The sequence below is a fragment of the Bacillus sp. CCB-MMP212 genome (genome assembly GCF_022748145.1).
In the GTDB taxonomy this organism is placed as follows: Bacteria; Bacillota; Bacilli; order Bacillales; family Bacillaceae_G; genus Bacillus_A; species Bacillus_A cereus.
In genome coordinates this window covers 57672-173014 of sequence record NZ_JALDQE010000005.1, presented here as the reverse complement: position 1 = coordinate 173014, position 115343 = coordinate 57672, and the positions used below count along the sequence as shown (strand labels likewise).

Sequence of the window (115343 nt, the reverse complement as noted above, 5' to 3'; positions counted from 1 at the left end):
AAATGTACTACGGGGTACATCTAATAGTTTTGCAGCTAATGAAACATTTCCGTTTGTCTTTTGTAATGCTTCAATCATGCTATCACGCTGTATTTTTTCGCGAAAATTCAATGTATGTTCGGTTTTATTTTCAACTTGTAACTCAAGTTGTTGTTGATTTCCCATCATTGTTTGTATCAAAAGAGCGACTTGTTTTTCGCATATTTCCCGTCCTTGCGACAAAATGTAAATGCGTTCTAATGCATTTACTAGTTCTCGAATATTTCCGGGCCATGTATGTTGTAAAAATTGATTGCAAATACTCTTCGGAAATACAACATTCCAATTCTTCCGTTCGCAAAAGTGTTGTATAAAATATGGGATATCCTCTTTTCTTTCTATTAACGATGGAACATATAACGGATAAACGTGCAAACGATAATATAAATCTTGACGGAATTTCCCTTCTTCTACTAACCGTAGTAAATCTTTATGTGTGGCAGTAATAATACGAATATTTACTGGTACCTCTTTTGAACTTCCTATTGGAGTTATTGTACGTTCTTGTAAAACACGCAATAATGCTACTTGCATCTCTGGTGGTACTTCACCAATTTCATCTAAAAATAATGTTCCTCCATTCGCTTGTTCAAATTTCCCTTTATATCCTTGACGTCGCGCACCTGTAAATGCCCCTTCAGCATAACCGAACAATTCACTTTCCATTAATTCTTTAGGCAAAGAACCGCAGTTAACAGCTATAAAGGGCCCGTCTTTTCTTGGACTATTTTCATGAATCGCTCTCGCGACATATTCCTTTCCCACTCCTGTCTCACCACATACATACACACTAGCCTCAGTCGGTGAAACAAGCTTAATTTCTTCTAGTGTGTGTTGAAATGCTTTGCTTGTCCCAGTAACTCCTGGAAAAGTAATTCCTTTTATAAATGTGAGAGCAGAATATGTATTCATTTGTTTGTTTTCCTTTAAATACATACATTTCCCAATCATTCTTTCATTACTATATACTGGTATCTCTAATTTAGTTTCTAATCCATGGTGCATTAACTCTTCAAGTTTCATTCTTGACCAATTATTTATTCGTTCACGAACGCTCTTACTCGCAGAAACGATAACATCACGATGATTACAAATAACTACTTGTTCATCACTATCAATGACATCTAAAAAACGATGAATTAAGTGTAATTCATTTTGATGAACTCTTATGCTACATTCACGTTCTATCGCATGTGCAATTGAAGTTACCATACCGAGCATATATGGATGCGAAAATTCAATTGGACAGGAGAAATCTAGAACACCAATTAATTTCCCGTCATCATTATGAATGGGAGCAGCCGCACAACTCCAGCTATGAGATGCCACGGAGTAATGTTCAGTACCACTTATCATAATAGCTTCTTCAATTTCTAGCGCTGTTCCTATTGCGTTTGTCCCCACAGCTGCTTCCGTCCATTTTACACCTTCAATAAAATTAATATATTTCGCTCGCTTTAACGTTTGTTTATTTCCACTTAACGATAGAACATAACCATCTGGATCGATTAATAATGCCATCATTTGTAGTTCATCAATGGTTTTTCTCATATTTTGTATTTGAGGGATTGCGATATCTAGGAAGATTTCACTCTTTTTCTTTTGATCTTGAAAAAAATTAGAAGACAAAATTTTCTGACCTTTATTCATGTGAGGATTCACATTTGCTTGTTTACATCGATGCCATGACTCTGAAATTCTTTCGTTTATACGGTTCGAATCAAGGACTCCTTCATTAATAAACTTTTTCCATGTATGTAAGTAAAACGGTGAAGCTAACATTGTATCATCTCCCTATTCATTGTTTTGGAGATCTGTAAAAACATACTTTTATTATAAAACTGAATAAAAGCGTTTTCAATAAAACTAGAAAGACGACACAGATATGTTAATAATTTGAATATCTTAATGCACTTCTTTATTCTTTTTTAGTAGCACTATATTTTGTATAATGGAAGCAAAGAAAATACATAACCAAAACCACTTTTGTGGATTACCGTTTATAAAGAAAACAATCACGGCTATTGCAAATAAAATAGTGGATGCTAAACTAAAATATAATTTTGTTTTCATTCCTATTATCCCTCACCCCTCTATTACTTTACAGTACATACTAACTCTTCATTTTTCATCTCTACTATGTACTCCTGTAAAACATATTCTTTCCCGCCATGGTTTTCATACCATTCATGTATTCTTCTAATATGCCTCTCGTCACTTCTAATTTTCGATTCTATTTCTTTATACTGTTCATAACTATCATATTCCCATATAGCAAATACTTCAGACGTACCATTCTTATTATCTTTCATCCAGCGTCCTATTAGCTTAGAACCATGCTTTAATTGATTAGGTAAGTTCGTGTTATTGAAATGATCATTAAATACTTCTATGAATTCATTTTTCACTACATAGTACTTCCTTCTGTAAAACATACTTCTTCACCTCTTTTATGAAAAGTATCAGTAAACCTTCCCATCACTACCGTATTATAATACTTTCCGTCCGATAGTCTTTTGTCATTTTTCAAAACGCCTTCTACTTCAAAACCTAATTTTTTATAAAGATGAATAGCTTTCTCGTTTGTCTCTAATACTTGTAAAGATATTTTATTTACTGCATTTTCGTCAGCCCATTTAATAGATTGTTGTAATAGGCTCTTACCCATTTTATATCCCCAAAACTCTTTTAAAATGCAAACGCCAAACTCCACTTTATGAGATAATCTCTTAAAATTTGATCCTTCACACCTTGAAAATCCAACGATTCGATTGTGCACTTCTGCAACTAAAAAGAGATTCTTCGTCTCTTCACTATCTGTTTTTATTATTTTTTGAAATCCTAGATTATCTATAAATCCCTCTCCAGCATCTCTATCCATATTTTCAGTTTCTCCATCAATCTGAACTCTAATTTTCGATAACTGGTCAGCATCTTTCTCAGCTGCAGAACGAATTGTATAAGTTAATCCATTTATATGAAACTCTTGCTCTTTTACAATCATGTCAAACTCCTTTCAAATGAATATAATGGCGCTATTACAACTTGTTTACCTTGTTTCTCAAATTCCTGAACAGTTTCTTTACTAGCCTCTTCGTCAGTTATAATAAGGTCAATTTCTTTTAGAGACTCTCCTCTTATAAAACAATCTATTCCAAGTTTATTATGCGGGGCTAAACAAATATTTTTTCTAGCAATTTCACTTACTCTTTTACTAAAATAAGCAACTTCAGGTGTTGCAGTACTAATACCTTGTAATGAAATGCCTCCACCTGTAGAGAAATAAAGATCAATAGAAAATCTACTTATCAATTCAGAAGCAAGTGTATCAGTAATATTCCCTGAAGGTTTTACTTTTCCGCCAATTAAATACGTATCAATATTCTTATATTCTCGTAGATAACCAGCTATTTCTATAGAATTCGTAATAACCGTAAATGATATTTCCGGTAAATATTTCAGCATCGCATTATGAACGGAAGCCCCACCAATAAAAATCGAATCACCTTCTTGTATATAAGATGCTGCAACTCTTGCGATTGTGTCCTCATATATTGAACTATCACTATAACGTTTAGTTGGTTCCGCAGCTAAGTTTCTCACTCGCGTAAGTTTAATTGCACCTCCGTGCGTTCTTTTTAATAAACCTTCCTTCTCCATAATAGACAAATCTCTTCTTATAGAATCAATAGACATATCAAATCTTTCCGCAAGTTCCTTTGCGATTACTCTTCCATCTGTATTAAGTAGTTCTAAGATTCTCTCTCGACGTTCTTCAGTAAACATGTTATCACCACCGTTATTGAAGATTCAGAAATTTAAACTTTATGTTAATTATATGCACGTTTCTTCCGTTTCACAATATTTTCAATCCTTTTCCTTCCGTTTTTATGCAGGTTCCCCCCCCTTTTTCCATTTTATTAACTCAAATACCGAATAAATGTACATTTGCATATTTTACTAAAAGGCTTCTACTTATTTCCTTATTGTTGTAAAATTATTCCTATGTTTTACTTTTTAATACAGAAAGGAATTACTATGAACTCTTTAATTAAAGTAACTTGTACAGCATTATTATTTACAGGAATATTAACAGGATGTAATAGCAATACTACATCAAAACAAGAAAAGAGCGCTCTCGAAAAGAATGCAATGCACTATGGAGAAATAGTTAAAAATGAATACTATAGAGCGACAGTTGAGAATGCAAAGTTTGAAAAAATAGACAAAGAGCGGCGCCTTACTACTCGTGTTATGATTAATAATGTTCGAGACGATGGACAAACTATTGATCTTTCGGAAATAAAATATTTCATACAAGATGAAAAAACTGGTGAGAAATATGAAGGTGAAGCTCATCCGATAGATGACGAGCACTATAAAAATGTTCCACACGAATTCTCTTTAACTACTGACGTTATATTTGAACTGAAAACTTCACCAAAAGATTTAAATAATATGTATTTATACATAGATAGCAAAGCTGCGCCGTTAACAAATACATATTGGAAGCTTGATAATTTAGTATCTAAATAGAAAGACCAGTCTTATACGACTGGTCTTTTTACATTCATACATTTAACACTTATATTAATTTTCTAATAACAACTTGAATAACATCAGCTAAACCAGTGTGCCCTTTCCCTTCAACTCGCTCTTGTTCTCCATTAAAGAAATGAATTATCTTATGTTCTTCACACCAAGTAAGGATATCAATTGGATCATACAGCATATCAACATCTTTTGGTCCACCAGTACAATTGTTTATTTGTTTTTTTGAGTAAACTTCAAACATAATTAATCCACCAGGTTTTATCGTTTGTATCATTTTATCTAATATCATTTTTTTATAATCATCATGAAAATGTCCAAATACCATAATTGCCGCATCATATTCATTTTCTGGCAAACTATCAGCTAATAAATCTACTTTTTTTGTATGCACGTTTACGTTATGCTTCTCTGCCAATTTTTTTGTCTTTTCTAATCCATCTTCCGAATAATCAATAGCTGTTACTTCGTTCCCTTGTCTTGCTAGAAATACAGCATTTCTACCTTCTCCCTCCGCAAATGCTATTACTTTATTGTGATTTGCTAAACGAAATGCTTGTTCTTTAATAAATGTATTAGGTTCTTCCCCGTAAAAATATTCATCTGATTTATATCGATCATTCCAAAAATTATTCATCATCTTCTCTCCTTCTTCATATCATTTTCTAACTACAATCAAAGATATTAAAGAGCCTTTTTATCCTTAATTAATTTAAAAATAAAAGCAGATTAAAAATCCACTTTTATTTTTTTCGCAAGATCTACGATTTTTTGATTTCTTAACTCTTCTTCCATTTTCTCTTCTGCTGCGAGCATTGCCTCATTAATTAAACATCCAGGTTTGTCATGTAAACAACAGTCAAACAATGATGTTTTGCCTTCAATTGCATGTATAATATCTAAAAATGAAATATCTTCCCAATTCTTACTAAGCGAGTAACCGCCCTTTGGACCAGATGATGAGTGTATCATCCCTTCCTTCGTCAACTTAGTTAGTATTTTAGACAAGTACGTTGGTGAAACATTTTGCATTTCTGCTAATTGGTGAACACTAACTAACTTATTTGGTGTGGCCTTTGCCAGAAAAAGCATTGTATGAAGAGCATAATTTGTAGCTTTAGAATATTTCATAGTACAGCTCCTATTGTAGACTTCATGTATCTACAATAACTTTATTTTTTTATTATGTCAAACGTTTGTAATACTCCATACAACATTATTTCTTCACAAGTAATACATCTGCTGCGCAAATCGTCACTTCTCTAAACGGAGAGTCAAATAAAACGCCAAGTTCAAAACCATCTTCAGTAAGAGCTATTTCATGATATAACCACCAAGCATTTTCAAAGTTTTCCGGCATAGAACACTGTGTTACTCCTATAAAGGTTACTTCAAGTTTATCAAATTCACTAAAAGTACCACTGCAATCTAATACGATAGACAAAGTATCTTCTGATTCTCTCTTTATTACTTTAATTACACTATCGTGTAGTGATGTCTTGTGTAACTGAGCGACATTTGACGGAAGTTTTTTCTCAATGGAATTAAAATATTCTACGTATGATTGATCTAATTGTGCCATTCTTTTTTCATAATCTGTTGTCCACTCTTGCATAAGTTTTTTCAGTTCACCTGATGGGTATTCTGAATTAATTGTTATGTTTTGTATAATTGAGTATATCGATTCAGGAAGGAATTTTAATAAATCTATTTTCCTTTCCTCTATTTCTTCCTTTAAACTTTGTATATCCATTTCCGACCATTCTTTTATAGACTCTATAAAACTTATAAATTCTAAAACTTGCATTTTTTTATACCATTCTCTTGTAAAATATTTCAATGACACCTCTCCTAAAATATCTTTACATCCAGTAAAAGCAATACATCCACTTATTATATCATTCCAATAACCATTTTTTCTAAAGAAATAATGTAAAAATGTAAATATTCCGCCTATTATTTCTAAAACTTCAGAATATTTACAAAAGTATAAAATTAGAATACATTTTAGCTGTACAAGATTCACCTGTACAAAAATTCAAACAAAAAGGGATGGTTATATGTTGAAGAAATTAGTAGCAGGGACATTAGTAGCAGGTTTTGCATTAACTGGAGGACTAGGTGCAGTAAGTGCTGAGGAAAAAAGTAACACAATTAAGTCATTTGATTATTTAAAAGTGGATGAACAAAATGTTAATTCATTTGCAAAATTAAGTGATCAGGATAAGAAAGATATCCAAATTACTATGGTATTACCAGAGCAAAATGAAAATGGAGATTGGCTAGCTTATGGTTTTACTAGCCGTGAAACATTGGATGCGTATATTGCAAAGGATAAAAAAGCAATTAAAAATAATATTAATCCTTTAGGTAGCGGTGCTGGTAGTACTGATTTTTACGAACATAAAGATAAAGGTGGTCAATATATTTACTGGAGCAGCGGCTTTAAAAACTTACCATCTAGCTGGAATGACAGAATTTCTTCTGTAAGTACAGCGTCACCTTCTGCAAGTTATTCAACGACACTTTGGGAGCATACTTCTACACAAGGATTAGGAAAAGGTGTTATATTTAAACACGCTGATTGGTATGGTAAAACTGCTAATTTAGCTCCTGATTGGAACGATATTACTTCAGCGATTGAAATTAAAAAATAATAGGATATTCTATTAATAAAAAATCAAACCACTATTCTCTTATTTGTTTAGAGAATAGTGGTTTATTATATTTCCATTTAAGCATGTACAGCATGTCCTACCGCTTGCATTAACGCTTCATGAATTGCTTCTGATAAAGTAGGGTGTGCTGCAATATAATCTCTCATTATATCAGCGGTAACTTCTGTATGAATCATTATGGTTCCTTGACCAATAAGTTCAGTTGCATGAGGACCGATAATAGAAATCCCTACAATTTCTTGGTATTTAGGTTCTACAATGACTTTTACTTTACCTACTTGTTCTCCTAAAATAAGAGCTTTTCCGTTCGCTGTAAAAGGAAATTCTCCGATGAGAATATCACCATATTGTTCTCTTGCACCTTTTTCACTTAACCCGACACTAGCTATTTCTGGAGCTGTGTATATACAACGGGGCACAGCGTGATAATTTACTTTCACGTCTTCTCCGCTTGCGTGTAATGCTGCTGTCGTTCCTTCATGGAAGGCAACATGAGCAAGCTGAATTCCACCGATCACATCACCAGCTGCGTAAATATGCGATACGTTCGTTTGCATATGTTCATTCACAGCAATCCCTTTATTTGAAAACTGAACCCCTGCCTTTTCTAATCCTAATTGTTGCACTCGTGGTTTTCTTCCTACAGAAACAAGAACAAATTCTGGAGTTACTTCATGAGTAATTCCCTCGTATTCAAATGAAGCTTGCTTCTTATAGTTATTTAAACCTTTTAAAAATGCTCCCGTAAAAATTTTCACCCCATCTTTTTCTAATTTCTCTCTTAAAGTATTCGCGATATCTTCATCTTCACCAGGTATTAATTGCGGTGCCATTTCAACTATCGATACTTTTGTGCCAAGTCTACTATAAATGCTTGCAAACTCGCATCCTATTACACCACCACCAACGATTAACAATGAAGATGGTACACTCTCAAGAGACATAGCATGGCTACTATTTAAAATCCATTTTCCATCAAACGGAGCGAATGGTAATTCTGTAGGTTCGGAACCAGCTGCGATAATAAAGCTCTCTCCATCAACTACTTCTTCTTTATTTCCTTGTACAACTCGCATACGATGATCCGTTTCGAATTTCGCTTTTCCTTTTACAACTTTAATTTTATTTTTCTTCATTAAATATTGTATTCCTTGGACGAGTTGCATTACGATTTGTGATTTCCTCGCCTGTATTTGATCCCAATCAATTGATATACTTCCTGTATTAAGCGTAACCCCATAATCATTCGCTTTTCTCACAATGTCATGTACTTCAGCACTTTCTAACAGTGATTTCGTCGGCATACACCCAACATTTAAACATGTTCCGCCAAGGTCAGCTTCATCAATAAGAGTGACATCTTTGCCATTTTGAGCCGCGGTAATTGCTGCTACATAGCCAGCAGGTCCGCCCCCAATAACAACTAATTTACTCATTCTCTCACCTTCTCTTTATAAAAGAATTGTTATAGGTTCTTCTAAATAATGTTTAATTGTGCGTAAAAATGCAGCTGCTGGTGCACCGTCTAATACACGATGATCGAATGTTAAACTTAAAGGTAACATACTTCCTTTTCTTAATTTTTTCCCTTTAAATACAGGAACATGTTCAATTGCACCTACACCTAAAATACCAGTTTCAGGTGTATTTAATACCGGTGTGAAATATTCAATACCAAAGCTACCTAAATTACTAATTGTAAATGTCGTTCCGTGCATATCATCACTACTTAAGCTACCTGCTCGTGCCTTTTGTGCCACATTCTTAATCTCTTTAGACAACTCTACTAAAGATAAATTATTTGCAAAGCGAATAGCTGGAACGACTAACCCTTTTTCTAATGCGACTGCCATGCCTAAATGCACATGTTCAAATTGATGGATTGCATCATCTATATAAGCGCTGTTCATTTCTTTATGCTCTCCAAGTGCTAATACAACAGCATGCGAGACGAAATCCGTAATAGTTAATTTATTATCATATCTTTTTTGTACAACTTCCGCTATTTCTTTATGTAAAGCAACTAAATCTGTTACATCTACTTTCATCGTTAACGTTAATTGTGCGCTATTTTGTAAGCTTGCGTGCATACGATTTGCGATTGCTTTACGCATACCAGTAACAGGAATCGCTTTACTTTCTTCTCGTTCAGATATTTCCGGAACGTTTACTCTTACCTCAAGTACTTTTAATACATCTGCCTTTGTAATCCTTCCGCCAGGACCTGTACCAACTAATGCCTTGATATCCAGATTTTCAGACTTTGCAATTTTCTTGGCTACAGGTGAAATTTTAATTCTTTGCTTCGATACTTCTTTCCCATTTGCTTCTTGATTTTGTACATTTTGTACTTCTATATTAGATGTTTTTTCTTCTACAACATGTGTGCTTTCCTGCATTTCTACCTTTTCATTCGGTTTACCGATGTAGCAAATTACAGTACCAGGCGGCACTCCTTCATCTTCACTTACAGCTATATCAAGTACCGTACCATCAGCTGGCGCTTCAATTTCCGTTTCAATTTTTTCTGAATTAATACTAGCAATTAGTTCTCCTTTTGCTACATTATCGCCTGCTTTAATATTCCAGCTCGTAATAATACCTTCTTTCATCGCCATACCTAACTTCGGCATTACAACTTCTACAGCCATGTCTCTCTCTCCCTTCTCATCGTTTTATTACACATGTAATAAAGATTGGTCTCCGATCATTTCTGATACAGTTTCAATTACTTTTTCTGGTGTTGGCAAATACAACTTTTCAAGTGGTGGTGAGAACGGAACAGGTGTATGTGGTGCTGTAATTCGTTTAATAGGTGCATCTAACAAATCAAAACCTTTATCCGCTACAATTGCCGCAATATCTGTTGCAATACTACATCTAGGATTCGCTTCGTCAATGACGATAAGACGATTTGTTTTTTCAACAGATGATAAAATAGTATCTTCATCAAGTGGTGATAAAGATCGTGGATCAATTACTTCTACTTCAAGCCCCTTTTTCGATAATTGCTTTGCAGCTGCAAGCGCTGTATGAACTTGCTTTCCGATTGCGACAATTGTTACATCAGAACCTTCCCGTTTAATATCTGCTTTTCCTAATGGAATTGTATAGTATCCTTCTGGCACTTCACCTTTCATATTGTAAAGTGTTTTATCCTCAAAGAAGATTACTGGATCATCATCTTCAATTGCCGCTAATAATAAGCCTTTTGCATCATACGGTGTGGAAGGAACAACAACTTTAATACCTGGTATGCTCGTAAATAATGCGTACAAACTTTGTGAATGTTGAGCTGCTGCACTAAAACCAGCGCCATGCATCGTACGTACTGTAACGGGTACTTTTGCTTTACCTCCAAACATATAACGGAATTTCGCACCTTGGTTTAATACTTGATCAAGACAACTACCGATAAAATCATTAAACATTAACTCAGCAATCGGACGTAACCCAGTTGCAGCAGCTGCCATCGCAGCTCCCATATAACCCGCTTCAGAAATTGGTGTATCCAATATACGATTTCGGCCAAACTCTTGTACAAGTCCTTTCGTAACACCAAGAACACCACCCCAAGCTTCATCATCTTGCAGATGATCAACTTGTGCACCGCCTGCAACATCTTCACCTATTAAAATTACATTTTCATCACGACGCATTGAGATTTTCATCGCTTCATTAATTGCAGTTGACATACTTACTGTTCTAGTCATAATTTTTCACCCTCCTCTTATTTGTAAGAAACGTATACATCTTTTAATAATTCTTCATCGTCTGGGTATGGACTATTTTCACTAAATTCAATGGATCTTTGTACTGCATCATCTACTGCGTTTTCCATATCAACAAGTTCAGATTCCGTTAATAAACCTTCATGAATTAAATGCTTACGGAAATTCACAATTGCATCTTTTTCATTTAAATGTTCTTCTTTTTCTTCTGATGTTTTATATGTTTGCGCTTCACCTTCGAAATGACCATAATTACGATATGTCATACATTCAATAATTGTTGGACCATCCCCATTACGCGCACGTTCCACTGCTTCTGCAGCAGCTTTATATACAGCTAGAAGATCTTTTCCATCTACTTGAACACCTGGAATATTATAAGCTTTTGCGCGATCAGCGATAGAATCACAACTTGAAGCATATTCAAATGTAGTTGCTTCACCGTAACCGTTATTTTCTGCAATAAAAATAACTGGTAACTTCCAAATCGCCGCTAAATTAACCCCTTCATGGAATGTTCCTTCATTATTTGCTCCGTCACCGAAGAAGCAAACACTTACATCTTTTGTTCCTTTATATTTAGCTGTTAATGCTGAACCGCAAGCAAGTGGGAAACCGCCGCCTACAATGCCATTCGCACCTAGCATTCCTTTATCTAAATCGGCAATATGCATGGAACCGCCTTTTCCTTTACATAATCCTGTCGCTTTCCCAAAAAGTTCAGCCATCATACCATTTAAATCACAACCTTTTGCGATACAATGTCCATGACCTCTATGTGTACTTGTAATACTGTCACTATCCGTTAAGTGGGCACATACACCAACTGCTACCGCTTCTTCACCTGCGTATAAATGAACGAAACCTGGCAAAACGCCTTGCGCGAACAATTCATGCACCTTATCTTCAAACTTACGAATTTCTAACATTTTTTCGTACATCCAACGAGCTTGTTCTTTCGTAATTTCATTCCCTTTACTTTCAGTTGTTTTTAACATGTCCAGCCCTCCTATTTTCTTGTTCGTCTTTTATATTGCAAGTATTGTGCCAATTTCGAATCCTTGTTTTAATAGGTTTTCTCTATCTTTAAACAATAAAAAAGTGGACAAAATGAGACGTTTGTCTCGTTTTGTCCACTTTTGTTCCCTTAATAAGAGAATTGTTACTTTATTCATTATCAAAGCTCTTCTGTAATTTTCGGATGTAAATAATTTGACCAATATGATATGCATTATGAGTTGTTACATTCGCTAGCACTTCCCACCACTTTGCAGAAACAGGAAATCCCACTACATCACTTTCAACCTTTTCTTCATTTATGAGATTTTGCCATTGTAACAGTTTTTCTAGTAGTTTTTCCCGTAATTCATCGAAAGTTTGATTATCTGAGAGCATAAAACTTTTGTTATTATCTCCTATAGCGGGTACTGCATTCACATTTGATTCTTTATACCTAGTTTGCCACGTAGAGTTCCAATACAGTAAATGTTGTACGATTTCAGCTATACTATTACTCTCTTCATTCGGTTTCCAGAAAGCTTCCCTCTCAGATAAATCCTTAACTGCATCTGAAAATGGCATATACCAACTGGGATCATTTGCATTCGCTAATAGCTGATCTGCTAATACAGCTTTTACATGGACCATTTTTCTTCCCTCATTTCATTATCATATTAATATACACTACTCTATATACGCTGATTCCCTATAATCTCCTTTTTTACATACAAATTCATTTCATACTGAATGTAAGAATAATAGATTTTCTTATCATAACTCGTTATGATAAAAGAAAAAGAAAGCTGGCGAAAAATGAATAAAAAAATCGCAATAATTACTGGAGCCTCAAGTGGATTTGGACTATTAACTACACTCGAACTCGCAAAAAAAGATTATTTAGTTATCGCTACAATGCGAAACCTTGAAAAACAAGGAACCTTACTATCCCAAGTTACTCAACTTAACTTACAGCACAATATAAAAGTTCAACAATTAGATGTAACAGATCAAAATTCTATACATAATTTCCAATTGTTTTTAAAAGAAATTAATAGAATAGATCTCCTTATAAATAATGCAGGATATGCAAATGGGGGCTTTGTAGAAGAAATCCCAGTAGACGAATATCGAAAGCAATTTGAAACGAACCTTTTTGGAGCTATATCAATCACTCAGCTTGTTTTACCATATATGAGAGAACAAAGAAGCGGAAAAATCATTAATATAAGCAGCATTAGCGGCCAAGTTGGATTTCCTGGTTTATCTCCTTATGTATCTTCAAAATATGCATTAGAAGGCTGGAGTGAATCGCTTCGCTTAGAATTAAAACCTTTCGGAATAGATGTCGCTTTAATTGAACCTGGTTCTTACAACACAAATATATGGGAGGTTGGTAAACAACTAGCTGAAAACCAATCTGATACAACATCTCCTTACAAAGAATATATGGATAAAATACAAAAACATATTAATAGCGGTAGTGATACATTTGGTAATCCGATAGATGTTGCTAATAAAATCGTTGAAATTGCTGAAAAAAAGCGTACTACTTTACGATATCCTATTGGAAAAGGTGTAAAATTTATGATCTTTACGAAGAAGATTCTTCCTTGGAGATTGTGGGAATACCTTGTTTTGAGAAGCTTTAAGAAGATGTAATAAACTTTTTGAAAACTATTTTGAAAGAGGTGCTAATTAAATGTTAGGTTTACCGTATGGGGAAGTGTTTTTAGTGCCGTGGACTGAAGAATGGGAAATTGAGTTTATGAAAGAGAAACAAATCATTGAGGAACAAATTGGCGAACATATTTTAGCGATACACCATATTGGTAGTACTTCTATTCCATATTTAAGTGCAAAGCCAATTATTGATATAGCAATTGAATTAGAAAATTATACGGACGGTATACATTGTATTAAAAAGTTAGAACTACTAAACTATAAATATAGAAAAGAAGTATTACCCGAAAGATACTACTTTAATAAAGGTGAACCAAGAACTCATCAAATTCATATGTATGAACAAGGGAATACATATTTAATAGAACAATTACAATTTCGTGATTACTTAATAGACAATAAAACTGCACGCATGCAGTATGAACAGTTAAAGATTCAACTTTCACAAGCTAATCCTACTGATAAACATAAGTATGCAGAGGATAAAACTAATTTCATTACATCTATATTAACTAAAATAAATGCTTAAATAAACAAGAAACCATTTAGTAGTAAATGGTTTCTTGCTTATTAGTTATTTCATTATTTGTACTATCAAATTTTTATTATACAGCAGGTGGAAAGAAGTAAAATAGTATCGAAGTCATAAAAATAAACGTGAATACCCCAATTATCGAAAATATATATTCTTTCGATTCTTTATCATACTTCCATTCCATCAATGCTCTTAAGATTAACGTCCCACCTAAATAAGAAAAAATGACATAAGCGATATTAACACTTTCAAATTTAAAGATAAATATAAAGCTAGTTATTAAATAAATAAAAAGTAGTCCTATTTCCAATTTTTTATGTAAACTATTTACATGTTTCTTATATCCCCAAAAACCACCCTTGGGCATATTCAATTTTTTTCTTAAAAACTTATCGAGAAAGTAGACAGCTATACAAAAAACAATAGTTATAATCCAAAAAGTAGAAGCTCCCATTTTCACCCCTCCTATTATTTCATTTAATTACTTGAAATAAATTGGACTATATTACGGTTATCCCCTTCTAAATAACTTATGATGCCTTCAGGATATGTCGGCTTCTCCTGTAATTCCTCTAGACTTTTCCAAATTAATATAATATCCTCATGCTCTTTATGCCTTATTTCATTTGTAATGATTTTTTCAACAGTCCCCCAATGTATCAATGTACAATGATGACCATTTTCGTTGCCCCACTCAAAAATATGTTCATTTACAATTGCTAACTCTTGAACATCAACTTTCAAATCGTATTCTTCTATTAACTCTCGAATTATTGCTTCTTTTGACGTTTCACCAAATTCAATAGAGCCACCTGTAAAACGATAAAATGATTCATTCTCATCACATTGTACTAGTACTTTTGAATGTTCGTCGTTTACAATCATTACTTCAGCACGTAATTTAGGTATTTTCATTTTGTCACTCCGTTCATTCCACATATGATTAAATCCAATAACTATAAAAGAAGAGATTAAACATAATTCCTGTTATTATTAATAATGGAACTGTCCCTAAAGAAATGACATATTCCCTCGATTCTTTATTAAATTTCCACTCCATAAATGATTGAAAGCAGTATAAAGTTATTAAAAATAAAATGGGTAAATTACTAATATAAACGGGATTTAAAGTAGCACATATCATCGTAACAATTATATAAGAAATAATAAGAGCCCTAGTGCCCCATTTATGAAAGTTGTTTACATATTTACTATTCCAGGCAGTTTGTTTCGGTATATTTAATTTTTTTCTCACTACTTTTTCCAAAATAACTACAAATATGATCCATAATACTAATAAAATTACTTTAACTAAAAACAGTGATGTCTCCTCCTTTACCTTTTCTCCGGCTGATTACTCGGATACGTAGCACTCTCTTTATTTTCAACGTCCCAACTAATTATAGTCGCACTATCGCGTCCGAATTGATGATGAACGTGCTCTAATACATGATGAACACTTTCTTCAAGTTTTTTATTATTTCTATTCATATTATTATACAGATTTACTGGCGTTTCATATCGGCGTTCCCCGCATTCTAATACTCCATCTGTCACCATTACAATTCGGTTCTTTCCAGTACGTAATTCACGAATACCTGATGAATAACAAGGAACAGGTAAATCAAATGTGTTTACATTTCCAATCCATTCGTAAAAATGACGTTGATTTAATGCATATTGTCCTAACTTATGTAACTCTTCGTGAAATACATAAACTAAACAATCACCAATAGAAAGCCACCATATATAATTTTCTTTTCTTACACATAGTAAGCAAGCTGTTTCACCTTGTATTCTTTTGCACTTTTCCTTAAATGAAGATGACTGAAAAATTGTAAGTATATGATTTTCAACAGACTGAAATACTGTATCAATTGGTTCATTCAAAATTACGCTTATATTTTCATATTCTTTTTCGATTGTATTTACTACTAAATCAACACTTTCTGCACTATTATGTCCATCTAATATAGCTGCAAATTCCCATTCACCATTTGACCAAACTAATGCACCATCTTCATTCTTTTTCGCTCCAGCACTTATATTCCCGCCATATTTACCAAGTACAATATCACCATATTGCTTAACTGAAATTTCTCCTAAACACATTTCTATATTTCCAACCCATGAATATTGTGTATTATTTGTTGTATGCATACTCATTTACCATATACTTACGTATTCTTTCGCATAGTTTTTTTATTTTCTCTTCATCACCATATGGTGCACCAGTCCATTTCGCTACTTCGGTTGGTGACCAAAATTCTTTTGGTGTATTGGGATAACGTGGAATAATGTGCATATGCATATGTGGTACACCATTTCCTGAAACAAAAGTGTAAATATGCTCTGCACCTTCGCTTTCTTTTAGCGCTTTACTTACTCTACTTGTTATAAGTCCGAACGCTTTCGCTTCTTCATCTGTTAGTTCAGCAAGTCCAGGTACATGTCTTTTTATATCTATCATTACATAACCTAGGTATGTTTCTTCACTATCCCAGTAGACATGTCCAACGTAAACGAGTTCATCTTCGTAAATAGCTCTACCTGGAACTATAATATTTCCTTTATGTTTTTCGCAAATGAAACAGTTTTGTTCTATTTGATTGTTTGTTGACATATCCATCACCTTCCTTTTCATATATAATAGCACAAAAAAAGGAAAAACAGGTTTCGTATTCCGAATTTTCATTCTTTTGATACAACAATTTTTGAAATGAATTTACATCTCATTATTTCTTCAAAAACGCAATCCCAATTATAATCCCAATCACAATTCCGATTATTAAATTATTTGTAAAGTGCCCTTGAAATACACCGATTACAACCCCTATACCGACACCTATTGCCAAAGCATCATTTCTTTTTTTTTTTTTAGCCAAAATTGCATCTCCTCCCATCATTTCTCCCTAAACAAAATACATTCACTTAAATGTATTAATATACGCACTATCTCGCTTGAATCTTTTCAAAAAATGCACTTTAACTTCATATATAATATTTTCCATTTTCTGTACATACTCCTTTTATAATGAAAAAATTTCAAGTAACCATTAAATATATATAGGCATTTACTATAAGAAAGATCCGTAATTTATTGAAGGAGGAACGATTCAAATGCATCCTCATTGGAATCCAAATATAAATCAACAGTATGTTTATTCCCCCATCCTTTAAGGAATACATTGCATCATGATTCACAATATATGATGCAGCGCATCGCAAGTCTTGAAAGTCAGTTAGCTAAATTAATCTCATTAATTGAAGAAAATAATCAATTAATTAAATCCATGGAACAACAGCAAAACCAAGTTTGTGCACCAGCTGGAGGTTCTGTTATCGTTCGTATGTAAACTGGATGCAATAAAAAACACACTTTGTAGTATAAAAGTGTGTTTTTTGGTCATTATTTTCTTTTCGTATGGAACCCTTGTGTAATTCGGTCTAATATAATTGCGATTACTACGATAGCTAATCCAGCTTCAAATCCCATTCCGATATTAACTTGTGTTACCGAGCGATATACATCAACTCCAAGTCCAGGAGCTCCTACAAGTGACGCTGTTACAACCATCGATAACGAAAGCATAATACTTTGGTTCACACCAGCCATAATCGTTCCGGTAGCAAGTGGTAATTGTACTTTAAATAGTTTTTGTGATGCAGTGGATCCAAATGCATTCGCTGCTTCAATTAAATCTTCTGGAACTTGTCTAATTCCTAAGTCAGTAAAACGAATTGTGGGTGGCATTGCAAAGATTACTGATGCAATAATTCCAGGTACTACACCTACTCCGAAAAATGTGATCGCTGGAATAAGGTATACAAATGCAGGCATTGTTTGCATAAAATCTAATGTTGGTTTTAAAAATTTTGAGAAACGTTCATTTTGAGATGCTAATATACCAATTGGAATTCCGACAATAATTGAAATAATAACTGACGTAAGTACGAGTGCCAATGTTTGCATCGTTTGTGCCCAGTAGTTAATATTCAAAATAAATAATAATCCAATAAGCGTAAAAATGACTAAAGATAGTTTTCTCGTTGTGTACCAAATGAGGAAACATAAGATAATAATCATCAATATGGCAGGAATTATTATTAAAAAATTAGTGAGTAAATCAACGAATCCACCAATAATATAAGAGAATCCTCGGAATAAGCCTTCAAAGTGCTCATATAAACTTGCAACAAATGAGTCTACCCATTCCCCTAATGGAATACGCGGTATACTATTCATCGTCTTTCACCTCTTCCTCAATGTTTCCTGCAAGAGCTTGAATGACACTTTCACGTTTAATAATTCCTCTTAGCCTTTTCTTCTCATCGATTACTGGTAACGGATATTTCATCTCCGCCATTTTTGCATACGTCTCTTCCAGTAAAGTATCTAAATACACATGCGGAATATCATTAAGTAATAAATCAGCAATCGGCCACTGTTTTTGTACTGCCTTACTCGCATCATCCGCAGTTAATATACCTAAAAACTCATACTTTTTGTTTACAACATATACAGTTGAAACACCAGCATTCCTCATAATTTGAAGGGCTACACGAGGTCCACGATCAATTAATAAAGTTTCTGGTCGTTTTAAAATAGACTCCGCCGTAATTACTTTTCCTAAATTCACGTCCGCAACAAACTTTTCTACAAATTCATTAGCGGGGCTCATCATAATTTCTTCTGGCGTTCCAATTTGAACGATTTCTCCATCTTTCATTAATGCGATACGATCTCCAATTCGAAGCGCTTCATCTAAATCATGCGTAATAAATATAATCGTTTTTTCCATTTTATCTTGCAACTCTAACAATTCATCTTGCATTTCTTTTCGAATAAGTGGATCTAATGCACTGAATGACTCGTCCATTAGTAATACATCTGGATTATTCGTTAGCGCCCTTGCGATTCCAACGCGCTGCTGCATACCACCACTAAGTTGACTTGGATAATTATCTTTATGATGATCGAGTCCTACTAACTGTAGCGATTCTAACGCTTTTTTCTCTCGCTCTTCAACCGGAACTCCTTGTATTTCTAACCCATATGCAACATTTTGTATAACCGTACGATGCGGAAATAGAGCGAACTTCTGAAATACCATACTCATTTTCGTTCTTCTTACTCTCCGTAACTCTTCTTTTCCCATCGTTGCGATGTCTTCACCATCTATGTATATATGACCTGCGGTTGGTTTAATCAATTGATTTAACATACGAACTAGCGTAGATTTCCCGCTACCAGACAAACCCATAATAACGAAAATTTCTCCAGAGTATACTTCAAACGTTGCTTTTTTCACACCAACGTTCATTCCTGTCTCCTTTAAAATTTCCGATTTACTTTTTCCTTCTTTCAATAAGGAAAGGGCTTTTTGCGGATGTTTCCCGAATACTTTTGTTACGTTTTCAACACGCACCTTTGTATTATCCATGTCACTACTCCTTTTCTACCCATCTATTCACATAGTGTTGCGATTTTACAAAGAAATATTACATAAAAATGACATTCATAAGATTTCTTTAAAATTCTCGTTTCCGTTCATAATAAGAATGCTTACTTATACATTTATTTTATAAGGCAAACGTTACTTAGGAGGTTTTCGATGCGAAAGAAAATTTGGTTTATATGCCTTGCATTATTTATTACTATGATTTTCACTTCATGTAATGCAACAAATGCAAATTCGAAAGGAAAAATTAAACTTGGTGTAACAAGTTGGAAAGAAAATATTGCAACTGCAAACATGTGGAAAGTTTTATTAGAAGAAAAAGGCTACAAAGTTGAGCTTATGTATTTAGAAAAAGCCGCAATTTGGACTGGTGTTGCTCGTGGCGATGTTGATGCGAATTTAGAAGTATGGCTACCAGTTACAGATAAACCGCTAAACGATCGTTATAAAGATGATATTGTCTTAAAATCAAAATGGTACGAAGGTACTGGACTAGGTTTAGTCGTCCCTTCTTATATGAAAAACATAAACAGTATCGAAGATTTAAATGCTCATAAAGATGAACTAGATAATAAAATTGTCGGTATCGAACCCGGTAGTAGTCTTATGAATTTAACGAATAAAGCAATGAAAGAATATGATATAAAACTAAAACTTGTCCAATCCTCTGAAGCTGCGATGATGAGTGAACTAAAGAAAGCATATACAAAAAAGAAACCAATCGCTGTTACGCTTTGGAATCCGCATTGGGGTTTTTCAGAATTTGACTTGAAATATTTAAAAGACCCTAAGAAAGTATATGGTGAAAAAGATGACATTTATTACTCCGTTCGTAAAGGTTTCGAAAAAGATCACCCAGATGTTATAAAATACTTTGATAAATGGAAAATGAACGATGAACAGCTCGGTACGTTAATGGTCATGTTAAATAAAACAAAAGATCCTGAAGAAGCTGCGCGAAAATGGATTAAAAAAAATCAAGCATTAGTTGATGAATGGGTAAAGGATTAATAAAAAGGCTAGAGAATTAATATATCCTCTAGCCTTTTTCATCTTATTTTTTCGTAACAACATCATCTACAATCCCATATTCCTTCGCTTCTTCTGCAGTCATAAAATAATCTCTTTCTGTATCATGTGCTACTCTTTCAATCGGTTGGCCTGTTTTTTCTGCAATCATTTTATTAATATCATGCTTTAACTTTAATATTCTTTTCGCAGTTATTTCAATTTCTGTTGCTTGCCCTTGTGCACCACCAAGCGGCTGATGAATCATAATTTCACTGTTAGGGAGCGCAAACCGTTTTCCTTTTGCTCCAGATAATAATAGCAATGCACCAAATGATGCCGCAAAGCCCATGCACAGCGTTTGCACATCTGGTTTAATTAAATTCATCGTATCTAATATTGCAAAACCTGCTGTCGTTGAACCGCCGGGGCTATTGATGTATAAGAATATATCTTTCTCTGCATCTTCTGCTTCTAAAAATAATAATTGAGCTACGACACTACTCGCTACTTGATCATTAATTTCTGAACCGATAATAATAATGCGGTCTTTTAATAACCTTGAATATATATCATAGGAACGTTCTCCTAATTTTGTTTGTTCTACTACATATGGAATTGCATTCATTTTAAATCCCTCCAATACTTGTTATGCTGCGCAAAGCATACAACTGTAGGAAGAAGGTTGTTTCACATTAAATAATAAGACTGGCTGTTTAGATGGTAACTTAGTAAAATCTATTGACGGAAGCAGTTTCGTTAATAATTCCGGTCTCTCTTCTCGAATAGACGTTACTACAACTTCCATATCATCTGTGAATTCGACTATCTCGACCCCTTCTTCACTTACAGTTTTCAGCCTATTTCTACTCCGAAATAAAGAAGCTTTCACTGCACCTTCTGATACAGAACACACTTTAGCAATATCAGCGATACTATATTGAAAAACATCTTTTAATAATAAAATTGCGGATTGCTGTACATTTAATGAAGACAATACTTTCCCTACCATTTCATGCAAATCTGCAATGTTCTCATGTGGTTCTTCAAAAGTGATTTGTTCTCTTATTTTTTCCTGAACAGACTTAGACTTCATCTGATCTAACCAACGATTTCTTGCTATTTTATAGACGAGTGTCATACAAATATCTTTATTTCTATATTTTTGAAGCACTTTACACACTGTTTCTTGGGCGAGATCTTCCCCATCCCATTTGTTTTTCGTTAAAAAAGTACAGTATCTTTTTAACTCTCCATATTGTTCAATTAAAAAGTTTATATTTGAATGATTCATATCGATACGGTTCTTTAAAACATGAGTTACTTTTGTGCACAAAATAACCACTCCTTTTCAGCGCTTACTTAATAAACGATTCAACATTAAAAAAAGTTACGGGGATATAAAAAAATAATGTTTATGTTCAATAATTCGCGGTCATAAATATGTTATGTACAATTTTACGTGAGGAGGAACAAATTTGCCAAAATTAACAATTGAAGGTGCGGGAACATTTGATGTAAAAGAAGGAACGAAGTTAGTATTAGCAATTGGAGATAGCGGTGTCAACATTCTTCATCGTTGCGGTGGGAATGCACGTTGCACAACTTGTAGAGTAGAAATACTAGCAGGTGATTTCTGTGAAGCGAGTGCGAATGAGAAACATGCAATGACGGAAAAAGGGATTGAAGATCATTTACGATTATCTTGTCAAATGCGTGTACATAAAGATATAGTCGTTCGTCCGGTACTTACAGTTGAAAATTCAGGTCTTGATGCTGGACCGCGTCCGGCGGAGTAAAGCGATGAATTTAAAACAGCTCGCTGGCGAATATGCCGCTAACTTTGTAAATGATGGCATGAAGATTGGGCTTGGTACAGGTTCTACTGTATATTGGACAATACAAAAATTAGGTGAGCGTGTAAAAGAAGGATTATCATTTCAAGCTGTACCGACATCAAAGGAAACTGAAGCATTAGCGCATCAACTAAATATCCCCCTAATTTCGTTAAACGACGTACAAAGTCTTGATCTTACAATTGATGGAGCGGATGAAATTGATTCAAATTTACAACTTATAAAAGGCGGTGGCGGTGCATTACTTCGTGAAAAAATCGTTGCCTCTTCCTCTAAAGAACTAATTATCATTGCTGATGAATCGAAACTTGTAACACATTTAGGTACTTTTCCATTACCTATTGAAATCATCCCTTTTTCATGGAAACAAACCGAAAATAAAATTCAGTCTTTAGGATGTCAAACAACATTACGTTTGAAAAATAATGAAACCTATATAACCGATAACAATAACATGATTATCGATTGTATATTCCCTAATCCTATTTCTAATCCTGCCCATTTACACACTCAATTAAAAATGATTACTGGTGTAGTTGAAACAGGGTTGTTTATAAGTATGACGAGTAAAGTAATTATCGGCGCTAAAAATGGGATAAAGGAATTGTAATAAAAGCTAACTTTTTAAAGTTGGCTTTTTAGTATGTTCTTCTCTTAATAGCGCTTTATTATGATATACTATGAAAACACAAGCTGATTACACTAGAAAGGACTGAACATTTTGCAATCCAAACTTATAACAGAACTTGCTGATTTAGAAACTGCCTTTCATATTCGAAAAGAAGTATTTGTAAAAGAACAAGGTGTCCCTCTTGCAGATGAATTCGATACATTCGATGAAATCGGAGAGCAATGTAAACATATTTTAGTTTATTATAATGAGCTTCCTGTAGGTACAGGGCGTATACGATTTGTTGATGGCGTCGGAAAATTAGAACGTATTTGCATTTTAAAAGATTATCGTACATACGGATTAGGTAAAGTTATCATTCAAACGTTAGAAGAAATTGCTCGTAACGAACAAGCTACAAAAGTGAAACTACACGGGCAAACACAAGCTGAAGGATTTTATAAAAAATTAGGTTATGAAACTTCTTCTGATATATTTATGGAAGATGGCATTCCACATATACTTATGACGAAAATGTTATCATAATAAAAAGGGTAGTGTATGAATCTTATGTATTCATACACTACCCTTTTTTATTAATAGAAAAGTGAATTCTCAAGATTCCCTTTTTCATCAAAGCCCATCATCTCTTAGTTCATATCTAGGTAAAGCTTACACTGTTTTCCATAATGATAATGCATAAATCCAGTTCGGATCACCATTTCCTTGATAACTCTGGACTGCTTCATATACTTTTCCTTCGTGTAGAACTCTATCTCCCTTTTTATATGCTTTTTTTGCATCCCACGCTTCATATGAAGCGCTTTCGGTTTTTGTAGTAATTGTGAATATATCACTCTGTACGGATTCATTTCCAGCTACATCAACAGCTAATACTACATATTTATAAGTAGTATTAGCGAGCAGATTTTTATCCATATAAGAAGTTGTATTGGATGTTGCAATCTTTTTCATTGATCCTTCTGTTTCTCTATAAATATCGTAATGGTCTACACCAATATTATCGTCAGATGGACTCCACATTAAATCCACACTTGACGCTGTCGTTCCCATACTATGTAATCCTTTTGGTTGTGTTGGTGCTTCTGTATCAGGAATCTCATCTGTTGTTTTTACTGTAAGCGCTGTACTTTCTTTCGATACATTTCCAGCTGAGTCAATTGCTTTTACAGTATAAGAGTATTCTGTGCTTGGTTGTAATTTCTTATCAATAAAATGAGTGCCTAGTACTGTATCGATCATCTCTCCGTTTCGGAAGATTTGATATCCTTTTACCCCTACATTATCCGTAGAAGCGTTCCATGTTAGTTCTACACTATTCGCTGTTACTTTTTGCGTCTGAAGTCCATTTGGAATACTTGGCGCTTCTATGTCTGGTTTCACATCATTAATAAGATTAACATCAATTACATTATAGAATGCATTTGCTGTATCAGCTACATCCCATACTGCTAAAATCACATGATATCCACTACGATCAGTAGGTATATTGATTTTATGAGTTAAATTATTTGAAGCTGCAGAACCATCATGTTGTACAGTTCCAATTGGTTCGAAATCTGCTCTTGTTAGCGCTTTATTTGGATTCCATCCTTTTTTAGTAATATAGTAATGCCACTTACTCGTTAAGTGAGGCGCAGTATACTTCCAAGTAAATGTATTTTCCCCACCAGTAATTGTATTTTTAAACCAACGATTTGCTGTTTGTTGATCTAAAATACCGCCAAATTTTCCGCCTGCTGAAGCAATTTGTCCATCTACTGGACCACCTTGTGGGAACCCTTTTGGAGCTTCTAAACTTTGTGGTTCATACATAACACTTCCACAGTTTACATTTAGCGCACCATAAGTTGGACTACATAAAGCGGATCGGCTACTAGGCTTTTCAACAAAACCGTGCGCATAAGCATTTTGAGGAATAAGTGTCGTACTAATAATTCCAGCTGTTAATGCTACAGCTCCTAAACTTTTTTTGTTCATTTTCATATTTTGTAGTTGTTTTAAAAATCGATTATTCATGTTCATGTCTCCTTCTTGTTATACTTTGTAGTGGAATGTGGGCTTTGATGTAAAAGAATAACAAGAGACAAACTTGTACCGATGTATGTGTTAATTATGCATACACCGCAGTGAAATTATATTTTTCTTGTGAAATATTTCACTTTATGAATATATCATGACATAGAAATTACCTGAGTATGTGCAGAAGTTGTGCAGAAACAGTGAAATTATTACTAACATGTAAAACTAAGTCCTAACATTTTAAAATACAATTTGAATATATTTATCTATCATCTTTACTTCATAATTGAAAATACATTTAACTGGTTAACTTTTATTCTTATACTTATATCTCTCAGTGCCTTAGTTTTAACCATACTAGATATTAAAAATAAGAATTATAAAGTTAAATAAAAAGCATCCTATTTAGATGCTTTTCTAATGTAGAATTTCATTTTTTTCACTGACCTACAAATATAAAAATTTCATCAACAGCTTCCTTATATCCACCTGATTTTTGGAAAGATTCCTTCAAATTCAAAGCAACTTCTTTATATGAAGGATTATTTAAAATTAGTTCCACATTTTCACGTAGTTGCTCTTCAGTTAATTCCTTCATATGTAACTGAACTCCCGCCTCAAGACTCTCCACTTGCTTTGCGACTACTGGCTGATCTGCACTTTGCGGTATTACAACGAGCGGAACCCCGTTATACAGTCCTTCATGCGCACTGTTCATCCCGCCATGTGTAATAAATAGTTTCGTATATGTAAGCAGCTCAGTTTGGGGTACATAGTTTTTCACAATGAAGTTTTTAGGAATTTCGCCTAGATCACTTATTTTTGTTTTATTACCAATAGACATAACAATTGTATGCTCACTATTCTCAAAGGCCTTCATACACAGTTTATAAAAGTCAATCGCTTCATTAAAAACAGTACCTAATGAAATATAAATCGGACTTTTTTCTTCAATTGAAGTAAAATCAACGTCTCTGTTTTTCATTTGTGCAGAGATAGATGGTCCTACAAATTTATATGTTTCATCAAACGTATCACCAAAAGGCTGGAACTCCTTAATTGTATATACAATAGTAAGGGGTGCAGGATTACAGAAAACTTCATACGATGATTTTATTTCAACACCATATTTTTCAGCAATTCCCTTCGTTAAGTTTTGAAAATCATTCTGTATTTTATCATAAATTTCTACTGGGATATTTTTTGATAGATGACCTAACATTTGCTCAAAGGATTTTTCATCCTGCGCAAAAGATGTGCATGAATTTATGGCTGGAAGTTTAAGGATTTGAGCAATTAAATGGCCACAGCCAAACATAGAATCATGAATTATGTAATCAAAATGTTCACCTTCAATTTGTTCTAGAACGCTAGGTATGACAATATCCGCTGTATGTAGAAGGCCATTTATTCTTTCCTGTAAATAATTTCTGCCTCCAGATAGAAACGCTTTTATAAATTTTTGATCATCAATTGTTCGTACAGTAGCACCTGTCTTCTCAATCCGCTCCCTGAAAGCTTCTATTGAAAAATAAACGACCTCTTCACCACGAGAAATCAATTCATCTACAACTTGTAAAGTTGGATTTATATGTCCTTCTGATCCAGCATTAATAAATAAAACACGCGCCATAATAAACACTCCTTACGTTAAATCATTTCTATGTTGGCAAGAGTACGGATTCTCTCCATACTCTTTTCCTAGCTGTTCGTATCATGTTCCTACTAAATTGACCTAGCAAGTCTAAAACCGAGATCATCTATATGAAATGTAGGATGGCTTCGACGACGACAAGTAGCGCCGCACCCTCTCGCTGTTTCAGCCCAACTACCACCACGAAAAATGCGGTATGATCCGTACACTGTTTCATCATACAAATCATAACACCATTCCCAAACGTTCCCTAGCATATCATAAAGTCCCCATGCATTCGGTTCTTTTTGGCCAACGTCATGAATCTCTCCATTTGAATTTTCATTATACCACGCTATATCATGAAGTTTCCCGTATGTATATCCGGTTGTACTTGCTTTACATGCATATTGCCACTCCGCCTCAGATGGTAATCGGTAGCCATTTGAATCTAAATTACATTTCACAATTTGACCACCATCACTAATAGAATAATATTCTTTTAATCCCGCTTTTTTTGAAAGTACATTACAAAACGCAATGGCATCGTTCCATGAAATATTGACAACTGGTTTATGATTTTTATCAAAATTATTTAATGTACTATTTGTAATAGCATCATATAGTTCCATTGTTACAGCATACTTTGCAAGAAGAAATGGTTGAATTTGTACTAGCCATTCTTTTTTTATTCGATCATCTCTTAATACTACCTCTCCAGCTGGAATATTGACCATTAATGAATCGATTAGTTGAATTAAATCGTTAGTCATTTTCTATTCCTCCAAACGTTCATTTTATATGAAATTAAAGTCATATACTCATTACAAAATACAATTTTCAAAAAGCGTTAAATTTTTCATAATAAAAAACGATTAGTTTTATTAAACTAATCGGTAAGATTCACAAAGAATTTCTGTGTTACATTCTATAATTATATGTGCTCTAAAAATTTCCGAACCTCATTTGGAGATTTTAAAACAATAACCTTTTTCTCTTCCGGCAATTGCTCTAACTCTTTTAAAATTGTAGGTCGTTTAGCATTAGGATATTCCCATATCCATTTAAAAAATTGCAAATCAAATCTTTCTTCACATCCTGCGCCCATATCTGGTCTTGTTTTATTTCGGTATTTTACAATTCTTTTAAAAGCCCTATAAACACAAATTGTTCTATGAATATCAAGGAAGATAATTGTATCAGCTGCATTCAGTCTTATACCCATCGTCCCGCCGTAATTCCCATCAATAATCCATTTCTCATCTTTAATTAAGTTATTTTGAACTGTTATTTGTTCTTCTCTCGGAACACCTTCCCAATTCGGTTTCCAAAATAATGCATCAAGATGATGCACCTTAATATTTAATTTATTTCCTAACTGCCTTGCTAATGTAGATTTTCCTGAACCACCAGAACCAATTAATATTATTTTTTTCATACCTTTACGATACCTTCTATAACTTCTTCAATAGTTTCCTTATTAGCGAAAATCCAGAAGAACATTTCTTCATTTAACTTTAATAAATCTGGTAACTGGACAAAATAAGCAATAAAGATAATTTGAATTGAAAGCATAACATACCAAATAGCTTTTAGTTCTTCTTTCGTTAAATCATTTTGTTTATAATAACCTTCAAAGACTTTGCTAACGATATGTAACCATTTCCCTCTTAATCTTTCATCACTAAATAGCTCGCTTAATATACTTGTACAGCAATAACATAAATCAAATATTTTTACATTATTTTCTAAAATCTCAAAATCTATAAACCCTTCCAGTTTATCATCTTTAAAGATTACATTTGATAGATGCATATCACGATGAATAATTTGTCTCGGTAATGGATGGACCGTTTCCTTGAAAGCTGCGTGCATTCGCTCCATCTTTTGAATTACCTCTCGATGAACATACTCATTCTTTTCTAAAATCGGTATAGCCCATTCAAATGCCATCCTATATAAATCTCTTTTTATTAACTCATGGTCACTATTCACCGAATGTAATGCTTTGTGCAGATTAGCTATTTCTTCTCCAATTGTACTTGCTAGCCTTTCCAGCTTATTCGTATCTTTTATTTCTAAAACACTTCCGGCAACATACTCATATAAGCAATAATATTTTTCTTTATATAATACATATTGTTCATCATTTTCTGTCTTTACTACTCTCTGTACTTTAATTCCCTTTTCATACAGTTGCTTCAAAACATCGAATTCAACTAGAAGTTGCTTTATTGATCCTGTTTTCTTTAAAATATACTCTTTATTCTTGCATATAACCTTCGCTACTTTTTGTTGAATTACAGTAGCTGTGACATGTTCATTTTGAAACCAAAACTTTGCAATTTCCAGTGCTTGTTCCATTTACAAATACCCCTTTTACAATTCTTATGTCTTCCGAAAAATAACCTCACACAGTACTCCCACTCCAACACCAATTGTATAGGCCACTAAATCACTCCACAAAAAACCGTATCCCAACACGAGTCCGCCCAAAGTCGTTGCACGCATGCTATCTATCCATTCCGCATGATACAATTGGCTCGCTTCAATCCCGTAGCAAAACATTAAACTAATAAAAGCCAACTTCTTCGTCTCTGTTTTAGGAAACAAAAATCCAAAGCCAGTGAAAATCATTAATGCCCATAAAGCATCGCCTAAGTAATCATTTAATAGATGTGGTAGTGCAAAAGAAAACTTTCTTGAGCTAAGACCTAAAATAATAATAACTATAGTAAATAGTGCATATACTACTCTATTTCGTTTCGTATTCATTTTAAAGTCCCCTAATATGTAATGTAAAACTGTAAATAGCTAGTAAAACAAAGTTATTTTACTAGCTATTTATTAGTTGCTTTAATGATAAGAAAATGTGGATTCGTATTTAGATAATAATATGATTTTTCGTCTACTTCTTTCATTTTTTCAATTGCCTTCGGTTCTACTATCTCTTCTAATACAAAATAATTTGTAGTTTCATTTAGTATGTCTTGTAATGATCTTCTAAAAAACTTGACTTCAATAGTAATATTCGGTTTAACCCAAGTATCTATTAATAACTGTTTTTCAAAATAATTTTCACATGGAAACTTTGTGAAATCCATAAAAGGATGATGAATAGAATATATAAGTTCTCCACCTGGCTTCAATACACGACGAAATTCTTGAAATACTTGATTCCAATTTTCTATATAATGAAGAGTTAATGAACTTACAATCACATCATATGTATTATCTTTAAATGGCAATGTTTCTTGCAGATCATGACAAAGGAACGTTGCTTCTTCTCCTATATTTTCTTTTGCTGCTTTTACCATTTCAGGACTTACATCAATTGCTGTAACATTTGCTCCTCTTTTTATGAATTGAGAAGTATACCATCCAGCTGCACATCCAGCATCTAGTATCTTTTTTCCTTCTAGTTCCTTTGGAATAAGCTCCATCATCGCCGGTCTTTCATAATAACTGTTATATGGATTTGCGAAATCTAGATTTTCTTTATATGTACTCGCTAATTTATCATACGTATCTTTAATAGAATCTTTCATTACACACACTCCTAATACATATTAATCTATTAACTCCTGCTGCTTTTTCTTTGAAAATGATTGTAGTACTAAATCATACGACCAATCAATCATTTTATTAATTTGCTCCTGCTCTATATCCTTATGAATATAAACAGTATTCCAATGTTTTTTATTCATATGATACCCTGGAATAATGGTTTCTGGATAATCTTCTCTTATTCTTAATGCGACTTCTGGATCACACTTCAATGTAATCGCAGCTTTTTCGCCTTCTTCATGATTTACTATCGCAAATATTTTATTATTAAGCCTCATACATGTTGCACTCCAACCATCTGGAGAATCTTCTGTCGCTTTTCTTTTCGATAAACAGTACGCTCTTGTTGCATTCATTTTAATTGGCACCTCTTATTCTTCCCTGTTTGATTACGATGCATCACAATTTGCTTCGTTGCTTGAAATTGCTGCTCACCGTAAAACTTTATTAGCTTCTCTCCGCAAAATAGACTAACAATATGAATATGAGATATTTCCTCGAGTAACATTGTAAGCATCTTCTCTCCAATACCTTTATTTCTTACACTCTCATGTACGACAACATCTTCAATGTATGCTCGAAAAATACCATCAGAAACGACTCTAGCAAATCCAACTAATTCATTTTCTTCCCATACTCCAATGGCTATGCTATTCTTTAACATTTTTTCAATATCGACTTCTTTTCTTTCTGGCCACCAACCGACAGAATCATAAAGTTTTTTTATTTTTTCTGCACAGATTGGTTGTTCTTGTTGCAATTTATACGTGTACATATTCTTTCTCCTATCAAACAGTATACATAATATTATTATAATCTCTTTTCAAAAAAGTGCTGACTATAACCTTTCGGATGATCTTCAACGACACCATACTCCCTGTAACCGTGCTTTTTATAAAATTCTGGTGCTTGAAAACTAAATGAATCTAGCAATATTAATCTACACCCTTTCTCCTTCGCAATCCCTTCAATTTCATGTAAAAGTTGGCTGCCATAACCGTCATGACGAACTGATTCATCAACCCATAAAAAGTCGATATGAAGGTGATAAAAATACATCGTACCTGTTACGCCACCAAAAATTTTTCCTTCTTCATTTTTTACTACGAGGCGTACTTCTTCCATCGTCTGTCTTGCCTCATCTGTTAAGATGGACATATTATATTGAATAACTTTATTTTTAATATATTCTCCTTCAGTACGTGTACCGTTCTTTATATGTTTCATTTATATTGCTTCCTTTCAGCTTAGTAATCTACATTTTATTTTTTCTCTTTAAAATACTAATACATACGAATCCACCATATGTAACAAAACATGAAAAGCCAATTATACCTGGTACAGAGACATATCCTACCCTTATGTAACTTATAACCGCAAAACAAACGATAGACAATAAAATAGATGGCCAAAATATAAGAGCTGTTTTTCTTCTTCCTCGTTGCGATGTACTTTCTTTCTCTCCAGAAACACGTGTGCCAAAAAGCAATACAATACAAATAAGGATCGCTGCAAAGTAAATTGTATCTAATGACAAATTGTGATCATATAGTGCGATTCCAACTTCAAGAGCAATAATCGTTAAAATTAAAATAATGATTGTTGAAGTCTTTAAGTTTCTTTTCAATCGCTCACTCCTAGCATGCTTTCACTATATTCTTTGTATATGTACTTTAAAACTGCTGCAAAAGCTTCATCTACCTCTGTATTTTCACGTCGATTCGGTAAATCTTTTCCCCCCATCACATAAAGAAGCGGAAATTCGTTAAACATTCCTATAATACCAATATTTATTGTAGCTGTGAGTAATCCACCTGTCATATGAGCTAAATGATAATATGGGATTTCTTCATACTCTCCTTGCTGTCTTACCATGCCGCTAATAATTGGTTCCCATAATTCTGGTTCTGATTTATAACCTTGAAAGGTTTGTATGAAAAGGGCAAGAACTTCACTTAATTCTCCAACATTTTTCTCATCTCTAGCATTCTCTTGTATATAAATTTTTGAAAAGTACGTTTGTGCGTACATTTTCACAGCATCCCATCCACCACAGTGCATTACAACTGACTGTGCAACGCAACTATCATGACAAGCAATCATTACCTCTACCGCTTGACTAAGTGTTAAAGAAGTTCTTCCTTGTAAATGCGGATATAACTGCGCACTATCTTCATGCGGATTAAATTTAATGTGATGAAGTATAATTCCAATTATGTTTATTTTCCTTCACCATTTGCGTTACTACAAATCCAATGACTAATTTTGCTGCTGATGCTAACGGAATATTTAATTCATTATTATATGAAGCAACTATCCGATTATCTTTTGTAGAATAAATTGCCATTCCCACATAATTAGATTGTACCTCTTTTATTTTATTTATAACAGTTTCCATTTCCATCCCTCTTTTTATATCGTTATATTAACTTCTAATATTTCAACATTGAATGTAAAAAAACTTTTCATTAGCTATTAAAATAAGAAAAAGGTAGCATGAATTTTTTCTTGCTACCGAAAAATATTTATTCTTCTATAGGATTTTCAGGACCGTTAAGTTCCAGCTGATAAAAAGCTAAATCTAGCCATTTATTAAACTTATAACCAGCTTTTTTTATTGTTCCTGCATGAATAAATCCATAGTTTTGATGCAAGGCAATACTTTTCTCATTCTCTGCATCAATTCCAGCAATTAAGGTCATATACTCTCTTTCCTTTGCAATTTTGATTAATTCTTTCATTAATGAAGACCCAATGCCATTTTTTCTATATGCCTTATCTACATACACAGAATGTTCAACTGAATATTTATAAGCAGGCCACGCTCTAAATGGGCCGAATGTCGCAAATCCTACTACTTTATTATCTAATTCATATACGAAAATTGGATACCCTTCAGCCTTTTTTTGTTCATACCAATCTATTCTATTTTCAAGGGTTACAGGTTTATACGCATATACAGCTGTTGTATAAAGTATCGCATCGTTATAAATATCTAAAATGTATGCTAAATCTCTTTTCGTTGCTTCCCTTATCATTGTTTTCTTCCTTTCATCATGTTCATCTTATTTCACTATCTTTTCAATAGTTTTATTTTATCGAAATTTCCGATTTTTATCTACATACGAATACTAGCTTTTCGGAAACCATCAAGTATATTTATTGCAGCAGATAACATGTAGAAGAAAATTCCTCCCCCAATGAGCCACGTTTTAAACTCCTCTGGGGAAATAGTAAATGCATTTGCCAAATACGTAATAAATCCTGCGTTTAATAAATGTGGATTTACTACAATTACAATGAATATGATTGTTCCGACTACTTGAAGAATAGCATTTCCAATTGCCAACCTTTTCGTCCATTGTCCCTGTACTAACTTATAAAGTGATATAGCTACTTCGAAAACGATCATAACCAAAATTAGGGGCCAGTATTGAAGCAAAACATCTTGATTAAACGTTGGCGCGACAAACTTCAATCCGTTTTCTGTACCATGATATACGCCTACAAGATGATTCGCATAAAAGTAAAGTGTAGCCCATATTGCTGTCCACATTAAACCTCCAAAAACTTCAAACTTTGAAATCGCCTTTTTCTTCGGGATATACGAAACATTTTTCAAGTCATCTGGTGTCCATTTTTTTAAGCTTGTTGTTAATGGGTGTGGATCCTTTTCTTTATCAGTTCTTTCTAAAATAGCAAATACAAGTGTTAACCAGAAAAATACATGGAGACCCACTTCAAAAATTTCCCCTATACCTTTACCTATCAATTGTAAAATAACATTTAATACCGCTTGATCACCATTATAGCCTATAAAATTTTCTGCAACCATTGAAATGAGCGCAATAACAGCTGCAATTGGTATAATCATTTTTAATAGCGTCGTATATACATCAAAATAACGTGGTCCAATTAAATGCATTGGTCTATCCAAGTACCCATTAGCCAATGAAACTGGACTTCCCAATTTTTCGAGTATACTCTTCACATCTTTCTCATTATAATCGTCTGGTAACATATCCTCTATTGTTGACCGTAGTTCAAGTGTAATATCTTCACGATTTTGTTCAGGCAATCTCTTCGCAACTTCATGGACATACATATCAATCAAACTCATTTTCGTCCTCCTCCTTTAATAAGTTATAAAGTTCTTTCGAATCCTTTACCCACTGCTTTTTCAATTGTAAAAATATCTCTAATCCATATTCACTTAAAACATAATACTTACGAGGTCTACTCTCTGTTTTATCCCAACTACTCGTCACTAACTCCTGCTTTTCTAATCGGCGAAGTAGTGGATATAAAGTACTTTGATCAATTGTAATCCCTGATTGCTCCAATAACTGGACAAGTGAATATCCGTACTGCGGCGTTCTTAATTGACTTAAAACAGCTAACGTTAATGTCCCTCTTCTTAACTCAGTAATTAACGAGTTTAATAAAGTATCCATTCACTCACCTCATTTCCATTACTATATGTCATACAGTATGTGTTTTATACTATGTATCGTACAGTATTAATGTGACAAAAACTATAATCATTTACCAAAAAACGGATAATAAAAAGCGCAAATTATATGATTTTTGCTTTTTTAGCTAAGTTATATATCTATAGCACTCTAAAAGGTAGCAACCTTAACTACTAATTTTGAAGTTCCAGTAATGCTATATTAAGTTACAAATATCGTATACATATGATGTGAACATAACATTTCACTATAGGAAGCTATAAAAATGGCGAATTACCATGCTTGAATGATTCCCGTTTTCAGCACCTAATCAACGTTATTTCCTTCATAAACTTCATCTTGTTCAAAATCTTTATTTTTGTTTGGTTTATTAGAGAAAAATAAAAAAACAATTAAATTAGGTTAATTGTTTTTCAAATGCAAAATCTTTATTTTTTTAAATAATCTATGATATTCGAAAAGACAAACTCTCCAAATGCAAGTGGTATATAAATAAACCATAACTTTAATATTGCCTTTGTTTCTTTGTGATCAGAATCCCCCATTAAAACCAATCCTATCCTTTTTCTTCTAATATTTTCATTTTAATTCCAATAACAAGGAAATTATACCATTTATTAATGTTGTAGTCTATGTTTTCTAAAAATTAAATAAATACTAATGTTGCATTACCTTAATATCCAGATAAACATAATAACTTTTTTTACGTTTCATCTTCAAAGTCTATAATGAGTCCTGTTAGAACTGCTACATTACCAATCAATTGGATCCCGCGACCAATAAAATCCATCTTAAATTCTTCCCACTTTAATTTATGTAATGATATAATAACACTAAATTTTCAACACGTGCTTAATAGATTGGGGACTTATAATGGATAAACCTCTCACTGCATTACAAACTATTATTATACATATGAATACAAATGAACATTGGCATGATTTTATTTGTTACTGTCAGCATCGCGAAGCGGGACTTCGAAAATTAGCTTATAAACATTTAGAGACATTTATTTCAAATGCAAAGAAATGGGAATCAAAAGATCAAGAAGAGTTTGCCATTTCGTTGTTTACTATTTTAGATGCATTAAACGAAAAAGATGAGGTCTTAACTTTCTCACTAAATAGTTTTCTAATTGACATTCTATATAGATGGACAGAAAACAACCCGATTGATTCAAGACCTTTTAGATGGATAGGAATTTATATGGACTCTAGCAATAAAGATGACGATTTAGAAAAATTCCTTCGAAAAGCGATTGAATTAGGTGGTGATACCGAACAAGAAGCTATGATATACCTAGTTTCTAATTACATCCATACTTTAGAATTTGGTACACATGAATTCCCTTCAGGTTATTGCGGAGATTTAAGCGAATGTATAGAAAAACTTCCCTATATGCTTCAATTAATTAATAGAATTCAGAATAAGAACATAAAGGAGCAAAACATTGGTCAAATACAAGAACAACTACACTTAATTCTAGATTGGTTAAAACATACACAAATTCCAGTAGATGCTGTTCGTACATGGGAAAAAGAACAAACTAAGGAATTAGAAATGGTCATTGTATATTATTTACACAACAGCTCAAGTCGTTAATTCATCTTGTACAGAGATAATAAAGTTGTTTAAAACATAATAAAATTGTTTAAAAAACGCCAGTCATGTTATTCAACAATCGGACTATATAATGGAATGAATCCTTGTAAAAATTAGAAATATTTGAAATAATCGTTATTAAGTTGAAGCAGAACGATTGCAGAAAAAGGTGATACAACTTTTTCTTACTTAAGAATCGCGAAACAGTTGAAAATTTTAATTAATTATATTCCGAAAGGGTGTGTGTAGTATCTTATCAACTAATGTTTTTACTTATAAATCTAAGGATGGAAAAACAGTAATAATTAGAGAAGCTAAAGAACAGGATGCAGAAAGAATACTAGATTCTGCTTCAAAAGCTTTAATAAACGCTCCATACATGCTAAGTACGGTTGAGGATTTAAAAAAGGTGCGTATCGATGCTATTCAAAAAACGTTAAAAGCTTATCATGAAAATCCAAATTATGTACAGTTTATTGCTGAAGTTGATGGTAAGTTAGTAGGTGCAATAGATTTTAAGAACGGAAACAAAGAAAAAATTAGTCATCAAGGGGCTTTTGCGATGACCATACTACCTGAATATCGAAATTATGGTATTGGAAGAGCTCTTCTAGAAACGTTAATCAATTGGGCTAAAAATAACAGTAAGATTGAAAAAGTTTGTCTTGAGGTAATGGAAGATAATCTAGGTGCAATCCAGTTATATAAGAATCTAGGCTTCTTTGAAGAGGGTAGAAAAGCAAAGGGTGTAAAATTGGATGATAGCTATCAAAATTTAATATTAATGGCTTTATTCGTTTAAAATTGAACATTAATTTCAATATAAAAAGAGGATCTTCATAGTCATCTCCCTGTTAAGTAGACAGTAATAGAAATCCTCTTTTTATATTTATCCCACATTAGCTTGCAGTAAAACTCCCCACTGATTATAGTTTTACTTTATTTTAATCCTTTAATTAAAGGTGACACTTCTCCACTATGGAAAATCCATAAGTCATGAAGTGATCTCGTACATCCGACATATAGTAATTTTGCATCATGTTTTGTGTTTTTGTAATGTTCTTCATCCACATCAATTAAAAGCACCGCATCAAATTCTAAACCTTTCGCTAAATAGACAGGTACTACTGATATACCACCTTCATATTTACTTTGGTTTGCTTCAATTACGTTGACCGTTAATCCTGCATTTGTTAATTTCACATATATATCACGGCATTCATCTTCTGTTCTTCCGATTACCGCAATTGTTTTCACATCTGCATTTTGCAAATGTTTTACCGTCTTCACAATTTCAGTAAATTGATTTTCTGCATGAATTACTTTTACATCTTCTCCACTGCGGAAGACTGGTGTTGCGAGTCCTACTGGGATTTCTGCATTTTTAATTATTTCATTTGCAAATTCAATAATTTCTTTTGTAGAACGATAACTTCTTGTCAATTCATAATAACCGGTTTCTTGGAATACTTCCTTAAAAGCATTCCAATCTTCAATTCCTTGGTAATCATAAATCGCTTGCGATAAATCACCTAATATAGTGAAAGAATTACCTAATGTAATTTCTTTTAATACATAAACTTGGAAAGGCGAAAAATCTTGCGCTTCATCAATAACAACGTGATGAAACTTCTGCCCGATTTCAATCCCTGTTATACGATGATGTATGTATATTAAAGCTGGTAAATCTTCTACATACACTTCTTTTTTACGACAACTCTTTTCTGTTTCTTGAACAAGTTCTTCAGGTAATACTTCGAGTATTTCTTTGCTTTTCAACATTGAACTGTATAGTGAAAGTGGGCTCATTTTTGGCCAAAAATTCATATAGGTGTTCAATCTCTTTGTTGCTTCTTTTTTTAGTAACTTTTTCTCGTTTGTTTCTCCATACTTTTTAAGTTCAATTTCAATCCAACGTTTCATACGGCCGACTAAACGTTCTCTTCTCTTCTTTAATGGATAATGTTTATATTCCACTTGCATCCATTTTTTAACGTCTTCCACTGGAATAACAGCTTTATCCCATGCCTCAAAATCTTTTGTTGGCACTAAATCATTTTCAAATTGAGTCATTCTTTCTTCTATAAACGCCTTAAATTCTAGCGTACCTTTTAATTTACCGATCATAATCTTTCTTTCATCGCGATTAATTGAAAAGGCTTCTTTCAATTTTTCTTCTGTCTGCTTTAGTTTCACTGAACCCTCTAACGTACGTAATGCCCAATCCGAAAACGTTGTTTGACTAATATTCCCTACACCTAATTCAGGAAGTACACTCGAAATATAGTCTAAAAACAGACTATTCGGCGCAAATACGATCATTCTTTCTGCTTCTAGTTGTTCACGATATTCATAAATTAAAAAAGCAAGGCGATGTAAAGCGATTGTTGTCTTTCCGCTCCCTGCAACCCCTTGAATTAATAATGGCAAGTTTCTTTCCGCACGAATAATATCATTTTGTTCCGATTGAATCGTTGAAACAATATCCTTTAGCTTATTATCTTTATTCTCACCTAATCGATATAGAAGAAAATCATCGGCATGCGATACATCTTCATTTCCTTTTACATATGTATCAACAACACGTTCAAGTTCTCTTTTTCGAATGGAAATGTTTCGTTTTAAATACACATCACCTTCTACTAACCCATCTGGTGATTGATAAAATGCTAACTCTTCTCCACCGGTAAATGAATAAAACATACTTGCGACAGGTGCTCTCCAATCAATAATAATTGGTTTCATCGTGTCCATATCCGAAACCCCTACTTTTCCAATATAAATCGGCATAACTGCTTCTTTACCATCTTCCTGAAAATCTAACCTTCCAAAGTACGGCTCTTGCACACCAATACGTAAATTTTGTCTATTAGACTCTCTCATACTTTCAAGAATTTGCTCTTTAAAATCTTCTCCATAATAAACTGGGATTTTTTCAAGCTTATCCAATTGCTCATCCATCGTGTGTAAAGTATCCTTCATTTTTTGTAACTCATCTTCAAATATGTTGCTCATTTCGACGATTCCCTCCTGTCCGTTCTAATTTTTCAGTCGAAATACCATTGTATTAAAAATTCAATTGTAAAGTCAATAGTTTCCAATTAAATTTTCCGAAAAAACTTACTTTTTATCTTTCTAATTTTAAAGATATATACAACATCTAAATCACATCACTACACATATAGTATAGTGATGCATACAAAAAATACCTCTTTCTATTTGTGACCTATTTAATTTATATATTGACAAACAATGTAAAAATCAAAGATACATAAAGTGAAAATTTTATAAGGGGGTTTTACTGCCCACAAATAGTAGGCTAAATAAAAGTAAAGGAGTCTATTCAAATGAAATTCGCGAAAAAGAAATCACTAAAGTTATATTTACTTATTTTTGTATTAACTGTTTTGGCCAGTGGATGGATTGGGGTATTTCTAGATTCTCTTCTAACAAATCAACCTGCAGGAAACACTTTAGGTATGGGGTTATGGCTAATATTACCTTTCCTCGTAAGCATTTTACTTAGAGTTATTAGCCGAGATTGGAATGATTTTGGCATCAAGCCAAATTTGAAAGGAAACTTTATATGGTATTTCACTGCACTACTTATTTATCCATTCGTTACAGTAATAACGATAAGCATATCGCTCATTTTTGGAGTAGTTCATATTTCTAGTTTTGATATATCCACGTTATTGTCACTCATAGTCATGTCTACTATTGGTAACTTTATTAAAAATATTTTTGAAGAGTTTTCTTGGCGTGGTTATTTAACTCCAAAGTTGATTGAACTAAATCTAAACGATTGGTACATTTATATTATTTCTGGTTTAATTTGGGCACTTTGGCATGCTGCATATTATATAGTCTTTTTGCCAAATGAATATTTTGAATCTATCTCAAGATTAAATATGCTTTTATCTGGCTGTATCCTTATGGTTTGTTGGTCAATTATGTATGTTGAAATATATAGACTTACAAAATCTGTCTGGCCATGCGTTATCATGCATGCGATCGAGGATGCTGTTCCTACTGTTTTAGTTACAATAACAGGGATTATTACTCTTACAAACAGTAGTGATTTTTGGTTAAATCCTATTAGCGGGGTCGCTGCTACTGTTTTATTTCTCGGAATTGGAATCGTACTAAGAACTATAAGAATAAAAAGAGAACGATAATTATTCACACAATAAAAGTAAAAAGAGTAAGGATTTAATCCCTACTCTTTTTCACTTTTACTCGATATGATAAACATTCATTTAAAGATGATTGCTCTTCATATTTCCCAGCTTCAAAATCATACGCTCCTCCTGGGAAAATCCCAACTATACTTAAATGAGCCTCGGCACATAAATTACTAATCTCATCTACAGCATAGCAGCGTAAAGATTGTGTCACGATATCATTTGAAGAATCTATTTCCCACCAATGGTCTAGCATTCTTGCATTTTCACTATCATATTCATACTTTCGCATTGCAGAACCTATCAGCATTTCTTGTCCATTGGCTTTTTCCCAATATAACGGTTGATAAATATCAATAAGTGCACATCCATCATCTTTCAACCAGTTATTTATACGCTTTAATAAAAATAATTGTTCCTCATCTGTTCCTACACCAAATCCATCTAAATAACTAACAACATCAAACTTTTCTTTAAAGTTAATTTTATAAAAATCGGCGCAATAAACCTCAATGTCATTAGTAGAATGTTCTTTTGCAAACATAGCTAACTCCGGTACAAGCTCAACAGTAGTCATTTTTACATTCAAATTAGACATCGCCCTTGCGAATCCGCCATTTCCAGCTCCTAATTCTAACATCGTCTGAATTGGATATCCAACTTGTTCTTGCACTTCTTTAGCAACTTCCTGTAACCAATTTTCATTATTTATATCATAGCTCATTAGTTCAAATTGTTTTTTATAAAATTCTTTTACATTTAATTCGTTCATTATTATTCTCCTCCTGCAAATTATTTTTCTGTTACAGGTGAGAAACTAAATTTCTAATCCCCATGAAAAATCCTCCTTTTGATTTCCCTACACTTACAATTTATCAAAATAATAAGAATTTTGAAAGTGAAAGTATAAAAAATAGATAATGGATTATTCCACTATCTACTCTTTAGCTACTCTTATTTTTCTTTTTGATACTCCATCCAGTCACCAGAATCAATAACTTTCAATATCATCTTTTTATCTTGAGCGATATACACATATGCCTCAATTTCCCTATCAGCAACATATACTGTTTGCGTGATTCGATCATATAAATCAGTCTCCGCATTACCTGTATATTCTTCTAGTTCATCTAACTTACACAATATCTCATCATTTACTACATAAACTTCTCCATACACCTTTTCTTCAATCGAATAAGTCATGGCCGGATATCCTTCGTTCGTATCAAATAATTTTCCATATGTCCAAGCTCTGTCTGCAATGCATGTTGCACCTAGCATATAATGAGCATTCGTTTGTCCTCTTCTTAACGTGCCATAAACGAAAACATGATACATAAATTCTTATCCCCTTTATATGTCTCTACTTTCTTATTTGTAAATAAGCACGAATCATAAAGTAACTCACTTCATTCGGAAGCTGTTCTTTAATAGATTTCAGACCACCCTCTGCATTTTGAACGGCAGTTTCAATAAGAGATTCATACTCTGATGGAACAAAACTTTGCCACTCTACTTCCATTCCATCCTCGTAGCAGCGAATTAAATGGTTTTCGATTGTTTGTCTTGATAAGTTGCGTTCTTTTGCAATCTCATTCAAATCAATACCTTGTTTATACATTTCATACGTTTCTAAATGAGAATTTGCGGACGCTTTTCCTGACTTTTTACGCTCTGAAACTACTTCTGTCTTAATCGTTTCAGCATAATTTGGATTTTCTTCAATAAAATGCTGAACTGCTTGTAAGAAGTGCGAGCCATATTTCACAAGTTTGTGTTCTCCGATACCTTTTACCGTCAACAATTCGGAATCACTTTGCGGCATTTTCACGCACATATCTTTCAACGTTTGGTCAGAGAAAATAACGAACGGAGGTACACCTTCTCCTTGTGCAATTTCTTTACGTACTTCACGAAGCACTTCAAATAAAGGATGGTCTTGAACAATTTGTCTTGTCTCTACTCGTTCTTTTCGTAAAACATTCTCTTTACCAAGTAATACTTCTTTCCCTTTTTCTGTTACTTTTAACGTCGGATAAGTGCCATGTTCAACTGCAATTAACTCATCTGAAATTAAAAACTCAATAAACTCACTGACCTCTTTTACACTACGGTTCGATAAAAGCCCATACGTTGGTAAAGTATGAAAATTAAATTCAATAACTTTCTTATTTTTCGACCCCGTTAATACTTGCGCTATCATTTGCTTTCCAAAGCGTTGGTTCGTTCTAATCATGCATGATAAAACCATTTGTGATTCCCTTGTCACATCGATGCTCTCGCGATTGTCTGTACAATTACCACAGCGTCCACAATCTTCTTTCGGTTCTTCTCCAAAGTATTGCAAAATGAATGATTGTAAACATTGTTCAGTATGACAGTAATCGGTCATATTTTGCAATTTTTCAAGTTCATTTGAAAAACGTGATTCTCCAGTTGATTGATCAATTAAAAACCGCTGTACTTGTACATCTTGAGAAGAATATAACAATATACATGTACTATCTAATCCATCACGACCAGCACGTCCCGCTTCTTGATAGTAACTTTCCATATTTTTTGGAAGCTGATAATGAATTACGTAACGAATATTCGATTTATCAATACCCATCCCGAATGCAGATGTTGCTACCATTACACTTACTTCATCTCGTAAAAAGAGTTCTTGTTGCTCATTTCGATCACTATCACTCATACCAGCATGATATTTTGATACAGAAACTCCTGCCTTCATTAAATCTTCATATAACTGATCGACTACTTTTCTAGTAGCTGCATATATAATCCCAGATTCCTTTTGATTTTGACGAATATAATCCGCCAAATATGCATTTCGATCTTGTCCTTTAATGACAGAAAACGATAAGTTCTCTCGCTCAAACGTTGTCATAATTGTATTTTCTTGATTAATTTCAAGTGTGTTACAAATATCTTCACGTACTTGCGGTGTTGCTGTTGCTGTTAATGCTAATACGAGCGGTTTTTCTGGAAGATAATCTAAAATGCGATGTATATGTAAATAACTTGGACGGAAATCATGTCCCCACTGTGAAATACAGTGTGCTTCATCAATCGCAATCATAGGGATTTTCATATCGATAAGTTGGTCAACAAACTCCATCGAATCAAGACGCTCAGGCGCCACATAAAGTAACTTGTAATGTCCTTGTTTCGCTAATTGAATTCGCTGATTTGCTTCAGCAATAGAAATAGAACTATTAATATATGTAGCTGAAATGCCATTCTGTACCAATGTATCTACTTGATCCTTCATAAGTGATATTAAAGGGGATATAACCAACGTCGTTCCTTCAAATACTAATGCCGGAATTTGATAACAAATCGACTTACCGCCACCTGTTGGCATAATACAAACTGTATCTTTCCCATCTAGTACATTTTTAATTGTTTCATCTTGTCCTCTTCGAAACGAAGAATAACCAAAGTAGGACGCTAAAAGTTCTTGTGCTTTAGTAAACAAAAAAGAGTCACCTGCTTTTCTTTATCTTTCATCTACTTCTATTATATCAATCACTTATACGACTTGAAAGGGATGAATAAATGCTTATTGTTTTTTCATTATTCTATATTTAATATGAATTAGCATCCGTGTTTTATATGTTTTACAACATTTATAACGTAAATCCAGTACACATGAAGAAAGAGTTTCAATTTAAATATTCATTTTATTTCCCTTTCTTGAATACTACTAATCGTATACATATAAATTCAGGAGGTTTCTATATGAAACATCGTAATATGAGTTCCATCACAACAAAAAAGAAAACAACACAACTCCAATTCTCTAATAATGATGCGTGGAAATATGAATCATACTATAAGTACCAGCCATTATTCTCTTATAAAAAGCTTTTACATTTTCTTTCTCAACTTTTTAGACGTTAATATATGCGCAAAAAATGTATCATTCACAGAAGTTTTCTCAATATTAAACGTATAGACTTACTACAATTCAGTTGTTACCATATATAATAATCTGTTGGATAAACCCCTTAAGTTGACCTGCTTATATTAGCAGGTCTTTTTCATGATTACATACTTCTGTGCACTTCAATCCCACTTCCAAGTCTTTTCTCCATTTTATAACTATATTTAAATCCCAACAATTAATGATAATCATAAATCGTTGGGATTTAAATTGTTCACATATAATTATGCAATTCTTCTTTCTCAATACACAAAACACATTTTACTTGTTACTATAAAAGTACTCCAGATGAGTTTTTGCTCATCGACATTATCTAGTTAATGGGGCCTGCCGCGGGAAGCAGGTCCCTTTGACTTTATGACGGTACCAATTTCATTTGGACACATTTACCAGGTTTTTTCAAAAGAATTTTATGATAACATTACGTAGTCGAGTCCGACATCTCGGCAATACCCTTTTGAGGGTCTGCAACTTCCCTTGCAGACTCTCTTTTACTTTATATTCATTTTATTCATATATACCACAACATCATTCGTTGAATTTCTCCATTTCAAATTCCCTAAAAATAATCTAGGACACGTAACTAAAAATAAATATTTATCATACTTTGAGTTATACATGTTCAAAGGAGTGTTACTATTTATGTATTCTTATTGGCAATCGTATTACTCCCCCTATCATAATCCTTATGTAAACTATGATTTATCCGTACGTAACTACCGAATTAGTAAAAACGAGAATTTTTTAAAAGGGTATATGCGTTCTTTATGGGAACAACACGTCGCTTGGACGAGATTGGCTATTATAAGTATTGTATTTAATTTACCAGATGTTAACGTTACTGTTGGACGGCTTCTACAAAACGCAACACATATGGGTCTATCACTTGAACCATTTTACGGTGAGGATGCAGTGAAAAAATATAGTGCATTAATTAAAGATCACTTAGTAATTGCAGCGGATCTTGTTAAATCCGCAAAAGCTGGTGATCAAAATGCAGCGGCCGCTATAGAGAAAAAATGGTACGCTAATGGTGATGAAATTACTCAATTTCTTAACAGTATCAACCCATATATAGATAAAGAAGAATTTAGAAAAATGTTTTATGAACATTTAGCACTAACTAAGGCAGAAGCACTGGCATTCCTAAATAAAGATTATGAAGCAGGAGTAAAACTTTACGATAAAATTGAAAAAGAAGCATTAGAAATGGCCGACATGATAACAAACGCAATCGTAAAACAATTCCCGCAAGTATTTCAATAAAGTAAAACTTTAATCAGAGTAGGTATTACTACTAAGTAATACTTAATAAAAATAAGTCGATTTCCAAACATAAATCGGCTTATTTAGTTTTCTCTCCATGATATTTCACCTCTCCTCTTTACATTTAGCTTATATCGATATATTTTATTAATATCCGTTTTTTATAGGAGGAAATAGTTTGATTAACGCGATTGGTCTCGTTTTTATACTTACAAATAAACACGAGAAAAAAAAGAAAGTTTACTTAAATGAAAAATTTGCACTAATAGATATTATTGGTTCTAAAGAAGTATTTGATGATGAAGGGAATCCTTTAGTAGAACTAACATGTAAATACAGTATATATTTAGATGAAAAATATTACTGTAAATCTCTCGATGATTATACCGGACAAGTATTTCCTTTCTTAAGTGCCAAAATAGGAAAAGGTCTTCTAAGAAACTTAAACTACTACTTTTCTTACGTTGATGCCTATGATAAGAAACCACCAGTTAAAGAAATAAGACCACTTATGAAACAAGTAACGAACAGATAGCGAAAAATACAAAAAAAAGAAAGCATCTAACTCTAGATGTTTTCTTTTTTATTGAAAACTCATTAACTTTCATCCTCTTCTAAAAGTATGTATCCAAGCATATTTTAAATTAAAAACATTGGAGGATTAGACTGAATGAAATACTCAGAAACAATTATAAGCAAACGACTTCGAATACTTAAACTGACGGGTATGTTTTTCATGCTAGTGTTAATAGCATGGATTGGCTATACAAAATTACTTTATGAAAAAGGATTTCTTCAAGAAAAAAAGAATTCAGTAGAAGTAATGAACACTAGCATTACAGGAGAAATAGAGCAGCTTTTTCATATAAACTTGCAAGGTTATCGAAAAACAAGCCTTGATGCTGTTATAGAAGCAAGTAAAACCGATCCAAGCGAACTATCCCTAATTGAACTGGTCAACAAATCCTGCTCGCGAGATTGCATAGGCGAACCAGTAACATATGTAAACTCAAACAATGGATATATCTTTTATAAGGAATCTAATGGAACTAATGTAGCTATAACGGTTAAAAAGAAAGACACATGGGTAATTGTAAAGAAATCTATTCAAGATGGATTATAATTCCCCCCAAAAAAAGAGTACGTATCGTACTCTTTTTTATTATTAATCCCCTTCCTCTTCATCCCTACAATGGCATTTCGGTTTTGTTTTACAATGACATTTTTCACACTCACATTTCGGTTTCTCTTTGCAACAACATTCGTGAAAATCTCTGCATTTACATCTACATCTCCCAAACATTAAATCATCCCAAAATTTATTACAATTTCGGGAATGCCCACAATGACAAGTATTCCTCATGAATATACTTCCTCCTAAATAGAATTCATCATATTCTATGTTTGAAAGTATACAAAGGCTTGTATATTAGTCTATTTTCTCCATATCATAAGTAGAGTTAGAAGATTATATAATAATTAGTCTTATCTCACATACTCATAGTACCACTTACGTGAATCTAACCAAGCTGTAAATTTATCGATATTTCCAGCCGGGTAACCATTCGTTATAGCATAACCAATGCCATCTTTCTGAACGACAATTTGTCCATCAATACCCGCATCAACCATCGCTTGAGCCAAAGCTTGTAAATTACTAAATGCTACACCGCCAGTTTTTACTTTGAGCAAATCCACTGCAACTCCTCCAGTTTGTCCTGTAAGAGCAAATACAATAGAATTAGCGATTTTATCAACATTCCATTTTGCCATGTCGGATTCATTGTCAATAAATCCTAATTCTATAAGAATAGCAGGTGCTTTCGTCCCATTTAATACCGCTAAATCTGTACGCTGTTTCGCACCTCGATCACGCCATCCAATATCTTTTGCTAGTTGAGCTGAGATTTTAGCCGCCAAGTCTTTCTGATCATAATACAGAACCTCAACACCCTGTCCATTTCCATTGCTCGCATTAAGATGAAAAGAAATAACTAAATCCACAGCATGGGAATTGCTTTTACGAATAATATTATTTAAATTTTGTGATTGAGTTGTCCCTACCTCGTCCGTATCGTCATAAACCGTGTGTCCCAAGGCTCTTAACTTAGCCGCCACAGCATCTTTAACTTGCCTATCCAGAACGTGTTCTCTCCGATTCCCAAAATTAGCACCTTGAACAATACTATTGTGTCCTCCGTGCAAACTATATCTGGCCATTATTCATCAACATCTCCTTTCTTAATATCCTATTCAAAACTTGTCTCATTGCTATTCCCACTTACAATCTTAACTGCACCAATACGTCCTACATTTTCTAAAAGTGAAGGCAATTCGTTTTCGATTAAAAAAAGAGATGTCACTTCACAAATCGGATTCTTTATTCTCTAAATTGTATTAACTTGAATGGTAACACGAACAAAAAAGCATCACCTTTTTGGCGATGCTTAATAACTCTATTTTACGTTTTAGTTCCCTAAATAAAGTTTAAGATCATGGTGACCGAAACTATACCTATATTTCCGCCTCCTCCTTCACTGCCTCTTTTAACCTCTGCAACATATACCCAATTCCTTTACACCCCTCTAGCGGATATGTAATCATTTCTTCTGGATATAACTTTGTCACTACTTTTTTATGCTTCTTCCCTGCTAGTAAGACGATTTCGTCAAACTGTAGTAAACTTTTATCTACCATCTGTTTTTGTAATTTCTCTATACTTATTACCTCATCGCTTTTTGAATCAAATGCAAGATCATAGTTTTTTAATACAATATCATTTGGCCTTAAAAATCCATGTTTCGCTGATAATATAACCCAGTTTTCGAAAAACATGGATGCGTACGCCTGACATGCTTTTCCGAACGGACTAATATATACATCTTTTGCTTCCATCGGTCCGTAGTTTGAATGCTTATCCCAAATTTTCTTTTTTCCACATGGAATTATACATAGCCTTTTCATATATATTTCTACTCCCTTTACTTCAATAAATAAAATCCATTATTTTGTACATTTTTCTCTCGAAATACTATATAATAATTCTGAAAGTTTTAATTACACATTTTACCATATAAGTACTATAGATCACTCTCAATGCAAATATTATAATACCATAAAAATTTTTCTTTTTTTCTTCAAAATAATAAAAATAAATTGTAATATTATGATGTAATAATAAAAATTAAAAAGGAGGTTCGTAAAAATGAAAAATATTATCCCTGCACTATTAGTCTATTTTATCGTTTGCGTTATTTCCGTTATCATCCCAGCATCTGAAGGCTACAATTATGTCGGCTGGAAGTTATTTGTTGGGCAAGTGTATGCGATACCTATTTTCTTCATTACTGCGATAATCACATTTTATATAAACAAGAAAAAATCTTACGAATAAACAATTGTAAGGATAGCTAACGCTATCCTTATTTTAATTCGTTAATCAAATCTAAAATAGCCCTTGCAGTACTTTGTATCCTTTCTTCCGAAAAGTCAAACGCAACACCTGTATTTATATATATTTCCTGTATAGATAAATTCCAATCTGAACTCGCTCCCTCTTTAAAGAAAGTAATCGCTTGTTCCGGATTCTCTCGATAAATTTGAAACAATTGAATCGCTCCTATTTGTGCAATTGCATATTCAATTTTATAAAAAGGAAACTGAACAAAGTGAAATGACTCGAACCAACTAGAACCAATTTCATTCTCTACTCCTGCAATATCAACTGATGAATATTGATACCTTTTACATAGTTCAATATATTTCTCATCTCGCTCTTCTGGTGAATGATTTGGATTTGTATAAAGCCAGTGCTGGAATACATCTCCTGAAACTGACGATATTAATAACGATAAAGTACGATATAATTGAACTCGCTGTACTTCTTTATAATCATCCTCTTGCGTATAAAAAATAGTAAGCTTATCCATTAATAATAACTCCAGGCTAAGGGAATAAAGTTCCGCCACCTCTTCACGAAGGTATCTTTCCTGCATACTACTTTCATTGTTAAATTGTTTATAAAAATGTAATGCATGCCCCAATTCATGTATTAATGCATGAATTGCATAAAATGAAGGACTAAAATTAGAATAAATAAAAACGTCTTTACTATGAGGTAAGGTAAAGCAAGCAGCTCCTGATGCTTTATTTTTCCGTTCTTGTACGTCAATTAATCCCGCTTCCCTTATATGAGTAAATTCCTCATGAAAACATGAATCTGTCTTCCGAAACATTTCTTCAACCCCATCCAATAAATCAATGTAATTTTCAAATGAAGATTTTTGCAAATTACAAGGAGCAAGATCCCAAGGACGATACGTTTTTACATCAAGATTCTTTTTAAAAAGACTTCCTAACTGTTTCCAAATTGGTACAACACACTTTTCTATCGACTCATGAAACTTATAACAATCTTCAATACTGTAATCTCTATTTTTTTGTTTAAAGGCATACTCACTATAATTATTAAACCCTGCATTTAAAGCCATCTGATTCCGCAATTGTACGAGTTCCTTCATAATACAATCTATTTCTATTTTTACTATACTTCTTGCTTCGCATAAAGCGTACCAAGCTTTTTCACGAATAGCTCTATTTGGGTTATCTATCCTTGCTTTTACGTATGCATACGTCTTTTGCTCGCCTTCCCAATTAATAGATATGTTAGACATTATTTCTCTATATTTCGTAATAAGTTCTTGCTCTTTAACGGAAAGCGCTATGTTCTTTTCATTAAACATTTCACTCTTCACAAATCTTGCTTTTTTCATAAATCCATATTTCTGCTCATCTAATAAATCAGAAAACGGACAATCTCTAAATTTCTGGTCAAATTTTGCATTGTATCTTTTTAAAAGTGGCTGAATTTCATTTTGGTTATACATATGTATATCACGTATATTACTATCTTTTGTATCTCTATACATAGCGATTAAATTGATCGTTAACTCTTCTTCTATTTCTGCGTTTAAACGCAGCTCCTCCGAAAGCCAGCTCTCTAATTCTGAAACCGACGTAATATTTCGCTCTAAAAGTGACTGTAATTTACTCTCCAAATCATTCAACATACACAATCCTCCCGTTTTTAATTTTCTGTTTTTTCGAGATAAAAAAGGACAAGTAGCCAATCTGACTACTTGTCCTTGCTGTTTATGTGTACTCAATAAAATTAAGCTTGGAATGCTTCTGTTAATACTGGTACGATTTGTTTTTTACGAGATACAACACCTTTTAAAGTAGCTGTGTTGTTTTCTAGTGATACGTTGTATGCTTTCTCAACAACGTTTGCTGCTTTACCGATCGCAAGACCGACAGAATTGTTAGTTAAGATATCAGTTACAACGAATAAGAATAGGTCTAAACCTTTCTCTTCTACTACTGCAGAGATTACTTTTTCAAGTTCCGCTTGGTGTACAAGAACGTCGTTTGTATCAACAGCGTTTACTTGTGCGATTTCAACTTTCGCATTACCCATTTGGAATTCTTTAGCGTCAAGAGAGATTAATTGCTCCATTGTTTTTCCGCTTAAGTCAGCACCAGCTTTTAACATTTCTAAGCCGTAGCTATCAGCATCTACACCAGCGATTTCCGCTAATTCACGAGCAGCTGCTACGTCTTGTTCTGTGCAAGTTGGAGATTTGAATAGTAAAGAATCTGAAATAATTGCAGATAACATTAAACCTGCAACTTCTTTACGAATTGTAACGCCATTTTCTTTGTACATTTTGTTTAAGATTGTAGCTGTACATCCAACTGGCTCACAACGATAGTATATAGGATCGCTTGTTTCAAAGTTAGCAATACGGTGATGGTCAATAACTTCTAACACACGAACTGATTCGATATCGTTAGCACTTTGTTGACGCTCGTTATGGTCAACTAAAATAACGTTGTCCACTTCGCTTGCTACTGTCTCAACAAAACGCGGTCCTTCTACTTTAAAATAGTCTAACGCAAATTGAGTTTCACCGCTGATTTCGCCTAAACGTACAGGCTCAGCATTCATTCCTAATTCTTTTTTCAATTCTGCATAAGCAATTGCAGAACAAATTGCATCTGTATCTGGGTTTTTATGCCCGAAAACTAGTACTTTTTCCATGTTTTCCACCTCTTCATGAAAAGGATATCTTAAAGAAGCAAATATGACAATATTTAAAGCATATTTTTTTATAAATAATTGCACTTTCTTCTATATTTTTCATCATTTTCATAAAAAAAATCATCTAAAATGAATTAGATGATCGAAATGTATGTTTCAATTAAAATAGTGTAGGAGCTTGCACTACATTGTTAAAAGCGAAATTTGAGGATAAGCCATTATTCAAAAGGTTTACATCTATAACTTGATAAAACGCATTTCCAGTGTCTGCAATTTCCCAAACAGCTAAAATAAGATGGTACCCACTACGGTCAGTTGGTACATTTGCTTCGTGCGTTACTGTTGTCCCTGGTCTAGCTCCACCGTCATTTTTTACATAGAATGGCACTAAATCTAAATCTGATCGCGTTAAAGGTTTATTTGGATTCCAACCTTTTTTCGTAATATAATATTTCCATTCTTTTGTACTATGAGGAGCCGTTAGTTTCCACTTGAATGTATTCATCCCGCCATTTAACGTAACTTTCTTCCACCTATCTACAGTTTGAACATCTAAAGCGGGAAAATGACCAGCCCCTGCAATTTGTCCATCAGAAGGTCCTAGTTGCGGAAATCCACCTATCCCTTCTACGCTTTGTGGTTCATATTGAATCGGTCCACAATTTACATTTACCCCTTGCTTACATAAATAAGATCGGCTCGCTGGTGATTCTACATATCCATGAGCTGAAGCCTTTTCTGAAAATCCAAATGTTAATAATCCCGTAAGTAATACTCCACCACTTAAAATAACTTTCTTCATCTTTTGTAAACTATTCTTTTTCATACTTTCATCCCCTTCCGATAATAAAGCGAAAATAACTATAGTTGGCTAGTCATCTTCTCTACATTTATTATAAGACGAGAATCATTACTAAAAGAACCCTCTAAAAACTTTCTCAAATTCATTTAGTGCGTTAATTAGATTATAATTAACTATTTTAACACCGCCAGAAAAATATAGACTGTGTTAAAAATAGTTGTTTATTATTCACTTACTAATAATTAAGCACTCTCCCCGTTTGATTATATCTTAAATGTTTTTATAATAAATAACCGTAGCATCTAACTTTCCATTCGGAGAAATTGCATACCCTGGTATTGTTCCAACTTCTTGGTAGTCTAGTGATTTGTACAATTTATTGGAAGGATCTCCTTCTCTAGTATCTAATACTAAAAGAGACCTGTTTTCTTGCTTTGCTCGTTCCTCTGCTTTTTGCATAAGCGATCGTCCAATACCGTTACGTCTAAAGTTTGGATGAGTCATTAATTTACAAATCTCGGCTCTATGAATTCCGTTAGGCTTTGTAACTAATTGTAATTGAATACTCCCTGCTACTTCGTTGTTTATTTTAGCCACATACAATATCACTTCTGGCGCTAATACTGTTTGCCAATACTTTGTTGCGTCTTTTTGTTCCAGTGGAGGCAAAAAACCAATTGATGCCCCATCATTTACAACCATTTTCAAAAGTTTCGAAAGTTCTTCCATATCATTTTCTAGTTTCTTAATTTCTTCAATTACTAAATTTCGCATTACTTTTCCCCCTTTTGTTTCATTGTAACAATTTTTAAAGAAGGAATAATGAAATAATAAGATGAATTTATATTAAGATATGATTTTTTTTGAAAGGATAACGATATGAAATATATATTAGATAGAACGTACGCAAAAGAATTACTCGTATGGGCATATGAACAAAACCCGGGCCCTTGGTTTGAACATTCACTACATGTTGCTCAAGCAACTGAAAACATAATTATAGAACTTATAAAAAAAGGGTACAAGCTAGATGCTGACATAGCATATAATGCTGCCCTTTTGCATGATATCGGAAGATACAAAGGTTTTACCAAATCGGTCATTCATTCCTATGATGGTTATATGTATATGAATGATTTAGGGTATACAGGAAACGCTGTTATTTGTGTGACACACTCATTCCCATGCAAAAATGAACATATAGATATCGCAGCGGAGTGGAGTCTCGTTCCTCACCATATGAAAAGCCGGTTAGTTGCAATATTGAATGAACATAGTAACTACGACTTATATAATAAAGTAATTACTCTTTGTGACGCTCTTGCTGACGCAGATGGCTTTACTACGCTGGAAAGAAGATTAATTTCCGTTGGTTTGCGTCATGGTACAACATCTCATACATCTTTACATTGGAAAGGGTTTTATGCGATTAAGAAAGAATTAGAAGCTTTAATCGGTAAGAGTATATACACAGTTCTTCCTGATGTAGGAAAATCTATTTATGAAGATATAGAATATTAAATTGAATACAAATTGAAAACGATAAAAATTGAACCCATCCTAGATAATTTTTATACTCAAATTTAATTTCACATAAAAAACGTTTTAAACATAAAGTTTAAAACGTTTTTTATTCAATGCTTTTGATTTTTCAGTTCTGTTAAACACTCTTGCACTAAAGTTACCGCTTGACTCATCGCAGCTCCGCCAGCAAATGCTGCTGAAACACCACATGCTTCCAGAATCTCTTTATCCGAACATCCTTGATCAAGACAACCTTTTGTATGATAAATTGTACAATACTCATCTTGCGTTGCTAAACTAATTCCTAATGCAATAAGTTGTTTTTCTCTTTTTGTTAAAGCACCCTCTTGAAAACAAGCTTGCGTGAACGCATTATATGTCTCAGCGATTTCAGGAATTTGATTTGTAAAACTACCTATACCTTCTTTATAATGATGTAGAATATCATTTATCGAACTATGTTGCTCATGTTCCATCTTATTCCCTCCAGTCATATTATCCATACCTATTGTAGTATGCGATGAAATGGAGGCAATATACCCTCTTTTAAATTAAGAATTTTCAGTTAATTTACGTTATAATTTTAAATTATCATCTACAATAACTTTTTCTCTAGAACTTTTTCTTTCAACCTCTTTACTTCTTTCTTCCCAAAATGTTAATCCTTCAATCCCCACATTTTTAGGATTAAATACTGGATCTTTCCCTTCTTTTTTCTGCGTTTCATAGTCTTTTAACACTTTTAATGCGATTTTACTTAATAATAGAATCGCGATTAAGTTTAACCATGCCATACTACCGATTCCTAAATCTCCGAGATTCCATAAAAGCGACGCTGATTCAACACTACCGATGTAAACCATAATTAAAAATCCAAATTTTAAAACTGGTTTTAACCAGCCATACTTCAATTGACGATCTAAATAAGTAAGTGTCGTTTCAGCGATATAGTAATAAGCGAGTAACGTTGTAAATGCAAAAAAGAAAATTGCAATTGAAATAAATATTGGACCAAACCCTGTCATCACAGTTTCAACTGCTTGTTGCGTATAAATTGGACCTGCTTCCACATTTCCTATGTTTTTTACAATAGCGCTTTTCCCTTCAGGTATAACATTATACATACCTGTAATTAATATCATAAGAGCTGTCGCTGTACATACGACAATTGTATCGATATATACGGAAAACGCTTGAACTAATCCTTGTTTTGCAGGATGCGATACTTCAGCAGCAGCCGAACTATACGTCGCTTCTCCGACACCAGCAACGTTTGAAAATACAGCACGTTTTACACCCCATGCAATAGCTGCACCAACAATTCCACCAAACATTTCATTTACACCAAATGCGCTAGAGAAAATTAAAGCAAACATACTTGGAATCTCCGTTACATTCGCAATTAATATGATACATGTAACAATTACATAACCAATTGCCATAAATGGAACAAGCATTTGAGAAACGCCAGCAATTCTCTTTACACCACCAAAAATAATTGCCGCTAGTAACACGACTAAAAATATACCAGTTATATATTTGTTAATACCATTAGAGTTTTCGAATCCAACTGCGATACTACTAGATTGAATACCTGGTAATAACATGCCATATGAAAGTGTTACAACTACCGCTACAATGACTGCAAACCATTTCATTTTTAAACCTTTCTCAATGAAATATGGAGTACCGCCGCGATATTCATTCCCTACTTTACTTTTGTATACTTGAGATAATGTTGATTCAACAAACGCACTCGCTGCCCCTAACAAAGCCATTACCCACATCCAAAATACAGCTCCAGGCCCGCCGAAAGCGATCGCTGTCGCTACCCCTGCGATATTACCAATTCCAACTCTTCCTGATAAGGCTAAACAAAATGCCTGAAAAGATGATATTCCCGTCTCTGAACTCTTTCCTTCAAATAATAGTTTAATCATCTCTTTAAAATAACGAATTTGCAAAAAACGTGTTGCAATCGTGAAATATACGCCTGCCCCTAATGCAAAAACAACTAAACCGATACTCCACACTTGCCCTACTAACCATTCTACTAAATTCTCCATCCAAATCCCCCTTATCATTCTTTGGAAAAGCAATTTTGTATATAAGAAAACGGACAACTATTATCAAACTTTCTAGTTGTCCGCATCTTTCATTATTTCATCCCTCAATTTTTGTCAGTAAAACACCCTATTACTTTATATTTACCCAAACACTTTTCACTTCTGTATAATTATCAAGCGCATATGAACCTAATTCGCGGCCAATACCAGATTGTTTGTATCCACCAAATGGTGCAGCTGCATTTTCTAAGTTATAATCATTAATCCACACTGTTCCTGCTTTTAATTTATTTGCCACTTGATGACCCGTTTTGATATTTTGCGTCCATACACCCGCAGCAAGGCCATAAGATGAGTTGTTCGCTCGTTCAATTACTTCTTCTGTCGAATCAAATGGAAGTACAACAACAACTGGTCCAAATATTTCTTCCTTAACGATTGTCATATCGTCTGTAACATCTGTGAATACAGTTGGTTTAACGAAATAACCTTTTTCAAGCGCACGTTCGCCACCAGCCGCCACTGTAGCACCTTCTTTCTTCCCTTGCTCAATGTAATGTAACACACGCTCTTGTTGTTTCTTAGATACGAGTGGACCCATTTCCGTTCCTTTCTCCATACCTGCTCCAAGTTTTACGTTGTTCGCCATTTTCACAAGTGCATCTACTACAGTTTCATAATGTTTACGATGAACAAATACACGTGATCCTGCGCTACAATTTTGACCGTGATTATACATAATACCTTGGAATGCACCATTAATTGCTTCTTCCAAGTCCGCATCTTCTAAAATGATATTTGGTGATTTGCCGCCAAGCTCTAACGTTACATGCTTAATCATTTCTGCAGACTGACGCATAATATACTTTCCTGTAACAGTAGATCCTGTAAAAGCAACTTTATCAATGTCATGATGATTTACAATTGCTGCTCCTGCTTCAGGACCAAAGCCTGGTACAAAGTTTACAACACCGTTTGGAAATCCAGCCTCTTTAAAGAGTTTTGCTGTATATAGTAAGGATAAAGGTGTTTGCTCTGCTGGTTTTAATACGATCGTACAACCTGTCGCCAGTGCAGCTCCCATTTTCCAAGAAGACATAACGAGCGGAAAGTTCCACGGAATAATCTGACCTACAACACCTACAGGTTCATGTCTCGTGTAATTTAAGTAATCTTTTGAAATTGGGATTGTTTGCCCAATAATTTTTGTAGCCCATCCTGCGTAATAACGATAATTTTCTACAGTCGCTGAAATATCATCATCAAGTGCTACTTGATATGGCTTTCCATTATCTAAAGCTTCTAGTTGCGCTAATTCTTCTCTATGTTCTTCAATTAAATCTGCTAACTTATAAATAAGATGCGCTCTTTCAGCAGTAGTCATTTCTGCCCACGGACCAGATTTAAATGCAGATCTTGCTGCTTTTACTGCAGCATCAATATCCTCTTCTTGCGCTTCACATACGACTGCTAGAACATCTTCTGTTGCTGGATTGTATGTTTCAAACGTCTTTCCGCCAATAGCAGAAACAAATTCGCCATTAATAAACATTTTAATTTCTTCATTTAAAAACGCTTCCACTTTTGGTTTCAGCTCAATATTTGTCTTTAACATTATGTTCTCCTCCTTATTTAAACAGCTGCATGAGCTGCAATATTTGATAAAATCGTTTGAAGCTTTTGATCTTCGTCAACAGTTAATCCTAGTCTTGGATAGCGAGAAGGTCCTCCCGCTTGCCCATGTAATTCCATGGAACGTTTAACGATTTGAACATATTTCCCTGATCCTTCAAGAAACTCGCAAAGTGGTAAAATAGCATCGTTTATTTCCCACGCCTTTTCTAATTCACCATTTTGAAAATGCTCATACATTTTTGTAACGAGACCGGGAACGATATTTCCTGCTACTGAAACCCATCCCGAAGCACCAACTAAATATGATTCCATAACTAAATCTTCAGAACCACAGAAGACTTGGAAAGCCCCTTCACTTTGTCTTACTAAATCTCTCGCTTTTCGAATATCTCCGCTAGATTCTTTAATATGTGTAACATTTTCACACTCTTTTCCAATACGGAGCATTAGTTCTGTACTCATATCGACACCAGAAGTAAATGGGTTATTGTATAGCATAATTGGTATATTTACAGAGTTTGAGATTTCTTTAAAATGAAAATAAATCTCCTCTTCCTTCGGTTTACAATAGTAAGAGTTTATAATTAATGCACAATCCGCTCCGTGCGCTTCTGCATGTTTCGTATATTCAATTGTTTCTTTTGTGGTCTCTGCTGCAGTTCCAACAATGACTGGAATACGGCCATCAATTTCTTTCAACACAGTTTCTACCATTTTAAATCGTTCTTCTTTTGATAAACTTACAAACTCTCCTGTACTTCCATTAATGATAATACCTGCAACCTTTTGTTCGATAAAGTAATTTACATTTTGTTTTACCCCATCCCAATTAATTTCCTGAAATTCATCCATCGGTGTTATTAATACTGGAAATGCCCCTTTAATTTTTTGCATATTTATCTCTCCCTATCACATTTTATTTTAATAAGAATCCTGCCGGAAACGGATCCGTAGGGTCTAATAGAAACGTCTGCATCCCTGTAATAAATCCTCTACTTTCAAAACGGAAAATGTATCCTAGTTCCTCCTTCTTCACTTTTTCCACAGTTATAAAACTATTAAATATACTTTCATTTTTAAAAGGTTTATCCGCCATATAATCATTTTTAAATAATGCATGAACATAGGAAACGATAGTAGAAACAAAACCTGGCGAACGTACGATAAAGTTATCTTCATGAAATGTAATCGACTTTATATGGTTCTTTTCTTTTTGCGAAGGATCTACTAAAATAAGCCTTTTTATTAGCGACTGTTTTTGTATAGCCTGCAGTGTAGCTTCTCCCCATCTTTTCAATTCTGAAATGTTTTCAACACGAATTTCTGGCGAATACGCACCTTTTTCTACAACTGCATATACTTTATCTGCTTGTATGAGAGAATAACTTACATTACCAACCTGTAAATTTTCCTCAATCAAATAGCAAAGTTTGCTTTCAAACGAAACAGATATAACTTCATCATTCTCTACATACGCATGAACTAAAAATATTCCAGATAACGTTTCAATTTTGTATTGATTGGACTCTCTCTTTTTTAAATACCCACTTTCGAGTAACATCGTTATTACCGCAACAATGCCCCCATAATGAAGCGGAATCGAACCTTCATAATTAAAAAATAATACAGCTGCATCCACTTCATTATGGATAGATGGAACAACAATACACCCATTCAAACCAATAAAACCACGTGGTTCATTTAATAAAAGCTTCATCTCTTCTGCTAATTCACCTGAAAATTGTTCATTTAATTGCTCCAAACTGTAGTAGTATTTGCATGGTACGTCTTTCATTACACGAAATGCCTCGCCATTTACATGTACGTCTACTGCTGTATACATTTTTTGAATGTTCATTTTATATCCTCCGTTTCATGTTCCATCGGCGGAATTAGCAAAAATCCTTCTTTGAGTGGATCCATTTCATTGTAAAAAAATTTATGCATACCCATAAGCCAAGCTGATCCCGTAATTTTCGTTATGACAGCTTCAATATTTTCAACATGTGTCGTATTCACGACATATCCTTTAAATAAAGAACCAACGATACTCTCATGAATGAACTCTTCACCAATTTTGATTTCTTTCTGAGCGTATAATACAGCTAGCTTCGCAGATGTTCCTGTACCGCATGGGGATCGATCTATTCCGCCTGGTGGTACAACAACTGTATTTTTCACATGCGCACATTCATGAGTAGCATCTGTATAAAATTCAACATGTGTTAATCCTCTAATAAACGAATACTCTGGATGAATGATTTCAAACTTCTCATTAATTGTGTTTCTTATATGAATCGCCTTATCGATGATTGTAGATGCATTTTCTGGTACTAATTCTAGGCCTACTGACTTCGCATCAATAATGGCATAAAAATTCCCTCCATACGCAATATCAGCCTCTACAGTTCCAATGTCTTTAACTTGTACAGTAATATTTTTCAATAAAAAAGCTGGTATGTTACAGAAAGATACCTCTTTTGCTTTTCCATCTTGAACAGCAATATCTACTTCCACTAAGCCAGCCGGGGTATCTAGTTTTAAAGAAGTAATCGGTTCAACTACTGGAATTAAACCTGATTCAACTAACGCTGTACATACACCGATTGTATCGTGACCGCACATCGGTAAGTATCCACCTGTCTCTATGTATATAACACCTATATCAGCCTCAGGATGACATGGGTCTGTTAATAATGCCCCTGACATTACATCATGACCACGCGGTTCATTCATTAACAATTTTCGAATCCAATCATATTCCTTTTTCATATGTAACATCTTCTCTGCCATCGTCTCTCCAATCAACTTTGGAAGTCCGCTAATTAATGTCCTCGTTGGATTCCCGCCCGTATGTGTATCAATAGTCGTAAAGACTCTTTGTGACCTCATCCGTTTAACACCCTTTCTGTAAAACGACTCAAACGAAGTGGTTCAATAGGAATAATTGTCTCCTTTTCATTTAATAACTCTTCAATTACTTTCCCAGTAACTGCTGCAAGACTAATCCCATCCCCTTCATGTCCAGCGGCAATGAAATAATTCGGAATATGTTCCACTCGTGAAATAATCGGCAAATGATCTTCTGTCCACGGACGTAAACCAGCGTAAGAACGAATTACCATCATATCTGCCATTTTCGGATAAAAGCGAATCGCTCTATTTGCGATACATTTAATGACTTCATTGTTTATTCTCGTATGAAACCCTACAAATTCACGACTACTTCCAATTAAGAAATTTTGACTTTCAGTAGGCTCAAATACGAGCGCAACCCCGTATTTTTCAGTTAAAACATCTACTTTTCTTTTTCCGCCAAATTTAGAAATTAAATAACCGAATTCCATTACTTTACGGCACCCTACATGTTGTTGCCTTGATGCTACTATAATATGCCCTTTTCTCGGTTCAATTGGTATATTTATATCCAACATCTGACCAATCTTAGGAGCCCACACACCGGCTGCATTTACAACTTGTTTTGCTGTAAAAGTACCATTCGTAGTTTCTACAACAAATGAACCATTCGTCTCTATTTTCATACTCTTTACTTCGGTCTGCTTAAAGGCTTTTGCGCCAAACTTTTGTGCCTCTGACAGAAGCGAGAAAGCAAGGAGATATGGATTCACAGTTGAATCCGTCGCACATTCTAAACCGCCTAATAAATCATCAGCAAAAAAAGGCGACTCTTCTCTTATATCTTGCCTATCAAGCATTCGAAACGGTAATCCAGCTTTTTTTTGCCGATTTACCCATTGCTGTGCAGCCTCCATCTCTTCGTCTGACTCACATACGAGAATACTTCCTGGTGCCCTATATTCAAATGAATGCTCTAATTCTTCACTTAAATCAGTTACTAATTTTTGACTTACTAAAGACATTTGACTATCAAACCCTGGGTCTTTATCAATGGCCAAAATATTCCCATCACACCGTGAAGACGTCCCGCTGACAAATTCTCCTTTTTCAATGATTGTTACGTCTCTTCCGTATTTTGAAGTGTAATAAGCGATAGAACACCCTATTATTCCACCACCTATAATTAAAACGTCGCAGTGCCTCACAATATACTCCTCCTTTCCCTAAACCTCTCACTTTCTTTTATGCAATTGACGTGCCAATTCTGCACATATACAATTTCCATAAACAATATTTTTATTTGTAAAAATAATTCAAATTTATAGTAAATAGGTGTATTATTTTTTTATCACTGTCAAAATTTTTATACATAACAGGAGGATATTATGGCATTTTCATTTCCGACTATACAAGAGTTTTTGGAAAGTATTTTAATCGATCATACATGTAGCCTTAATCACATTAAGCAAGTAAACGAAAGGTTTTATTATCTCCCTTCTACTACAGAAGAATATAATTGCGCCATTATTTATGTAGATGACTCATTCACTGCACTAATTGACGCTTTTTCTTATGAATTAGCTGTTATCATCCTTAACGAAAACGATGAGCCGATATGCTGTATAACTTCTCAGCAAATGATTCCATTTCTTTATAAGTCCTACAATGAACTACAGGCATTTTATGACACCGTAATACTAACAACTGACTCTTCTGTTACAGTCATTGATAGTAAAGAATGCGTTCGAACTTGGACAGATGGTGCTGAAAAAATATTTTCAGTCAACCATAATGAAATTATTGGGCAACCGATTACTCGTTTTTTTGATTATAAAGACTTGGAAATTTTACAATCTTTACATGATGGAAAAAGCATAGTCGCTCAGTTCCATCAGCCTCGTCCCGATTTATTCGTATTAATTAATTCAAATCCAGTTTATTGTAATGATGAAATTATAGGAGCAGTCGTTTCAGAAACAGATGTTACAAATCAAGTCGCTTTAAATGAAAAACTATTTAATATGTCACATGAAATGCACCGTTTAGAACAAGAAGTGGCAAAGTATAAAGATGAATCTGACCCTTTCCTTGCGATGAATGGAAAAAGTCCTGTTATACAAAGAACGATACAATTAGCTAGAAAAGTTTGTTCGGTGAAATCAACTGTTTTAATACTTGGGGAAAGCGGAGTTGGAAAAGAAGTATTTGCGAAAGCAATTCATGAAGCAAGTGAAGCAGCGAAGGCGCCTTTTATTTCGATTAACTGCGGGGCAATTCCAGAAGCGTTATTTGAAAGTGAATTATTCGGTTACGAGCGTGGGGCGTTTTCTGGAGCTAATAGTAAAGGGAAAAAAGGTAAAATTGAACTCGCACAAGGCGGTACTTTATTCCTCGATGAGATTGGCGAAATGCCGCTCGATATGCAAGTAAAACTGTTACGTGTACTACAAGAACGAAAGTATTACCGAGTTGGCGGAGAAAAAGAAATTAATATTGATTTCCGCATTATCGCTGCTACAAATCGGGATTTACAAGAAGAAATGAGAAAAGGAACTTTCCGAGAAGATTTATATTATCGTTTAAATGTAGTTAGCCTGCATATTCCACCGCTGCGTGAAAGACGAGAGGATATTATCGAACTCACATACTCATTCTTAAACGATTTTTCGATCAACTATAACCGACCAATTCGTGACCTACCTTCAAGCATTATGCATGAACTGCTTCATTACAATTGGCCAGGTAATATTCGCGAACTTCGAAACGTTGTTGAACGACTTGTGGTATTCGCAACAGACGGAATTATAAAACAAGAATATTTACCATTTCATACGACTGAAACTTTAGACAACCATACAGCTCATTCCCTATTACTCAGCAACAATAATACAATCCTTTCTTTACAAGAAGAGATGGATGAGCATGAGAAAAAAGTTATTGAAAGGGCTTTACGAATTTTAAATGGGAATAAATTAGAATGTGCAAAACAACTTGGCGTAACAAGGGCTACTTTATATAACCGTTTAAAAAAACTTGGACTTCAATAAAGAAGCAGTATGCACCGATTAGGCGTTTACAGGTAGCTCTCTCCTTCCTCTATATTGGCATGATTTTTGCATATATAATTTGTGCAAACCGAACTAGAGGAGGAATACACATGACAAATAAAAACAACTTAATCGTTTGTCGTTGTGAAGAGGTTACATACGGACAACTTCAATCGACAATTGCTGAATATAACTGCTCGGCAAGAGAATTAAAACTAAGAACACGTGCTGGCATGGGATTTTGCGGTGGTCGTACATGCAGAATAATGATAGATCGAATGATTGAAAATGCGAATCCTGACGTAACTCTTAATGAACTACCGTTAAAATATCAACCACCAATACGTGCAGTTACTTTTGGATCGGTAGGTGAAAGTAAATGAGTAGAATTACACATCACCCTATTTTAGGTACTTTACAAAGTAGTGAGCGTATTACTTTTCAATTTAACGGTCATCAATACGAAGCATATGAACATGAAACGATAGCTGCTGCCCTGTTAGCAAATGAAATACGGACATTAAGAGTTCATGAAGATAGCGGGACACCGCGAGGTATTTATTGTAATATCGGGCACTGTTCTGAATGCCGCGTAACAGTAAATAATCAAACAAATGTACGTGCATGCTTAACTGTTGTAGAAGAAAACATGGTTGTTGAAAGCGGGAAACAGCATCCGAATATCGTGAGAGAGATGGTGAAAAAACGATGAGTGATGTAATTATCATTGGTGCAGGACCAGCGGGATTATCTGCTTCTATCTCTTGTGCTCGTTTCGGACTAAAAGTGCTCGTTATTGATGAATTTATGAAGCCGGGTGGGAGATTGTTAGGACAGTTGCATCAAGAGCCTACTGGAGAATGGTGGAACGGAATAGAAGAATCGAAGCGACTTCATGAAGAAGCAGAATCACTTTCAGTACATATTAGGTGCGGTGTTTCGGTCTATAATTTAGATAAAGATGAAAACAATTGGTTTGTACATACTAATATCGGTACGTTAGAAGCACCGTTCGTACTACTTGCTACTGGTGCTGCGGAATATTCTATTCCCCTTCCAGGCTGGACACTTCCAGGAGTGATGTCAATTGGAGCAGCTCAAGTTATGACAAATGTTCATCGCGTGCAAGTTGGAAAAAAAGGAATCATTATTGGTGCTAACATTTTGTCTTTCGCCATTTTAAGTGAATTGCAATTAGCGGGAATTAAAGTAGATCATATTGTACTCCCTGAAAAAAGCGAGTTAAGTCAAAAAGCTGGTGAACCTGAAGAAGTTTTAAACTCTCTTTTAAATGCAGCACATCTCGCTCCTTCTGCTATTTTACGAATAGGTAGCCACTTTATGAAATATGATTGGATTCGAAAAGCTGGATTAACATTCTATCCAAACAGCGGAATGAAAATAAACGGAACGCCACTTCACCTTCGGAAAGCAGCTCTTGAAATTATCGGAACAGATCAAGTTGAAGGTGTACGTATTGCTAATATTGACTCTAAAGGAAATGTTATTAATGGATCAGAGAAAATATATGAAGCAGATTTTGTTTGTATTGCTGGGGGATTATACCCACTTGCCGAACTTGCAGCTGTAGCCGGTTGTCCCTTCCATTACATTTCAGAATTAGGCGGACACGTTCCTCTCCATTCTGAAACAATGGAAACTCCTCTTCCTGGTTTATTTGTAGCTGGCAATATTACAGGCATTGAAAGCGGAAAAATTGCGATGGCGCAAGGAACAGTTGCAGGTCTATCTATTGCTAAATATGCAAGTAAAAAACGTGATATAGTCGACCAACATTTATCTCACGCCATTCAAAACGTTCACTTTGTTCGTCAGAAAGCTACAATTCAGTTTAATCCGATGGTAGATATCGGTAGACGAAAAATGAATGATTTATGGCATAAATTCCAAACAAATGATAAAGATTTCTATAAACAACAAGAAATTATTTAATAAGACTTATTTGTCAAAAAGCTCCCCTTATCAAAAACATAAGGAGAGCTTTTCAAATTATTTCACTTCAATTGTCCAATCACCATCAGCTTGAATAGTAAATATATGTATACCGTTTTCTTTTACAGGCATTTTTTTTGTAGTATCAGCGTTTCCGATTTCGTTAAATAAAGTGTTATCATTTAGATGAACGATAAAATTACTTTTCCCATTATTATGTACCCCATGAAATTCTTTTAAACCTTTTTCTAATTTTACAAATATAACATCACTACCATGCCCACTTACTACCCCTGGAGTCGTCACTACTTTATCCATCGGAATAGATTGAGACATATTAGCACTCCAGTGTCCGTCTGCTAGTGCATCAATGAAATACTTTCCACTCTCTTTTATAACAACTAATTTTTTTTGTTTACCATTTCCAATAAAGTTAGAAAGTGTTCCCGCATCATTTCCCTGTTCATCTTTCAAATGAAGGATTGCATTACTTTTCCCTGTATGTTCTACATCAGCAATTACAAAACCAGATTTCAACTCAAAGAAATCAGATGAATTTTTACCATCTCCTTCTATTGACACATTATGGTCTTGTGATAACTGTTCTACTGTACTTGCTGATTTTACTTCCTTAACTTTTTGATTTGCTGTGTCAGTTTTTTGTTCTACACTCTTCTCCATTTTCTCTTTCGCCTTTACATTCTTTGTTTCTTCTGTTGAATTACAAGCAGTTAAAGATAAACATACCGCAGCAATTGTTGCTAATAATTTCTTTTTCATAATATCCTCCTATTAATATAAAACATTCTTAATAAGAATAACATATTTTTACCAATTCATCAGTTTATTAAAAATTGAATTTTATCCTAAAATAGGAAACATATTAAAAATAGAAATTAAAATAAAAAACTGCTAGAGCATAAAGCCCTAACAGTCTTATTGTTCATCACTATTAAATTTCGCTAATGCGTAAATACCTTCTTCATCATCTAATTCAAGTTGTAATCTCGCTGCGAATGAATTGACATTATATTCTCTGTCAAGCAATAAGCGTAATGCTTCGATTAAGTTTGCTTGAATTAAAATTTGCTGGCGACCATTTACCTCTACTTCCGCAGAGAAACCGTAGTCATCGTCATACATGAGTTCAACTAACACTTCTTCTGGACCCACTTGTCTTTTTTCAGCTATATATACGCAAAGCGCATTTATTAATTCTTGTTCAGAAATTTTTATTGTTTCCATGCTACTTCATCTGCCTTCTTTTTACGTTGGTCTTTGAAGTATTTAAATGCACGAACTGCTAACATTACGATACCAGCCATTACTAACATATTTACAATAAACGCTAATACAGAACCAAGAGCTCCCATATTTGCAAATAAGCTACCCATTAGTAAACCACCAAGACCACCTAGTAATAAACCTTTCATAAAGCTTCCTTTATTACTTTTTGGTGCTGTGTTTGTTGCTTTCGTTTTTGAATCTGGAGTCGTTTTTTGAGAATTTACATTTGAGTCTTTTTTGTTTAAATCAACTTTTGACTTTTGACCTGAACTTGGTGTAAATGATTTTTTACCAGATTTGTAACTTTTCGCTGCCGCATGATCTACGAACATAAAGCTGCTAGCCCCAAAGATAACCATAAATGCTGTCATTACTGCTACAAGTTTTTTCAACATATTATATCCATTCTCCTTTTATATAGATATATGTGAAATCTATCTTTCTAGTAAATTCAGAATGATAGATTTGTTTTTAAGAACATTTTAAAGGTTCTTATGAACTTATTATATGAACTTTTGTCGAAATATGCAAGTATTATTTACTTCCGACAGTTTGGTGACAAAGGAAAATTTAAGCAAAACAGAATTGACTTTAAATGAAACAAAACATATTATAAGTTCATAAGAACTTTTTATTATTTTGGAGGTGAAAAGATGGAAACATTTCATCTCACACGAAACGAAATGGCTACCCTTCTTCTATCACTAAGAGGATGGAATACGAAAAAGCCTCTCGGTATTTTACAAGAAGCTTGGGCAAAGTCACATAAAAAAGATATTGAAAGCGGACAAAGCGTTACAGCTTTTATTACTACCGCACTTTCACCTATTTTTGAAAAGCTGATTAAAATTGACGATACTGATGTCGGTTTTTCTTTAAATGAAATAGTTGCGCTTGGCAATCAGATTGAAAACACAAGTTTCTCTGTAACTGCTATGCAAAACTGGGTGAAACGAGATATAAAAGAAATGATTGGCTCTCCTCAAAAAGGGAAAAAATATTCAATTGAACAAGCAGCCTTACTATTTATTGTCGAAGATTTAAAAACAGCACTTGATTTTGAATCCATTCGTAAGCTATTACGCCTTATTGTAAATGACCCAGCCGATCGAAGTGATGATTTAATCAATCCTGTTCATTTATATGTAGCATACTCTTCTCTATTTGAAGAACTCAATCAAGGGAATTGCTTACAATTAAATGCAACAGATACCGTTCATACAATTGAAAACATCGTAAAAGAAAAAGCTGATAAAATCGCAAGCAAGTTCGATCAAATTAATAACGAACAACGCGAAGCAATTCGTAACGCTATTATTATTGCGACCCTTTCTGTACATACCGCATATGTACAAATGTTAGCAAAACGTTACGTAACAGCAACTTTATTTTTACAGAACTTAGATGTGAAGCCTTAAAAAAATAGGAGCAGAAATGCTTCTATTTTTTTATAACGGAAACAAGCAACCATCTGTTCCAAATATACAACAAATGCTTGCTTGATTTATTTAAATTTAAGTTTCATTTCATATAAAGCCGTAGTATTACGCATATCTACAAGTAGTGTCATTTAAGGTTCCATATATCCCTCTAACCCTCATTACATTCAGAATTAACTGTTTTTTACCGTGCTATTTTCTCATTCTTAATTCTATGCATATCATACACTTTCACTTCATTCTCTATATATGATTTTACTTTTTTAAATTCAGCTTTCTCATAACAACGAATTGCCCTTTTGTTGTCTTCCCTTACCTGTAATACAACTGCTTGTATATCGGAATCTAAAAACGATTTACTTATGAAATACTTTGTAATTTCTGTTCCAAGTCCTTTTGAATATAAATTCGAAACGCCAATAAGAATAGAGTATTCCATCACATAGGTATCATCATATTTCGTCTTTTTTAATCCGACTCTTCCTATTACTTCATCTCTCACTATTATTACATGATAACTTGTATAAGACCGCGCTAATTTTTTAGTCCAATACTCCCGAAGTTCTTCTATTGTATATCGCTTAAATGGTTTCACATCTGCTATGTTATGTAATTCTTCGTCGTTATACCATTCTAATATAATTGGTAAATCATCCAATTCTAGAAGACGCTCTTTCCAGTTCACATTTCCACCCCATCTATTTTATGTTTTCAAACCAATTTAAAAAAGAATATGCATATTCTTTTTTAGGTAACCTTACTATCGCTTGAATAAAAGAGGATTTTTCTACAATATCCTCTAACTGCTCCTCACTATAAACGTAAATACCACCTACATATGAACTGTACGCCTTTTTCTCAGTTATTATCGCTAAATTGTTATTTTCCTTTTTAAAATCACCCTCCACTCCTTTTTGAAATGATAAACTTTTAGTTGGTGAAACATAAAGTTGAATTAAAGATACTATTTCAACATCATCTGATTTTGCAAAGCACTGTATTTCATTTAAAATTATTTCATCTTGTAACGGAAGAAAGTCTTCTACTTCTAACTTCTCTCCTTTATGAAAAAAGTTTTGAAGTTCAGGAGTATAGAACGAAAGATTTTTCTCCTCTATCATTTTAAAAATTGTTTGCAGCAATATGTCTTTTCCTATCACAAACGGGTGGCCAAATCCATTATTGTAAAGCCCTTCTTTCATTTTCATTAATTGTTCGATGAAGGGGATTCCCGATTCTTCAATAACAAGTTTACCGTCAATTAAACGCATGTTAACAATCAATTCTTCTATCTGTAAACCTTCTAATTCAAGCGATGAGTAATATAAATCTCTATTCCAAAAATCTAATTGATCCATTCCTAATGAATTAAATAAGAGCTCATCTATAATTGGAAAAACTCCATCTTCTGTTAAAGCTTTCGTTACATTATCTAATAATCTAGGTGTTTGATTTAAAATCGTACGTATTTCTTCGTCCTCTTGAATGATTCGTACCGTCCACTCACCATGATCTTCACCCGATATTTGCTGAAAACAATGTGAATATGGCCCATGTCCAACATCGTGTAAAAGGGCTACAGTAGATACTAGCTTTCGTTCATATTTCGATAAATGTATGTCACCAATCTCAGTAAGATGTTCTATCACTTTATTTACTAGCACATATACACCTATCGAATGTTCTTCTCTTGTATGTATTGCGTTCTCATGTAAAAAATAAGTATGTCCTTGTTGTTTAATATACGCCAACCTTTGAAATGCTTTTGTATCTATCAATCGAAGGATATCTCTATCACGAATAGAGATTGGTCCATAAATCGGATCTGTAATATACATACGTTCTCCTCCTATTTTTGTAAATGAAAGACCTATACCATTATACTTAATTTTCAGTCTATTATCATTGATATATGAGAAATTTTTAATAACCTTTTCATTAACCCTTCATGAAAACGCGGCTTATATCCTTTACTATAATACTTATAAGAGACATAAAAGAATTGAAATAGCAATCCCCTATGTAAATAAGGTATAATCTACATATAGTGAACCTTTTATGTCATTAAATAAATGGTTCTTATACTCAAAAATTCATAAACTAGAAGGTGCAACAATGTTAAGTAGTTTTATTCATTCAGTATTAACGTTTTTTGAAGGATTAGGTTATTGGGGCATTATGCTTGGACTTATGATTGAGATCATCCCAAGTGAAATTGTCCTTGCTTATGCAGGATACTTAGTATTCAATGGAAGTATCTCATTTATAGGCGCAGTTGTATTCGGTACAATTGGCGGTGTTATTGCCCAAATCTTTATTTATTGGCTTGGACGATACGGCGGACGACCTATATTAGAACGTTATGGAAAATATATTTTCATACATAAAAAACAAATAGATGCTGCAGAAGATTGGTTTAATCGTTACGGAACTGGCGTCATTTTTACAGCACGCTTCATTCCAGTAGTACGTCATGCGATTTCAATTCCTGCTGGTATTACAAAAATGCCTTTACTACGTTTCACTACATTAACAGCACTTGCGATTATCCCTTGGTCTATTATTTTCATTTATTTAGGTGAAAAACTAGGTGAAAATTGGGAGAATATAAACGATATTGCTGGTCCGTATGTGAAATCATTTGCAATTGGTGGCGTCGTACTTATACTTTTATACTTCGTTATAAAAAAATGGACAAAAAAGCGCAAAAATCTTGCTTAAGAATATAATAAAAACCGCTATAAATTCATTCGGAATTATAGCGGTTTTTTATTTATATATGAATTAATCTTCAGGAATTATATAACACCTTTCCATCTACATTTACATGGATAAGCAACCATTCGATCATTCTTTTCGTATATTATCTCAAAAAGGAGTGATTCCCCTATGCATTGGCAGCAAAAAATACCATACTTAATCGGACGCCCTATCGGTATTTCCTTCATAAATGGGCAAGGAACTTCTGGCGTATTATGTTCAGCGCATGATGGTCAATTATATGTGTATGAATACCTTTATCAAGCTCAGTTCGCAATGAAACATTATGATTATAGACAGGTTCAAGATATACATGCATTCCCAAATTGCCCCCACCAAAATCCTCTATACTAAAAAAATCGGAACGGCTCATAGCCATTCCGATTTCTATACTTTATTTCTCAGAATAAAATTTCTGCACTGCTTCATCAAAATAAATCCAACCTTTCCAGCCTAAATGAATCGTATCTTTTAAGAAATACTTATCATATTCATGACCAGAGAAATCAACTACTGGATATCCTGCTTTCTCAACCTGTTCTCGAACTTTATTATAATACACTTCACGGCGTTCTTTCGGGAAGCCAGTATAATCATACCAAGGCCCATTTACAGGTACAGAAATAAAGAGTGGTTTGACATTTTTCTCTTTAAATAAATCTAAAATAATTTGTAAATCATCATATTCTGGTGATTCATCATATGTTTCATTTGCTCTAAAGTTTTTTAAACCTTTTAGTTTTTTCTTCAGATTATTCTTATGATAATACGGATTTTCAATTCCGAATGTATTTGTAGTAGACTCAGCTTTCCCTTCTTGTTCCGCGTGTTTACGTGCATCTTCCCAAGAAATTGAACGAAGTCCGATATTTGTTTTCTCTTTCATCGGTTCGATTTTAAATAAAGAGTTAAATAAATCTCTATGATCTAAAATATTTCGATGCATATAAGCAAGTGGTTTAGCTAAACCTGCTTTTATGTTATGTTTTGTATCATTATATACAATACCTTCTAATGAATTTTTTAATATATCGTCTTCTTGAACAACTTTATAATCTAATAGCCGTTTCGCGATTTGCTTCTTCATTTCTGGATTTATCTCATCATTAAAAATAAAATGATATGCTTGTTGTTTGGAGAAATTATTAGTGAAATCCCCTTGTGAAACACCAGTCTTTGTAAACCATTGTGGTGAAAGAACAAAGACTACTTTTTTACCTTCTAATTCATCCATAGTAGATGTCATATTTAAAATATGAGCTAAACTTTGTGTACCGCCAGTTCCAATTAAAAACGGTGTAAAACCAGCTGGATTTACTTTGAAATAATTAGACGGATGATATGCATCCATTCGTAAAAATTCTGATGAACCGTACATCGGTAAATACTGTGAATTCTCTAACATTTTTTGCTGTAAGAAAACACTTTGTAATTTCTCTTTTTGTAAAGAAGTTGCCGCATCTTCTACCTTCTTATCACTAATAAGCGATACTAAACTTTTCGATGGGATTAGAATGATAATGAAAAAAAGCACACACGCTAAAATTATAGGACCAAAAGCATGCTTCATTTTCATCTTCTGTCCCTCTTTCTATCGTTATTAACTTGTAACCCTTGTTTTTGACACGTCATCTTTTCTCTCCTTTTTCTCTATACATGTTCCATTCTATTTATCTATTATATACATGTATGTATTTCCTTCCTTGTTCTATTAAGCCCTATATAAATAGCGCCAGAAAATGTTTCCATAGAAACACGTTAATTATACAAGATTCTACATAAATTTCACACTGGAATTTTAGTAATAATTTTATTTTTAAGTCGTGAAAAAACATATGAAATGTCTATATTTCATTCGGAACTGTACAAAAAACAGACTATCACACACGTGAAGTCTGTTTCCCCATTCTTTTATTTTTGTACATCTGCCCATTTTAAACTTGTAGATGGACCAAATTGATGTACATATAAATCTTTCACATATGGTTTTTGTAAGTAAGATAATCCACGCTGGAATACCGGTGCAATTACTGCATCATCAAGTAGCATTTTTTCAGCATCTTGCATTGCTTTCCAGCGAGCCTTTTCATCATTACCTAATTCTGTTTTAATCTTCTTAATTAACGCATCATATTCTGGGTTTGCATATTCTGTATTATTAACACTGCTTCCAGAAAGGAATACTTCTAAGTAAGTCATTGGATCTGGATAATCCGGTAACCAGCGTGATAACGACATTTCATATTCTTTCTTCTTCTCAAGTGCTAATTTTTGCGTATGTGGCTGTAATTTCACATTCACTTTTAATCCAGGTAAATTTTTCTCAAGCTGCTCTTTAATGTACTCTCCGACTTTTTTAAAGTTTTCTAAGTCATAATTTAATAGTTCTAACGTCACTTCATTTGTACCTGTCTCTTGTTTTGCTTTCTCCCAATATTCCTTCGCCTGTTTTACATTCGTCTTATTAAACTCACCAGCCGTACTTCTAAAATCTTTCTTACCTGGGCCTTTTAAGAATCCTTTTGGTACGTAATAATTTGCAGCAACCGAACCATCATTTAAAAATGAATCTGCGAGTCCTTTCTTATCAAAAACTGTACTTAGCGCAAGCCTTGCATTTTTATTTTTAAGAATCGGTACATTTTCATTAAATCGGAAGAAGTACATAACTGGATCTGTGTATTGTTTTAGCTCTTTATTATTTTTATATTTATCTACGAATTCTGTAGAAATAACAGCTCTATCAACTTTATCTGTTTCATATAAATTTACCGCAGTTGAAATTTCTTTTACAATTTGATAGTTTACTTCATCTAACTTCACTTCTTTTTTATCCCAATACTTATCGTTTTTCTTCATTGTAAAGCTAGCTTCATGCTTCCACTCTGATAATGTAAATGGTCCATTATATACCGCTTTATTTGCTTCTAATCCGTATTTATCACCTTGCTCTTTCGCATATTTTTCGTTAATTGGATAGAAGGATGGTAAAATTAATAATTTCGTAAAATACGGTACAGGATGTTCTAGCTCTACGACGAATGTTTTATCATCCTTCGCTTTTACTCCTAATTCATCTAGACCTAGTTGTTTTTTATTTATCTTCTCAGCGTTTTTCACATCGTACGCAATGTATGCATATTGAGAAGCGGTATCTGGATTAATCAATTGCTTCCAAGCGTATACGTAATCATGAGCGGTTACTGGATCTCCGTTAGACCATTTCGCATCACGCAATTGGAATGTATATGTCTTTCCATCTTTACTCACTTCATATTTTTGTACGCCTGCCTCAATTACTTCATCATTTTTCGATAAACGGAATAGTCCTTCCATTACGTTATTTAAAACGTTAAACGAGACTGCATCTGTTACTTTTCCTGAATTTAACGACGGAATTTCACCTATTTCTAGTAACTGCAATACTTTCTTCTCATCTTTCGGCTTTGTTGCAGTTTTTTCTTTTGCGCAGCCAACTAAAAATGAAGAAGCTAATAGAGTACTAACTAATGAGTAACGAACAATTTTTTTCATTTGAAAACCCCCTCTATTTTTAAGGTAAGTAACGACGTGCACCAGCGTATTCTTCTATATATCCTGGTGTATTTAGCGGTATAATCTCTACCGACCTTTCAGCTCTTGGTGAGTGAATCATATTGCCATCACCAATATACATTGCAACGTGATGGACACTACCTTTCCCTTGATCATGTGCAAAGAAGATTAAATCTCCCTTTTGTAAGTTTTCTTTATCAACTGCAATTCCTGCTCTTGATTGCGGTCCAGAATCTCGCGGAATTGTAATGCCGTGCGATTTATAGATCGTATGCGTGAAGCCAGAGCAATCAAATCCAAAACCACTTGTACCAGCCCATATATACGGTAAACCTAAAAATATTTTCCCTGTGTTAATTAAATCATCGGCCGCCGGAGTTGGAATATCAGTTTGAGAACGGTAAACTGTTCCATCATTTTTTCGTAGCCATGCTTTCTGACCATTTGGCAACAATACACGGTATGAAATTGTGTCTTCACTTAATAGCGGCAGTCTTGTATTATAACTGACTTCAAGTGATTTATGTTTTTCAGAAGGATTTATATATAAAATCGCTGTTGGCTTTGTTATTAATACAAAAGGTTCATTTGTTTTATCTGCAAATTCTTGATTATATGTTAATTGCTTTTCAGGCATCCAGCCCGGATAACCTTCTTCATTTCGTGGTGTTGGCTGTCCATGCACTAATACCTTCACCCACTCGCCTTTCTTATCAATAACAGTTACTTCTTGACCGAGTAACGCTTGTGTTTCTAATTTATTTGCATTTGTTAACCATAGTTTCTCGTCAAGTGTCATTGATTTCGTCCATTTCCAAAGATCCACTGGATTTGTTGCACTCGGTGTATCGATTGACCTTAATGAATCAGGTGCTGTCCATAACGTTGCAGCAGATACATCTATAAATGCTTTATTATCCTTCTTTTCTTCAGCATTTGCCAATGTAAACGATGAAAATATAAATAAAGTTGTTAAAAATGCAGTTCCTGCTTTTTTCATATATATCCCCCTTAAAAAAATAGTTTACTAGTCTCTTCTCCTAAGACTTACTATTCACTGTTGATTGAAGGTTTACCTTTGATCCAGAATAAGTCATTCCTTCTGGCTCTTCCATTAACCAAAGCGGTGCATCAAGATCAAAATAATGTATATTAGGATGTGCTGCCGCTAAATGTGCAACAGCGCTAACGGAAAGTGAAGATTCCATCATGCTTCCCACCATACACTTCACACCAGCCGTTTCTGCGATATCTGCAATACGCCATGCTTCACGTATGCCACCACATTTCATTAATTTAATATTAATTAAGTCTGCGTATCTTCCTTGAACGAGCTTTAATGCATCACTTGCTGAAAATATACTTTCATCGGCCATAATTGGCGTTTGCACACGATCTTTGACATACTTTAACCCATCCCAATCTTTCGCGTGTACTGGTTGTTCAATAAATTCTATATTTAAATTACGATTTTCCATCTCTTGAATGATAGAGATCGCTTCTTTTGGACTCCAACCTTGATTCGCATCTAAACGTAATGTCGTATTTCTTGGTACCACATTTCGAATTGCCTCAATACGTTCCAAATCTAAATGCGCCTCTTTACCCACTTTAATCTTTAATGTTTGAAATCCTTTTTCTATATGTTTCTTCGCTTCTTTTGCCATTAATACAGGCTCATCCACACTCACTGTAATATCGGTATAAATTTCTTTCTTCCCGCCTAACAATGCATATAACGGCACATTTTGATATTGGCAATATACATCATATAGAGCGATATCTACCGCTGCTTTCGCACTTGAATTTCCAATACAACTCATTTGAATGCGCTGTAGTAACTGCTGAAACTGAATGATATCTTGACCAATTAAACATGAACGCATCGGTCCTAAAATCGCTTCTTCCATTCCACTGGTGAAATCACCCGTAATAACTGGCGTTGCGGCTGCAGCCCCCTTACCAATCACTCCTTCGTCTGTATGAATATAAACATCTATACTTTCAATTTCTGTTACAGTACGAAGCGCGGTTTTAAACGGTGTATGAAGTTTTATACGTCTACGATTTACTTTTACGTCTGTAATTTTCATTTTGTTCATCCTTTCGTTCTCCAATGAAGTGAAATCTTAATCCACCGGAAATTTATTACCCACAGATTATTAGGTAAACCTATTGAGCATTTACTCTCCTATCTCTCTACTTTGCTTTTGATGTAGGACTTTAATGTGGAATAAAAAAATCCAGCCATAAGAATGATTCTTACGGCTGGATTTTGTCTATGATTGAGTAGACAAAGCAGCAATCTGATTATATTTTTTCTGTGCATCTTTTAGCGCTACAAGTAACGCTTTTTGAGAAGAACCGAAATAACGGTTCTTCACTTCCATTACTAACGCTGGGTCATTTATATTTTTATGTAAAAATAAATATTTAACAAATTGAGATGTTAATGCAATTGTCGCTGAGCAATCTGCATCTACAATTTCCCCTGTATCCTTAACAAGAACAAATGCTACGAAATAGCTTTTAAACTTTTCAGTAATGGGATTATTTTGAGGTGCTTTCGCATCCCCTACGACATAAATTGTATTTGAAGCGTACACAGCTACCTTCCTTTCTTATACGAGGATAACGGGTTTCTTAATAGTCGTATGAGCGATGAACTCAACGTTGATTAAAAAATGTATCCGCTTATCTTGTATTATAATACAATTAACAGAATTTTAACAATATTTATTTCAGTGTATATTCCATAATTGTGAAAATATCTCAAACTCTTCATTTTTACAATATGTGATTGTTCCTTGTACCATGACATTTAAACATGAAAAAACAGTTAGCTATGGCTAACTGTTTTTTCATTACTTTGGCATCACAAATATAGTTTCATTTGACTTAGAAAATTGATACTCTTTTCTCGCAAACTTCAAAATTTCTTCTTCATCGTCTGTTAAATTTTCTATGTTAGTCTTTAAAGAACCTTTATCTTTCTTTAAAGATACTAATTGTTTCTTTTGATCCGTAATCATATCTTTCTTTTTATCAATTACTTCTTGTTGTTTCGTTAAAATATATTGAACGTACAGAGTAGTTGCCGCAATAAAAAGGACCATTAAAATAAGACGCCTTAACTTCTTTTTATTTATCTTACGCTTGTCACTAGGTTGTGATGATTGCTCTGGTATATTAGGAACATTTACTCGTTTGAGTTTCCTCATTCAAATCCCCCTAACCCATATTTTTCACTACCATCGGCACGTTTTCTTACTAAACTAAATTCTATTCTTATAAAATAAACTCCTTCACAAAAATATCCCATAAATTACCCAATTAAAGATAGCATTCGACGACATTTCCATATTTACATCGAAATTTTTTATGTATGCTGCTATAAAATAGTAGTTTCTGTAATTCTTTTTCTACTATTGTAGAAGAGTTTTTTTACACACAAAATTCCTTCCCCACATATCCATGTTATAACATGCTTACAAGGAGGGGAAATATGCATTACCGCACATTAGGTAAAACTGGAATAACTGTTTCTGAAATAGGTTTTGGGGCATGGGCAATCGGTGGTGATGAATGGGGACCTGTTAACGATAAACAATCTATAACTGCTATAAAAAAAGCAATTGAGTGTGGTGTGAATTTTATTGATACTGCGGATGTGTATGGTTTAGGACATAGTGAAAAGTTGGTAGCTACCGCGATTAAAGGACATCGTAATAATATTATCCTATCAACGAAAGGTGGTTTAATCGGACACCACTACGATCCTAATGGAGTTCCTGTATATGATACTCCCGAAAAAATCATCGCCGTATTCGAAACAAGTTTACAACGTCTTCAAACAGATTATATTGATCTTTATTTTTGTCATATTTGGTGGCATAATCGTAGAGAAACAGAAGCATTTCTACGTGCATTTGACATATTAAAACGTGATGGCAAAGTAAGAGCAGTCGGTGTTTCGACTCATGATTTACAATACATTCATCATTTCAATAAAAACAACGAAATTGATATCGTACAACTTGATTACAATATATTAAATCGAAAACCAGAAAAAGATATATTACCATTCTTACAAGAGAAAAATCTAGGAGCTATTATTCGTGGTCCATTAAAAATGGGCATTTTAACTGGAAAATTCACAAATAAAACAATTTTTCCAGATGGAGATTTACGCAAAGAATGGCCAAATGAAACTTGGTTTCAAGAAGACTTACAAACCGTAGAAAAACTTAGGTTGCTCTCAAATAAAAATCAGACCCTCGGGCAACTTGCACTTCGCTATGTACTCTCTCATCCGGCAGTAAGTGTTGTAATTCCTGGTGCGAAGTCAGGAACGCAAGCACAAGAAAATGCAAATGCATCTGTTCGCCCTATTTTGAGTGATGAAGAGCTTAACTATATTCATTCAATATAAAAAGCCCAATCCGGGCTTTTTAATTTGGCAAACTAATATCATACTCCATTCGCTTCGCTGTGTCCTCCGCAACATGCACACCTAACAAGTTTTTCACAATATGAAATGCCATATTAATTCCAGCTGAAATTCCGGCAGATGTTATAATATGTCCTTCATCTACAAACTTTACATTTTCTATAACTTCAACATTTTGAAACTCATTTTTAAACTTTTCAATACTAGCCCAATGTGTTGTTGCTTTTAAACCTGCCAATAAACCTGCTTTCGCCAGTAATAGCGCTCCTGTACAAACTGACGTCATCAGCTTTACTTCTTTCATTTGCTGGCCAATCCATTTTATTACTATTTCATTTTTTATTTCATATTCTCTAGCACCTAGCCCACCCGGAATTATTAAAATATCCACTGGTGGTAAATTTTCAATACTATAATCTGGCTGTACCTTCAATCCGTTCCTTGCTGTAATCATTTCCCCATTCTCGCTAACGGTATAAACAGTAAATGGTTTTTCTTCATTCACCTCAGTTACAGAAAAAACTTCAAATGGCCCTGCAAAGTCTAACACTTCTACTTCATTAAATAAAAATATACCAACACTCCATTTATTCATCATAAGTTCACTTCCTGTTTCAAATGATGTAATAGATGATCATATCCTTTTTCTAATGCAATATCATACGCTGTTTTCCCATCATATTTCTTTATCATCTTATTAGCTCCATTTTTAAGGAGTAACATAATTATTTCTTCATTTCCTAATAATGCCGCTTCGTGAAGTCCTGTCCAGCCACCACTTTGCATAATATTTACATCTGATCCTTTTTCAATTAAGAAAGCAACAAGTTCACTTTGCTTGTTCGCAATTGCTGCTTGCAAAGGCGTATTTTCATTTTCGTTTTTCGCTCTACTATGTATATCTGCACCGCTTTCTAAAAGAAAACTCGCTATTTCTTTCTGTCCAAAATAAGCTGCTAAATGAAGTGGTGTCCATCCATCTTCACTACATTCGTTAACAATACTTGGACTCGCCTTTATAAACTCCACTACTTTTTCCTTATGACCACTTAAAACAGCTTGTGCTATTGATTGTAAATGCTCCATAATAATCTCCTATCCTTCAAAATATTTAAGCATCCCCTTCTACATGTTCTATTAATTATTACATTTTCCTTTTAAAAACTTAAGTTTACATAATAATATTATAAATTACTTTTGTACTAAATGTTGAATAGCAATAATGTTAAAAATAATACCTTTAAACAATAAAGACTATGATTTCATTAGAGTTACTGAAAAAAGCAATTAAAAAAACTATACACATAGTTTTCATCATATTTGTTCAGTTGCATGAACTAAAACAGGTAATATTTATTCTGCTATTCATACTTTCAACATATCAAATAATATTATTCCAATAAAAAAACAATCCATTTTAAAAATGGATTGTTTTTTTATTTCTGTTTTATGCGGTTTATTTTATTTTAGTATTTTCAATGACGAAATAATTACACTTACAAAAATGAAATACTACTATCTTAGCCCCTCTTATAGTAAGTTTTTCGTTTGAAAACCCAAAACACATTTTCGCCTTACGATTAAAAAACATATGTAAAAATCTCTAAAACAGCTGCCTTATCATACTAATCTATAGCAATTCTGTCTTCTTCCCTTACCTGTTTCCTTTAACACATACGATTTTAAAACAAGCGCCGTTAATGAATCTGTTAATGTTTTATATGATAAATTTGATAATGCCAATAGATCGTTCGTATATAACATTCTATGCTTCTCTAATAATAATAGTACTAATCGTTCAGACGGTTTTAATGCCTCATCACTTTCTAGTATAAAGTCTATATTTTTCATTTCTCTAATTACTACTCCTTATATAAAAAAATACTTTAGGTGCTAATTTAATATAAAAATAATACATAACAAAATTTGAAATATATTAAAACAACATTGTTTTAAAACACTATTATACTATAACATATAAAAAGCATTTCCCGAAATAGGAAATGCTTTTTATATTAGTTATATAATTCTTCAAAAACTACATTTAAAAACCGTTAGTCATTCTCTAAATATGAATGACTAACCGTCTTCCAGCTTCTTCTCAATTAACATGTTTTACCTTAAATATTTCTTGCAATATGTGGCTTACTGTAATGACTTGTTCCACCGCCACCTACTACTACTTTACCACCTTTTTCGAAAATTAATAATTTACTTGAACCATCTGCAAGAAGTACTATTACTTCAGCATTATTACTTGTTGCTATATAAATTACATAACCACTCTTTGATATACAAGTTTCCCAATTCGAATCAAATTCTGATCTTACTACACGATTTGAATACACTTGATTTTCAATTCTACCTTGTTCTTCGTTTTCCAAATTTATTCTCCCCTCTTCCCTGAATAGTTATATATATTAAAATAGCAGTCCTGTTTAAAATAGTGACTGATTTTAACATAAATAGTATATGTAGTTAGTAGGAGAATGCTTGGACAATGGAAACAAGACAGTCGATTTTGTATTGACTGCCTTGTTTCCATAGATAGTTCTCTATTTTTCGTTTCGCAGAGCTTCAAAAGTAATCATTTGATTTGCATTTGACGGTTCTTTTTCATAAACATATTCAGCAGAGCAAGTAATGTTAGAGAAACCTATACTTTCTAAAAGGAGTTTAAACTCTACTATTCCATACCAGCGCAGCGCAAAACGTTGTAACTCTGTTTGTACTAGCTGTCCTTTACTCCACTTTTCATATTTCAAATATGATACAGTAACTTGGTTCAGCCAATCTATTTCAATTGATTTATTTTCTAATGTGATTCCGTCTCCACTCGGCAAAGAAAAAGTCGATGTATGAATTTCCCCAGTCTTCCAGTCATGCGGAAGCATAATATCTACGATTAATCGTCCGCCTGGATTAAGATGTTCATAAAAACATTTCAATGCGTTTATAGAATCCACACGATTTTCAATTAAACAAAAAGATCCAGTAGGAATGATAATTGCCTCATATTTATGCGGAAGTGAAAATTGTTGCAAGCTTCCTTCATATAAATTAGGATGTAAGCCTCTCTCTTTACACCGCTTACGGCAAGAATCAAGCATTTCAGGTGAATAATCTATCCCATCCACTTTAAAACCAGCCTCTAGAAGCGGAATGATGACACGCCCTGAACCTACTGCAGCTTCGAGAATTCTACCTCTACAATCTTTTAAACGTTCTTTGTAATACTCAATATCACCATTTAAAGAATAACCGACTGGTTTTGTGTAATCATACAGTTCCGTACAAAGTGTACTATAAAAACTAAACATTTATTTTCTCCTCCGTTTTTACGTACGGAAGATTCCAATTCAACTAATCTTCTCGTACCTCTAGTTTTAATGAGATTTCGAAAGAGCTGACTGTCATATTATATCACTCACTTTCCATAGAATATAATGATATTGTATTACATAACCTTCCAATTTGAAATATAAAATTAAAAATTCAGACTATAAAACAAAAAGCTTACTTTAGTAAGCTCTTTGGAAAAAATATTTATTTCACAATCGGCAATGTCACTTCACTTAATTTCACTGTAAGTTTCGTGCCCGCTTTCGGTCTAATTGTATAATCATAGTCGCTAGCAATTAAAACGACCCCTATTTGATGTCCAGCTTTAAAGACATAATCATCTGGCTGCATGTCCCATATAAATGTATAATCTTTGCCCGGTTGAATCGCTGTTGAATCTTCTATATTATTCAAGTTTTGTGGATCCATCCAGCCCCTCGTTACGATTTCCGGCTTCGTTCCTCCATAGTCAACAAGTAATGCTGTTAAATTTGATACAGATCGATCAATATTTCCTGTAATTGAAATCTTTGGTGTACCACTTATGCGTGTATCTTTTTGAAGTACAGGCATTGTATATACTAATCGATTGGCTACTTCTAATTCTGGGTTTGCTACTAATTGATTTGATTTCATTTGTGCATCATCTAAGAATGAGAAAACTTTATTAGCCGATCCCATACTTAGTGGGAAATTGACTGATTTATTACTTAAATACATACGGATTTTTGAAGGTACAGCCGCTGGATCTGGCCAATTTTTTATCTTTTGCCACGATTTATTTTCTCTTTGCACATCAACCATTGGTTCATCCATAATTCCATTTTCAATTCCGTACAACCAATAATCTAACCATTTATTTTGTGTTTGCTGCCAGTTATTACTTGATGTCCCACCATGACCACCTTGGTGTAGCCACATTTTACGAGGAACATTATTTTCTCCGAGTGCATCCCACCATTGCGCGAACTGCTTCGTCTTAACATTCCAATCATTTAAACCATGAACAACAAATACGCTTGCTTTTACATTTTTAGCATCTTTTACATAATTGCGTTTATCCCAAAAATCATTATAATTACCTGTTTTTCGGTCTTGTCCAGCCGTTAACTCTTTTATAACTTGTCCGCAAACTTCAGGATTTTCCCTTGTCAGTACTGCTTCTGCCATATTATCTGTATCTTCTCCTTGATATCCGCCTGGCGCAATTACTGCACCATTTGCACGATAATAATCATACCAACTACTAATTGCTGCGATTGGAATAATTGTTTTTAAACCTTCAACTCCAGTAGTCGCAACAGCATTTGGTAGTGTACCATTATAAGAAACTCCAGTCATACCTACATTTCCTGTAGACCAATTTGCCTGAACTTCCTCACCCTGTTCTGTAAATGCTTTCGCGCGACCGTTTACCCAATCAATAACAGACTTTGTACCGAGTATTTCTTGTTCATCTCCAGTTGTAGGGCATCCATCTGATTTTCCAGTACCGATACTTTCGCCTAGAATAACTGCATAACCTCTTGGTACGTAATAGTTCCCATACGAACCAAGATTAACCGCTCCATACGGTTTTCCTTCATACGCATACAATTCTTCATCTACATTATATACAGGAACATCTTTTAATCCAGATCGATATGGACTCATTTCATAAATAACAGGAACCTTCACATTCGAATCTGTCTTTGGACGCATAACTTTTATCGATACTCTGTCTTTCTTACCGTCGCGATCACTATCAACTTCTGTCTCTACATATAAATTTTCGATAATAGCTTCATCGAGAGAATAAATCGGCTTTGTCATCCCGTTTTCTAATTCAATTTTCGTATTTTTTGTCTCTTCTTTCTTCTCTGCATGCACATCCATAGTAAAGCTAGGTATAATTGTTGCAGATAGCATTGCTGACAGTGTAATTGCCATTTTCTTTTTACTCAAAATGTTCCCTCCCCTTATTCGTTCTCTTTTACTATATAACAAAATAACTGAAAATTCAGTTTTATTTTGTTATAATAGTTGAGAAACTCAAAGATTTCTTGTTAAATAAAATTTAATGCAGGTGTGAAAGTATTTTCCCACTCCCAGCTTCTATATAAAGTGAGCCCTCACCAATCGGGCGTTTACGGGCAGCGGGGCCCCCACCTAATTTCTTTGCTTCCGCTGAATTTTGAGTTTTGGGGTCTTACTGCCCGGCAAATAGCCGGAAAAATAGAGAAAAAGACAACCGATATTTCTATCGATTGTCTTACATTCCATTTATTATTTTTCTAACTCTTTAAAGGTATCTTTCAAGTCTTTATCAGATACTTTTATATCTGCATTTTTAAGCAGATCTCTAGTAACTTGTTGATGGAATTGAGGATCTTGTATACGTTGCTGTTCTAATTCTTTACGAATATTCTCTTTCTCTTCCTCATACGGTTTAAGCTCTTTTTTATCCGTTAACTTAATAATATGATATCCGAAAGAAGATTTAACAGGTTCACTCAATTGACCAACTTCTAACTTATATGCAGCATCCTCAAATTCTTTCACCATCATACCTGGTCCAAATTCAGATAGTTCTCCACCTTTTTCTTTAGAACCTGGATCCTCTGAATATTGTTTAGCCAATGCCGCGAAATCTTCGCCACTATTTAATTTTTCTTTAATTTCTTTTGCTGTCTTTTCATCTTTCACTAAAATATGGCTAACTTGAAGCTTTGGCTTATAGTGATCTTTAATATCTTTTTCCGTTACGGTTGCTTTAATAGCTTTTTCAAAAGCGAAAGTAAGCTTTAATTTCTCTTTCAACTGATCTTCATTTTTCACACCATTAGATTCCATATATGTATTAAAATTATCGCCCATCTTGTCTTTTAATTCTTTCAGTTGTTTCGTTACCTCTTCATCCGTAACTTTATATTTATCATTTAATACTTTCTCTACTACCATTTCAGATAAATTCTGTTTACCATAGTTTTCTTTTAATTTTTTGTTAAAATCACTTTCTGAAATGCTTCCTGATTTTGTAGTTACAATATTATCTGATGAACCACATGCAGATAAAGATAACGTCATCCCCATTAAAATGCTACCAATTACTAATTTCTTTCTTTTCAAATCCGAATACCTCACTTCATTAAATTCAAATGTAACTATGTAAATATAACGTTTCCCTGTGAACTTCACGTGAATTTAATGAAAGTAGAACATTTGCTAATTCTCCATTTAATACATCAATTTCGAAAATTTTGGTGATTCATCCTGTATCGCTAACCTCTAAAGCTGCAAAAAGGACTAAATTTTCATTAGTCCTTTTTCACATTTATATAAAATTGAATTTCTCCATTTATAGAGGAAACTCCATATTCAAAACCATGTCTTTCTAAAATACTTTTCACTATCGCTAGTCCTAATCCTGTACCTGATTTTTCTTTACTACGAGAAGATTCTAGTACGTAAAAAGGCTCCCAAATTTTCTCGATATCTTTAATTTTATCCGTATGAATGCCATTTTTTATTTGAAAATATATACTTTTATTTCTATCTTCTAAAGTAATTATTATGCTTTGATTTGCTGTATATTTTATTGCATTAGAAATTAAATTTTGAAATACCATTCTCATTTTATTTAAATCTGCATAAACGATTGTATCACCCGTATTACAGTTTACTTGTAAGTCAATTGCTTTCGAATCCAGGTCAATCTGATGCTTATCTAATATACTCTGGACCAGTGGTTCAATGGGGAATTCTTCTTTTTGTAAAATATCTCTTTCTAGTTTAGAAAATCGTAATAGTTCTTCAATTAAGTTTGATATTTGATCTGTTTGTTTAATAATTGTATCTACATAAGTCCCATCATCTAATCCATCTTTAATCCCCATAGAGTATGCTTTTACTAATGCGATCGGTGTCTTTAATTCATGCGTTACATCACCCATAAATCGTTTTAAATGTTCATTACGATCAGTTAAGTCTTGATGTGCTTCATGTAGTTTTTCACTCATGATATTAATACTATTGGCCAACTCTCCTATTTCATCATTCGTTTTCACTTTCGTTCTTTTAAACTGCAAATGTGAAATATCCTGAGCCACATCACTTAGCTCCTTCAGTGGCGTCGTTATTATTTTTGAAAGTATCCACACAAGTAAAATAATAAGAAGGAGCGAGAAACATACGATGTATAAGTAAAATGTATTTAACGTATTTATAATTTCATTTGAATTCGCAATGGAAGTCCCAATTAAAATTATCGTATCATCTTTCGCAATATATTTAGCAAAAAAACTCGCTTTTACCTTTCCTTGATCGTACAGTTTATTCGATTGCCCTTCCGTCTTCACTTTCATAACTTCGTCTTTCGTAATCCAAAGCTTATTTAAAGTTACTTTCTTTTTCGTAAGTTGCATGCGTAACGCTTCGTTCATAGCATCTTCTGACTGATTAATTGGGGTATACGCAATTGTAACGTTATTTTCACTTTCAATTGTATGAATAACATCCTCTATATTTTCCACTGTTGTATTTTGTATTTGTGTTGTAAATTTATTTAAGTTTTCACGTGTTTTATAAATAGTATAGTTCGGTAAGAGATTGTTAATGAATAATAATGAAATCATAAAGATGAGAATAACAGTTGCAGAAATACTTAAAAATAACTTTTTCCCAAGTTTATTCACTTTGTTCCTCCAAACTATATCCCAGCCCGCGATGCGTCTTAATAATATTTTCTCCAATTTTTTTACGCAGCCTTCTTACATGTGTATCAACCGTTCTCTCTTCTCCAAAATAGTCAAATCCCCATACAATATCTAGCAATTTTTTACGAGTTAAAATCGTTCCTTTATGATTTAAAAAGCATTTTATTAATTCGAGCTCTGTTTTTGTAATTTCTAACTCTATATCATTTTTATATACTTTATTTTTGGCGAAATTTATCTTTACATCTTGTACTTGAATAATATCATCATGCTGAATAAGTTTTTTCGCTCGCGTAATTAGTACTCCTGGATGAAATGGTTTTTTCACGTACTCATCTGCCCCGCTTTGAAGTGCTGCTAATTCATCTTCACTTTCACTTTTCGCCGTAAGCATTAATACTTTTACGCTTGAATTCTTTTTTATTTCCTGACAGACAGTAATACCACTATGTTTTGGCATCATCCAATCCAAAATAGCTAAATCAATTTTTTCATCATAAAATATTTGAAGTGCTTCCTCTCCGTCTTTTGCTAATAAAACTTCGAAGCCTTCTTTTTCAAAATAAGCTTTTAAAATTCTTAACATATCTTGTTCGTCATCTGCAATTAAAACTTTCATATTTTTTCCTCCATTGCTTTTAAACAAAAACCAATTGTATCATACAACATCTTTGTTACATGAATGTGACAGAAAAATATTTAAAGCTTTTGAGGGGATAGTAATGGTGAGGTGTTGTATTATGATAAAAAAAATCGGGGTCATTTCTCTTCTTTTATTTCTATTATCAACAAATGCATTCGCAAATACAAATCAACAGATTGAAGTGTTTGATTGTCAAAAAGAAATGGTCATTCAAAAACAATCTTTAGATCCAATAGTCCAAAAAGAAGCAGTTCAATACGCTAAAGCAATTACTGGTCCATTTAAAAACTTAAATGTCGTTCCAAAAGATGGCTATATGATAAAAATCCCATTATCTAAGCCGGTTTCTATTACTAATCAATGGTTACACGCTACAATAGACGAAGTAATTATACTGCTCCCACTAAATGAAAAGCCTTATATTATGCTTTATGATGATGAAAATAATCCGCATTTTTATTATGTAAAAGGTAAACCAGGATTATTATTGAAACAAATGAACGTTAAAACGTAATTGACTGAAAAGGAGTCACCTTATAAGCTAAATTTTAAAAGCTAAGGTGCTCTTTTTTATAATAACAATTTAGTAAATGAAATTATAAAAGTTGTTTTTAATATAAGGATCGCAACTTCATATATCAGCGATTTTTAAGATATATCGATTTACCAACTAAAATACCTGTCCGTCTATTCTTTTGGTAGCTACCTCGATAATACTTTGTAGTGACTAGATCCCTTATATAATCCCTCTTTTACAAATCCATTTGCAGTATAGAACGCATCTCCTTCCTTCGTGTGAGCATGTAATACAATCACTTCAAAATACTTTTCCGCATGACATAATAGTTGGTTTAATAATAAGTTCCCTAACCCTATACGCCGAAAATCCTTTGAAATATAAAATCTCCTTAACCGCCCAATCTTATTGTCTTTTGTGTACGGATCCTCATTTAAACCTCCAACTCCAATTAACATATCACCTCGGAAAACACCATATAAACATTCTCCAGTTTTATTGAATACATTTATTTTGTTTTTATATTCATTTATTATCCTTATAAGGAAATTAAAACCTTCTTCTTCACTCTCTTGAACGAGATGACTGAATTCATATTCCATTAAATTTTCTATTTGTTGAATATGTATATCTTTCAAGTCCATTCCCCCTAAGTACGAAAATATATAAAAATGCTCGAGAATCATTTATTCTGAGCATTTTTATGGTTGTTACTTTATTTAATTCATAGTGTGCGTATTCTTCACTTCAGATAATATTCCCTTCAACCCCATTAAACCATCTATTACTATATCAGCCTGAGCAAGTTCATCTTCTTGCGCAAAATCAAAATTGCACCCAATTGCAAGTAAACCGTTGTCTTTCGCTGCATTTATATCAGATAGCCGGTCACCAACTACGGCTGCCTCTTTTATATCATATTTGTTCATAATACTTTTAACTAAGTCACCTTTATTTAGCGATTGTATTTGTTCAATACTAAACGTTTCAGTCACCCACTTGTCTAAAGCATAATAAGTTACGATTGCTCGTAAATATTCTTTCAAACCATTACTAGCAATGTAAATGGAACAATTATTTTCTTTTATATATGTAAATATTTCTTTTACATTTGGATATAAAGCACCTTTTCCGCTTTTTATATTTTCAATAAGTCTATCTAAAAAATATGCATCTGTTTGTTCTCTTACTTCAATAGAATGGTTCGGTAATAAAGCTTCCCAAACTTTCGGTAACGGCACACCCATAATTTCTCTATATTTATCAATTGGTGTTACTGTATCCCATAATTGTAATGATCTTAAGTGATCAAAAGTATCATCTAATGATAATTCTAAAATTTTATCTGTTTGAAATAATGTTCCGTCCATATCAAAAATTAATGCTTGTAACATTCCTATCTCTCCTTTTGGACTATGGTTTTACCAGATATATTTTTAAGCATCTCAATAATAATTTCTGAGCAATAATTCGCAGCAGTTTTCGCGAAGTCATCATAAGAAATTTGAGCTTCATCATCTGCGCTGTCAGAAATACATCTTATAATGAGAAACGGTATATCATTTATATAGGCAACATGTCCAATTGCTGCCCCTTCCATTTCTGTACAATGAGGTGCGTATTCGTCTATTAATTTCGCCTTTAACTTTGAATCTTCAACAAAACATTCACCGCTGACAATTCTTCCTTCATGAACTGCAATCTGTAAACTACTACTAATACAAGCTTTACGTGCTAACTCTACCAATTCCTTACTTGCAATAAATTCCTCTTGGAACGGAAATAAGTTTTTCATTTGAGTTTTACTTACATCATGATGAGTAACATTCGTTGAAATAACTATATCGCCGACTTTTACATCTGAATGTAATCCGCCAGCAACGCCCGTATTAATGATAGAGTCTACATCAAATTTATGAATTAATGTTTGCGCGCATGCAGCTGCATTTACTTTCCCTACACCAGAACGTGTAATAATTACTTCTATTCCCATGAATTCTCCAATATAAAAAGGCATTCCCGCTATTGTCTGTTCCTCTTGTATAACTAGTTTTTCTAAAAGTAAATCTATTTCAATTTGCATTGCTCCAATAATGCCGATTCTGTTCATGTATGTAGTCTCCTCTTTATTTATAAGTCGGCCAATATATTATGTAATACACCATAATTTTCAGCTATCCAATTCATTTCATCTGCAAAGCGTGAAGGTGGTACACTATGCTGATCCATATTGGCATGGATCCACCAAGTACTCTCCATGTACCAAAGCATTTGAATTGCCTGAACAATATTCCCTACTGGAAAGTCTACTTCATTGCGGTACCCTTCTAAAAATGATGCAACAAGACTCTTATTTAATACTCCGTCACTTAATGCGCACGATATAACTACACGGCCAATATCTAACTCTACATAATCGTAATCCATGCGATCAAAATCAAGAATCGCTGATACTTTATCATTAAGAAACAAGAAATTATCTACCCATAAATCACGGTGCACCCATCCCCGTTGGCTATTATGAAATTGTTCTGTATTTACCAATTGTGTTGCTTCTTGCTGTAATTTTATATAAGGGAGAATGTGCTCTTTTCCTAGCTTCTCTACTTCTCTCATTTTTTCTTCCCAATGTTTCAATCTCGCCTCTTTAGTAGGTGGAACAAATTTAGGATTTTCTCCTTTTATTAAAGAGCCATCATTTAACAAGTTATGCATATAACCTATCGTCTGACCAAGAGAGTGAATTTCCTTTTGATTCACTTTTCCTGGTGAAACTAAGCTACCTTCCTTATATTCTAATACTATAAATCTTTCATCACTTTTTGATATATGCATTACATTATTTTTATAAATTAATACCCTTGGACAACTTACACCATTATTATGTAATCTTTGCTGTTGTTGTAATGCTTGTATTAAAAGGTCTGAGTTATACATTTTGTACCGTTCTTGATTATATTGCTTTAATACAAAATCCCCTGCATCCGTTTCGAGTTTCCACTTCAAATTTAGCCAACCACGATGAATAGGTATTGCATTTCGAATTTTAAATTCAAATAAAGTTTCACATTCTACTTTCAGCTCTTGAAAAATGATTGTAGCTTTTTCATTAGATAACGGCTCTATCATCTTACTTGTCCTTTCTTAGCTTGGCATTCCTTTCACTCTCTCTAACATAACCGACAATAAAAATTTCGGAAGTACAAGTTGCCTCTTCAATCTTTTCGGCTGTGAGAGTAACCTATACAGCCATTCAGTTCCAGTATCCCTCATCATTTTCGGTGCTCTTTTTACAGTACCAGATATTATATCAATCATGCCTCCGATACCAATAGATAGCGGAACGTTTAATGTTTGTATGTTTTCATAGATGAACCCTTCTTGTTTTGGTGAACCTAGTCCTACGAGTAGTAAATGCGGCTTGAATTGCTTAATTTTTATTTTTATTTTTATTTTTTCTATTTCTTCACCATTTACAAATCCATGCTGTCCTTTAAACTGTGCTCCTGGGAACTGCTCATTTAATTTTTCTAATGCCTTTTTATTACTTTCTGGAGCGGCTCCAAAAAGAAAGACACGATATTCATTGTCGTTACAATATTTTATTAAATCGTGAGTTAAATCCGCCCCAGTAACACGTTCTTTCAAAGTTCCTTTTAATATTTTCGAGCCAATTATGACACCAATCCCGTCCGCTGTTATTAAATCCGCAGATAGTAACATCTTTTTAAACTGCTTTGATTTTTCCGTATTTTCCTTTGCAGACATAACAATTTCAGGATTTGCAGTTACTACAAACCTTGGTTTCTCTTGTTGTTCATGTATCCAACCTTTTAATAAACTTATAGCTTTTGCATATTCTAAAGTTGAAAAAGGTATACCTTTTATAAACTGTTGATCCACTATACTCTCCCCTTACATAAGCTGCAAATATTCATCAATGTCTTTAGAAATTTGAATAAAAGCCTTATTCCAAAATTCATAATTTCTTATATCTATTTCAAAATATTTTTTCATAAGCTCCTCTACTGGAGCCTTTCCTGTTTCTCTTAAAAACTCTTTATATTTCGGATGAAAAGTACTTTTACTTTCTTGAGCTATTTCTAATAAACTAAAACTTACTAAATATCCAAATGTGTATGGATAATTGTAAAAAGGAACATCTGCTATATAAAATTGAATATATTTCATCCATACAAACGGCTGGTATTCACTTAAAGCATTTCCATATGCTTCTTTTTGTGCCATTATAGATAATTTCTCAATTTCATCAGCACTTAATGGACCCTCTTTACATTTTTCATAAAATGTTTTTTCAAACTGATACGATGCTCGTATTGCCATTACATAATTAAAACTATTTCTTATTTTCCAGCTAAGCAATGCCTTTTTCATATCTTTACTATCCGTTGTTTCAATTAGATAATTTAAGAGTACCGTTTCAAAGAAAATAGATGCTGATTCAGCCGTACTCATCGGCAAATAATCATCTAAAAAAGATGTAGATTGTTCAAAACTCATATTATAAAAATGCCAAGCATGTCCTAATTCATGAGCGAGCACTCTTACACTATCTATACTCCCATCATAACGCATTGAAATTCGAGATTCTTTCTCACTGAAAAATGGAGCACAAAACCCACCTGGTGGTTTATTCTCTCCCGGTTCAGCATCTACCCATCCACTTTCTATCGCATTACGTGCAAATTCTGCTAATTCTTCATCAATATTCTTACATGCATCATAAACGTTTTGTACTGCTACTGAAAAAGGAATAGTAACCTTATTACTTTCCTTTACTGTCATAAGTTCATGCCATATAATCGAAGCTTTCCCTTTCTTATACACGTTTAAAGCACTTACTAATTTATCAAGATTTTCTTCTGTCACATTCCACATTTGTAATAATACAGTTTCTGAAATGCCATTCGCATGAAAAGATTGTGTTAAAATCTCTCTATCTTCTATTTCATTACTCTTTATATTACGCAATCTCCCTATTTGATTTAATACGGTAGCAAAGATTTCTTTTTCCTTATATAAAGTACTTGTAAGTAACTCGAATACTTCTAATCTTTCCTTTTCATTATCACTATTCATTGCAATAGTATTTGCTTGTCCAAAGGATAATAGTTTATTATTGTGCTCTATTTCTATTCTATCCCGTAATTGTATGTACATATTTTCCCACGCATTAAGTTCATCTTTTATTAACTTAGTATTATCTGAAGTTTCCACTTCATTATGTTTTATTACTTGCTGTACTTCACTTTTTAGTTCCTTCACTTTCACAGTCAATTTAGTAAGGTCAGATGAAACACTTTCTTCAACCGATTGACAGTACAAATAGTATTCTGCTTTTTCAATAGCTTGTATAAGCTTTGAAAGAATCTCTACATCTTTTGTTACAAAATATTGCTCTTTCAACTCCAAAATCGGAAATAGAATATCCTCATTCAAATACAGTCGATTTAAATCCCATCTAGCAATTTCTTGCATTTTTATAGCCGCCTCCTATTTTTACAAATAGTTACAGATATTTCTCCCTACACAATTATATATGAAATGACAAAATTTCGATATCATTAAATATTCAGATTACTATAAATACATTCTTATTTATACTCTTTTCTTCTACCATTAAGTATCATTCCACATATAAAAAATACTCCCTCTACTAGATTGCATTTGATATAGGAAAACTTCAAAGATTTTATCTTCATCAATACCATAACGACCGATTATCACAGATTAAAAAATAAAAAAGGATTGATCAAAAGATCAATCCTTTACTCTACTTCATTTAAGAAAAATAACGTTATAACGCCAGGTCCTGTATGTGCTCCGATTGCTGCACCAATTGTATTTACGATAAATACTTCACAGCCAAATCTTTCCGTAATTAATGCTTTTAATGCTTCAGCTGTTTCTAAATCGTCACCGTGAGTCATACCGATTGTTTGACCTTTAAGGTCTTTACCACGCTCTTCCATAATATCAACAATACGGCTTAATACTTTCTTTTTCCCTCGTACCTTTTCAAGTGGTACAAGTTTTCCTTCTTCCACGTTTAAGATCGGCTTAATGTTTAGTAAACCACCGATAAAACCAGCTACTTTACTTAAACGTCCACCTCTAACAAGGTACTGTAAGTCAGCTACAGTGAAGATGTGCTCCATATGGTTCATTAGAAAAGCGACACGGTTTAAAATATCTTCTTTTGATGCGCCATCTTTTGCCATTTTAGCAGCTTCTAAAACGACAAGACCTTGACCAAGCGAAGCACATTTCGTATCAATAATTTCTAAATCTAAATCTACATATGTTTCTTTTACTTCCTCTTTAATGACAACTGATGATTGATATGTACCAGACAGTTCAGATGAAAAAGCTAAATATATACAAGGATTACCTTCTTTTGCATAAGAAACAAATTTTTCTTGGAAAGTTTCAAGTGAAGGCAGTGACGTTCTATAAACAGCGCCTTCTCTCATTTTTTGCAATAATGTAACTGACTCTAATGTTACTCCATCTAAATACTCTGTTTCTGCTTCATCATATACACGGAGTGGAATTAAATCAATATCATATGCTTGCAGCAATTCTACTGGTAAATCCGCCGCACTATCCGTAATGATTTTAACACCCATTTTTAAACCTCTATTCTGTTATAAATATAAAATAATAAAATAAAAATAGTACTTTTAAATTATATACGTAAAACTTAAATGAAGAAAGGAAAACACTTTATATTGTATGCACTATTCTTCAAAACTTGAACTATTAATGAAAATTATGCGATTCCAACTACTTTTTTCCTAAAATTATTTTCTATATAATGAAAATAGCGCAAGTTGGCCAAAGGAGGATGCACATGAGTATTCAACTAGCTACATCTAATGATCTAGAATGGATTAATAATCAATATGAATCGATAGGATTTGTACGAAGTGATTTAAAGAGAGATAAAGTTGCAATTATTACATATAACAATGAGTATGCAGGTGTTGGACGATTAGTCCAAATAGATGCAGATACTTTAGAAATGGGTGGAATTTTTATTTTGCCTCAATTTAGAGGGCTACAATTAGCTGGTGAGCTTGTTTCATTTTTAGTAGAAACTGCGAGAAAATCACAAATACAAGATGTATATTGTCTTCCTTTTGAGGAATTAGAAAACTTTTATAAGAAATATGGCTATACTGAAGTCGATACTACGAAAGAAGCAGTCCATCCAATTATTCTAAAAAAATATAATTGGTGTTTGGAGAACTACGAAAAACACGTTCTACTATTTAAATTGTAAATGTAATAAAGCGAAACTTTAATCAGTGGGGGTTTTACTGCCCGTTAATGAGGGATAACAAAGTATATTCTCAATCGTTTTTCTATCAGTACTCCTAATCGGAGCCTAAGGATTAATTAAAGATATTTTATCTCTCCTTTTATAAATGGCTGATTAAAACTTAATGTTCCGTCAATACTATAGGTAACATGATTGTATTTCTCCATTCTCCCTTGGAGAGGAGCAGTAAGCTTTTGCTAGCTGCTCTTTTATTTTTTCAAAAAGTCACATAAATATCTTTAATTCCGAACATTCAAAAGATGAAATGTGTTAAAATTGTTATGAAGATATTTACCAACTAATAAATGCGCCCTAGACTTACGTACTAGGGCGCATTTATTTTTTAGTATGTAATTTATTATCCACAAAATAAGTATCATACGCTTTATCAAAAACATATCCTAACTTTTCTGCTAGGTTAGCAGATGTAGTATTCGCTGCGTCCCAGTTTGGATACTTTCCATTTTCTAAGCAATCCAATATAAGAGCTGCACTAACTACAGTTGCCAAACCTTTTCTTCTATGATTGTGATCAGTCGCAACTTCAATTTCAATTCCATCATTATAAATACTATACGAGGATGCACCGCATACAACTTTTCCGTTATATAAAATGCTATAACCTATACCACGGTTTATATAATCTTCTACCGACTGAAATTGACTTGTAAAATCTTCGGAGATCTTATGTAATGTAGGGCTATTTGCGATATGCTCATCTATTCTTTTTAACTCATATCCTTTTGGAAGTGTTGATATAAAAGATTGTAATTTTGAACGATTAAAAACTTCTGGATTTCGTTTGAATTTATAACGTAAAAACTTATCTATTTTTCTTTCATGGAATGTTTCTAGGCGTTGTTTCCACTCTTCACTATTTACGATAACTAAAATTCTTTCTGGAATATTACGTAATAACTCTTCTGTTTCTTGCACATTTGGGTCTCCAGCGTAAAATGTGAAAATTCCTACCATAACTTGTGCTACTGTTGGATTTTCAAGATCATTTACCCAAGCAGTACCCATATGTCCTTGTAAATAAGAAAGTAAAACAACGTTATTGAAATCATCAAACATAGAAACTAGTTTTTTTCTTGTACGTATATTCGCTTCATATATCATTTACATTCCCGCCTTCTTTAAAATCAATCGTATTCTAAATCTTTAAGAATCAACTTATACAATTTTTCAATCAACCACTTACCATATAAGCAAACACCTATTAAACTAAAATTTTATATAATTATAAATTATTCACAAATATAAAATTATTATAACATCTAATAAAAAAAGAGTATCTCACTTTTTAAACTTTAGAATATACATCGTGTATGTATAAACCCTCAACATAATGTATGAGGATTTATCAAAAAATGCGTTATAACTCCTTCTTAGAAATAAAAGATTCCGTCTCACCGTTCTTATATATCTTAGTCAATTTAACAACCGATTTGTACGTGTTATCGTCATCCTTTATCATTTTTTTCAGCTCTTCTATTTCGATATTACCAGTTCCACTCTCTACTTTTAAACAATTTGAAATGTTTAAGTATCCACTAGATGCGAAAAGAATAATGAATGTAATATCAGGAAAATTAATGAATAGTATTCCAAACTTCAAAGGGTTCGCAGCAGTATCCGATAAAACTAATCGAAAATCTAACAGTTCAGGTACTTGAACAAAATCCTTAGAAACAATTGCTTCACCTACGATTGCAACTTGCTTTACTATATTCCCAAGTTCATCTGTAAATTCAGTACATATAGGTGCATCAATTGTTTTCGCTTGTAAAGATAAATTTAATTCTGGATTATGAAAATCGAAAAAGATTGTGCTCCCCTCTGTTAAACATTGCGGGCACACATTTCCTAGCAAGCTAAAGTCCTCTTCAATATATTTAACTTTCGATTTGCAACTACAAACTTTTCCTATTCGGATTGCATCAATTTTTGAGCAATCTACAAATATAACCTCACTGTCTTCTTGTACAAATGATACAATCCCTTTCATCACATTAAACGAAAGAAAATAGGATACAACGATTTCGTTTCCTGCTATTACAATACTTTCAACTTTAGTATACGGTTCTAGACTTTGTAAAAATTCACATATACTATTTTGGCAACATCCACAATCACGTTTCGGCTCACAATCCACTTACACTCCATCCCTTCTTTATATAGAATAGCTAATACATATATATGAAAGGAAAACAAAAAAGCTTGGACAATATAACTTTAACGTAGGAATATCGTTACCTATTCATAATATTAGTAAGGGAATTACACCAATAATGAGTAATAACACATAATTTTTACTATAAATACATATAACAATTTCATCTTTCATGAAAAAAACGTTATAATGAAGTGTAGCCTCTACGATTACGTTATAAAGGAGATTAAAACAATGGCTAAAATTAAAGTATACCAAGTAAAAGAAGAAAATATGGAAGCAGTAAAAAACATCATTGATGTTGAGGAACAAAACCCAACTGCTGAAAACTTACAAAATCTATACGCATGTGTATTAGAAACTGAAGATATGGCATTGCCTGAATCATACATTGAAGAAGATATCTTAATTGATTCTATGGAAGTTATGGTTAACGCTTCTCAAAGCAAAGTAAGAGACTTAGGTGCATACGATGTAATCGAAGTTCAAAACAAAGGTAAGAAAACACAAATTTTATTACTTGCAGACGAAGAATACGAAATTATCGAAGGCTAATCTAACACCATACATACGAAAAAGCTCCTTTCCAATTGGAAAGGAGCTTTTTCATTACGCTTTTGATGTTTCGCTCTTTTTATTCTTTTGTTGTTTCTTAATTACCATGCGCTCATTTCCCATAAAGAAAATGAATATGAATGCTAATCCAGCTGGTACCAATGCCCACATGAACGTTTGAACAATTGAACTAGAAAGAGCATCAATAATCTTATCTAATATTTGCGGAGGGATTTGAGATCTTGCCGATTCTGATAAAATGGCTCTTGAATCCCCTAATGTGTTTGTATTCATTCCCCCGCTCATACCTTTAAATGCTTCTTCTAATTGATCTTGGAAACCTGTTCTTTGAATCATTCCGAAGATTGTAATACCAAGTGTCATACCTAATGAACGAATGAAATTACTCGTCGAAGTCGCAGATCCGCGCTGTTCCATACCGAAGTTGTGAATAGCTGCCATACTTAGTACAGAGAATGAGAAACCGACTCCAAATCCGATAATGATCATATACACTGTTAATAATGCACGACTTGTTTCTGGCGTTAATGTGCTTAATAAAAATAGTCCAATTAGCATAATAACCGCAGAAATGATCATAATGTTTCGGTAGCTAAGCTTTGTCGTTAAAAAACCACCTAACTGCGCTGTTACGACTGAGCCTAACATCATTGGTAAAAGTAATAATCCTGAGTTTGTTGCAGTGCCACCGTATACACCTTGAATGAATAATGGAATGTATACAGTTGCTGACATAAATGCAGCTCCGTAACATAAAGCAATAATTGTACTCATTCCGAACAAACGTTGTTTAAACATCTCAAATGAAATGATCGGTTCTTCTACTTTACGTTCAATAAAAATGAATGCAATAATTAAAATAACGAATCCACCAAATAAACTTAAAATAAAGTTAGAATCCCAATCATACTTTTGTCCGCCCAGTTCAAGCGCAAACATTAAAGAAACTACTGCACCAACTAAAGTAATTGCGCCAAACCAATCAATTTTTTGCTTTCTATGAACTCGTGACTCTTTATAAAAGAATGTAATAAAAATAAGTGCTAAAACGCCAAGCGGTAAGTTAATATAAAATACCCAGTGCCAGCTTATGTAATCTGTAATATACGCACCAAGCAACGGACCAAAAATACTCGATAAACCAAATACTGCTCCGAATAAACCACCCATTTTCCCGCGCTTTTCAGGAGGGAAAATATCAAAAACGATAGTAAACGCGATCGGCACTAATACCCCGCCGCCAATACCTTGAATGGCACGATAAATCCCTAACTGTGTAATATTTTCAGCAGTACCACAAAGCGCCGAACCAATCATAAAGACGATTAAACCGAAAATAAAGAACCTCTTTCTACCATACATATCTGATAGTTTTCCGAATATCGGCATACCTGCCATTTCTGCGACCATATAGGCAGAAACGACCCATACAAAGTTTTCAAGGCCTCCTAAATCACCAACGATTGTTCCCATCGCTGTTACGACAATGGTATTATCCATTGATGCCATTAAAATACCTAGCAATAAGCCCGCTACAACAAAGCCGAGCTTATTATTCTTTTCAACCATAACCTTGCTCTCCCTCGTACTACTTATATTTGTTTATGTTCCTTTACGACTGCATTACCTTTTTGATTAAAACTAGTATGATATTCTACAACACTAATTTCACATCCAGGACCAATTGTAACATTATTTCCTCTTACTACTTCAGCAATCGTATGCTCTAAATAAATCTCATCTCCTTCAATGATAGACGTTTGGAGGCTTCCAGCATGATTTGTAAATGGAATAAATCTCGCTTTTTTACGAACGGTAATCTTCTTACCGCCAATTTCTCTTACTTTGCTACCTTCATAACGAAGTGAAATTTCAATATTTTCATCATTAAGTAATCCATCACTTTCAAGGCCACCAGTTAGTGACAGTTCTTCAACTTCAATATCTCCTTTTACATTTAAAGCGCCTTTCACATCTACGAAATCACCAGTTAATTTCCCCTTAACTTCTATCATACCTCTTACTTTTATTTTTTCAATATGAGCATCACTATGCATTTGTGTATTTCCGTATACTTTTACATATTCCGCATCTACATTTCCTTGTACTTCACTATCTCCATACACGACATAACTTTTCACTTTCATATTACCGCACACTTCACTCGTGCCGTACGTTTTAAATTCATTACAGCTCATGTCATTAGAAATCGTTCCTTCACCGCGAATCTTCACTTTATTATAATCTCCGCCTGCTGAACTACCAGAACCATTAACAGTAAGACTATGTTGATGTTCCATATCATTTTCTCCCTTCCATTAAATCTGCTTCATTTCTTTTACATTTGCGCTTTTATCAACAGTAAGAACACCCGTATATTCGATCAGTTCAATCTCACAGTTCGGTCCTACCGTAACATTATTTCCTCTTACCGTTCTTATGTGAGCATAATCAATATCGATATTGTCACCTTCTAATAGTTCAGCCTCTAATTGCATACCAAATACTGATTTAAACAGCCTACTAAAAGTACTTAGTCTATGTTTTACTTTAATCGTTTGACCACCAATTTCTTTCGCTCGACATGTACCGTGAATATTAATATTTATTTCATCAGCGCTTAGTAATCCACCAATTGTAAATTGTCCTTCTGAAGAAAACGTATCCACTTCACAATTACCATCAATTGTCGCTTGACCATTGACTTTAAATTCTTCACCAGTGACATTTCCACCTACCGTACCTTTTCCTGCAATTTTCAAACTGTTTGCCTTCACATCTTGCGTAATTGTTGCTTTTCCATCAATTCGCATCGTTTCAGCATGAACTGTACCATCGATTTTACCTGATCCACTAATTCTTGCATTGCTACTTTTCAAATTTCCAGTAACGGCACCGTAACCGTTACATTCAAATTGGTCACATTCAACATTTCCATTCACAGTACCTTTTCCGTTTAATTGCACTTTATGAAACTCGCCACCATTCGATGAACCGTAACCATTTATAATCAAATTATCTGTACGCATACTTTCTCCTCCACTACAACAATTTCGTTTTTAATGCTTCGGTATATTTCATAATCGCTTCGCGTAAAACGATTTTAGTGCCTTTTTCAAAAATTAAATCTTCCACGTTTGAAACTAATAAACATGTAGAAATCCCTAACTTTCGTACAATGATTAAATCACAAGTTTTATGTTTAATTGCTTCATAATTTTCACGTAAAACTTGCAAGACCATTTTTCCTTCTTCTAAACTAATATCTCCCGATTGTAATAATTCTTCTAACATGTACACATAAAGAATATCTACAAATTGAAACTCTGCTGTTTTATTCGTTTGTTCTATGAAAAATTGTAAAACTGGTTCTGATGCAATCCCCTTACGTAAAATGTCTTCCTTTGTTAAAAGAATTTCTCTCACACTCGGTGAAAACATATTCGCTAGTTCATCAAGTGATAAATCCTCTTTCATCGTTTGGATTTTATCAATACGCTCTAATATCTTTTCTTTCGGAAAAAATGTCTCTTGACCCGTGAATGTTGACTTTCGTACAAACCAATCTTCCGGTATTAAATTTTTTCTTTTCCACCTATATAACTGTCCGTATGAAATGCCAGTTAGTTCTAATAAATCTTTTTTTGAAATCAAATCTGTACTCAACTGTATAACACTCCTTCCTGATAACAATGTAACATAACACTGTTACGCTGTAACTAGACTTTTATCACAAGTAGCGTAACAATGTGTAAAACAAACCTATTCCTACATACAAAAAAGGCTCTTACACATCTTATGAAAATGCGCAAAAGCCCTTATATATCAAGATTTAAACCAAATATTATAAAAATCAATCCAACCTTGTGAATTAATCATTATATTTTGGACTTTTTCATGTGTACTTACCTCTTGTTTATTACGATACAAAGGAATAATATGAATTTGACGTAACAAAGTATCCTCAATATCGCGTAACAATGTAACTCTTTTCTCTAATTCTTCTTGTTTAAAATAAATAGACAACTTTTCATAAAAGTCCATGTTGCTTTGTCCATGAATAAAACTATTTTTTGTAAGAAACATATATAATAGACTATCTTCTATTCGTTCGCTTATTGTGGCACTATCATGCATCATATCAGCCTTTTGTATCGTACTTACTTCCAATAGCTCTTCTATATCAAGAAAATTATTTTCTACACGAATCCCGTACTTCGCACACTCTTTTTGTATCCATTGTGCATCTTCAACATGATCTCGTCCTGTAAATGTGTAGAGCTGTAGCACTTCATTATGATAAGTACTCCTTTTAATTAAACTTTCTACATCTTCCTCAATCTCTACAATGCTTTCACCTGCTAATATTAGTTTCTTTGCCACTTCTCCACGTTCTCCGCCGAGTTCTTGAACGATTGTATAACCATGAATGATTTTATATAACGCTTTCCGAAATAACTCATCTTGCATTGGTCCTTCTTTCGTAAGATTACATGTTATATATGTCACGTTCGACTCAAGCCGAGACAATTCTTTATTATGTTTTTCTTTATCTTTATACTGCGCCTTTACTAAAACATCGTATGTACTTACACCTTGTTCTACATTCCACAACTCAACACGATCTAAAAAAGGTCTTTCACGAAAATATAAAGGATGACCTTCTAAAATGAACAGATTTTCATTACTTTTATATAATTGAAAAGCCCCTGTTCCAATTAGCTCTCCTGCTTCATCTTCATTCACGATAGAACACTGTTCTGCACTTATCATATGTAAAAACATTTTATTTTCCGTTTGTAATTGAATTTCGACAACGTAGTCATCCACTGAACGGATACTTTCAACGTGTTGTAACATCCATGCGTGTGCATTATTTTCCAGCTTCATAAATCGATTCAATGAGTATATAACATCATGTGCAGTAAGTTGTTTTCCATTATGAAAGTGAACTCCTTTTCGTAAATAAAACGTCCATATTTTTTCAGCGTCATTATATTCCCAGTGAAATGCAAGTCTTGGCTCTATAATGTTTGTATTACCGTCTACATACACGAGTGTGTCGAATATATGTTTTACCATATGACATTCTGAACGCATTGTAGCGTATACAGGATCTAATGTGATATCTAAATTCATTTGTACTTGCAACCGGAGTACATCTCTTCTCCCTTCAGATGTCATTTCAATCTTATGACCAAATATTGAATCTACCCAGCAGTGATATTCTCCCTTTACTGACGGAAAATGTGAGCTATAGCGTTCCACAAATATGCTTCCGCTTTTCACATCCCCTTTTTTCGTTATTTCTTTTCCTCTATCTAAAATTAAAGACATCGGGTGCTTTTGAAATATTAACTTAGAACGATTTCCCCTGCCGCGACCTGGAAACCACTTGATCCAATTTAACTCATCTAATTTTTTTATAATTAATTTACTATTACGCTCTGTACAAAATAATGTTTCAGATATATTTTGCACTGTTACTTCCAATCGTTCTCCCTCTTTTTTCCCTTTTCCATAAGCAATCCATAGTTCAATATATTGATCTAAAATAAACATCATAATCCCCCTAAAAGGTGAAAAATACTCCCTATTGTTTCTACCCTTTTTCCAATTCTTCTTTCATCTTATCATTTCAATATAGAAAGGAGGAATTAATATTGAATTATCTCTTACTTCGTTACAATAAACCTATTTTTATTAGACTGTGTGGTGAATTATTAACCCGAACGACTGAATCTATGCTAGCTATCATTATGATTATTTACGTTAATAAAATGTTAAACGGCAATGTAATAATAACTATGCTGATTTTCGGATTACAGCCACTTTCAGACATTTTATTTACACTTATTGCTGGAGGAATTACTGATAAATATGGCCGGAAAAAGATTATGTTACTCGGCTTATTGCTACAAAGTGTTGCAATCGGTAGTTTCGTTTTCGCTCAATCCGTTTTTATATTTGCACTGTTATATGTCATTAATGGCATTGGCCGTTCCTTATATATTCCGGCTCAACGTGCACAAATTGCTGATTTAACAAAAAAAGAGCAGCAAGCAGAAATTTTTGCTCTTCTACAAACGATGGGAGCAATTGGATCCGTAATCGGCCCTTTAATCGGTGCAAGTTTTTATAATACTCACCCAGAATATTTATTTATCGTGCAAAGTGTAACCCTTACGATATATGCCGTTGTTGTTTGGACCCAGCTCCCAGAAACCGTTCCGACTATAAGTAAGGCGAAACAAACAATTGAGGCAAGTTCACCAAAGCAATTTGTTTTTAAACATTACGCCATATTCGGTCTTATGTTTTCTACACTTCCTATTAGCTTTTTTTATGCACAAACTGAGACGAATTATCGTATTTTTGCAGAACATGTATTTCCTAATCTCGTATTCATACTCGCATTTATTTCAACATGCAAAGCCATTTTGGAAATCATTCTACAAATCTTCCTCGTAAAATGGTCTGAACGATTTTCTATGGCGAAAATCATCCTTATTTCTTACGCCTGCTATACGATAGCTGCAGTTGGCTTTAGTTATTCAACGACGATATTGTCGTTGTTCTTCACCTTACTCTTTTTAGTCATTGGAGAAAGTATTGGTTTAAACCATTTATTGCGATTCGTTTCAGAAATTGCACCTCATGATAAACGTGGTTTATATTTTTCAATTTACGGTATACACTGGGATATATCTCGAACGTGTGGACCTGTTATTGGTGCAGTTTTATTAAGTAAATTAAATGGAAGTATGCTGTTTTATATTTGTGCTAGTTTCTTATTAATTGGAGGTATTGTTCAAGCACTGTTTGTTCAAAATTTAGAACGTAAAAAAATCATGAACCAGCCTACACATAATTTATAGGTTACTACTTTTTCAGTAGATCAATATTTCTTATTGGATGAATATTAAAAAACAAAAGTGAAGTATTTCGCATATGAAAGTATGTTTTATATGGCAGGAGACGTTCCTTATTTACAACTAAAAACACCTCACTTCAATAAAGTGAGGTGTTTTTGAAATCACTTAATTTCTTATCCTGCCATTTTATTAATACTATCCTCTGGTGAAAATACAGAAATATGATCTACCTTACCAGTCGATTTTGGAATGACAAATTTCAGCTCATACTGGTTATTTACTTTGTATACATATATTTTATCTTCACCATTCCCTTTAACTGAAGATGGTTTTCCTAACGCTTTTTCAATTTCTTGTAATGTAATCGATTTTAGTTCTGCATGATATGAGCGTACATCAAAAACTTGTGACCCTTTATTAAATCCGAAAACAACATTTTTATTTGTAAAAGTTGCGTACATTCCATTCCCTGCATATTCGGTTTTATTTGCTTTTCCCCACGCTTTTTCAATTTCTTCAATATCCCCTGTATGGGCTCCAAATGGTACATTAGGTACTTTTCCTTCTTTTGCTAGTTCAAACAAATCTTTAACGTGGTTAATTGATTTTTGATTAAGTGTTCTATCTTTCGAATCTTGCTCAGGTGATAGTTTTGTTGTTTTTTCATTACTTGGTTTTGCTTCAGGATTTTTCTGTTCTTCTGAAGAATTGCTTTGTTCATTTTTATTATTTTCCAAGGTTGGATTTGTTTCCTTTTTTTCGTCTGTCCCATTACATGCTGCTAGCGCACACATACATGCTATAGCCAAAAACAACATAACTATTTTCAAATACCCTTTCATCATTTTACCCCCCTATTGCATCTTATTCATTTCGATAACCAACCCATTACACTACTTTTCAAATTATGTTTGTTCCAAAAAGTCAGTGCTTCATTCTCTCCAAAGGCTTGTACAAAATATGTTACAAAAGCTGTTCCTAAAAAGTAACCAAGTCTGTTATATCCGAAGTAACTACCTCCTGATAAACGGAACCATTCTTTCTCTTTTTCATCTGTCCATCCTTCAACATAATCTTGTAAAAAACGTTTCTTTATTTTCTCTTCATTTTCTTTATAATATTGTAGCCATGGATCACCGTCACTATTATATGAGTAGTAAACAGACTCATTTAAATCTTTAACGATTTTTTTTGATAAATAAGTTGCAACACCTTCACGATACAAACTTACCGACGCATCGGTCCATTCAGCCCTAGTCCAATCCATTCCAGTATTTTGTAGCATAACATTATGATATATATGACCTATTTCGTGAGCAGCAATAACACGAAGATGATTCAAATCTGGAGATAATTTTTCTGCCGCAAAAAATATGTCTCCAATGATTTCCCTTTCTACAAATGCATTTGAACCAAATCCTCCAACGAATAAATGGAATTTCATATTTACATCAAAGTTATATTTATTACGATATTCATTTGTTACCTCTTGAATAATGATTGGTAATGATTCTGCAATAATACGAATATCTTCTATTTTTGCGGGATATTGTTTAATGGCATTAGAAAGATGTTCTTTCGTTTTAGGACAATGATACTTAAAGTATTCTTCAAATATCTCTGAATGCGAAGTAAAGTATCGATTAAGGAGTTCTAATTCTAAATCGTCACTTTCCCATAATTTTAAAAAACTTGGAATTATATTGTTAATCACTGTATTCATCTCCTTATTTAAACCTTCTCTTCTCAATGATAATATCCTCTATCTATAGCTGAAAATATGCCGTCACAACAGCTCCTTGAAACAGAAAAAAACCAGTAGGAAGTGATTACTCTTTTCCTACTGGTTGAAATGAAATTAAACGGTAAATCTTAGTTTCTTAAAAAATGTAGCGATAGTGCTTTTTACAGTTTCAAAATTATAAGCAAATGTATTATCTCCACTTAATGATGAAATACATGTTAAACCTGCAGCTTTAATAAAAGCTTTTACATCTACAAGCATAGAATTAGCCTCCATGAATTTAATTACAATCATTATAACAGGTGTTTTACGAAACTAACATGAAAGTAATAAATAATCCTACTTAACAAATAAATTTCTATTATTAATTTATCCCGCTATTTGCCGGGCAGTAAGATCCCCACGTCGAAGCAAAGAAGTTAGATGGGGGTAAGGGCTGCCCGTAAAAGCCCGATTGGTAGGGCTAATAATCAGTGGGGATGAACCCCCCACTGATTAAAACTTCACTTTATTTAGCTCAAAGTACACCATTTCAATGTCATATAAAAAAGCTGCCCCAAAAGGACAGCTTTAAATATGTATATTACACTTCGATTGACTTACCGTCTTCAACAATATGATAAAGTAAGTGAGCTAAATGATGAATTGGACCATATTCTTCCTCTTCCTCATCTGTTTCACCTTGGTATTCCAGATCATTTAAGTATAGTGCTAAAAATTGATAGTATAGTTTTAAATCAAATCCATAACACGCAGTTGGTTCTTCATGATCTCCTTCATATTGTAACATTAAGTATTGATCATTTCCTTCTGCATCTTCTGCATCAAAGAATACGAAGAAGCCAACGTTTGTGTCTAAATCAAATAAATGACGAGTACCTTTTTCAGTTGCTTTATTGAAGTCCTCTTCACTTAATTTATGTACTGTTGTCGCTTTTGCATTATCTTCTTGATGGAAATTTACTGTAAATGATTTCAATGCTGACACCTCCTGATTGTATAATACTAGCATAACATATAAAAAGGACTGCTTACAAATGTAAACAGTCCTGCTACATTCATTTCCGCATTGCTCGTAGTAAAAAACTCACAATGAAGATCAAAATAACCGCACCAATTAAAGCAGGAATGATTGCAAATCCGCCTATTACAGGACCGAAACTACCAAGTAATTTCGTACCAATCCAAGAACCGATAATACCAGCAATAATATTACCAATTACACCACCTGGTACATCCCTTCCAGTAATTAAGCTTGCAAACCATCCTAATAAACCACCAACGATTAAAGACCAAATCATATAATAACCTCCTTTATATTTAACCAATCAAAATATAATTAGAAACAATTGCTTACCATTAGTTATGTGACATTTTTCATAAGTTATTCATGCTGCTCAACTATAAGATTTTTGAGAATAATACACACCGATAAACTATTTTTCGAACTAACGATTTATCCGACTTGTTATTACACACATTAAGGACAATCTGGCTTCAATATTGTTCGCATAAACTCTTCTTTAAAAGCAGGATAGTTAAAACCAACAGCAATTCTCTGAATCGGCCGATCATCAAACCTTGTTGGTTCAGCTATTTTTCTAAAATCAGCTACACTTTGGCCCCTAGTCACATCATTTGTCGTACTAATCCACACTGCCGATTTTTTATATTCGAAAATACTATCGTTTATAAACGAGACAAACGGTAGTAAATCGTGTATGGGACTTCCACCAATACCTGGATATTCTTTTTTATAAAAATTCTCATAATAAAAATCAATCATTGGTTTAATGAGTTTCGCCTGTCCAGTTCCTTGTTTATCTATTATATTGGCCATTTCAGGCGTAATAAGCGCACCCTGTGTTACATTTAACGGGTATATAGTAGCGTTTTTCGCATATTTCATAACAATATTTGCTGCAATTGGATCACCATAAAAATTCGCTTCAGATACTGGTGTAACATTACCTGGAAATAGGAAAGCGCCGCCCATTATATAATACGAACAAATACGATCCATTATATTTGGATACAATAAAAATAACGTAGCAAGCGTCGTTAGTCTTCCTGTCGCCACAATTATAATATCTTCTGGACAAGGTTCGATTAATTTGATTAATTCACAAAAATTTTCTCGTTTACAAATTCTCATTTCAGGTGGAATAATAGGACCTAAACCATGATCCCCATGGATTTCAGGGAAAAACAAAGGTTCTTCAGCTGTCATCGGCCTACTCGCACCTTCAATAATTTTCACTTGTGTAGCATAGTACCTTTCTAAAAAATAAACATTTTCCGTAACGATATCTCGTGATACATTCCCGTACTCTGCAACAATACCTAGAATATCTAATTTACATGTTTTATTTGCATAAATTAACGCTACGGCGTCATCAATACCAAAGTCTCCAAAAAAGATGATTTTCTTATTAACTATTCTCACCCCTCTTCAGCATAACCTACTATTATTATTATGTGAAAAAGACAAGGCGGTGAAACAGCGCAAACTAAAAAAGCCGCCTATTTATTGGCGACTTCAATCTTTTTATAAGACAAATATGCTAGTACATTTTTACTTGAATCGTATTTCGGGTTATTTCCTTTTCTTGGCTCTCTCATATGTGTCTTTTCAAATCCAGGAATGTCTGGCATTTTCCCCATAAATTCAAGCATTTCTTCCTCAGTACCTTCAATGCGTACACGAATCATAATAACTATTCCTCAATTCACAGTTTCTCTGTACTAAGTATATCGTACTTCAGAAAGACTGCAACACATTTATCTTTTTAATGTTGTACTTTTTTTACATATAAACATAGCCATTTCAGTATAGAACGAATCTACTTTATTATTTTTAAGTTGAATATTAAAATATTCCTTCATTTCGTTTGGTGCTTTCATCATACATTCTGTTAATTTTTCACGCTTTTGTACAGGGACATCCATCATATTACACCACCAGTCAAAATCAAACTTCTTATCAAAAGTAAGACATGACTGCATTTGCAAACCGTTTTTTTCTAATAAAGTAAGCCATTCTGTCTTTTTTAGAGCTCGTTCATGACTTGGGTCCCGCTTCTTTTCTATAAAATTATAAAATGTATCATTTTCATTATTTTCTGGCGAAACATTATCTATTAAGATGAATAATCCATTATCCTCCAACGTACGATTTACTTCATAAATAAATTGAGCCGGATTCGTAAAATGATGGGCTGCAATCCGGCATGTAATTGTATCAAAAAAATGATCTGCAAATGGTAAATCCTCTGCGTTTCCTGCTACAAAAGATACATTTTCATGACCATTCTGCTTTATAAAACTTTTTGCTTTTTCTAACATTTGTTCTGTTAAATCAAGTGCAACTACTTCTTCAAACATAGGTGCTAACATATTCGCAACATGTCCGCCACCAGTAGCAACATCAAGAAGACGATTATTATGGCGAGATTCAACTTGTTGAACTACATGCTGTAAGTCCTGTCCTTTAGCATGTATTTTACTATTCACATACTTATCTGCATTACTGCCAAACTGTTTTTTCACAAGCTCCTCTTTACTCATTTTATCATCTTCTTTCTATTGTAATTTACATATACGATTCATATAATTATTACAATTCTCTTCATGTATTTTCAAATCCTCTTTTCATCTCACTTCTTATCGTGCTGTCCTATCATCAACATAATATAAATTTTACTTTTACTATTAAACAAAAAAGGCTACGGGAACTTCTCCCCTAACCTGATTAAATATTTATTACATTTTCATTTCTTCATATACGTCTATATAATATAAATCCTCTTTCAACTTCATAATAACATCTACTTCGTTATAAGTAGCCTCACGAGCATGTAATCCAAATTGATCCATACCAATCCATATCCATCCAGGTGTATGATATAAAACATCTATGTTAAAATAATCTAATTTAGTAAGCTCCGATGTAATAAATTTATCTTTATTAGCGATTTGTTTATCTAGTAAACCATATTCTTTTCCATTTTCAAATAGCGATATAAATTTCCCTACAATCGGATGTTCACGAACAATAAAATGATATTCCTTTTCCTCTACATTTGCCACAATCAAACGAGAAACAGATAAATCAGCCCCCGAATTCGACATATTTGTTTATTCACCTCCTTATATAGGTCTCTTCAATATAATAACAAATGAATATTCAAATCAGATTAATATAATGTAAAAAATAAAAAAGCTGACTTCCCTTTAGAAATCAGCCTTTATAATTTGATCAACTTTATACTTTTACAAATTATTATAATGTTTCTTTTTCCTCATCATTTCCAGAAACTAAACTTCCTATAGCATCTGCTGTTACTTCCACTACAAATTCACAAATACCTGCTACAACTTCTCCAATTACTTCATCCATCTTTTTACCCCCTTATTTTATGTAACTTATTTGTAGTATAGAAGAAATTGGTGAATGTAAACTATCGAAAAAGGTGACATAAACCTTACAGAATTGTAAGCTCTTTCATCCCTTTACTTTCCCCCCTTTGAAACTCCAAGTATTTTTAGCAGACATATAGGCCATCATAATATGAAGCAAGTAATAATCAAGTGTCAGGAGGCGTTTAATATGTATTACGTAAAATTAATTAAAGGTCAATCATTCTACGCTTTTGATCATCGTTTCTTAGTGTCTGAAGAAGAAAAGGTTTCAGAGAAAATCTATAATTACTTACGACGTAATGAATTTTTTGAAGTACGTAAAGAAGAATATTCCGCTTAATTACAAAAAGCATTAAGAAAAATATCATCTTATTGTGATATATTCTTAATGCTTTTATGTAAATTGCTTCTTTTCAACAATTGTTGTTGACTCTATTAAATAATCTAGTATTTTTCCAAGCTAATTCGTCACCTCCTCATATTCTAGTATATGAGGAGGTGACGAATATGACTCATATCATTGATTACCAAGCTACTCAACCTATAAGTAAAACTGGTGAAACAACTTTTGCAATCCCCTCTTCTCCAAATAAAGCAATTTTAGCAAATTTGAAATTGAGAATTTCAAGTAGAGATTCACGTAATAATCGAGTAGAATTAATCGCTACAATTGGTGTAGAAGGTATAACTGGGACTTCACAAGTTTTATTCCGAATTTTCCGTGATAACATTGAAATTTTTAATGCACAAGTAGGTATTGAATCTACAGATTCTGAACAATTTTATGTACAAACATTTCAAGCTATAGATCAAAACGTTGGCAGTGGAACACACGAATATTCATTAACTGTAGAAAACCTTACTAGTGGTGCAAGCGCAGAAGTTGTTGGCCCACTATCTTTTAGCGCTTTAGCTATTGGACAAGAGCGTAAATGTTGCTAAGTGAAATTAATTTTTAATTTTGCACTTGAGAAAAGCAAGACGTAGTTATACGTTCTTGCTTTTTTATTTTCCCTATTTTTAACCATATGTCTTTTACATTTTAATTGCTTATTTCATCAATTAACGAATCAAATTTTCGGCAAATCAAAAAGATTGAAATCCAATTATGAAACACGTAATATAGACTCTGACTCTAAAAAAGTTCGTATGAAAATAATACATAAATAAGGAGGTTTTATATACGAGTTTTTCATTTTAAAAGACGGAGAGGTTTTATGTTATGTGGCGTAATAAAAACGTTTGGATTGTTTTAATTGGGGAGTTTATTGCAGGTCTAGGATTATGGCTTGGTATTCTTGGCAACCTTGAATTTATGCAAAAATATGTCCCTTCTGATTTCATGAAATCAGTTATATTATTTATCGGACTATTAGCCGGTGTTCTAGTTGGACCTATGGCTGGCCGTGTCATCGATCAGTATGAGAAGAAAAAAGTTCTTCTTTACGCTGGGTTTGGTCGAGTTTTAAGTGTTATTTTTATGTTTTTCGCTATTCAATTTGAAAGTATCGCATTTATGATTGCATTTATGGTTGCTCTTCAAATTTCAGCAGCATTTTATTTCCCTGCATTACAATCTGTGATTCCACTCATCGTAAGTGAGCATGAGTTATTACAAATGAACGGTGTACATATGAATGTTGGTACAATCGCTCGTATTGCGGGTACTTCACTAGGTGGAATTCTTTTAGTTGTGATGAGTTTACAGTACATGTATGCCTTCTCAATGGCAGCATACGCCTTATTATTCCTCTCGACTTTCTTCCTACAATTCGAAGATAAGAAATCAACAACACCAAGTAAACAAGCTGCAAAAGATAATAGCTTTATGGAAGTATTTCGTATTTTAAAAGGAATTCCTATTGCTTTTACAGCACTTATATTAAGTATTATCCCTCTATTATTTATAGCTGGGTTTAATTTAATGGTTATTAACATTAGCGAAATGCAACATGATCCTACGATTAAAGGGTTCATATATACAATTGAAGGTGTCGCATTTATGTTAGGTGCCTTCGTAATTAAACGTCTATCTGATCATTTCAAACCTGAAAAATTACTATATTTCTTCGCAGTTTGTACTGCTTTTGCACACCTATCATTGTTCTTTAGCGATATAAAATGGATGGCTCTTACATCATTTGGTTTGTTTGGGTTTAGTGTTGGCTGCTTCTTCCCTATTATGTCGACGATTTTCCAAACGAAAGTTGAAAAAAGTTATCATGGTCGCCTCTTCTCATTCCGTAATATGTTTGAAAGGGTTATGTTCCAAATCGTCTTACTTGGCACAGGGTTCTTCTTAGATACAATTGGGTTACAATATATGGTTCTCATCTTCGGAGTCGTTTCATTATTGATTATTTCTATTTCCCTTTCTAAGCAGAAACATTATGAAAAACAGCATTCGCAATCTGCGAATTTATAAAATAAACAAAGAAGTATGGATATAATATTGAAGCCATACTTCTTTGTTTTATAATACGCCTATTTATTACGTTTATTGAAATTACCTAAAGGAGTATCCCTCTTTTATTTCGAATAGATTATAAAGAGGACTCTTTATAAAAGGAGTGGTAAAATGTCTGATGGCATTGAAGTATTTATTGTCCTGCTCTTTGCAATTGCGCTGTTTAGCATCCTAAACTTTTTAGCCATTTCCTTATCTGGACATAGTTTTAAAAAAAGAATCGTGGCAGGTTTCATATTTTTACTACTGACTCCCATTATCTTTTTGACTATCGCAACATTTGCTTCTATATTCGATAAAGCAGGATTTGGCGCAGGTACGTTAGCCTTTATGATCGCAAGCGTATATATATTAAATGGAATAGTGCTTCTGCTTTCCTCTTTATTTATCCTCAAAAAAGACATAACATAGGCTATGGTACTAGCATGAATCTGACTTTACACTAGATTCATGCTTATTTAATTTCTCCTAAATTTTTATATGAAATTAAATAATTCTTTAAAAAAATTTAAACTTTATTTATTATAATATCCCTATCGTATTCGCACGTTTATTCAAATTTAAAAGAAAGGAGCACAAAATGAAAAAGGTTCTACTTACAATTCCTATACTAATCATCCTACTTAGTGGATGCAGCAATAACGATATATACGGTTCTTGGGAAGTCGTTGACAATAAAAATGGTGAATGCCCTGTATATTATAAATTTGAAACAGTTGTCAAAAAAGAGAATAAAGAGGAAATTGTGCAAAATTTAGTAGAAATGCAAACCACAAAGAATAAAGACGATTTATATAAAGGCTCATTTGTCAAAAATTCTAATGTATATCACATTGATTATGGTAATTCATTTACATCAGAGCAAGCTTTAAAAGTTGCCGACGGTACATTAAATGTATACTTTTTGACAGCTGAAAAATTATGCACGTATAAAAAGAAATGATTACATTTTAGAGGAAACGCAGAAAATATTTTCTGCGTTATTTCACTTTAGAAATCTTCCACAAATACTTAATAAAAACTATAAAATAACTTAAGTTATATAAAATGAATCCTATAATAGACATTTCAATTTACACATCTACGCTATTTACATCGATACTTTTCAAAATAGGCTAATACTTCCTCTAAATTTGTCAATCATTTTAATTTTCATAAAAAAATGATAAAATATAAACATGTGTTTTCAGAATAATTAAA

General features: G+C 33.4%; 131 protein-coding genes and 2 pseudogenes (1 of these 133 only partly in view). 34 read left to right on the top strand and 99 right to left on the bottom strand.

Going from position 1 to position 115343, the window contains the following annotated elements:
• The 4 genes from MRP26_RS15635 to MRP26_RS15620 form a co-directional block, all read right to left on the bottom strand.
• Positions 1 to 1821, bottom strand: the 5' portion of a protein-coding gene (locus MRP26_RS15635; RefSeq protein WP_242806291.1) for a sigma-54-dependent Fis family transcriptional regulator. The gene continues 30 nt to the left of window position 1, outside the view; only the first 1821 of its 1851 coding nucleotides appear in the window; its start codon is at positions 1819 to 1821; its stop codon lies off the left edge, out of view.
• 314 nt (positions 1822 to 2135) lie between these two features.
• Positions 2136 to 2474: an NIPSNAP family protein gene (locus MRP26_RS15630; RefSeq protein WP_000499988.1), complete on the bottom strand. Its 339-nt coding sequence runs from the start codon at positions 2472 to 2474 to the stop codon at positions 2136 to 2138.
• Positions 2447 to 3043, bottom strand: a complete 597-nt coding sequence (locus MRP26_RS15625) for a GNAT family N-acetyltransferase (protein ID WP_000635672.1) — start codon at positions 3041 to 3043, stop codon at positions 2447 to 2449. Before MRP26_RS15625 ends, MRP26_RS15630 begins: the two co-directional genes overlap by 28 nt.
• Positions 3040 to 3825, bottom strand: coding sequence for a DeoR/GlpR family DNA-binding transcription regulator (locus MRP26_RS15620; protein ID WP_242806289.1), 786 nt, complete (start codon positions 3823 to 3825; stop codon positions 3040 to 3042). Before MRP26_RS15620 ends, MRP26_RS15625 begins: the two co-directional genes overlap by 4 nt.
• Before the next feature lie 252 nt (positions 3826 to 4077).
• On the opposite strand from MRP26_RS15620, the gene MRP26_RS15615 reads away from it, so the two are divergent.
• Positions 4078 to 4575 (top strand): hypothetical protein, encoded by a 498-nt coding sequence (locus MRP26_RS15615; protein WP_075718739.1) that lies wholly within the window; start codon positions 4078 to 4080, stop codon positions 4573 to 4575.
• A gap of 49 nt (positions 4576 to 4624) precedes the next feature.
• Here the strand turns inward: MRP26_RS15615 and MRP26_RS15610 are convergent, their stop codons facing one another.
• The 3 genes from MRP26_RS15610 to MRP26_RS15600 form a co-directional block, all read right to left on the bottom strand.
• Positions 4625 to 5230, bottom strand: a complete 606-nt coding sequence (locus MRP26_RS15610) for a class I SAM-dependent methyltransferase (protein ID WP_069355728.1) — start codon at positions 5228 to 5230, stop codon at positions 4625 to 4627.
• Positions 5231 to 5319: 89 nt separating this feature from the next.
• Complete coding sequence (locus MRP26_RS15605) at positions 5320 to 5721, bottom strand: Rrf2 family transcriptional regulator (RefSeq protein ID WP_000877649.1); 402 nt, start codon at positions 5719 to 5721, stop codon at positions 5320 to 5322.
• A gap of 85 nt (positions 5722 to 5806) precedes the next feature.
• Entirely contained in the window at positions 5807 to 6430 is a 624-nt protein-coding gene (locus tag MRP26_RS15600) for a DUF4085 domain-containing protein (protein WP_063547502.1), read from the bottom strand.
• A gap of 220 nt (positions 6431 to 6650) precedes the next feature.
• Between MRP26_RS15600 and MRP26_RS15595 the strand changes: the two genes are divergently transcribed.
• Positions 6651 to 7247, top strand: a complete 597-nt coding sequence (locus MRP26_RS15595) for a hypothetical protein (RefSeq protein WP_098139586.1) — start codon at positions 6651 to 6653, stop codon at positions 7245 to 7247.
• 77 nt (positions 7248 to 7324) lie between these two features.
• On the opposite strand, the gene lpdA is transcribed toward MRP26_RS15595, so the two are convergent.
• From lpdA to MRP26_RS15565, 6 genes are read right to left on the bottom strand one after another with little or no spacing between them, the layout of a single operon-like run.
• Entirely contained in the window at positions 7325 to 8704 is a 1380-nt protein-coding gene (lpdA, locus tag MRP26_RS15590; protein ID WP_242806287.1) for a dihydrolipoyl dehydrogenase, read from the bottom strand.
• 15 nt (positions 8705 to 8719) lie between these two features.
• Entirely contained in the window at positions 8720 to 9919 is a 1200-nt protein-coding gene (locus tag MRP26_RS15585; RefSeq protein WP_000257775.1) for a dihydrolipoamide acetyltransferase family protein, read from the bottom strand.
• A 27-nt stretch (positions 9920 to 9946) separates the two neighbouring features.
• On the bottom strand, positions 9947 to 10981 hold the full coding sequence (acoB, locus tag MRP26_RS15580; protein ID WP_000198898.1) for an acetoin:2,6-dichlorophenolindophenol oxidoreductase subunit beta: 1035 nt from the start codon (positions 10979 to 10981) through the stop codon (positions 9947 to 9949).
• 17 nt (positions 10982 to 10998) lie between these two features.
• On the bottom strand, positions 10999 to 11997 hold the full coding sequence (gene acoA / locus MRP26_RS15575; RefSeq protein ID WP_069355732.1) for an acetoin:2,6-dichlorophenolindophenol oxidoreductase subunit alpha: 999 nt from the start codon (positions 11995 to 11997) through the stop codon (positions 10999 to 11001).
• A 30-nt stretch (positions 11998 to 12027) separates the two neighbouring features.
• A complete protein-coding gene (locus MRP26_RS15570) occupies positions 12028 to 12174 on the bottom strand; it encodes a hypothetical protein (RefSeq protein ID WP_001045412.1) in 147 nt (48 codons plus the stop codon).
• On the bottom strand, positions 12167 to 12646 hold the full coding sequence (locus MRP26_RS15565) for a DinB family protein (RefSeq protein ID WP_000233778.1): 480 nt from the start codon (positions 12644 to 12646) through the stop codon (positions 12167 to 12169). Before MRP26_RS15565 ends, MRP26_RS15570 begins: the two co-directional genes overlap by 8 nt.
• A gap of 165 nt (positions 12647 to 12811) precedes the next feature.
• On the opposite strand from MRP26_RS15565, the gene MRP26_RS15560 reads away from it, so the two are divergent.
• Positions 12812 to 13657: an oxidoreductase gene (locus tag MRP26_RS15560; protein ID WP_001034792.1), complete on the top strand. Its 846-nt coding sequence runs from the start codon at positions 12812 to 12814 to the stop codon at positions 13655 to 13657.
• A gap of 40 nt (positions 13658 to 13697) precedes the next feature.
• Positions 13698 to 14207: a GrpB family protein gene (locus MRP26_RS15555; RefSeq protein ID WP_000901177.1), complete on the top strand. Its 510-nt coding sequence runs from the start codon at positions 13698 to 13700 to the stop codon at positions 14205 to 14207.
• A 76-nt stretch (positions 14208 to 14283) separates the two neighbouring features.
• Here the strand turns inward: MRP26_RS15555 and MRP26_RS15550 are convergent, their stop codons facing one another.
• The 6 genes from MRP26_RS15550 to MRP26_RS15525 form a co-directional block, all read right to left on the bottom strand.
• Positions 14284 to 14667, bottom strand: a complete 384-nt coding sequence (locus MRP26_RS15550) for a DUF4181 domain-containing protein (protein WP_242806285.1) — start codon at positions 14665 to 14667, stop codon at positions 14284 to 14286.
• Positions 14668 to 14690: 23 nt separating this feature from the next.
• Complete coding sequence (locus MRP26_RS15545) at positions 14691 to 15152, bottom strand: NUDIX domain-containing protein (protein WP_445661888.1); 462 nt, start codon at positions 15150 to 15152, stop codon at positions 14691 to 14693.
• Positions 15153 to 15156: 4 nt separating this feature from the next.
• Positions 15157 to 15480 carry a DUF4181 domain-containing protein gene (locus MRP26_RS15540; protein WP_003274417.1) on the bottom strand — a complete coding sequence of 108 codons (324 nt, stop codon included), beginning with the start codon at positions 15478 to 15480 and terminating at the stop codon, positions 15157 to 15159.
• A gap of 68 nt (positions 15481 to 15548) precedes the next feature.
• Entirely contained in the window at positions 15549 to 16373 is an 825-nt protein-coding gene (locus MRP26_RS15535; RefSeq protein WP_197242660.1) for a PP2C family serine/threonine-protein phosphatase, read from the bottom strand.
• Positions 16357 to 16857, bottom strand: a complete 501-nt coding sequence (locus tag MRP26_RS15530) for an HIT family protein (RefSeq protein ID WP_242806282.1) — start codon at positions 16855 to 16857, stop codon at positions 16357 to 16359. Before MRP26_RS15530 ends, MRP26_RS15535 begins: the two co-directional genes overlap by 17 nt.
• Positions 16858 to 16948: 91 nt before the next feature.
• Positions 16949 to 17116, bottom strand: a complete 168-nt coding sequence (locus MRP26_RS15525; protein WP_242806281.1) for a glycine zipper domain-containing protein — start codon at positions 17114 to 17116, stop codon at positions 16949 to 16951.
• Positions 17117 to 17333: 217 nt separating this feature from the next.
• On the opposite strand from MRP26_RS15525, the pseudogene MRP26_RS15520 reads away from it, so the two are divergent.
• A pseudogene (locus MRP26_RS15520) lies at positions 17334 to 17569 on the top strand (hypothetical protein).
• Positions 17570 to 17622: 53 nt separating this feature from the next.
• On the opposite strand, the gene MRP26_RS15515 reads toward MRP26_RS15520, so the two are convergent.
• A complete protein-coding gene (locus tag MRP26_RS15515) occupies positions 17623 to 18459 on the bottom strand; it encodes an ABC transporter permease (RefSeq protein ID WP_001084752.1) in 837 nt (278 codons plus the stop codon).
• Positions 18452 to 19657, bottom strand: a complete 1206-nt coding sequence (locus MRP26_RS15510; RefSeq protein ID WP_000370603.1) for a quaternary amine ABC transporter ATP-binding protein — start codon at positions 19655 to 19657, stop codon at positions 18452 to 18454. The genes MRP26_RS15515 and MRP26_RS15510 overlap by 8 nt, the downstream gene beginning before the upstream one ends.
• Positions 19658 to 19828: 171 nt before the next feature.
• On the opposite strand from MRP26_RS15510, the gene MRP26_RS15505 reads away from it, so the two are divergent.
• Complete coding sequence (locus MRP26_RS15505; protein WP_001227615.1) at positions 19829 to 20686, top strand: glycine betaine ABC transporter substrate-binding protein; 858 nt, start codon at positions 19829 to 19831, stop codon at positions 20684 to 20686.
• Between the two features lie 43 nt (positions 20687 to 20729).
• Here the strand turns inward: MRP26_RS15505 and clpP are convergent, their stop codons facing one another.
• On the bottom strand, positions 20730 to 21311 hold the full coding sequence (clpP, locus tag MRP26_RS15500) for an ATP-dependent Clp endopeptidase proteolytic subunit ClpP (protein WP_000991612.1): 582 nt from the start codon (positions 21309 to 21311) through the stop codon (positions 20730 to 20732).
• A 21-nt stretch (positions 21312 to 21332) separates the two neighbouring features.
• Complete coding sequence (locus tag MRP26_RS15495; RefSeq protein WP_097997457.1) at positions 21333 to 22019, bottom strand: RNA polymerase subunit sigma-70; 687 nt, start codon at positions 22017 to 22019, stop codon at positions 21333 to 21335.
• 142 nt (positions 22020 to 22161) lie between these two features.
• Between MRP26_RS15495 and MRP26_RS15490 the strand changes: the two genes are divergently transcribed.
• The 3 genes from MRP26_RS15490 to MRP26_RS15480 all read left to right on the top strand — a co-directional run bounded on the left by MRP26_RS15490 (position 22162) and on the right by MRP26_RS15480 (position 23695).
• Positions 22162 to 22482, top strand: coding sequence for a 2Fe-2S iron-sulfur cluster-binding protein (locus MRP26_RS15490; protein WP_242806280.1), 321 nt, complete (start codon positions 22162 to 22164; stop codon positions 22480 to 22482).
• 4 nt (positions 22483 to 22486) lie between these two features.
• Entirely contained in the window at positions 22487 to 23149 is a 663-nt protein-coding gene (rpiA, locus tag MRP26_RS15485; protein WP_242806279.1) for a ribose 5-phosphate isomerase A, read from the top strand.
• Between the two features lie 111 nt (positions 23150 to 23260).
• Positions 23261 to 23695 carry a GNAT family N-acetyltransferase gene (locus tag MRP26_RS15480; protein WP_001190868.1) on the top strand — a complete coding sequence of 145 codons (435 nt, stop codon included), beginning with the start codon at positions 23261 to 23263 and terminating at the stop codon, positions 23693 to 23695.
• Positions 23696 to 23821: 126 nt separating this feature from the next.
• On the opposite strand, the gene MRP26_RS15475 is transcribed toward MRP26_RS15480, so the two are convergent.
• The 15 genes and pseudogenes from MRP26_RS15475 to MRP26_RS15405 form a co-directional block, all read right to left on the bottom strand.
• Positions 23822 to 25189 carry a lytic polysaccharide monooxygenase gene (locus MRP26_RS15475; RefSeq protein WP_242806278.1) on the bottom strand — a complete coding sequence of 456 codons (1368 nt, stop codon included), beginning with the start codon at positions 25187 to 25189 and terminating at the stop codon, positions 23822 to 23824.
• A 442-nt stretch (positions 25190 to 25631) separates the two neighbouring features.
• Complete coding sequence (locus tag MRP26_RS15470) at positions 25632 to 26825, bottom strand: macrolide family glycosyltransferase (protein ID WP_088023625.1); 1194 nt, start codon at positions 26823 to 26825, stop codon at positions 25632 to 25634.
• Between the two features lie 92 nt (positions 26826 to 26917).
• Positions 26918 to 27598, bottom strand: a complete 681-nt coding sequence (locus tag MRP26_RS15465; protein ID WP_000180345.1) for a formylglycine-generating enzyme family protein — start codon at positions 27596 to 27598, stop codon at positions 26918 to 26920.
• Positions 27599 to 27759: 161 nt separating this feature from the next.
• Entirely contained in the window at positions 27760 to 28263 is a 504-nt protein-coding gene (locus MRP26_RS15460; protein ID WP_000720561.1) for a DNA topology modulation protein, read from the bottom strand.
• Positions 28260 to 29189 (bottom strand): phosphotransferase enzyme family protein, encoded by a 930-nt coding sequence (locus MRP26_RS15455; protein ID WP_069358081.1) that lies wholly within the window; start codon positions 29187 to 29189, stop codon positions 28260 to 28262. The genes MRP26_RS15460 and MRP26_RS15455 overlap by 4 nt, the downstream gene beginning before the upstream one ends.
• Positions 29190 to 29213: 24 nt before the next feature.
• Positions 29214 to 29600 carry a ribosomal maturation YjgA family protein gene (locus MRP26_RS15450; RefSeq protein WP_001093456.1) on the bottom strand — a complete coding sequence of 129 codons (387 nt, stop codon included), beginning with the start codon at positions 29598 to 29600 and terminating at the stop codon, positions 29214 to 29216.
• Positions 29601 to 29665: 65 nt separating this feature from the next.
• Positions 29666 to 30373, bottom strand: coding sequence for a class I SAM-dependent methyltransferase (locus MRP26_RS15445; protein WP_000655262.1), 708 nt, complete (start codon positions 30371 to 30373; stop codon positions 29666 to 29668).
• Positions 30374 to 30394: 21 nt separating this feature from the next.
• Complete coding sequence (locus MRP26_RS15440) at positions 30395 to 30748, bottom strand: MmcQ/YjbR family DNA-binding protein (protein WP_197242566.1); 354 nt, start codon at positions 30746 to 30748, stop codon at positions 30395 to 30397.
• Positions 30745 to 31167, bottom strand: coding sequence for a GNAT family N-acetyltransferase (locus tag MRP26_RS15435; protein ID WP_242806277.1), 423 nt, complete (start codon positions 31165 to 31167; stop codon positions 30745 to 30747). The genes MRP26_RS15440 and MRP26_RS15435 overlap by 4 nt, the downstream gene beginning before the upstream one ends.
• A gap of 35 nt (positions 31168 to 31202) precedes the next feature.
• On the bottom strand, positions 31203 to 31619 hold the full coding sequence (locus MRP26_RS15430) for a GNAT family N-acetyltransferase (protein ID WP_061457337.1): 417 nt from the start codon (positions 31617 to 31619) through the stop codon (positions 31203 to 31205).
• A gap of 28 nt (positions 31620 to 31647) precedes the next feature.
• Entirely contained in the window at positions 31648 to 32019 is a 372-nt protein-coding gene (locus MRP26_RS15425; protein WP_000827997.1) for a hypothetical protein, read from the bottom strand.
• Positions 32016 to 32790, bottom strand: a pseudogene (locus tag MRP26_RS15420) (serine hydrolase). The gene MRP26_RS15425 and the pseudogene MRP26_RS15420 overlap by 4 nt, the downstream one beginning before the upstream one ends.
• A 127-nt stretch (positions 32791 to 32917) precedes the next feature.
• Positions 32918 to 33430 carry a GNAT family N-acetyltransferase gene (locus tag MRP26_RS15415; RefSeq protein WP_000617522.1) on the bottom strand — a complete coding sequence of 171 codons (513 nt, stop codon included), beginning with the start codon at positions 33428 to 33430 and terminating at the stop codon, positions 32918 to 32920.
• An 80-nt stretch (positions 33431 to 33510) separates the two neighbouring features.
• Entirely contained in the window at positions 33511 to 34512 is a 1002-nt protein-coding gene (locus MRP26_RS15410; protein ID WP_242806276.1) for an HAAS signaling domain-containing protein, read from the bottom strand.
• Positions 34499 to 34846 (bottom strand): PadR family transcriptional regulator, encoded by a 348-nt coding sequence (locus tag MRP26_RS15405; protein ID WP_000380296.1) that lies wholly within the window; start codon positions 34844 to 34846, stop codon positions 34499 to 34501. Before MRP26_RS15405 ends, MRP26_RS15410 begins: the two co-directional genes overlap by 14 nt.
• A gap of 891 nt (positions 34847 to 35737) precedes the next feature.
• Here MRP26_RS15405 and MRP26_RS15400 point away from each other — a divergent pair.
• Together MRP26_RS15400 and MRP26_RS15395 are read left to right on the top strand one after the other, a co-directional pair.
• Complete coding sequence (locus MRP26_RS15400; protein ID WP_242806274.1) at positions 35738 to 36466, top strand: hypothetical protein; 729 nt, start codon at positions 35738 to 35740, stop codon at positions 36464 to 36466.
• A 241-nt stretch (positions 36467 to 36707) separates the two neighbouring features.
• Positions 36708 to 37268 carry a GNAT family N-acetyltransferase gene (locus MRP26_RS15395; protein WP_000337117.1) on the top strand — a complete coding sequence of 187 codons (561 nt, stop codon included), beginning with the start codon at positions 36708 to 36710 and terminating at the stop codon, positions 37266 to 37268.
• Positions 37269 to 37405: 137 nt separating this feature from the next.
• On the opposite strand, the gene MRP26_RS15390 is transcribed toward MRP26_RS15395, so the two are convergent.
• A complete protein-coding gene (locus MRP26_RS15390) occupies positions 37406 to 39481 on the bottom strand; it encodes a HelD family protein (protein ID WP_242806272.1) in 2076 nt (691 codons plus the stop codon).
• Between the two features lie 332 nt (positions 39482 to 39813).
• On the opposite strand from MRP26_RS15390, the gene MRP26_RS15385 reads away from it, so the two are divergent.
• Positions 39814 to 40644, top strand: coding sequence for a CPBP family glutamic-type intramembrane protease (locus tag MRP26_RS15385; RefSeq protein ID WP_242806270.1), 831 nt, complete (start codon positions 39814 to 39816; stop codon positions 40642 to 40644).
• A 34-nt stretch (positions 40645 to 40678) separates the two neighbouring features.
• Here MRP26_RS15385 and MRP26_RS15380 read toward each other — a convergent pair whose 3' ends face one another.
• From MRP26_RS15380 to recQ, 3 genes are all read right to left on the bottom strand, one after another.
• A complete protein-coding gene (locus tag MRP26_RS15380; protein ID WP_095690721.1) occupies positions 40679 to 41422 on the bottom strand; it encodes a class I SAM-dependent methyltransferase in 744 nt (247 codons plus the stop codon).
• Between the two features lie 182 nt (positions 41423 to 41604).
• Positions 41605 to 41988: a gamma-glutamylcyclotransferase family protein gene (locus MRP26_RS15375; protein ID WP_000274900.1), complete on the bottom strand. Its 384-nt coding sequence runs from the start codon at positions 41986 to 41988 to the stop codon at positions 41605 to 41607.
• Between the two features lie 25 nt (positions 41989 to 42013).
• On the bottom strand, positions 42014 to 44131 hold the full coding sequence (gene recQ, locus MRP26_RS15370; RefSeq protein ID WP_000494276.1) for a DNA helicase RecQ: 2118 nt from the start codon (positions 44129 to 44131) through the stop codon (positions 42014 to 42016).
• A 1110-nt stretch (positions 44132 to 45241) separates the two neighbouring features.
• Here recQ and MRP26_RS15365 point away from each other — a divergent pair.
• The 3 genes from MRP26_RS15365 (at position 45242) to MRP26_RS15355 (ending at position 46988) form a co-directional block, all read left to right on the top strand.
• Positions 45242 to 45865: an acetylglutamate kinase gene (locus tag MRP26_RS15365; RefSeq protein WP_197242573.1), complete on the top strand. Its 624-nt coding sequence runs from the start codon at positions 45242 to 45244 to the stop codon at positions 45863 to 45865.
• 178 nt (positions 45866 to 46043) lie between these two features.
• Complete coding sequence (locus tag MRP26_RS15360; RefSeq protein WP_197242574.1) at positions 46044 to 46400, top strand: cytoplasmic protein; 357 nt, start codon at positions 46044 to 46046, stop codon at positions 46398 to 46400.
• 135 nt (positions 46401 to 46535) lie between these two features.
• Positions 46536 to 46988 (top strand): hypothetical protein, encoded by a 453-nt coding sequence (locus tag MRP26_RS15355; protein ID WP_069355751.1) that lies wholly within the window; start codon positions 46536 to 46538, stop codon positions 46986 to 46988.
• Here the strand turns inward: MRP26_RS15355 and MRP26_RS15350 are convergent.
• The 3 genes from MRP26_RS15350 to MRP26_RS15340 all read right to left on the bottom strand — a co-directional run bounded on the left by MRP26_RS15350 (position 46973) and on the right by MRP26_RS15340 (position 48829).
• Positions 46973 to 47164 (bottom strand): hypothetical protein, encoded by a 192-nt coding sequence (locus MRP26_RS15350; protein ID WP_000502998.1) that lies wholly within the window; start codon positions 47162 to 47164, stop codon positions 46973 to 46975. The genes MRP26_RS15355 and MRP26_RS15350 overlap by 16 nt on opposite strands.
• 186 nt (positions 47165 to 47350) lie before the next feature.
• Complete coding sequence (locus MRP26_RS15345) at positions 47351 to 48085, bottom strand: N-acetylmuramoyl-L-alanine amidase (RefSeq protein ID WP_197242577.1); 735 nt, start codon at positions 48083 to 48085, stop codon at positions 47351 to 47353.
• 294 nt (positions 48086 to 48379) lie between these two features.
• Positions 48380 to 48829: a DUF6884 domain-containing protein gene (locus tag MRP26_RS15340; RefSeq protein WP_000824876.1), complete on the bottom strand. Its 450-nt coding sequence runs from the start codon at positions 48827 to 48829 to the stop codon at positions 48380 to 48382.
• Positions 48830 to 49070: 241 nt separating this feature from the next.
• Here MRP26_RS15340 and MRP26_RS15335 point away from each other — a divergent pair, with 241 nt between their 5' ends.
• Positions 49071 to 49259: a DUF4017 family protein gene (locus tag MRP26_RS15335; RefSeq protein WP_000789485.1), complete on the top strand. Its 189-nt coding sequence runs from the start codon at positions 49071 to 49073 to the stop codon at positions 49257 to 49259.
• Between the two features lie 28 nt (positions 49260 to 49287).
• Here the strand turns inward: MRP26_RS15335 and MRP26_RS15330 are convergent, their stop codons facing one another.
• From MRP26_RS15330 to MRP26_RS15315, 4 genes are all read right to left on the bottom strand, one after another.
• Positions 49288 to 50934, bottom strand: a complete 1647-nt coding sequence (locus tag MRP26_RS15330) for a M3 family oligoendopeptidase (RefSeq protein ID WP_078400760.1) — start codon at positions 50932 to 50934, stop codon at positions 49288 to 49290.
• A 101-nt stretch (positions 50935 to 51035) separates the two neighbouring features.
• Entirely contained in the window at positions 51036 to 51965 is a 930-nt protein-coding gene (gene ppaC, locus MRP26_RS15325; protein WP_242806268.1) for a manganese-dependent inorganic pyrophosphatase, read from the bottom strand.
• Positions 51966 to 52125: 160 nt separating this feature from the next.
• Positions 52126 to 52791, bottom strand: a complete 666-nt coding sequence (locus tag MRP26_RS15320) for a lytic polysaccharide monooxygenase (RefSeq protein ID WP_053564225.1) — start codon at positions 52789 to 52791, stop codon at positions 52126 to 52128.
• Positions 52792 to 53037: 246 nt separating this feature from the next.
• Entirely contained in the window at positions 53038 to 53541 is a 504-nt protein-coding gene (locus tag MRP26_RS15315; RefSeq protein ID WP_001245255.1) for a GNAT family N-acetyltransferase, read from the bottom strand.
• 105 nt (positions 53542 to 53646) lie between these two features.
• Between MRP26_RS15315 and MRP26_RS15310 the strand changes: the two genes are divergently transcribed.
• On the top strand, positions 53647 to 54288 hold the full coding sequence (locus tag MRP26_RS15310; protein WP_242806267.1) for an HD domain-containing protein: 642 nt from the start codon (positions 53647 to 53649) through the stop codon (positions 54286 to 54288).
• A gap of 113 nt (positions 54289 to 54401) precedes the next feature.
• Here the strand turns inward: MRP26_RS15310 and MRP26_RS15305 are convergent, their stop codons facing one another.
• The 7 genes from MRP26_RS15305 to MRP26_RS15275 all read right to left on the bottom strand — a co-directional run bounded on the left by MRP26_RS15305 (position 54402) and on the right by MRP26_RS15275 (position 62056).
• Positions 54402 to 54794: a carboxymuconolactone decarboxylase family protein gene (locus tag MRP26_RS15305; protein ID WP_001999958.1), complete on the bottom strand. Its 393-nt coding sequence runs from the start codon at positions 54792 to 54794 to the stop codon at positions 54402 to 54404.
• Between the two features lie 72 nt (positions 54795 to 54866).
• Complete coding sequence (locus MRP26_RS15300) at positions 54867 to 56357, bottom strand: alanine/glycine:cation symporter family protein (protein ID WP_006920613.1); 1491 nt, start codon at positions 56355 to 56357, stop codon at positions 54867 to 54869.
• A 130-nt stretch (positions 56358 to 56487) separates the two neighbouring features.
• The gene (locus tag MRP26_RS15295) at positions 56488 to 57972 is read right to left on the bottom strand and encodes an aldehyde dehydrogenase family protein (RefSeq protein WP_000920978.1); all 1485 of its coding nucleotides are present in this window, start codon (positions 57970 to 57972) and stop codon (positions 56488 to 56490) included.
• Positions 57973 to 57989: 17 nt separating this feature from the next.
• Positions 57990 to 58886 (bottom strand): 4-hydroxy-tetrahydrodipicolinate synthase, encoded by an 897-nt coding sequence (dapA, locus tag MRP26_RS15290; protein ID WP_001169449.1) that lies wholly within the window; start codon positions 58884 to 58886, stop codon positions 57990 to 57992.
• 22 nt (positions 58887 to 58908) lie between these two features.
• Positions 58909 to 59850 carry a proline racemase family protein gene (locus MRP26_RS15285; protein ID WP_098853081.1) on the bottom strand — a complete coding sequence of 314 codons (942 nt, stop codon included), beginning with the start codon at positions 59848 to 59850 and terminating at the stop codon, positions 58909 to 58911.
• Positions 59847 to 60884: a proline racemase family protein gene (locus MRP26_RS15280; RefSeq protein WP_069355759.1), complete on the bottom strand. Its 1038-nt coding sequence runs from the start codon at positions 60882 to 60884 to the stop codon at positions 59847 to 59849. Before MRP26_RS15280 ends, MRP26_RS15285 begins: the two co-directional genes overlap by 4 nt.
• On the bottom strand, positions 60881 to 62056 hold the full coding sequence (locus tag MRP26_RS15275) for an NAD(P)/FAD-dependent oxidoreductase (RefSeq protein WP_088023693.1): 1176 nt from the start codon (positions 62054 to 62056) through the stop codon (positions 60881 to 60883). The genes MRP26_RS15280 and MRP26_RS15275 overlap by 4 nt, the downstream gene beginning before the upstream one ends.
• A gap of 180 nt (positions 62057 to 62236) precedes the next feature.
• Here MRP26_RS15275 and MRP26_RS15270 point away from each other — a divergent pair, with 180 nt between their 5' ends.
• From MRP26_RS15270 to MRP26_RS15255, 4 genes are all read left to right on the top strand, one after another.
• On the top strand, positions 62237 to 63898 hold the full coding sequence (locus MRP26_RS15270) for a sigma-54 interaction domain-containing protein (RefSeq protein ID WP_088023696.1): 1662 nt from the start codon (positions 62237 to 62239) through the stop codon (positions 63896 to 63898).
• Between the two features lie 110 nt (positions 63899 to 64008).
• The gene (locus MRP26_RS15265; protein WP_000182619.1) at positions 64009 to 64281 is read left to right on the top strand and encodes a (2Fe-2S)-binding protein; all 273 of its coding nucleotides are present in this window, start codon (positions 64009 to 64011) and stop codon (positions 64279 to 64281) included.
• Entirely contained in the window at positions 64278 to 64610 is a 333-nt protein-coding gene (locus MRP26_RS15260) for a (2Fe-2S)-binding protein (RefSeq protein ID WP_000087063.1), read from the top strand. Before MRP26_RS15265 ends, MRP26_RS15260 begins: the two co-directional genes overlap by 4 nt.
• Positions 64607 to 65851: an NAD(P)/FAD-dependent oxidoreductase gene (locus MRP26_RS15255; protein WP_242806266.1), complete on the top strand. Its 1245-nt coding sequence runs from the start codon at positions 64607 to 64609 to the stop codon at positions 65849 to 65851. The genes MRP26_RS15260 and MRP26_RS15255 overlap by 4 nt, the downstream gene beginning before the upstream one ends.
• Before the next feature lie 57 nt (positions 65852 to 65908).
• Here MRP26_RS15255 and MRP26_RS15250 read toward each other — a convergent pair whose 3' ends face one another.
• From MRP26_RS15250 to MRP26_RS15240, 3 genes are all read right to left on the bottom strand, one after another.
• On the bottom strand, positions 65909 to 66631 hold the full coding sequence (locus MRP26_RS15250) for a hypothetical protein (RefSeq protein WP_242806265.1): 723 nt from the start codon (positions 66629 to 66631) through the stop codon (positions 65909 to 65911).
• Positions 66632 to 66787: 156 nt separating this feature from the next.
• The gene (locus tag MRP26_RS15245; protein WP_000447760.1) at positions 66788 to 67096 is read right to left on the bottom strand and encodes a YxcD family protein; all 309 of its coding nucleotides are present in this window, start codon (positions 67094 to 67096) and stop codon (positions 66788 to 66790) included.
• Positions 67084 to 67533, bottom strand: a complete 450-nt coding sequence (locus MRP26_RS15240; RefSeq protein WP_097998107.1) for a hypothetical protein — start codon at positions 67531 to 67533, stop codon at positions 67084 to 67086. Before MRP26_RS15240 ends, MRP26_RS15245 begins: the two co-directional genes overlap by 13 nt.
• A gap of 258 nt (positions 67534 to 67791) precedes the next feature.
• Here MRP26_RS15240 and MRP26_RS15235 point away from each other — a divergent pair, with 258 nt between their 5' ends.
• Entirely contained in the window at positions 67792 to 68556 is a 765-nt protein-coding gene (locus tag MRP26_RS15235) for a DUF1836 domain-containing protein (protein WP_000447231.1), read from the top strand.
• A 205-nt stretch (positions 68557 to 68761) separates the two neighbouring features.
• On the opposite strand, the gene MRP26_RS15230 is transcribed toward MRP26_RS15235, so the two are convergent.
• Positions 68762 to 69262, bottom strand: coding sequence for a GNAT family N-acetyltransferase (locus MRP26_RS15230; RefSeq protein ID WP_242806264.1), 501 nt, complete (start codon positions 69260 to 69262; stop codon positions 68762 to 68764).
• Positions 69263 to 69275: 13 nt separating this feature from the next.
• A complete protein-coding gene (locus MRP26_RS15225) occupies positions 69276 to 70415 on the bottom strand; it encodes an HD domain-containing protein (RefSeq protein WP_242806263.1) in 1140 nt (379 codons plus the stop codon).
• A gap of 277 nt (positions 70416 to 70692) precedes the next feature.
• On the opposite strand from MRP26_RS15225, the gene uptA reads away from it, so the two are divergent.
• Together uptA and MRP26_RS15215 are read left to right on the top strand one after the other, a co-directional pair.
• Complete coding sequence (uptA, locus tag MRP26_RS15220; RefSeq protein WP_000952913.1) at positions 70693 to 71298, top strand: undecaprenyl phosphate transporter UptA; 606 nt, start codon at positions 70693 to 70695, stop codon at positions 71296 to 71298.
• 168 nt (positions 71299 to 71466) lie between these two features.
• A complete protein-coding gene (locus tag MRP26_RS15215; RefSeq protein ID WP_000558692.1) occupies positions 71467 to 71691 on the top strand; it encodes a hypothetical protein in 225 nt (74 codons plus the stop codon).
• Positions 71692 to 71731: 40 nt separating this feature from the next.
• Here the strand turns inward: MRP26_RS15215 and dltD are convergent, their stop codons facing one another.
• The 6 genes from dltD to MRP26_RS15185 form a co-directional block, all read right to left on the bottom strand.
• Positions 71732 to 72913 carry a D-alanyl-lipoteichoic acid biosynthesis protein DltD gene (gene dltD, locus MRP26_RS15210; protein WP_016081259.1) on the bottom strand — a complete coding sequence of 394 codons (1182 nt, stop codon included), beginning with the start codon at positions 72911 to 72913 and terminating at the stop codon, positions 71732 to 71734.
• Positions 72914 to 73248: 335 nt separating this feature from the next.
• Complete coding sequence (locus MRP26_RS15205; RefSeq protein WP_242806262.1) at positions 73249 to 74871, bottom strand: peptide ABC transporter substrate-binding protein; 1623 nt, start codon at positions 74869 to 74871, stop codon at positions 73249 to 73251.
• A gap of 19 nt (positions 74872 to 74890) precedes the next feature.
• Positions 74891 to 75892, bottom strand: a complete 1002-nt coding sequence (locus tag MRP26_RS15200; RefSeq protein WP_242806261.1) for a C40 family peptidase — start codon at positions 75890 to 75892, stop codon at positions 74891 to 74893.
• Positions 75893 to 75932: 40 nt separating this feature from the next.
• Complete coding sequence (locus tag MRP26_RS15195) at positions 75933 to 76994, bottom strand: dipeptide epimerase (RefSeq protein ID WP_001038451.1); 1062 nt, start codon at positions 76992 to 76994, stop codon at positions 75933 to 75935.
• Between the two features lie 177 nt (positions 76995 to 77171).
• Entirely contained in the window at positions 77172 to 77498 is a 327-nt protein-coding gene (locus MRP26_RS15190) for a DUF3870 domain-containing protein (protein WP_000271322.1), read from the bottom strand.
• Between the two features lie 258 nt (positions 77499 to 77756).
• Positions 77757 to 78113 (bottom strand): FtsB family cell division protein, encoded by a 357-nt coding sequence (locus MRP26_RS15185; protein WP_001228736.1) that lies wholly within the window; start codon positions 78111 to 78113, stop codon positions 77757 to 77759.
• Between the two features lie 284 nt (positions 78114 to 78397).
• Between MRP26_RS15185 and MRP26_RS15180 the strand changes: the two genes are divergently transcribed.
• Positions 78398 to 79324 carry an aldo/keto reductase gene (locus MRP26_RS15180; protein ID WP_016081254.1) on the top strand — a complete coding sequence of 309 codons (927 nt, stop codon included), beginning with the start codon at positions 78398 to 78400 and terminating at the stop codon, positions 79322 to 79324.
• Between the two features lie 19 nt (positions 79325 to 79343).
• On the opposite strand, the gene MRP26_RS15175 is transcribed toward MRP26_RS15180, so the two are convergent.
• The 9 genes from MRP26_RS15175 to MRP26_RS15135 all read right to left on the bottom strand — a co-directional run bounded on the left by MRP26_RS15175 (position 79344) and on the right by MRP26_RS15135 (position 87997).
• Entirely contained in the window at positions 79344 to 79940 is a 597-nt protein-coding gene (locus MRP26_RS15175) for a DJ-1/PfpI family protein (RefSeq protein ID WP_000981420.1), read from the bottom strand.
• Positions 79937 to 80428 carry an ankyrin repeat domain-containing protein gene (locus tag MRP26_RS15170; protein ID WP_000400688.1) on the bottom strand — a complete coding sequence of 164 codons (492 nt, stop codon included), beginning with the start codon at positions 80426 to 80428 and terminating at the stop codon, positions 79937 to 79939. The genes MRP26_RS15175 and MRP26_RS15170 overlap by 4 nt, the downstream gene beginning before the upstream one ends.
• Positions 80429 to 80962: 534 nt before the next feature.
• Positions 80963 to 81193 carry a hypothetical protein gene (locus MRP26_RS15165; RefSeq protein ID WP_000789031.1) on the bottom strand — a complete coding sequence of 77 codons (231 nt, stop codon included), beginning with the start codon at positions 81191 to 81193 and terminating at the stop codon, positions 80963 to 80965.
• Positions 81194 to 81462: 269 nt separating this feature from the next.
• Positions 81463 to 81726 (bottom strand): hypothetical protein, encoded by a 264-nt coding sequence (locus MRP26_RS15160; protein ID WP_075720378.1) that lies wholly within the window; start codon positions 81724 to 81726, stop codon positions 81463 to 81465.
• A 171-nt stretch (positions 81727 to 81897) separates the two neighbouring features.
• Positions 81898 to 82662: a class I SAM-dependent methyltransferase gene (locus tag MRP26_RS15155; RefSeq protein ID WP_000490914.1), complete on the bottom strand. Its 765-nt coding sequence runs from the start codon at positions 82660 to 82662 to the stop codon at positions 81898 to 81900.
• A 226-nt stretch (positions 82663 to 82888) separates the two neighbouring features.
• Positions 82889 to 84628 (bottom strand): Xaa-Pro dipeptidyl-peptidase, encoded by a 1740-nt coding sequence (locus tag MRP26_RS15150; protein ID WP_078401829.1) that lies wholly within the window; start codon positions 84626 to 84628, stop codon positions 82889 to 82891.
• Positions 84629 to 84949: 321 nt separating this feature from the next.
• Positions 84950 to 85792: a peptidylprolyl isomerase PrsA gene (locus MRP26_RS15145; protein ID WP_001987511.1), complete on the bottom strand. Its 843-nt coding sequence runs from the start codon at positions 85790 to 85792 to the stop codon at positions 84950 to 84952.
• Positions 85793 to 85980: 188 nt separating this feature from the next.
• Positions 85981 to 87357: a sensor histidine kinase gene (locus tag MRP26_RS15140; RefSeq protein WP_088023855.1), complete on the bottom strand. Its 1377-nt coding sequence runs from the start codon at positions 87355 to 87357 to the stop codon at positions 85981 to 85983.
• Positions 87350 to 87997 carry a response regulator transcription factor gene (locus tag MRP26_RS15135; RefSeq protein WP_000865979.1) on the bottom strand — a complete coding sequence of 216 codons (648 nt, stop codon included), beginning with the start codon at positions 87995 to 87997 and terminating at the stop codon, positions 87350 to 87352. Before MRP26_RS15135 ends, MRP26_RS15140 begins: the two co-directional genes overlap by 8 nt.
• A gap of 121 nt (positions 87998 to 88118) precedes the next feature.
• On the opposite strand from MRP26_RS15135, the gene MRP26_RS15130 reads away from it, so the two are divergent.
• Positions 88119 to 88535, top strand: coding sequence for a hypothetical protein (locus MRP26_RS15130; protein WP_088023853.1), 417 nt, complete (start codon positions 88119 to 88121; stop codon positions 88533 to 88535).
• Between the two features lie 188 nt (positions 88536 to 88723).
• Here the strand turns inward: MRP26_RS15130 and MRP26_RS15125 are convergent, their stop codons facing one another.
• The 7 genes from MRP26_RS15125 to MRP26_RS15095 all read right to left on the bottom strand — a co-directional run bounded on the left by MRP26_RS15125 (position 88724) and on the right by MRP26_RS15095 (position 95188).
• Complete coding sequence (locus tag MRP26_RS15125) at positions 88724 to 89224, bottom strand: GNAT family N-acetyltransferase (RefSeq protein WP_242806260.1); 501 nt, start codon at positions 89222 to 89224, stop codon at positions 88724 to 88726.
• A gap of 33 nt (positions 89225 to 89257) precedes the next feature.
• Positions 89258 to 89932 carry an HAD hydrolase-like protein gene (locus MRP26_RS15120; protein WP_075719676.1) on the bottom strand — a complete coding sequence of 225 codons (675 nt, stop codon included), beginning with the start codon at positions 89930 to 89932 and terminating at the stop codon, positions 89258 to 89260.
• A 2-nt stretch (positions 89933 to 89934) separates the two neighbouring features.
• Positions 89935 to 90648 carry a 5'-methylthioadenosine/adenosylhomocysteine nucleosidase gene (locus tag MRP26_RS15115; protein WP_001079715.1) on the bottom strand — a complete coding sequence of 238 codons (714 nt, stop codon included), beginning with the start codon at positions 90646 to 90648 and terminating at the stop codon, positions 89935 to 89937.
• Positions 90649 to 90668: 20 nt separating this feature from the next.
• A complete protein-coding gene (locus MRP26_RS15110; RefSeq protein ID WP_242806259.1) occupies positions 90669 to 91667 on the bottom strand; it encodes a phosphotransferase in 999 nt (332 codons plus the stop codon).
• Between the two features lie 15 nt (positions 91668 to 91682).
• Positions 91683 to 92441: a WecB/TagA/CpsF family glycosyltransferase gene (locus MRP26_RS15105; protein WP_242806257.1), complete on the bottom strand. Its 759-nt coding sequence runs from the start codon at positions 92439 to 92441 to the stop codon at positions 91683 to 91685.
• A 12-nt stretch (positions 92442 to 92453) separates the two neighbouring features.
• Entirely contained in the window at positions 92454 to 94037 is a 1584-nt protein-coding gene (locus MRP26_RS15100; protein ID WP_242806255.1) for a M3 family metallopeptidase, read from the bottom strand.
• A 290-nt stretch (positions 94038 to 94327) separates the two neighbouring features.
• Positions 94328 to 95188, bottom strand: a complete 861-nt coding sequence (locus MRP26_RS15095; protein WP_000538280.1) for a DegV family protein — start codon at positions 95186 to 95188, stop codon at positions 94328 to 94330.
• 224 nt (positions 95189 to 95412) lie between these two features.
• Between MRP26_RS15095 and MRP26_RS15090 the strand changes: the two genes are divergently transcribed.
• Positions 95413 to 95844 (top strand): GNAT family N-acetyltransferase, encoded by a 432-nt coding sequence (locus MRP26_RS15090; protein WP_029442581.1) that lies wholly within the window; start codon positions 95413 to 95415, stop codon positions 95842 to 95844.
• A 375-nt stretch (positions 95845 to 96219) separates the two neighbouring features.
• Here the strand turns inward: MRP26_RS15090 and MRP26_RS15085 are convergent, their stop codons facing one another.
• A complete protein-coding gene (locus MRP26_RS15085) occupies positions 96220 to 97005 on the bottom strand; it encodes a GNAT family N-acetyltransferase (protein WP_242806254.1) in 786 nt (261 codons plus the stop codon).
• 256 nt (positions 97006 to 97261) lie between these two features.
• Positions 97262 to 98041 carry a BC_2878 family exosporium-associated protein gene (locus tag MRP26_RS15080; RefSeq protein WP_088023828.1) on the bottom strand — a complete coding sequence of 260 codons (780 nt, stop codon included), beginning with the start codon at positions 98039 to 98041 and terminating at the stop codon, positions 97262 to 97264.
• A gap of 252 nt (positions 98042 to 98293) precedes the next feature.
• Here MRP26_RS15080 and MRP26_RS15075 point away from each other — a divergent pair, with 252 nt between their 5' ends.
• Positions 98294 to 98614, top strand: a complete 321-nt coding sequence (locus MRP26_RS15075; RefSeq protein WP_001062742.1) for a hypothetical protein — start codon at positions 98294 to 98296, stop codon at positions 98612 to 98614.
• Between the two features lie 54 nt (positions 98615 to 98668).
• Here MRP26_RS15075 and MRP26_RS15070 read toward each other — a convergent pair whose 3' ends face one another.
• The 5 genes from MRP26_RS15070 to MRP26_RS15050 form a co-directional block, all read right to left on the bottom strand.
• Positions 98669 to 100204: an MDR family MFS transporter gene (locus MRP26_RS15070; protein WP_069355784.1), complete on the bottom strand. Its 1536-nt coding sequence runs from the start codon at positions 100202 to 100204 to the stop codon at positions 98669 to 98671.
• A gap of 23 nt (positions 100205 to 100227) precedes the next feature.
• Complete coding sequence (locus MRP26_RS15065) at positions 100228 to 100935, bottom strand: polymer-forming cytoskeletal protein (RefSeq protein WP_242806252.1); 708 nt, start codon at positions 100933 to 100935, stop codon at positions 100228 to 100230.
• A gap of 18 nt (positions 100936 to 100953) precedes the next feature.
• Positions 100954 to 101664 carry a bactofilin family protein gene (locus MRP26_RS15060; protein WP_001258371.1) on the bottom strand — a complete coding sequence of 237 codons (711 nt, stop codon included), beginning with the start codon at positions 101662 to 101664 and terminating at the stop codon, positions 100954 to 100956.
• A gap of 13 nt (positions 101665 to 101677) precedes the next feature.
• The gene (locus tag MRP26_RS15055; protein WP_000102246.1) at positions 101678 to 102301 is read right to left on the bottom strand and encodes a YhbD family protein; all 624 of its coding nucleotides are present in this window, start codon (positions 102299 to 102301) and stop codon (positions 101678 to 101680) included.
• Positions 102302 to 102460: 159 nt separating this feature from the next.
• Positions 102461 to 104197, bottom strand: coding sequence for an ABC transporter substrate-binding protein (locus MRP26_RS15050; protein ID WP_069355786.1), 1737 nt, complete (start codon positions 104195 to 104197; stop codon positions 102461 to 102463).
• Between the two features lie 101 nt (positions 104198 to 104298).
• Between MRP26_RS15050 and MRP26_RS15045 the strand changes: the two genes are divergently transcribed.
• Positions 104299 to 105513 (top strand): MDR family MFS transporter, encoded by a 1215-nt coding sequence (locus MRP26_RS15045; protein WP_069355787.1) that lies wholly within the window; start codon positions 104299 to 104301, stop codon positions 105511 to 105513.
• A 170-nt stretch (positions 105514 to 105683) separates the two neighbouring features.
• On the opposite strand, the gene MRP26_RS15040 is transcribed toward MRP26_RS15045, so the two are convergent.
• The 9 genes from MRP26_RS15040 to MRP26_RS15000 form a co-directional block, all read right to left on the bottom strand.
• Positions 105684 to 106355 (bottom strand): YjgB family protein, encoded by a 672-nt coding sequence (locus MRP26_RS15040; RefSeq protein ID WP_069355788.1) that lies wholly within the window; start codon positions 106353 to 106355, stop codon positions 105684 to 105686.
• Positions 106356 to 106378: 23 nt separating this feature from the next.
• Positions 106379 to 107233, bottom strand: a complete 855-nt coding sequence (locus MRP26_RS15035) for an aminopeptidase (RefSeq protein WP_053565495.1) — start codon at positions 107231 to 107233, stop codon at positions 106379 to 106381.
• A 135-nt stretch (positions 107234 to 107368) separates the two neighbouring features.
• Positions 107369 to 107515, bottom strand: coding sequence for a hypothetical protein (locus MRP26_RS15030; protein WP_000959551.1), 147 nt, complete (start codon positions 107513 to 107515; stop codon positions 107369 to 107371).
• A gap of 322 nt (positions 107516 to 107837) precedes the next feature.
• Positions 107838 to 108233 carry a hypothetical protein gene (locus MRP26_RS15025; protein WP_000834885.1) on the bottom strand — a complete coding sequence of 132 codons (396 nt, stop codon included), beginning with the start codon at positions 108231 to 108233 and terminating at the stop codon, positions 107838 to 107840.
• Positions 108234 to 108312: 79 nt separating this feature from the next.
• Positions 108313 to 108555: a GlsB/YeaQ/YmgE family stress response membrane protein gene (locus MRP26_RS15020; protein ID WP_000638310.1), complete on the bottom strand. Its 243-nt coding sequence runs from the start codon at positions 108553 to 108555 to the stop codon at positions 108313 to 108315.
• A 179-nt stretch (positions 108556 to 108734) separates the two neighbouring features.
• Positions 108735 to 109700, bottom strand: coding sequence for a nucleoside hydrolase (locus MRP26_RS15015; RefSeq protein WP_001223685.1), 966 nt, complete (start codon positions 109698 to 109700; stop codon positions 108735 to 108737).
• 77 nt (positions 109701 to 109777) lie between these two features.
• Positions 109778 to 109966: a DUF3970 family protein gene (locus tag MRP26_RS15010; RefSeq protein WP_000621885.1), complete on the bottom strand. Its 189-nt coding sequence runs from the start codon at positions 109964 to 109966 to the stop codon at positions 109778 to 109780.
• A gap of 69 nt (positions 109967 to 110035) precedes the next feature.
• Positions 110036 to 110821: a class I SAM-dependent methyltransferase gene (locus tag MRP26_RS15005; protein ID WP_242806251.1), complete on the bottom strand. Its 786-nt coding sequence runs from the start codon at positions 110819 to 110821 to the stop codon at positions 110036 to 110038.
• 195 nt (positions 110822 to 111016) lie between these two features.
• Positions 111017 to 111385 carry a hypothetical protein gene (locus MRP26_RS15000; RefSeq protein WP_000071473.1) on the bottom strand — a complete coding sequence of 123 codons (369 nt, stop codon included), beginning with the start codon at positions 111383 to 111385 and terminating at the stop codon, positions 111017 to 111019.
• Positions 111386 to 111863: 478 nt separating this feature from the next.
• Here MRP26_RS15000 and MRP26_RS14995 point away from each other — a divergent pair, with 478 nt between their 5' ends.
• The 5 genes from MRP26_RS14995 (at position 111864) to MRP26_RS14975 (ending at position 115086) form a co-directional block, all read left to right on the top strand.
• Positions 111864 to 112016 (top strand): YqbF domain-containing protein, encoded by a 153-nt coding sequence (locus MRP26_RS14995; protein WP_000291907.1) that lies wholly within the window; start codon positions 111864 to 111866, stop codon positions 112014 to 112016.
• Positions 112017 to 112183: 167 nt separating this feature from the next.
• Positions 112184 to 112618, top strand: coding sequence for an exosporium protein ExsC (exsC, locus tag MRP26_RS14990; protein WP_000148807.1), 435 nt, complete (start codon positions 112184 to 112186; stop codon positions 112616 to 112618).
• 280 nt (positions 112619 to 112898) lie between these two features.
• Positions 112899 to 114101 (top strand): MFS transporter, encoded by a 1203-nt coding sequence (locus MRP26_RS14985; protein ID WP_000269265.1) that lies wholly within the window; start codon positions 112899 to 112901, stop codon positions 114099 to 114101.
• Between the two features lie 153 nt (positions 114102 to 114254).
• Positions 114255 to 114554, top strand: a complete 300-nt coding sequence (locus MRP26_RS14980) for a hypothetical protein (RefSeq protein WP_078401196.1) — start codon at positions 114255 to 114257, stop codon at positions 114552 to 114554.
• A gap of 169 nt (positions 114555 to 114723) precedes the next feature.
• Complete coding sequence (locus MRP26_RS14975) at positions 114724 to 115086, top strand: hypothetical protein (RefSeq protein WP_242806249.1); 363 nt, start codon at positions 114724 to 114726, stop codon at positions 115084 to 115086.
• Positions 115087 to 115343 lie beyond the last annotated feature (257 nt).

What these genes read in the sequence shown, in the direction of transcription:
- MRP26_RS15630 (WP_000499988.1), bottom strand. Translation starts at nt 2,474, where the DNA reads ATGTTTTACAGAAGGAAGTACTATGTAGTGAAAAATGAATTCATAGAA.
- MRP26_RS15625 (WP_000635672.1), bottom strand. Translation starts at nt 3,043, where the DNA reads ATGATTGTAAAAGAGCAAGAGTTTCATATAAATGGATTAACTTATACA.
- MRP26_RS15620 (WP_242806289.1), bottom strand. Translation starts at nt 3,825, where the DNA reads ATGTTTACTGAAGAACGTCGAGAGAGAATCTTAGAACTACTTAATACA.
- MRP26_RS15615 (WP_075718739.1), top strand. Translation starts at nt 4,078, where the DNA reads ATGAACTCTTTAATTAAAGTAACTTGTACAGCATTATTATTTACAGGA.
- MRP26_RS15610 (WP_069355728.1), bottom strand. Translation starts at nt 5,230, where the DNA reads ATGATGAATAATTTTTGGAATGATCGATATAAATCAGATGAATATTTT.
- MRP26_RS15605 (WP_000877649.1), bottom strand. Translation starts at nt 5,721, where the DNA reads ATGAAATATTCTAAAGCTACAAATTATGCTCTTCATACAATGCTTTTT.
- MRP26_RS15595 (WP_098139586.1), top strand. Translation starts at nt 6,651, where the DNA reads ATGTTGAAGAAATTAGTAGCAGGGACATTAGTAGCAGGTTTTGCATTA.
- lpdA (WP_242806287.1), bottom strand. Translation starts at nt 8,704, where the DNA reads ATGAGTAAATTAGTTGTTATTGGGGGCGGACCTGCTGGCTATGTAGCA.
- MRP26_RS15585 (WP_000257775.1), bottom strand. Translation starts at nt 9,919, where the DNA reads ATGGCTGTAGAAGTTGTAATGCCGAAGTTAGGTATGGCGATGAAAGAA.
- acoB (WP_000198898.1), bottom strand. Translation starts at nt 10,981, where the DNA reads ATGACTAGAACAGTAAGTATGTCAACTGCAATTAATGAAGCGATGAAA.
- acoA (WP_069355732.1), bottom strand. Translation starts at nt 11,997, where the DNA reads ATGTTAAAAACAACTGAAAGTAAAGGGAATGAAATTACGAAAGAACAA.
- MRP26_RS15570 (WP_001045412.1), bottom strand. Translation starts at nt 12,174, where the DNA reads ATGAATAAAGTAACAATTCTCTTATTAAGGGAACAAAAGTGGACAAAA.
- MRP26_RS15565 (WP_000233778.1), bottom strand. Translation starts at nt 12,646, where the DNA reads ATGGTCCATGTAAAAGCTGTATTAGCAGATCAGCTATTAGCGAATGCA.
- MRP26_RS15560 (WP_001034792.1), top strand. Translation starts at nt 12,812, where the DNA reads ATGAATAAAAAAATCGCAATAATTACTGGAGCCTCAAGTGGATTTGGA.
- MRP26_RS15555 (WP_000901177.1), top strand. Translation starts at nt 13,698, where the DNA reads ATGTTAGGTTTACCGTATGGGGAAGTGTTTTTAGTGCCGTGGACTGAA.
- MRP26_RS15550 (WP_242806285.1), bottom strand. Translation starts at nt 14,667, where the DNA reads ATGGGAGCTTCTACTTTTTGGATTATAACTATTGTTTTTTGTATAGCT.
- MRP26_RS15545 (WP_445661888.1), bottom strand. Translation starts at nt 15,152, where the DNA reads ATGTGGAATGAACGGAGTGACAAAATGAAAATACCTAAATTACGTGCT.
- MRP26_RS15535 (WP_197242660.1), bottom strand. Translation starts at nt 16,373, where the DNA reads ATGCATACAACAAATAATACACAATATTCATGGGTTGGAAATATAGAA.
- MRP26_RS15530 (WP_242806282.1), bottom strand. Translation starts at nt 16,857, where the DNA reads ATGAAAAGGAAGGTGATGGATATGTCAACAAACAATCAAATAGAACAA.
- MRP26_RS15525 (WP_242806281.1), bottom strand. Translation starts at nt 17,116, where the DNA reads ATGGGAGGAGATGCAATTTTGGCTAAAAAAAAAAAAAGAAATGATGCT.
- MRP26_RS15515 (WP_001084752.1), bottom strand. Translation starts at nt 18,459, where the DNA reads ATGAATAGTATACCGCGTATTCCATTAGGGGAATGGGTAGACTCATTT.
- MRP26_RS15510 (WP_000370603.1), bottom strand. Translation starts at nt 19,657, where the DNA reads ATGGATAATACAAAGGTGCGTGTTGAAAACGTAACAAAAGTATTCGGG.
- MRP26_RS15505 (WP_001227615.1), top strand. Translation starts at nt 19,829, where the DNA reads ATGCGAAAGAAAATTTGGTTTATATGCCTTGCATTATTTATTACTATG.
- clpP (WP_000991612.1), bottom strand. Translation starts at nt 21,311, where the DNA reads ATGAATGCAATTCCATATGTAGTAGAACAAACAAAATTAGGAGAACGT.
- rpiA (WP_242806279.1), top strand. Translation starts at nt 22,487, where the DNA reads ATGAATTTAAAACAGCTCGCTGGCGAATATGCCGCTAACTTTGTAAAT.
- MRP26_RS15475 (WP_242806278.1), bottom strand. Translation starts at nt 25,189, where the DNA reads ATGAATAATCGATTTTTAAAACAACTACAAAATATGAAAATGAACAAA.
- MRP26_RS15470 (WP_088023625.1), bottom strand. Translation starts at nt 26,825, where the DNA reads ATGGCGCGTGTTTTATTTATTAATGCTGGATCAGAAGGACATATAAAT.
- MRP26_RS15465 (WP_000180345.1), bottom strand. Translation starts at nt 27,598, where the DNA reads ATGACTAACGATTTAATTCAACTAATCGATTCATTAATGGTCAATATT.
- MRP26_RS15460 (WP_000720561.1), bottom strand. Translation starts at nt 28,263, where the DNA reads ATGAAAAAAATAATATTAATTGGTTCTGGTGGTTCAGGAAAATCTACA.
- MRP26_RS15455 (WP_069358081.1), bottom strand. Translation starts at nt 29,189, where the DNA reads ATGGAACAAGCACTGGAAATTGCAAAGTTTTGGTTTCAAAATGAACAT.
- MRP26_RS15450 (WP_001093456.1), bottom strand. Translation starts at nt 29,600, where the DNA reads ATGAATACGAAACGAAATAGAGTAGTATATGCACTATTTACTATAGTT.
- MRP26_RS15445 (WP_000655262.1), bottom strand. Translation starts at nt 30,373, where the DNA reads ATGAAAGATTCTATTAAAGATACGTATGATAAATTAGCGAGTACATAT.
- MRP26_RS15440 (WP_197242566.1), bottom strand. Translation starts at nt 30,748, where the DNA reads ATGAATGCAACAAGAGCGTACTGTTTATCGAAAAGAAAAGCGACAGAA.
- MRP26_RS15435 (WP_242806277.1), bottom strand. Translation starts at nt 31,167, where the DNA reads ATGTACACGTATAAATTGCAACAAGAACAACCAATCTGTGCAGAAAAA.
- MRP26_RS15430 (WP_061457337.1), bottom strand. Translation starts at nt 31,619, where the DNA reads ATGAAACATATAAAGAACGGTACACGTACTGAAGGAGAATATATTAAA.
- MRP26_RS15415 (WP_000617522.1), bottom strand. Translation starts at nt 33,430, where the DNA reads ATGATAAGGGAAGCAACGAAAAGAGATTTAGCATACATTTTAGATATT.
- MRP26_RS15410 (WP_242806276.1), bottom strand. Translation starts at nt 34,512, where the DNA reads ATGAGTTTGATTGATATGTATGTCCATGAAGTTGCGAAGAGATTGCCT.
- MRP26_RS15405 (WP_000380296.1), bottom strand. Translation starts at nt 34,846, where the DNA reads ATGGATACTTTATTAAACTCGTTAATTACTGAGTTAAGAAGAGGGACA.
- MRP26_RS15400 (WP_242806274.1), top strand. Translation starts at nt 35,738, where the DNA reads ATGGATAAACCTCTCACTGCATTACAAACTATTATTATACATATGAAT.
- MRP26_RS15390 (WP_242806272.1), bottom strand. Translation starts at nt 39,481, where the DNA reads ATGAGCAACATATTTGAAGATGAGTTACAAAAAATGAAGGATACTTTA.
- MRP26_RS15385 (WP_242806270.1), top strand. Translation starts at nt 39,814, where the DNA reads ATGAAATTCGCGAAAAAGAAATCACTAAAGTTATATTTACTTATTTTT.
- MRP26_RS15380 (WP_095690721.1), bottom strand. Translation starts at nt 41,422, where the DNA reads ATGAACGAATTAAATGTAAAAGAATTTTATAAAAAACAATTTGAACTA.
- MRP26_RS15375 (WP_000274900.1), bottom strand. Translation starts at nt 41,988, where the DNA reads ATGTATCATGTTTTCGTTTATGGCACGTTAAGAAGAGGACAAACGAAT.
- MRP26_RS15365 (WP_197242573.1), top strand. Translation starts at nt 45,242, where the DNA reads ATGTATTCTTATTGGCAATCGTATTACTCCCCCTATCATAATCCTTAT.
- MRP26_RS15355 (WP_069355751.1), top strand. Translation starts at nt 46,536, where the DNA reads ATGAAATACTCAGAAACAATTATAAGCAAACGACTTCGAATACTTAAA.
- MRP26_RS15345 (WP_197242577.1), bottom strand. Translation starts at nt 48,085, where the DNA reads ATGGCCAGATATAGTTTGCACGGAGGACACAATAGTATTGTTCAAGGT.
- MRP26_RS15340 (WP_000824876.1), bottom strand. Translation starts at nt 48,829, where the DNA reads ATGAAAAGGCTATGTATAATTCCATGTGGAAAAAAGAAAATTTGGGAT.
- MRP26_RS15335 (WP_000789485.1), top strand. Translation starts at nt 49,071, where the DNA reads ATGAAAAATATTATCCCTGCACTATTAGTCTATTTTATCGTTTGCGTT.
- MRP26_RS15330 (WP_078400760.1), bottom strand. Translation starts at nt 50,934, where the DNA reads ATGTTGAATGATTTGGAGAGTAAATTACAGTCACTTTTAGAGCGAAAT.
- ppaC (WP_242806268.1), bottom strand. Translation starts at nt 51,965, where the DNA reads ATGGAAAAAGTACTAGTTTTCGGGCATAAAAACCCAGATACAGATGCA.
- MRP26_RS15320 (WP_053564225.1), bottom strand. Translation starts at nt 52,791, where the DNA reads ATGAAAAAGAATAGTTTACAAAAGATGAAGAAAGTTATTTTAAGTGGT.
- MRP26_RS15315 (WP_001245255.1), bottom strand. Translation starts at nt 53,541, where the DNA reads ATGCGAAATTTAGTAATTGAAGAAATTAAGAAACTAGAAAATGATATG.
- MRP26_RS15310 (WP_242806267.1), top strand. Translation starts at nt 53,647, where the DNA reads ATGAAATATATATTAGATAGAACGTACGCAAAAGAATTACTCGTATGG.
- MRP26_RS15305 (WP_001999958.1), bottom strand. Translation starts at nt 54,794, where the DNA reads ATGGATAATATGACTGGAGGGAATAAGATGGAACATGAGCAACATAGT.
- MRP26_RS15300 (WP_006920613.1), bottom strand. Translation starts at nt 56,357, where the DNA reads ATGGAGAATTTAGTAGAATGGTTAGTAGGGCAAGTGTGGAGTATCGGT.
- MRP26_RS15295 (WP_000920978.1), bottom strand. Translation starts at nt 57,972, where the DNA reads ATGTTAAAGACAAATATTGAGCTGAAACCAAAAGTGGAAGCGTTTTTA.
- dapA (WP_001169449.1), bottom strand. Translation starts at nt 58,886, where the DNA reads ATGCAAAAAATTAAAGGGGCATTTCCAGTATTAATAACACCGATGGAT.
- MRP26_RS15285 (WP_098853081.1), bottom strand. Translation starts at nt 59,850, where the DNA reads ATGAACATTCAAAAAATGTATACAGCAGTAGACGTACATGTAAATGGC.
- MRP26_RS15280 (WP_069355759.1), bottom strand. Translation starts at nt 60,884, where the DNA reads ATGAGGTCACAAAGAGTCTTTACGACTATTGATACACATACGGGCGGG.
- MRP26_RS15270 (WP_088023696.1), top strand. Translation starts at nt 62,237, where the DNA reads ATGGCATTTTCATTTCCGACTATACAAGAGTTTTTGGAAAGTATTTTA.
- MRP26_RS15265 (WP_000182619.1), top strand. Translation starts at nt 64,009, where the DNA reads ATGACAAATAAAAACAACTTAATCGTTTGTCGTTGTGAAGAGGTTACA.
- MRP26_RS15260 (WP_000087063.1), top strand. Translation starts at nt 64,278, where the DNA reads ATGAGTAGAATTACACATCACCCTATTTTAGGTACTTTACAAAGTAGT.
- MRP26_RS15255 (WP_242806266.1), top strand. Translation starts at nt 64,607, where the DNA reads ATGAGTGATGTAATTATCATTGGTGCAGGACCAGCGGGATTATCTGCT.
- MRP26_RS15250 (WP_242806265.1), bottom strand. Translation starts at nt 66,631, where the DNA reads ATGAAAAAGAAATTATTAGCAACAATTGCTGCGGTATGTTTATCTTTA.
- MRP26_RS15245 (WP_000447760.1), bottom strand. Translation starts at nt 67,096, where the DNA reads ATGGAAACAATAAAAATTTCTGAACAAGAATTAATAAATGCGCTTTGC.
- MRP26_RS15240 (WP_097998107.1), bottom strand. Translation starts at nt 67,533, where the DNA reads ATGTTGAAAAAACTTGTAGCAGTAATGACAGCATTTATGGTTATCTTT.
- MRP26_RS15235 (WP_000447231.1), top strand. Translation starts at nt 67,792, where the DNA reads ATGGAAACATTTCATCTCACACGAAACGAAATGGCTACCCTTCTTCTA.
- MRP26_RS15225 (WP_242806263.1), bottom strand. Translation starts at nt 70,415, where the DNA reads ATGTATATTACAGATCCGATTTATGGACCAATCTCTATTCGTGATAGA.
- uptA (WP_000952913.1), top strand. Translation starts at nt 70,693, where the DNA reads ATGTTAAGTAGTTTTATTCATTCAGTATTAACGTTTTTTGAAGGATTA.
- MRP26_RS15215 (WP_000558692.1), top strand. Translation starts at nt 71,467, where the DNA reads ATGCATTGGCAGCAAAAAATACCATACTTAATCGGACGCCCTATCGGT.
- dltD (WP_016081259.1), bottom strand. Translation starts at nt 72,913, where the DNA reads ATGAAAATGAAGCATGCTTTTGGTCCTATAATTTTAGCGTGTGTGCTT.
- MRP26_RS15205 (WP_242806262.1), bottom strand. Translation starts at nt 74,871, where the DNA reads ATGAAAAAAATTGTTCGTTACTCATTAGTTAGTACTCTATTAGCTTCT.
- MRP26_RS15200 (WP_242806261.1), bottom strand. Translation starts at nt 75,892, where the DNA reads ATGAAAAAAGCAGGAACTGCATTTTTAACAACTTTATTTATATTTTCA.
- MRP26_RS15195 (WP_001038451.1), bottom strand. Translation starts at nt 76,994, where the DNA reads ATGAACAAAATGAAAATTACAGACGTAAAAGTAAATCGTAGACGTATA.
- MRP26_RS15185 (WP_001228736.1), bottom strand. Translation starts at nt 78,113, where the DNA reads ATGAGGAAACTCAAACGAGTAAATGTTCCTAATATACCAGAGCAATCA.
- MRP26_RS15180 (WP_016081254.1), top strand. Translation starts at nt 78,398, where the DNA reads ATGCATTACCGCACATTAGGTAAAACTGGAATAACTGTTTCTGAAATA.
- MRP26_RS15175 (WP_000981420.1), bottom strand. Translation starts at nt 79,940, where the DNA reads ATGATGAATAAATGGAGTGTTGGTATATTTTTATTTAATGAAGTAGAA.
- MRP26_RS15170 (WP_000400688.1), bottom strand. Translation starts at nt 80,428, where the DNA reads ATGGAGCATTTACAATCAATAGCACAAGCTGTTTTAAGTGGTCATAAG.
- MRP26_RS15165 (WP_000789031.1), bottom strand. Translation starts at nt 81,193, where the DNA reads ATGAAAAATATAGACTTTATACTAGAAAGTGATGAGGCATTAAAACCG.
- MRP26_RS15155 (WP_000490914.1), bottom strand. Translation starts at nt 82,662, where the DNA reads ATGTTTAGTTTTTATAGTACACTTTGTACGGAACTGTATGATTACACA.
- MRP26_RS15135 (WP_000865979.1), bottom strand. Translation starts at nt 87,997, where the DNA reads ATGAAAGTTTTAATTGCAGATGACGAACAAGATATGTTAAGAATTTTA.
- MRP26_RS15130 (WP_088023853.1), top strand. Translation starts at nt 88,119, where the DNA reads ATGATAAAAAAAATCGGGGTCATTTCTCTTCTTTTATTTCTATTATCA.
- MRP26_RS15125 (WP_242806260.1), bottom strand. Translation starts at nt 89,224, where the DNA reads ATGATTCTCGAGCATTTTTATATATTTTCGTACTTAGGGGGAATGGAC.
- MRP26_RS15120 (WP_075719676.1), bottom strand. Translation starts at nt 89,932, where the DNA reads ATGTTACAAGCATTAATTTTTGATATGGACGGAACATTATTTCAAACA.
- MRP26_RS15115 (WP_001079715.1), bottom strand. Translation starts at nt 90,648, where the DNA reads ATGAACAGAATCGGCATTATTGGAGCAATGCAAATTGAAATAGATTTA.
- MRP26_RS15110 (WP_242806259.1), bottom strand. Translation starts at nt 91,667, where the DNA reads ATGATAGAGCCGTTATCTAATGAAAAAGCTACAATCATTTTTCAAGAG.
- MRP26_RS15100 (WP_242806255.1), bottom strand. Translation starts at nt 94,037, where the DNA reads ATGCAAGAAATTGCTAGATGGGATTTAAATCGACTGTATTTGAATGAG.
- MRP26_RS15095 (WP_000538280.1), bottom strand. Translation starts at nt 95,188, where the DNA reads ATGGGTGTTAAAATCATTACGGATAGTGCGGCGGATTTACCAGTAGAA.
- MRP26_RS15090 (WP_029442581.1), top strand. Translation starts at nt 95,413, where the DNA reads ATGAGTATTCAACTAGCTACATCTAATGATCTAGAATGGATTAATAAT.
- MRP26_RS15085 (WP_242806254.1), bottom strand. Translation starts at nt 97,005, where the DNA reads ATGATATATGAAGCGAATATACGTACAAGAAAAAAACTAGTTTCTATG.
- MRP26_RS15075 (WP_001062742.1), top strand. Translation starts at nt 98,294, where the DNA reads ATGGCTAAAATTAAAGTATACCAAGTAAAAGAAGAAAATATGGAAGCA.
- MRP26_RS15070 (WP_069355784.1), bottom strand. Translation starts at nt 100,204, where the DNA reads ATGGTTGAAAAGAATAATAAGCTCGGCTTTGTTGTAGCGGGCTTATTG.
- MRP26_RS15065 (WP_242806252.1), bottom strand. Translation starts at nt 100,935, where the DNA reads ATGGAACATCAACATAGTCTTACTGTTAATGGTTCTGGTAGTTCAGCA.
- MRP26_RS15060 (WP_001258371.1), bottom strand. Translation starts at nt 101,664, where the DNA reads ATGCGTACAGATAATTTGATTATAAATGGTTACGGTTCATCGAATGGT.
- MRP26_RS15050 (WP_069355786.1), bottom strand. Translation starts at nt 104,197, where the DNA reads ATGTTTATTTTAGATCAATATATTGAACTATGGATTGCTTATGGAAAA.
- MRP26_RS15040 (WP_069355788.1), bottom strand. Translation starts at nt 106,355, where the DNA reads ATGATGAAAGGGTATTTGAAAATAGTTATGTTGTTTTTGGCTATAGCA.
- MRP26_RS15035 (WP_053565495.1), bottom strand. Translation starts at nt 107,233, where the DNA reads ATGAATACAGTGATTAACAATATAATTCCAAGTTTTTTAAAATTATGG.
- MRP26_RS15030 (WP_000959551.1), bottom strand. Translation starts at nt 107,515, where the DNA reads ATGCTTGTAGATGTAAAAGCTTTTATTAAAGCTGCAGGTTTAACATGT.
- MRP26_RS15020 (WP_000638310.1), bottom strand. Translation starts at nt 108,555, where the DNA reads ATGATTTGGTCTTTAATCGTTGGTGGTTTATTAGGATGGTTTGCAAGC.
- MRP26_RS15010 (WP_000621885.1), bottom strand. Translation starts at nt 109,966, where the DNA reads ATGATTCGTGTACGCATTGAAGGTACTGAGGAAGAAATGCTTGAATTT.
- MRP26_RS15005 (WP_242806251.1), bottom strand. Translation starts at nt 110,821, where the DNA reads ATGAGTAAAGAGGAGCTTGTGAAAAAACAGTTTGGCAGTAATGCAGAT.
- MRP26_RS15000 (WP_000071473.1), bottom strand. Translation starts at nt 111,385, where the DNA reads ATGTCGAATTCGGGGGCTGATTTATCTGTTTCTCGTTTGATTGTGGCA.
- MRP26_RS14995 (WP_000291907.1), top strand. Translation starts at nt 111,864, where the DNA reads ATGTATTACGTAAAATTAATTAAAGGTCAATCATTCTACGCTTTTGAT.
- exsC (WP_000148807.1), top strand. Translation starts at nt 112,184, where the DNA reads ATGACTCATATCATTGATTACCAAGCTACTCAACCTATAAGTAAAACT.
- MRP26_RS14985 (WP_000269265.1), top strand. Translation starts at nt 112,899, where the DNA reads ATGTGGCGTAATAAAAACGTTTGGATTGTTTTAATTGGGGAGTTTATT.
- MRP26_RS14980 (WP_078401196.1), top strand. Translation starts at nt 114,255, where the DNA reads ATGTCTGATGGCATTGAAGTATTTATTGTCCTGCTCTTTGCAATTGCG.
- MRP26_RS14975 (WP_242806249.1), top strand. Translation starts at nt 114,724, where the DNA reads ATGAAAAAGGTTCTACTTACAATTCCTATACTAATCATCCTACTTAGT.